This window comes from Nocardia violaceofusca NBRC 14427, assembly GCF_963869435.1.
Taxonomy (GTDB): Bacteria; Actinomycetota; Actinomycetes; order Mycobacteriales; family Mycobacteriaceae; genus Nocardia; species Nocardia aobensis.
In genome coordinates this window covers 1-115,343 of sequence record NZ_CAWMPM010000027.1, presented here as the reverse complement: position 1 = coordinate 115,343, position 115,343 = coordinate 1, and the positions used below count along the sequence as shown (strand labels likewise).

59 protein-coding genes (1 of these 59 running past the window's edge) are annotated in these 115,343 nt (G+C 69.4%); 19 read left to right on the top strand and 40 right to left on the bottom strand.

Annotated elements, in window-relative coordinates; genetic code table 11:
* Together AC5592_RS22755 and cobM are read right to left on the bottom strand one after the other, a co-directional pair.
* Positions 1–6,851: the start of a non-ribosomal peptide synthetase gene (locus AC5592_RS22755; RefSeq protein WP_063065391.1), read on the bottom strand. It extends 37,201 nt beyond the left edge of the window; 6,851 of the gene's 44,052 nt are visible here — the first part of the coding sequence; its start codon is at positions 6,849–6,851; the stop codon falls past the left edge of the window.
* Between the two features lie 393 nt (positions 6,852–7,244).
* Positions 7,245–8,012, bottom strand: coding sequence for a precorrin-4 C(11)-methyltransferase (gene cobM / locus AC5592_RS22750; protein WP_063065383.1), 768 nt, complete (start codon positions 8,010–8,012; stop codon positions 7,245–7,247).
* A gap of 163 nt (positions 8,013–8,175) precedes the next feature.
* On the opposite strand from cobM, the gene AC5592_RS22745 reads away from it, so the two are divergent.
* Positions 8,176–8,850: a cupin domain-containing protein gene (locus AC5592_RS22745; protein ID WP_232329502.1), complete on the top strand. Its 675-nt coding sequence runs from the start codon at positions 8,176–8,178 to the stop codon at positions 8,848–8,850.
* A gap of 30 nt (positions 8,851–8,880) precedes the next feature.
* On the opposite strand, the gene AC5592_RS22740 is transcribed toward AC5592_RS22745, so the two are convergent.
* The 3 genes from AC5592_RS22740 to AC5592_RS22730 all read right to left on the bottom strand — a co-directional run bounded on the left by AC5592_RS22740 (position 8,881) and on the right by AC5592_RS22730 (position 11,218).
* Positions 8,881–9,306, bottom strand: a complete 426-nt coding sequence (locus AC5592_RS22740) for a PPOX class F420-dependent oxidoreductase (protein WP_036505732.1) — start codon at positions 9,304–9,306, stop codon at positions 8,881–8,883.
* A 98-nt stretch (positions 9,307–9,404) separates the two neighbouring features.
* Positions 9,405–10,022 (bottom strand): response regulator, encoded by a 618-nt coding sequence (locus tag AC5592_RS22735; RefSeq protein ID WP_036505716.1) that lies wholly within the window; start codon positions 10,020–10,022, stop codon positions 9,405–9,407.
* Complete coding sequence (locus tag AC5592_RS22730) at positions 10,019–11,218, bottom strand: sensor histidine kinase (protein WP_051025149.1); 1,200 nt, start codon at positions 11,216–11,218, stop codon at positions 10,019–10,021. Before AC5592_RS22730 ends, AC5592_RS22735 begins: the two co-directional genes overlap by 4 nt.
* Before the next feature lie 129 nt (positions 11,219–11,347).
* Here AC5592_RS22730 and AC5592_RS22725 point away from each other — a divergent pair, with 129 nt between their 5' ends.
* Together AC5592_RS22725 and AC5592_RS22720 are read left to right on the top strand one after the other, a co-directional pair.
* Positions 11,348–12,397 (top strand): FtsX-like permease family protein, encoded by a 1,050-nt coding sequence (locus tag AC5592_RS22725; protein ID WP_063065382.1) that lies wholly within the window; start codon positions 11,348–11,350, stop codon positions 12,395–12,397.
* A 25-nt stretch (positions 12,398–12,422) separates the two neighbouring features.
* A complete protein-coding gene (locus tag AC5592_RS22720; RefSeq protein ID WP_036505718.1) occupies positions 12,423–13,151 on the top strand; it encodes an ABC transporter ATP-binding protein in 729 nt (242 codons plus the stop codon).
* A 78-nt stretch (positions 13,152–13,229) separates the two neighbouring features.
* Here AC5592_RS22720 and AC5592_RS22715 read toward each other — a convergent pair whose 3' ends face one another.
* From AC5592_RS22715 to AC5592_RS22690, 6 genes are read right to left on the bottom strand one after another with little or no spacing between them, the layout of a single operon-like run.
* The gene (locus tag AC5592_RS22715) at positions 13,230–15,176 is read right to left on the bottom strand and encodes an acetoacetate--CoA ligase (protein ID WP_063065381.1); all 1,947 of its coding nucleotides are present in this window, start codon (positions 15,174–15,176) and stop codon (positions 13,230–13,232) included.
* Positions 15,177–15,183: 7 nt separating this feature from the next.
* Complete coding sequence (locus tag AC5592_RS22710) at positions 15,184–16,002, bottom strand: HpcH/HpaI aldolase/citrate lyase family protein (protein ID WP_063065380.1); 819 nt, start codon at positions 16,000–16,002, stop codon at positions 15,184–15,186.
* Between the two features lie 8 nt (positions 16,003–16,010).
* Positions 16,011–16,496 (bottom strand): MaoC family dehydratase, encoded by a 486-nt coding sequence (locus AC5592_RS22705; RefSeq protein WP_063065379.1) that lies wholly within the window; start codon positions 16,494–16,496, stop codon positions 16,011–16,013.
* Positions 16,497–16,504: 8 nt separating this feature from the next.
* Positions 16,505–17,665 (bottom strand): acyl-CoA dehydrogenase family protein, encoded by a 1,161-nt coding sequence (locus AC5592_RS22700; RefSeq protein WP_063065378.1) that lies wholly within the window; start codon positions 17,663–17,665, stop codon positions 16,505–16,507.
* A complete protein-coding gene (locus tag AC5592_RS22695) occupies positions 17,662–19,704 on the bottom strand; it encodes an acetyl-CoA carboxylase biotin carboxylase subunit (protein WP_063065390.1) in 2,043 nt (680 codons plus the stop codon). The genes AC5592_RS22700 and AC5592_RS22695 overlap by 4 nt, the downstream gene beginning before the upstream one ends.
* A 5-nt stretch (positions 19,705–19,709) precedes the next feature.
* Positions 19,710–21,287 (bottom strand): carboxyl transferase domain-containing protein, encoded by a 1,578-nt coding sequence (locus AC5592_RS22690; RefSeq protein WP_063065377.1) that lies wholly within the window; start codon positions 21,285–21,287, stop codon positions 19,710–19,712.
* A gap of 127 nt (positions 21,288–21,414) precedes the next feature.
* Between AC5592_RS22690 and AC5592_RS22685 the strand changes: the two genes are divergently transcribed.
* The gene (locus tag AC5592_RS22685) at positions 21,415–22,038 is read left to right on the top strand and encodes an SACE_7040 family transcriptional regulator (protein ID WP_063065376.1); all 624 of its coding nucleotides are present in this window, start codon (positions 21,415–21,417) and stop codon (positions 22,036–22,038) included.
* Here the strand turns inward: AC5592_RS22685 and AC5592_RS22680 are convergent.
* Positions 22,035–22,478 carry an SRPBCC family protein gene (locus AC5592_RS22680; RefSeq protein ID WP_036505736.1) on the bottom strand — a complete coding sequence of 148 codons (444 nt, stop codon included), beginning with the start codon at positions 22,476–22,478 and terminating at the stop codon, positions 22,035–22,037. The genes AC5592_RS22685 and AC5592_RS22680 overlap by 4 nt on opposite strands.
* A gap of 442 nt (positions 22,479–22,920) precedes the next feature.
* Between AC5592_RS22680 and AC5592_RS22675 the strand changes: the two genes are divergently transcribed.
* Positions 22,921–24,174, top strand: coding sequence for a TetR/AcrR family transcriptional regulator (locus AC5592_RS22675; RefSeq protein WP_063065375.1), 1,254 nt, complete (start codon positions 22,921–22,923; stop codon positions 24,172–24,174).
* A 5-nt stretch (positions 24,175–24,179) separates the two neighbouring features.
* Here the strand turns inward: AC5592_RS22675 and AC5592_RS22670 are convergent, their stop codons facing one another.
* The 3 genes from AC5592_RS22670 to AC5592_RS22660 are packed head-to-tail and all read right to left on the bottom strand — an operon-like array spanning position 24,180 to position 26,078.
* Positions 24,180–24,830, bottom strand: coding sequence for a hypothetical protein (locus AC5592_RS22670; RefSeq protein ID WP_036505724.1), 651 nt, complete (start codon positions 24,828–24,830; stop codon positions 24,180–24,182).
* Positions 24,831–24,877: 47 nt separating this feature from the next.
* Positions 24,878–25,588: an NUDIX hydrolase gene (locus AC5592_RS22665; protein WP_036505725.1), complete on the bottom strand. Its 711-nt coding sequence runs from the start codon at positions 25,586–25,588 to the stop codon at positions 24,878–24,880.
* A gap of 52 nt (positions 25,589–25,640) precedes the next feature.
* Positions 25,641–26,078 carry a hypothetical protein gene (locus AC5592_RS22660; RefSeq protein WP_036505726.1) on the bottom strand — a complete coding sequence of 146 codons (438 nt, stop codon included), beginning with the start codon at positions 26,076–26,078 and terminating at the stop codon, positions 25,641–25,643.
* 529 nt (positions 26,079–26,607) lie between these two features.
* Between AC5592_RS22660 and AC5592_RS22655 the strand changes: the two genes are divergently transcribed.
* Entirely contained in the window at positions 26,608–29,946 is a 3,339-nt protein-coding gene (locus tag AC5592_RS22655) for an ATP-binding protein (RefSeq protein ID WP_063065374.1), read from the top strand.
* A gap of 32 nt (positions 29,947–29,978) precedes the next feature.
* Here AC5592_RS22655 and AC5592_RS22650 read toward each other — a convergent pair whose 3' ends face one another.
* From AC5592_RS22650 to mftF, 7 genes are all read right to left on the bottom strand, one after another.
* On the bottom strand, positions 29,979–30,380 hold the full coding sequence (locus tag AC5592_RS22650) for an ArsR/SmtB family transcription factor (RefSeq protein ID WP_036505727.1): 402 nt from the start codon (positions 30,378–30,380) through the stop codon (positions 29,979–29,981).
* Positions 30,377–31,036: an SRPBCC family protein gene (locus tag AC5592_RS22645; RefSeq protein ID WP_063065373.1), complete on the bottom strand. Its 660-nt coding sequence runs from the start codon at positions 31,034–31,036 to the stop codon at positions 30,377–30,379. The genes AC5592_RS22650 and AC5592_RS22645 overlap by 4 nt, the downstream gene beginning before the upstream one ends.
* 125 nt (positions 31,037–31,161) lie before the next feature.
* Positions 31,162–31,380, bottom strand: coding sequence for an MbtH family protein (locus AC5592_RS22640; protein ID WP_030517136.1), 219 nt, complete (start codon positions 31,378–31,380; stop codon positions 31,162–31,164).
* A gap of 422 nt (positions 31,381–31,802) precedes the next feature.
* The gene (locus AC5592_RS22635) at positions 31,803–63,596 is read right to left on the bottom strand and encodes a non-ribosomal peptide synthetase (RefSeq protein WP_063065372.1); all 31,794 of its coding nucleotides are present in this window, start codon (positions 63,594–63,596) and stop codon (positions 31,803–31,805) included.
* On the bottom strand, positions 63,596–81,253 hold the full coding sequence (locus tag AC5592_RS22630) for a non-ribosomal peptide synthetase (RefSeq protein ID WP_063065371.1): 17,658 nt from the start codon (positions 81,251–81,253) through the stop codon (positions 63,596–63,598). The genes AC5592_RS22635 and AC5592_RS22630 overlap by 1 nt, the downstream gene beginning before the upstream one ends.
* Before the next feature lie 448 nt (positions 81,254–81,701).
* Positions 81,702–83,075: a GAF domain-containing protein gene (locus AC5592_RS22625; RefSeq protein WP_036505803.1), complete on the bottom strand. Its 1,374-nt coding sequence runs from the start codon at positions 83,073–83,075 to the stop codon at positions 81,702–81,704.
* Positions 83,076–83,222: 147 nt separating this feature from the next.
* On the bottom strand, positions 83,223–84,620 hold the full coding sequence (gene mftF / locus AC5592_RS22620) for a mycofactocin biosynthesis glycosyltransferase MftF (RefSeq protein ID WP_036505804.1): 1,398 nt from the start codon (positions 84,618–84,620) through the stop codon (positions 83,223–83,225).
* A gap of 373 nt (positions 84,621–84,993) precedes the next feature.
* Between mftF and mftR2 the strand changes: the two genes are divergently transcribed.
* Together mftR2 and AC5592_RS22610 are read left to right on the top strand one after the other, a co-directional pair.
* Positions 84,994–85,617 carry a mycofactocin system transcriptional regulator MftR2 gene (gene mftR2, locus AC5592_RS22615; protein ID WP_051025179.1) on the top strand — a complete coding sequence of 208 codons (624 nt, stop codon included), beginning with the start codon at positions 84,994–84,996 and terminating at the stop codon, positions 85,615–85,617.
* Positions 85,618–85,670: 53 nt separating this feature from the next.
* The gene (locus AC5592_RS22610) at positions 85,671–86,732 is read left to right on the top strand and encodes a ferredoxin--NADP reductase (RefSeq protein ID WP_036505805.1); all 1,062 of its coding nucleotides are present in this window, start codon (positions 85,671–85,673) and stop codon (positions 86,730–86,732) included.
* A 49-nt stretch (positions 86,733–86,781) separates the two neighbouring features.
* On the opposite strand, the gene AC5592_RS22605 is transcribed toward AC5592_RS22610, so the two are convergent.
* From AC5592_RS22605 to AC5592_RS22590, 4 genes are all read right to left on the bottom strand, one after another.
* Entirely contained in the window at positions 86,782–87,531 is a 750-nt protein-coding gene (locus tag AC5592_RS22605; RefSeq protein WP_063065370.1) for a DNA alkylation repair protein, read from the bottom strand.
* A gap of 134 nt (positions 87,532–87,665) precedes the next feature.
* Entirely contained in the window at positions 87,666–88,598 is a 933-nt protein-coding gene (locus tag AC5592_RS22600) for a hypothetical protein (RefSeq protein WP_157122137.1), read from the bottom strand.
* Positions 88,599–89,058: 460 nt separating this feature from the next.
* Positions 89,059–89,838 carry a glutamate racemase gene (locus AC5592_RS22595; RefSeq protein ID WP_036505808.1) on the bottom strand — a complete coding sequence of 260 codons (780 nt, stop codon included), beginning with the start codon at positions 89,836–89,838 and terminating at the stop codon, positions 89,059–89,061.
* A gap of 99 nt (positions 89,839–89,937) precedes the next feature.
* A complete protein-coding gene (locus tag AC5592_RS22590; protein ID WP_036505809.1) occupies positions 89,938–91,125 on the bottom strand; it encodes an NAD(P)/FAD-dependent oxidoreductase in 1,188 nt (395 codons plus the stop codon).
* 200 nt (positions 91,126–91,325) lie between these two features.
* Between AC5592_RS22590 and AC5592_RS22585 the strand changes: the two genes are divergently transcribed.
* Together AC5592_RS22585 and AC5592_RS22580 are read left to right on the top strand one after the other, a co-directional pair.
* The gene (locus tag AC5592_RS22585) at positions 91,326–91,673 is read left to right on the top strand and encodes an SPW repeat protein (RefSeq protein WP_036505810.1); all 348 of its coding nucleotides are present in this window, start codon (positions 91,326–91,328) and stop codon (positions 91,671–91,673) included.
* Entirely contained in the window at positions 91,673–92,302 is a 630-nt protein-coding gene (locus AC5592_RS22580; protein WP_036505811.1) for a TetR/AcrR family transcriptional regulator, read from the top strand. The genes AC5592_RS22585 and AC5592_RS22580 overlap by 1 nt, the downstream gene beginning before the upstream one ends.
* A gap of 15 nt (positions 92,303–92,317) precedes the next feature.
* On the opposite strand, the gene AC5592_RS22575 is transcribed toward AC5592_RS22580, so the two are convergent.
* Positions 92,318–92,962 (bottom strand): TetR/AcrR family transcriptional regulator, encoded by a 645-nt coding sequence (locus tag AC5592_RS22575; RefSeq protein WP_036505812.1) that lies wholly within the window; start codon positions 92,960–92,962, stop codon positions 92,318–92,320.
* A gap of 58 nt (positions 92,963–93,020) precedes the next feature.
* On the opposite strand from AC5592_RS22575, the gene AC5592_RS22570 reads away from it, so the two are divergent.
* The 3 genes from AC5592_RS22570 to AC5592_RS22560 all read left to right on the top strand — a co-directional run bounded on the left by AC5592_RS22570 (position 93,021) and on the right by AC5592_RS22560 (position 97,122).
* Positions 93,021–94,451, top strand: coding sequence for an MFS transporter (locus tag AC5592_RS22570; RefSeq protein WP_063065368.1), 1,431 nt, complete (start codon positions 93,021–93,023; stop codon positions 94,449–94,451).
* Between the two features lie 11 nt (positions 94,452–94,462).
* The gene (locus AC5592_RS22565) at positions 94,463–94,843 is read left to right on the top strand and encodes a cupin domain-containing protein (protein WP_036505830.1); all 381 of its coding nucleotides are present in this window, start codon (positions 94,463–94,465) and stop codon (positions 94,841–94,843) included.
* 80 nt (positions 94,844–94,923) lie between these two features.
* Positions 94,924–97,122 (top strand): hypothetical protein, encoded by a 2,199-nt coding sequence (locus AC5592_RS22560; protein ID WP_036505814.1) that lies wholly within the window; start codon positions 94,924–94,926, stop codon positions 97,120–97,122.
* A 79-nt stretch (positions 97,123–97,201) separates the two neighbouring features.
* Here AC5592_RS22560 and tuf read toward each other — a convergent pair whose 3' ends face one another.
* The 8 genes from tuf to AC5592_RS22520 form a co-directional block, all read right to left on the bottom strand.
* Positions 97,202–98,392 (bottom strand): elongation factor Tu, encoded by a 1,191-nt coding sequence (tuf, locus tag AC5592_RS22555; protein ID WP_036505815.1) that lies wholly within the window; start codon positions 98,390–98,392, stop codon positions 97,202–97,204.
* Positions 98,393–98,507: 115 nt separating this feature from the next.
* On the bottom strand, positions 98,508–100,610 hold the full coding sequence (gene fusA, locus AC5592_RS22550; protein ID WP_036505816.1) for an elongation factor G: 2,103 nt from the start codon (positions 100,608–100,610) through the stop codon (positions 98,508–98,510).
* Positions 100,611–100,817: 207 nt separating this feature from the next.
* Positions 100,818–101,288: a 30S ribosomal protein S7 gene (rpsG, locus tag AC5592_RS22545; protein ID WP_030517120.1), complete on the bottom strand. Its 471-nt coding sequence runs from the start codon at positions 101,286–101,288 to the stop codon at positions 100,818–100,820.
* Between the two features lies 1 nt (position 101,289).
* Positions 101,290–101,664 (bottom strand): 30S ribosomal protein S12, encoded by a 375-nt coding sequence (gene rpsL / locus AC5592_RS22540; RefSeq protein ID WP_014353064.1) that lies wholly within the window; start codon positions 101,662–101,664, stop codon positions 101,290–101,292.
* A gap of 386 nt (positions 101,665–102,050) precedes the next feature.
* Complete coding sequence (locus AC5592_RS22535) at positions 102,051–102,611, bottom strand: DUF3558 domain-containing protein (RefSeq protein WP_063065389.1); 561 nt, start codon at positions 102,609–102,611, stop codon at positions 102,051–102,053.
* 23 nt (positions 102,612–102,634) lie between these two features.
* Complete coding sequence (locus AC5592_RS22530; protein ID WP_036505817.1) at positions 102,635–103,165, bottom strand: DUF3558 domain-containing protein; 531 nt, start codon at positions 103,163–103,165, stop codon at positions 102,635–102,637.
* A gap of 55 nt (positions 103,166–103,220) precedes the next feature.
* Positions 103,221–103,910, bottom strand: coding sequence for a response regulator (locus AC5592_RS22525; RefSeq protein WP_036505818.1), 690 nt, complete (start codon positions 103,908–103,910; stop codon positions 103,221–103,223).
* Positions 103,903–105,063, bottom strand: a complete 1,161-nt coding sequence (locus AC5592_RS22520; protein ID WP_063065367.1) for a sensor histidine kinase — start codon at positions 105,061–105,063, stop codon at positions 103,903–103,905. Before AC5592_RS22520 ends, AC5592_RS22525 begins: the two co-directional genes overlap by 8 nt.
* Before the next feature lie 207 nt (positions 105,064–105,270).
* Between AC5592_RS22520 and AC5592_RS22515 the strand changes: the two genes are divergently transcribed.
* A complete protein-coding gene (locus AC5592_RS22515; RefSeq protein WP_063065366.1) occupies positions 105,271–105,948 on the top strand; it encodes a VC0807 family protein in 678 nt (225 codons plus the stop codon).
* A gap of 10 nt (positions 105,949–105,958) precedes the next feature.
* Here AC5592_RS22515 and hppD read toward each other — a convergent pair whose 3' ends face one another.
* A complete protein-coding gene (hppD, locus tag AC5592_RS22510) occupies positions 105,959–107,152 on the bottom strand; it encodes a 4-hydroxyphenylpyruvate dioxygenase (protein WP_036505820.1) in 1,194 nt (397 codons plus the stop codon).
* A gap of 164 nt (positions 107,153–107,316) precedes the next feature.
* On the opposite strand from hppD, the gene AC5592_RS22505 reads away from it, so the two are divergent.
* Positions 107,317–107,838 (top strand): Lrp/AsnC family transcriptional regulator, encoded by a 522-nt coding sequence (locus AC5592_RS22505; protein ID WP_063065365.1) that lies wholly within the window; start codon positions 107,317–107,319, stop codon positions 107,836–107,838.
* Positions 107,839–107,912: 74 nt separating this feature from the next.
* On the opposite strand, the gene AC5592_RS22500 is transcribed toward AC5592_RS22505, so the two are convergent.
* Positions 107,913–109,031 (bottom strand): winged helix DNA-binding domain-containing protein, encoded by a 1,119-nt coding sequence (locus AC5592_RS22500; protein WP_063065364.1) that lies wholly within the window; start codon positions 109,029–109,031, stop codon positions 107,913–107,915.
* Between the two features lie 57 nt (positions 109,032–109,088).
* The gene (locus tag AC5592_RS22495) at positions 109,089–110,063 is read right to left on the bottom strand and encodes an NADPH:quinone oxidoreductase family protein (RefSeq protein ID WP_036505823.1); all 975 of its coding nucleotides are present in this window, start codon (positions 110,061–110,063) and stop codon (positions 109,089–109,091) included.
* Between the two features lie 123 nt (positions 110,064–110,186).
* On the opposite strand from AC5592_RS22495, the gene AC5592_RS22490 reads away from it, so the two are divergent.
* The 3 genes from AC5592_RS22490 (at position 110,187) to AC5592_RS22480 (ending at position 112,636) form a co-directional block, all read left to right on the top strand.
* Positions 110,187–110,507, top strand: coding sequence for a WXG100 family type VII secretion target (locus AC5592_RS22490; RefSeq protein ID WP_051025181.1), 321 nt, complete (start codon positions 110,187–110,189; stop codon positions 110,505–110,507).
* Positions 110,504–111,703: a lytic transglycosylase domain-containing protein gene (locus AC5592_RS22485; protein WP_063065363.1), complete on the top strand. Its 1,200-nt coding sequence runs from the start codon at positions 110,504–110,506 to the stop codon at positions 111,701–111,703. The genes AC5592_RS22490 and AC5592_RS22485 overlap by 4 nt, the downstream gene beginning before the upstream one ends.
* A gap of 159 nt (positions 111,704–111,862) precedes the next feature.
* The gene (locus AC5592_RS22480) at positions 111,863–112,636 is read left to right on the top strand and encodes an acyl-[acyl-carrier-protein] thioesterase (RefSeq protein WP_036505825.1); all 774 of its coding nucleotides are present in this window, start codon (positions 111,863–111,865) and stop codon (positions 112,634–112,636) included.
* Between the two features lie 80 nt (positions 112,637–112,716).
* On the opposite strand, the gene AC5592_RS22475 is transcribed toward AC5592_RS22480, so the two are convergent.
* Positions 112,717–114,384, bottom strand: a complete 1,668-nt coding sequence (locus AC5592_RS22475) for an FAD-dependent oxidoreductase (protein WP_036505826.1) — start codon at positions 114,382–114,384, stop codon at positions 112,717–112,719.
* A gap of 188 nt (positions 114,385–114,572) precedes the next feature.
* Between AC5592_RS22475 and AC5592_RS22470 the strand changes: the two genes are divergently transcribed.
* Positions 114,573–115,064 (top strand): SixA phosphatase family protein, encoded by a 492-nt coding sequence (locus AC5592_RS22470; RefSeq protein ID WP_036505827.1) that lies wholly within the window; start codon positions 114,573–114,575, stop codon positions 115,062–115,064.
* 23 nt (positions 115,065–115,087) lie between these two features.
* Here AC5592_RS22470 and AC5592_RS22465 read toward each other — a convergent pair.
* A partial coding sequence (locus tag AC5592_RS22465; RefSeq protein WP_371507404.1) for a hypothetical protein occupies positions 115,088–115,343 on the bottom strand: 256 nt, incomplete at its 5' end.

Sequence of the window (115,343 nt, the reverse complement as noted above, 5' to 3'; positions counted from 1 at the left end):
ACCGGCACCGGGGTCAGGTCCGGCACGATCTGCGCGGCGTCGAGCACGACCTGCACCGGCGCACTGCCGGTCTCCGGGAACACCGTGCGCAGCGACTCGTGGCGGTCGATCACGTCGATGACGGCGACCTGCAGGGCGGCCACGTCCAATTCACCCGAGAGCCGCATGGCGACCGGGATGTTGTTGACCGCCGAGGAGGTGTCGTAGCGGTTGAGGAACCACATCCGCTGCTGGGCGAGCGAGAGCGGCACCTGCTCGGGCCGCTCGCGCGCGACCAGGGATTTGCGCGCGCCGTCACCGGCATGCGATTCCACCCGGGCGGCCAGCGCGGTGACGGTACTGGCCTCGAACAGCATGCGCACCGGCACCCGGGTGTCGAGTGCGCTGCCGAGCCGCGAGGCGACCTGGGTGGCGATCAGCGAGTTGCCGCCCAGATCGAAGAAGTCGTCGTCGGCGCCGACGCGCGCCAGACCCAGCACCTCGCCGAAGATCTGGGCGACGATCTCCTCGATCGGCGTTGCGGGCGTACGGAATTCGCGCACCTCGAACACCGGGGCGGGCAGCGCCTTGCGATCCAGCTTCCCGGAGGCGTTGAGCGGGAACTCGTCCAGCACCACGACCGCCGAGGGCACCATGTAGCTCGGCAGGCGCTCGCGCAGTGCGGCCTGGATGTCGGCGGTCTCGACCGACTCGTCGGCGGCCACCACATAGGCGACCAGCTGGTCACCGGTGACGGTGTCGATCACCAGCACGGCGGCCTGGTTCACGTCCGGCAGTTCGGTCAGCGCCGATTCGATCTCACCGAGTTCGATGCGCTGGCCGCGGAATTTGACCTGGAAGTCGGTGCGGCCGATGTATTCGAGTACGCCGGGCTCGCCGCCGGGACGTTCCTTCCAGCGCACCAGGTCACCGGTGCGGTACAGGCGTGCTCCGGGCTCCCCGAACGGATCGGCGACGAACCGCTCCGCGGTCAGATCCGGACGGTGGCGGTAGCCGCGCGCGATCTGCGCGCCACCCAGATACAGCTCACCGGCCACTCCGGCCGGTACCGGCTGCAGCCCCTCGTCCAGCACGTAGGCCCGGGCGTTCCACACCGGGCGGCCGATCGGCACCGCACCACCGTTCACCGCGCCGACCGGCCAGGCCGTGGCGTTGACGGTGAATTCGGTGGGGCCGTACAGGTTGTAGACCGCCGCGCCGCTGAAGCGCCGGAACAGCGCCACCGTGGCCGGCGCCAGCGCCTCACCACCGACGAAAATGGCTCGCAGCGAGGTGCATTCGGATGCGGGCGCGGTGGCCGCGAACACGGCCAGCAGCGACGGCACGAACGAGGTCATGGTGACCTGATGCCGCCAGATGACCTCGGACTGGTACAGCGGATCGCGATGCCCGTCCGGCGCGGCGACGATCACCTTGGCGCCGACGGCCAGCGTCGCGAACAGTTCCCACAGCGAGGCGTCGAAGGTGAACGGCGTCTTGTGCAGCACGACGTCGACGTCGCTGATGCCGCTCTCGCTGATCTTCCAGGAGATCTGGTTGACCATCGCGGCGTGGTCGACCGCCACACCCTTGGGCCGGCCGGTGGAGCCGGAGGTGTACAGCACGTACGCGAGGTTGCCGGGCCGCAGCGCCGCACGACGCTCGGCGGCGGCGACCGGGCCGGCCTCGAAGCCCGCGAGATCGACGGTGTCGATCTCGAGCACCGGGCATTCGGTGGTCGACACCTCGTCGCGGGAGGTGGTCAGCAGCACCACCGGGCGCGAATTGGCGAGGACGTATTCGGTGCGCTCGGCCGGGTGGTCGGGATCGATCGGCACATACCCGCCACCGGCGGCGAGCACGGCGTAGATCGCCACGAACATGTCGATCGAGCGGCGGATGCCGACGGCGACGAGTTCGTCCGGGCCGACGCCGGACTCGATCAGCTTGCGCGCCAAGCGGTTCACCCGCTCGGCGAACTCACCGTAGGTGATCTCCCCGGCCGGTTCGACCGCCCCGATCGAGCGCTCGCCCGGGTCGAACAGCAGCGCGGTCGCGTGCGGCCGGATGCGCACTTGTTCGTAGAACAGATCCAGCACCGTGGCGAGCGCGGGCACCTCGTGGGCGGTGTCGTTCCAATCCACCAGCACGCGGTCGCGCTCGGCCGGATCGAAGACCTCGATATCGCGGACCAGCGTGTCCGGCCGGGCCACCACGGCTTCCAGTACCCGCAGATAGCGCCGATTGAATTCGGCGACGGTCGCGGCGTCGAACAGGTCGGTGGCATACGACAGCGCCGCCGCGATTCCGGCGGGTTCGCCGCGGCCGCCGCGCTGTTCGGTCAGCGTCCACAGCAGATCGAATTTCGCGATGTCGACATCGAGTTCGTCGGCGGTGACCGAGAGCCCGGGCAGTTCCAGGGCGGCGTGCGACATCTCCTGGAACGACAGCATCACCTGGAACAGCGGATGCCGGGCCTGCGAACGGGCCGGGTTCAGCACCTCGACCAGTCGCTCGAACGGCACGTCGGCGTGGGCGAAGGCCGACAGGTCGGATTCCCGCGTGCGGGTGAGGAATTCGCTGAAGCGCTCGGCGCCGTCGACCTCCGACCGCAACACCAGGGTGTTGACGAACATGCCGATCAGATCATCGAGGGCCTGTTCACCGCGGCCGGCGACCGGTGTGCCGATCGCGATGTCCCTGGTACCGGACAGCCGGGCGAGCAATGTCGCCAGGGCGCCGTGCAGCACCATGAACAGCGAAACACCCTGCGCCCGAGCCAGATCCGACAGCCGGGCGTGCAGGTCGGGATCGATGTCGAAGGTGACGCGGCTGCCGTGGAAGCTCTGCAGGGGCGGACGCGGCCGGTCGGCCGGCAACTCGAGCTGATCCGGCAGTCCCGCCAAAGCCTCACGCCAGTAAGCGATTTCGCGAGCGGCGACCGATTCCGGATCGTCCTCGGCGCCGAGCACCTGACGCTGCCACAGCGTGTAGTCGATGTACTGCACCGGCAGCGGCGCCCACTGCGGAGCGTCGCCCTGCGCGCGCGCCAGATAGGCGGCGGCGACATCGCGGGCCAGCGGGCCGAAGGAGAAGCCGTCCGCCGCGATGTGGTGCACCACGAACGCCACCGCGTAGTCGTCGTCCACGCCGTCGCTGTCGGTCACGCGGTAGATGCGCACCCGGATCGGCAGTTCGCGCGAGACGTCGAAACCCGTGGAGGCGAATTCGGCCAGCACGCCGGGCAATTCGCCGCTGGCGATGGGCGCGACCGGAATGACGAAGTCGACCTCGTCGATCGGCACCACCAGCTGGTAGCCGCCGTCACCGGACTCCGGGAACACGGTGTGCAGCGATTCCTGGCGCTGCATCACGTCCAGCAGCGCCTTGCGCAGCGCGTCGATGTCGACGGTGCCGCGCAGCCGCACCACGAACGGCAGGTTGTAGGTGGGCGCGGCGGGGTCGAACTGGTTGATGAACCACATCCGCTGCTGCGCCAGCGACAGCGGCACCCGGTCCGGGCGATGCTGCGCGACCAGCGGCGGGCGCGCCGCGAAGTCGCCGTCGCCGCCGTGTTCGGCGGCGGCGTCGGCCCGGGCCGCGATACCGGCCACGGTGGGCGTCTCGAACAGCGCGCGCACACCCAGCTGCACGCCGAACGCGGCGGAGATGCGCGCGACGACCTGGGTCGCGACCAGCGAGTTACCGCCGAGGTCGAAGAAGTTGTCGTCCACGCCGACCCGGGGCTGGCTCAGCACGTCGGCGAAGACGCCGGCGACGATCTCCTCGGCCTGGGTGCGCGGGGCGCGATATCCGGTCGCGTCGGCGCTGAACACCGGTTCGGGCAGCGCTTTGCGATCCAGCTTGCCGGAGGTGTTGAGCGGGAACGCGTCCAGCACCATGATCGCCGCGGGCACCATGTAGCTGGGCAGCTTCTCGGCCACGAACCGGGTGAGATCCGACCCGTCGATCGAATATCCCGGCGCCGGAACGACATACGCGACCAGCTGCTGACCGGTCGCGGTGTCGACCACCAGCACGACGGCCTGGCTGACCGCCGGATGGGCGAGCAGATCGGTTTCGATCTCGCCGAGCTCGATGCGCTGGCCACGGAACTTGACCTGGAAGTCGGTGCGGCCGATGTACTCCAGGACGCCGGTTCCGTCCGCGACCGCAGCGTCAGGCCCGGAGGCGGCAGCCTGCGTAACCACGGAGGGCCCGCGGAGGTCGCCTTCAACACTGCGGCGGCCCCAGCGCACCAGGTCACCGGTGCGGTACATCCGTTCGCCGGTGGTCCCGAAGGGGTTGGCGACGAACCGGTCCGAGGTCAGATCGGGCCGGCCGCGGTAACCGCGCGCCAGCTGCCGCCCACCCAGATACAGCTCACCCGGGGCGCCGATCGCGGCCGGACGCAACCGCGAGTCCAGCACGTAGACATCGACATTCCACTCCGGAATACCGATCGGAACCGTCGTGGTGTCGGCGGCGGTGGCCTCCCAGTAGGTCACCGAGACCGCGGCCTCGGTGGGGCCGTACAGGTTGTGCAGACCGGCATCCGGGTTGATCGCCCGGAACATCGCGGCGGTCTCCGGCGGCAGCGCCTCACCGATGACGAAAACCGCGCGCAGCGAATCACATTGGCCCGCGGTGGCGTGCGAGGCGAAAACCGTCAGCATCGACGGCACGAAGTCGGTGACGGTCACCGCGTGCCGCTCGATCATCTGCGCGACGTAGACCGGGTCACGATGGCCGTCCGGATCGGCGACCACCAGTTTCGCGCCGACCATCAGCGGCAGGAAGTAGCCCCACAGCGAGACGTCGAAGGTGGTGGCGGTCTTCTGCAGATAGACGTCGGCCTCGGTCAGGCCGTATTCGTGCAGCATCCACAGCTGCTGGTTGACGATCGCGTGATGGGTGACCGCGACGCCCTTGGGCCGTCCGGTCGAACCGGAGGTGTAGATGACGTAAGCGGTGTTGTCCGGGCGCAGCGGGGCGAGCCGGTCGGCATCGGTGATCGGCGCATCGGACACACCTGTGGTGTCGAGCGTGTCGATCTGCGTCTGCCGCACCGAATCCGGCAGGTCGACCTCGTCGGCGGAACTGGTGAGCACACAGACGGGCCCGGCGCTGTCGAGGATGTAGGCGGTGCGTTCGGCCGGGTGATCCGGGTCGATCGGCACATAGGCGCCACCGGCCTTCAGCACGGCGTGCATGCCGACGACCAGATCCAGCGACCGCCGCATCCCCAGTGCCACCAGCGATTCCGGGCCCACACCGTCGGCGATGAGGATCCGCGCCAGGCGGTTGACCCGGGCGCCGAATTCGGCGTAGGTCAGCGTGCTGCCCTGGAAGTCGATCGCGGTCCGGTCGGGCGTGCGCGCGATCGCGGCGTCCAGCAGGGCCGAGAGCGTGGTGGTCGGCACGTCGTGAGCGGAGCGGTTCCAGCCGGTGACGGTGGCGTCCCGCTCGACGGCCGTGGTGATCGGCAGACCCCACAGCCGGTCCTGTTCACCCGCCTGCAGGAACCGGTCGAAGAACTCGAGGAAGCGCGAATGATGGTGGCGTGCTTCGTCTTCGGTGTAGAGATTCGGGTTGGTCTCGAAGTCGATCCGGGACCGCGCACCGCCCTCGGTCTGATAGAAGTTGACGCCGAGATCCTCGATGGAACCGGTGGAGAGCACATGCAAGCGGCCCGGCGTGTTGCCGAGTTTCAGCTCGTCCTGGAACAACATGATGTTGACCCAGGGGCCGAAGAACTCCGTCGTCACCACACCGTCGCCGACGCCCGCTTCGCGGCTCGCGGCGGCCGCGTCGCGGCGGATGTCCTCGTGCCGGTACCGCTGGTGCCGCAGCGCGCCGGAAACCTCCGTCTGCACGGACCTGAGCAGTTCGGCGACCGTGGTGTCGTGGCCGACGTGCAAGCGCAGCGGAACGATATTCGAGGTGGCGCCGCCCGAACGCCGCATCACCGCGGTGGTGCGCGCGGTGACCGGCAGGCTGAGGATCACGTCCTCGGCATCGGTCCACTGCGCCAGGTAGGCGGCGAAACCGGCGATCAGCAGGACGGACGGGGTGGAGTCGTGAGCTCGCACGGCCGCGGCGAGCAGATCGTTGCGCTCGTTCGACAGTGCCGCGCCGACCACGGTGTTCAGCGGTGCGGGCGGGGCATTGCGGCCGGCGAGGCTGGTGCCCTCCTCGAGTCCGGCCACCCGCTGCGCCCAGTGTTCCTTATCGGTCTGAAAGCGGGTGCTGTCGCGGTAGGCCAGCTCGGATTCGACGAGATCGCGCAGGTCGGAGGCCTTGAGCGGCTTCGGTTCGACCCCGTTGCGGTAGGCCGTGTAGCGCTCGGCGATCCGGTTCACCTGGTTCACCGCGCCGAAACCGTCGAGTGCGATGTGGTGGGCGCGGGAGTACCAGAACCAATGGTCGTCGGCGAGCTGCAATGCCACCGAACGCACCAGGCGGTCGGTGACCATATTCAACGGGTGGGCGATGTCGGCGCGCATCCACTCGTGCGCGGCGGCCTCCGGATCCTCGGCGTCACGCAGATCGACGTGGTCGACGCCGTCGCTGTCGGCGAGGGTGTGGTCGACGTACTGCAGTGGCTGACCGTCGCGTTCGACGATGCGCACGAAGCCGGAACCCAGCTCGTGCGAGGCGTCCAGACTCGCGCGCGAGAGCACCTCGACGTCGATGTCGCCGCGCAGGTCGACGTACTGGGCGATGGTGATCGGCACCTGCGGATCCAGGTGCTGGGCGTACCAGATTCCGAGCTGCGCCGGCGACAGCGGGAACAGTTGATCCCCCGATACTGCCGCGGGCGTTACCTCGCCGCCAGCTTCGCCGTTTCCGCCGAAATCCAGCCGGTCCAACCCGTAACCTCGCTTCCGGAACGCCACGCAGCGCTCCCCGATGGCACACCGATGCCGACGCTCACCTCATCCGAGCGTGGCGTCCGGCATTCGGGGCTCACTTCGATTGCAATCAGACAAAAATGTTCATAGGACCTATCCGTCCGTCGGGCCGATCTTGTTACATGGGCCCGACCACACCCACCGGCCACGGATCGGCCTCGTTTCGAGATTCGCTGATGAACACCGAACCAATCTACCGCCAGGTACCGACAATGAGCCAAGAAGGGCGATAGCGCTCCGACATCAGCACTGGACTACGTTGTCCCGGCCACCTCGCGGTTCGGTCCGGCACTGGGAACCCGCTGGGAATCATCGGTTCCGAGTGACGGAAATCGCGGTGCGCGCGGTGGGTCACGCGCCGGGCCCGGACACCGGGTGCCGCTCCCGCCCGGGGTCGTAGAGATGCGACTGCGCACAGTCGAGCGCGGGGGTGAGCGCCCGCCCGACCAGTATCACCGCGGCCTGCCGCAACCCCGCCGCCTCCACCCGGCCGGCGATATCGGCGAGTGTCCCGCGCAGAATTCGCTGCTGGGGCTGGCTGGCCCGGTAGACCACCACGGCCGGACAGTCCGCGCCGTACTCGCCCGCCAGTTCCGCGGCCAGTTCCCGGATCCGCGTGATCGCCAGATGCAGCACCAGACTGGCCCGTGTCCGCGCGAAGTTCCCCAGCGCCTCCGACCCGGGCATCGCGGTCGAGCGTGCCTGCGTCCGCGTCAGCACCACCGACTGCACCACCTCCGGCACCGTCAGCTCACTGCCCAGGACCGCGGCCGCCGCCGCGTACGCCGGCACCCCCGGCGTCACATCCCAGGAGATGCCCAGTGCGTCGAGTCGCCGCGTCTGTTCGGTCAGCGCCGAATAGATCGACGGATCCCCCGAACACAGCCGAGCCACATCCTTGCCCGCGGCATCGGCCCGCGCGCAGTGCGCGACGATCTCGTCCAGGTCCAGTCCCTGGGTATCGATCAGTTCCGCCTCCGGCGCGCAATGCGCCAGCACCTCGGGATCCAGATACGTCCCCGCATACAGGCACACCGGAGATTCCCGCAGCAACGCCACCGCCCGCAGCGTCAGCAGATCGGCCGCCCCCGGCCCCGCTCCGATGAAATGCACGGTCATGCCCGGAGTCTAGGTGCCCGGCCGATCCCGAAAAGTTCAGCCCGGCCGCCCGCGCTCGCTGCCGAGCGGGCAGGGTGGTGATCTCGTTGCAGCGCAGCTTCACCCGGGGCCGCGCGGCGTAAAATCATGCCCGGGGTCATCCACAACTTCGAAGGTGACCACGATGACGAAATTCGTTCAGACCATCGAGTTCAAGACCTCGCAGCTCGACGAGTTCAATCGCACGCTGGATCGGTGGCTGACCGCCACCGAGGGATCGCGTTCGGCGACGCACAGTATGGAAACCAGGGACCGCGACCACCCGGACACCTATCTGCAGATCGTGGAATTTCCCTCCTACGAGCAGGCCATGGCGAATTCCGCGCTGCCCGAGACGACCGGCTTCGCCGAAACCCTCGCCGCCCTGTGCGACGAGCCGGCGGTCTTCCGCAATCTCGACCTGGTGCGTGAGGACGATATGGACGGGGCGGCGGCGACGTCGTTGCTGGTGCGGAATTTCGATGCCGCCGACGAGACGCGGGAATTCGAATCCGGCAGCGGGCGCCTCGAGGTCGTGCAGGCGCCCTCCGGCGCGGTCGGCCGGGCCGTCTTCGAGCCGGGCTGGCGCTGGTCCACCCACGTCAAGCCGATCGCGGGAACCGACAGCTGCCAGGCCGCGCATATCGGCTACTGCGTGTCGGGGCGGCTGCACATCCGGATGGACGACGGCACCGAATGTGAGGTCGGTCCCGGAGATTTCATGCAGTGCCCGCCCGGCCACGACGCCTGGACCGTAGGCGAACAAGCCTGCGTGATGATCGACTGGGCCGCGGCCGGCGAGTACGCCCGGCGCCGCTGAGTTTCCTCCGGCTACCCGGTGTTCTTCCGGCTATCCGGTCATATTCAGCCCACCGAGGATCTTGTCCGGGCGCACCCGCACGACCAGTTCGCCGGGGACGGCGTTGCGGCGGCCGAATTCCTCGGCGCGGTCCGGACCCATGTACCGCGCGGCGATGGCGGTGGCGGTGCGCAGGAGTTCGGCGGGGTCCTCGGAAAGAGTGGCGACGCCTTGCACCTGGAAATAGGCGTACGGCGGTTCGTCGAGGTCCACGCAGAGGGCGACGCGGGGGTCGCGCGCCAGCGCCTTGCCCTTGGCGGTGGTCTTGCCGGTGTTGAAGACCAGGTCGTCACCGTCGAGGATGAACCACACCGGATTGACGATCGGGCGGCCGTCGGAGGCGACCAGAGCCAATTTGCCGGTACGGGTGCCGCCGGCGAGGAATTCCCGCACTTCGGGATCGGTGATGGAAGGCATGAGCACACCCTAGGAAGCGGCGGCCGGTGGGCGGGCCCCGACACGCGCCGACGGCCCCGGCCGCGCTCGGCGTCGGCGCCGGATGCGCCGGCCGCCGTTCAGATGGCCCCGCGCTCGCGCGCCCGCGCCACCGCCGAGGTTCTCGATCTCACGCCCAGCTTCGAATAGATATGCACCAGATGGGATTTCACCGTCGTCTCGCTGAGGAACAGGTGTTTGCCGATATCGCGGTTGGAATGGCCGTCGGCGACCAGGCGCAGCACCTCGATCTCGCGGGCACTCAGGGTGGTGTCCGGTTTGCGGACGCGGGTCATCAGTTTGGAGGCGACCGAGGGCGACAGCACGCTTTCCCCCGCCGCCGCCGCGCGCACGGCGGCGAGGAGTTCCGGTGGCGGCGTGTCCTTGAGGATGTAACCACAGGCACCCGCCTCGATGGCGCCGAGGATATCGGCGTCGGTGTCGTAGTTGGTCACCACCAGGACGTTCGGCGGATCGGGCAGGGCGCGCAGGGCCAGGGTCGCGTCCACGCCGGATTTGCCGGGGCCGAAGCGCAGGTCCATCAGCACCAGATCGAGGTGTGTGGTGGTGCAGAAGGCTACGGCCTCCTCGGCGGTGGCGGCCTCCCCCACCACCGTGATGTCCTCGCCGGAATCCAGCAGGGCCCGTAGCCCGGCGCGGACGATGGCGTGGTCGTCGGCCAGCAGGAGACGTATCACGGCAGGTCCTCCCGCGAGATGAGCTCGGCGCCTGCGGTTTCCGAGTCGTGCAGCGGAAACGAGACGGTGACGGCGGTATGTCCCGGTTCGGATTCGACGTCCATGACACCGCCCTGCTGTTCGACGCGGCTGCGCATGGCGTTGAGGCCGAAGGTGCCGCCCCCGAAGACCGCGGGATCGATACCGACACCGTCGTCGACCACGTCGAGATGGACGGCGTCGTCACCGTAGGTGAGCGTGATCCGCATCCGGGCGGCGCGGGCGTGCCGCACCACGTTCGACACCGCGCCCTGCGCCACCCGCACCAGCGCGGCCTCGACGGGCATCGGCAACCGCATCGGGGTCCCCTCGACCACCGTGCGGGCGCTCAGCCCGGGGCCCTCGGCACGCCGGGCGATCCGTTCGAGCGCATCACTCAGCGATTGCCCCTCGAGCACCGCCGGGGTCAGGTCGCCGATCAACTGCCGGGTCTCTACCAGGTTGTCCGCGGCGGTCTCACGGGCGAGCCGGATCTGTTGCAGCGCGGGATGATCCGGCGCGTCGCGCTCGGCGGCATGCAGCAGCATCTGGATGCTGGACAGTCCCTGGGCGACGGTGTCGTGGATCTCCTGGGCCAGTCGTTCCCGTTCGGCGAGTTTGCCGGCGGTGCGTTCGCGTTCGGCGAGAGTGGCGCGGGTGGAGAGCAATTCGTCGATCAGCTGCTGGCGGTCAGCCGCCTCGCGGAACAGCGCCCGATAACCCAGGCCGATCGCGATGGCGACGATCGCGCCCAGGACCGGCCCGGCGATCCCGGGAACCGTCCACCCCTCGTGTAATCCCCACCCGACCACCGAGACGATCGTGGCGGCGACGACCGCGGCCAGTCCCCACAGTCGCGGCAGCAGATGCAGATAGAGGAAGAACAGTCCGAACACCAGGTAGACGGCCTCCGGAACCAGCACGATCAGCGCCAGCCACAGCACCGTGAGCCCGCCCAGCCACACCCGGGCCGCGACCGGACGCCCGCGCAGCAGCCCGCCCGCGAAGTAGACGACCAGGAACAGCGCCGCGAGCACGATCACCGCGGCGGTGGGCCGGGTGCCGTCGTCACCGGGAACGGCCGCCCGCACCATCACCACGACCACCAGCGCCGTCATCAACACATGCAGTCCTACCTGCAGTGCGGCGAAAACGGGGGTGAGTGGAGAGCGGTGCACGCTGCCAGCTTATGCGCGGTTATCGGGGCGGCATCCATCGAAAGGTGGAATCGGCACCCCACCGTCGGGCGGTCGCGAAGTGTCCGCGAAGGCGATGCCGACCGGCGGATTCACCGCGAGGGTGGAGATATGTTCGTCGCACTGCGAGATCTGCGGGCCGCCCGCGGCCGATTCCTCCTCATCACCCTGGTCGTCACCATGGTGGCCCTGCTGGTGAGCTTTCTGAGTGGACTCACGGCCGGACTCGCCCATCAGAATATTTCCGCCCTCGAGCGGCTGTCCGGCGGCAGCGTCGTCTTCGCCGATACCGGCGCCGACCCGTCGTTCGATTCCTCGGCGTTGACCGGCGAACAGGTGCAGCGCTGGCAGCGAGCCGGGGGAACCGTCGATCCGGTGGGCATCAGCCGTAGCCAGGCCGTCCGGGACGGGTCCGCGCCGACCCAGGTGGCGATATTCGGCGTCGACGGCACGGCGTTCGGCAATGAGGTGGTTACCCGCCCCGGCACCGTTGTGCTGAGTAAAGCCGCCGCCGAGGATCTCTCGGCCACCGCCGGTGAGCGCGTGTCGATCGGCGACCGGACCTTCACGGTCGCGGGGATCGGCGGCGACGACTGGTATGCGCACACCCCGGTGGTCTGGACGACGCTGTCCGACTGGCAGCAACTCGATCCGCGTGGCGGGGCGGCCACGATTCTGGTCGCCTCCGGGGTGACCGATACCGGTGCGGTGAACAACGCCGCGCACACCCGCACGACGAGTGTCGACGGCGCACTGCAGGCGATCGGGTCGTATCGGGCCGAGAACGGTTCGCTCACGCTGATGACCGTGATGCTGTTCGTGATCTCCGCTCTGGTGATCGGTGCGTTCTTCACCGTCTGGACCATCCAGCGCACGCCGGATATCGCGACGCTGAAAGCGCTGGGCGCCACCACGACCGCACTGGTTCGCGACGCACTGGGGCAGGCCCTGATCGTGCTCCTACTCGGTGTCGGCGTCGGGGTCGGAGTGACCGCACTGGCCGGGGCGTCCCTCGGCGGGGCGGTGCCGTTCGTGCTCAGCGCCGCCACGACCGTGGTGCCCGCGCTGGCCCTGATCGGGCTCGGGCTGCTCGGTGCGGTGTTCGCCCTGCGCTTCCTCGTCACCACCGATCCGCTCACCGCGCTCAACAACTCTCGTTGATTCGATTACCGCACAGGAGCTTTCGATGACCACCACCCTGACCGTCTCCGATCTCACCCTCACGTTCCCCGACGGCGCCGGCCGCGTCACCGCCCTCGACCGGGTCGCACTGACCGTGCGCGGCGGCGAGATCGCGGCCATCACCGGCCCCTCGGGGTCGGGCAAATCCAGTCTGCTGGCGACGGTGTCGACGCTCGTGCGCCCGGATTCGGGCCGGATTCTGCTCGACACCGACGACGGCGGTGTCGACCTCGCCCGAGCGTCCCGGCGCGAGGCCGCGACCCTGCGCCGGGAACGCATCGGGATCGTGTTCCAGCAGCCCAATCTCATTCCGGCGCTGACCGCGGTCGAACAACTCGAGGTGATGCGGCATCTGGGCGGCCACACCGTCGTCTCACCGCGCCTGCGACGTCGAACCCGGGACAAGGCCATGGATCTCCTCGATGCCGTCGGGCTGCGCGGTCACGAGAAGAAGCGCCCGGCCCAGCTGTCCGGCGGTCAACGACAGCGCGTCGACATCGCCCGCGCTCTCATGCACGACCCCGCGCTGTTGGTCGTCGACGAGCCGACCAGCGCCCTCGACCAGGAACGCGGGGCCGCCGTCATCGACCTGATCCTCGGGGTCGTGCATACCCACTCCGCCGCCACCCTGCTGGTGACCCACGATCGCACCCACCTGCACCGCATGAACGCGGTCTACCGCATGGTCGACGGCCGGTTGTCGATGGACGAGGCCGGAGAGCTCGCCGCCTGATCACCCGCGGCCCGGATGCGGCGCGCCGCGCGTACTCGGCGGCCACCGAGCGGCAGCGCACCGCTTCCGCGGCTCGGCCTACGTCGCCCGTTTCCGGGCCGGCACCTCGGCGTACCAGGTGAGCAGATCCGCATTGTCGACCGCGCTGCGTTCGACCACGCGATCCGGGTCCGCGCCCTGGAACAGTTTCTTGATCGGCACCTCGAGTTTCTTGCCGGTGCGGGTATGCGGAATGCCCGGGGCGGCGATGATGTCGTCGGGGACGTGACGCGGCGAGACCTCGCTGCGGATCGTCGCGTTGATGCGCTGTTTCAGCTCGTCGGTCAGTTCGGCGCCCGGGGCGAGGGTCACGAACAGCGGCATCCAGTAGCCGCCGTCGGGCTGTTCGGCGCCGATCACCAGGGCCTCGGCGATCTCCGGAAGTTGTTCCACCGCTTGGTAGATATCGGCCGAGCCCATCCGGATGCCGTGCCGGTTCAGCGTCGAATCGGAGCGGCCGTGCACGACGATGCTGCCGTGGTCGGTGACGGTGATCCAGTCGCCGTGCCGCCAGACGCCGGGGAACATCTCGAAATACGCTGCGCGATACCGGCTTCCGTCGGGATCGTTCCAGAACGACACCGGCATGGAGGGCATCGGGGCGGTGATCACCAATTCCCCGACCTCGCCGCGCACCGGCCGGCCCGATTCGTCCCAGGCATCCACCGCGGCGCCCAGGAACGGTACCGACAGCTCGCCCGGCCACACCGGCACCGTGCGCACACCGCCGAGGAAGGCGGACACCACATCGGTGCCACCGCTGATGGAGTTGACCTGCACCCGCTCGCCGACGTTGTCGCGCAACCACAGTGCCGACGACGGCGGCAGCGACGATCCGGTGATACCGACCGTACGCAGCGCCGAGAGATCGTGGTCGCGCCGCGGCACCACACCGGCCTTGATGCAGGCGAGCACATAACCCGGGCTGGTCCCGAGCACGGTGGTGCCGGTACGCGCCGCCAGGTCGAACAGCGAATCGGCGTGCGGGAAGGTGGGACTGCCGTCGTAGCAGACGATCGTCGCGCCCACCAGCAGACCGGCGACCTGGAAGTTCCACATCATCCAGCTGGGGCTGGTGTACCAGAAGAAGACGTCGCCACGTCCGATATCCGACTGCAGCGCAGCGGCTTTCAGATGTTCGAGCAGCACGCCACCGTGTCCGTGCACGATCCCCTTCGGCAGACCGGTGGTTCCGGAGGAGAACAGAACCCAGAGCGGATGCGCGAAACCGACGGGCTCGGTGGACAATTCGGCACCCTCGGGCGCGGCGACCGCATTCCAGTCCAGGGCGTCGGGCACCGCACCGCCCAGACGCGGCACCACGACGGTGGCTCGGACGGTCGGCAGTCCGGCCCGCAGGGCGGCGATATCGTCACGTTTGTCGTGCTGTTTCCCGCCGAAGTGGTAACCGTCGGCGGTGACCAGCACGGCCGGCTCCAACTGCCCCAGCCGGTCGAGCGCCGCCTTGGCCGAATAGTCCTGTCCGCAGGCACTCCACACCGCGCCGATTCCGGCCGTACCGAGGAAGGCGATCACGGCCTCGGGGATGTTGGGCAGGTAACCGACGACCCGATCGCCGGGGCCCACGCCGAGTTCGCGCAGCGTCGCCGCGAAGGAGGCGGCGCGGCCCAGCAGTTCCGCCCAGGAGATCTCGGTCAGGCCGCCCTGTTCGCCGGCGTAGACGATCGCGGGCCGATCGGTGCGGGCATGGCGTGCGATCTGATCGACGTAGTTCAGCAGCTGCCCCGGAAACCATTGCGCCCCCGGCATATCGGAACTCGCCAGCACCGTGTCCGGCGCGTCGGCGAGTTCGAAGTACTCCCACAGCGCTCCCCAGAACCCGGCGAGGTCGGTGATCGACCACTCCCACAGCGAGTGGTAGTCGTCGAATTCTCGTCCGGTGCGGGCCCCGACGAATCGTGCGAAGTCGGTGACCCGCGCCGTTTCCACATCCCCGGCATCGGGTTCCCACTGTGGTTGCGTCATGACTCTCCTAGCTCTGCCGGGTCCCGGCGCGCTGCAGAATGCGCTCGGCGTGCCGGATCACCGGGCCGTCCACCATGCGTCCCTCGAAACTGAACACGCCGCGATTGTCGGGCACCTCCGCCAGCACCCGGCGGGCCCAGTCCACTTCCTCGTCCGCCGGCGCGTAGGCGGCCCGGATCACCGCGAGCTGCTTCGGATGGATGGCGACCTTGACGTCGTAGCCGACCGCGACCGCCTCGTCGGATTCCGCGCGCAGTCCGTCGAGGTCGGCGATATCGAGATACACCGAGTCCAGCGCGATCTTGCCGTACGCCTTCGCCGCCAGCAGGGCGGTCGAGCGCAGCTGCCATGCCACATCGTGATAACCGCCGTCGGCGCGGCGGCTGGAATTGCCACCGAGCCCGGCGACCAGATCCTCCGCCCCGGCCATCGCGGCGATCACATTCGGCGCGGCCATGACCTCTTCGGTGCGCAACGCGCCCAGCGGCGATTCGAACAGCGCGAGCACCTCGTAGTCCGACAGCAGCGAGACCTGTTGCGCCGATTCACATTTCGGCAGCATGACGCGACGGTAGGCGGTCGAGGCCAGCGCGGTCAGGTCGGCGTCGAAATCGTGGGTGCCGGCCGCGTTGACCCGGACCACCGTCCGCTCCGGATCGAGTGGCGTGGCCATCAGCACCTCGCGCGCGGCCTCCTTGTCTCCGGCCGCGACGCCGTCTTCCAGATCGATGATCACGACGTCGGCCGCGGCGGCGGCCTTCTCGTAGCGTTCACCCCGGTCGGCGGGGCAGAACAGCCAGGCCGGACCCGGAATTTCCCAGTTCATCCGCTCTCCTACTCGCCGTTCGGGCGCATCCGCATCAGGGTTTGACGGACCGCGGTGGCCACCACGTCGCCGTGCTGGTTGCGTCCGGTGTGCGCGAAGGTCGCGATCCCCTCACCCGGGCGGCTTCTCGACTCGCGCTTGGCGGTGACCAGGGTTTCGGCGTACAGGGTGTCGCCGTGGAACATCGGCTTCGGGAAGGCGACCTCCGAGAAACCCAGATTGCCCACGATGGTGCCCTGCGTCAGCTGCGCCACCGACAAGCCGACCAGCGTCGACAACGTGAGCATGGAATTGACCAGCCGCTGATTGAACGGCGGCAGACCGTCGGCGAAGGCCGCGTCCAGATGCAGCGCCTGCGTATTCATCGTCTGCGTGGTGAACGCGACGTTGTCCGCTTCGGTGATGGTGCGCCCGGGACGGTGTTCGTACAGCACACCGACTTCCAACTCCTCGAACCACAGTCCGCGCTGCACCACCCGGCGCACCGGCTCCATCGGCTCGCTCACAGTCCCAGCTCCCGTCCGATCAGCATCAACTGCACCTCGGTCGTGCCCTCGCCGATTTCCAGGATCTTGGAATCGCGATAGTGCCGGGCCACAGCATATTCGTTCATGAAGCCGTAGCCGCCGAAAATCTGGGTGGCATCGCGGGCGTTGTCCATCGCGGCCTCGCTGGCGACCAGTTTCGCGATCGCGGCCTGCTTCTTGAACGGTTTGCCCGCCAGCATCAAGGCCGCCGCGTCGTAGTAGGCGGTGCGCGCGGCGTGTGCCCTCGCCTCCATCCGCGCGATCTTGAACGCCACCGCCTGATTGCGGCCGATGGTGCGGCCGAACGCCTCCCGCTCACCGGCGTAGCGCACGCTCTCGTCGACACAGCCCTGCGCCGCGCCGACCGACAGCGCCGCGATCGCGATCCGGCCCTCGTCCAGGATCCGCAGGAAGTTGGCGTAGCCGCGGCCGAGTTCACCGAGCAGATTCGACTGCGGCACCCGCACGTCGGTGAAGCTCAGCGGATGGGTGTCCGAGGCGTGCCAGCCGACCTTGTTGTAGGCCGGTTCGGCGACGAAGCCCGGGGTGTCGGTGGGCACCAGGATGGTGGAGATCTCCTTCTTGCCCTCCGACTCGCCGGTCACCGCGGTCACGGTCACCAGCCGGGTGATATCGGTGCCCGAGTTGGTGATGAACTGCTTGCTGCCGTTGATGATCCAGTCGTCGCCGTCGCGCACGGCGGTGGTGCGGGTGCCGCCGGCATCGCTGCCCGCACCGGGCTCGGTGAGACCGAAACCGGCCAGCGCGCGCCCGGAGGTCAACTGCGGCAACCACTCCTGCTTCTGCGCCTCGTTGCCGAACCGGTAGATCGGCATGGCGCCCAGCGACACCCCGGCCTCGAGCGTGATCGCCACGCTCTGGTCGATCTTGCCGAGTTCCTCGAGCGCCAGGCACAGCGCGAAGTAGTCGCCCCCCATACCGCCGTACTCTTCCGGGAACGGCAGGCCGAACAGGCCCATATCCGCCATGCCGGAGACGACCTCGTACGGGAAGGTATGGGCCGCATCGTGTTTCGCCGCTACCGGCGCGACGACCTGATTCGCGAAATCGCGGACCGTCAGCGCCAGTTCCCGGTACTCCTCCGGCAGGGTGCCGGTGGACAGGAAATCGCTCATGCCTGTGCCTCTTTCTGCTCGGTGTCCGATTTCTCGGGGTCCTCGGCGGGTTCGGCGGCGATCCGCGCCAGGACCTGTTCGACCTGTACCTGGTCGCCCGCGGCGACCAGCAACTCCACCTTTCCGGCGACCGGCGCGGTCAAGGTGTGTTCCATCTTCATCGCCTCCACCACCACGATCGGGGTACCGGCGGCCACCTCGGCGCCCGGCGCCACGTGCACCGCGATCACCGAACCCGGCATGGGGCTGAGGATTTCGGCGTCGGTGAGCTGTTCGTCGCCGCCGCGCAGGCTGGGTTCGGCCACCTCACGCACCGACGCGACACCGTCGGCGCCGGCCACCCAGATCGGGCCGGCCTGTTCGGCGACCCGGTAGCGCAGCCGGATTCCGTCGAGGACGATCGTCAGCACCGCGTCGTCGAGCGCGGCGGTCAGCGAACGCGGCAGGCCGGTGTCCACCGCCACCCACGCGTCGGCGGGTGTGCCCGTAATCGCCACGTGCACAACGCGTTCGCCGCCTTCGAGCCGCAGCACCGTGGGCGCCGCGGTGCCGATGCGCCAGCCGTCCGGGATTTCCCAGGGGCCTCGGGGTGCGGCCGGCCACGCCCGCAGCCAGCGCGCCACCGCCGCCGCGACGAACTGATCGTCGGTGACCGGTGCGGGCCGGAAATCTCCGGCGCGCCGGTCCAGCAGTCCGGTGTCGAGATCACCGCGCAGCACATCGGGATCGGCGAGCAGGAACCGCAGGAAGTCGGTATTGGTCCGCACGCCGAGGACCTGGGTGTCGGCCAGCGCCTGATCCAGCCGGGCGATCGCGGTCGCGCGATCGGGGCCGTGCGCGATCACCTTCGACAGCATCGGGTCGTAGTCGCTGCCGATCACACTGCCGGTGCGCAGCCCCGAATCCACCCGCACGCCGGGCCCCTGCGGTTCGGCCAGCGCCAGCACGGTGCCGCCGGTGGGCAGGAAGTCGCGGCCGGGATCCTCGGCGTAGACGCGGGCCTCGACGGCGTGCCCGGTGAGCTGGATGTCGTCCTGTTCGGCGACGATCTTCTGCCCGGCCGCTACGCGAACCTGGCATTCCACCAGGTCCACCCCGGTCACCAGTTCGGTCACCGGATGTTCGACCTGCAGCCGGGTGTTCATCTCCATGAAGAAGAATTCGTCCGGCCGGTCGGCGGAGACGATGAATTCGACGGTGCCCGCGCCCACATAGTCGACGCTGCGCGCGGTATTGCAGGCGGCGGCGCCGATCCGGGCCCGCGTCTGCGGATCCAGCAGCGGCGAGGGCGCCTCCTCGATGACCTTCTGATGCCGGCGCTGCAGGCTGCACTCCCGCTCACCCAGATGCAGGACGTTGCCGAACCGGTCGGCGAGGATCTGCACCTCGATATGCCGGGGTGTGGCGACGAACCGTTCGAGGAACAGGGTGTCGTCGCCGAACGCCGCGGCGGCCTCCCGGCGCGCGCTCACCAGCGCCGCGGGAAGATCGGCGGGATCCTCGACCCGGCGCATGCCCTTGCCGCCCCCGCCCGCCGACGGCTTGACCAGCACCGGATATCCGATTTCGGTTGCGGCCGTGATCAATTCGTCATCGGTGAGGCCGGGCCGGGCGATACCCGGCACGACCGGCACGCCGAAATCTGCGACCGCGGTCTTGGCCGCGATCTTGTCGCCCATGATCTCGATCGCCCGCACGGGCGGACCGAGGAAGACGATGCCGGCCTTCTCCAGCGCCGCGGCGAAGGCCGAATTCTCCGACAGGAAGCCGTAACCGGGATGCACCGCCTGAGCACCGGACCGCACCGCCGCGTCGACCACCCGATCGATGTCGAGATAGCTCTGCCGTGCCGGCGCCGGGCCCAGCCGCACCGCGACGTCCGCCTCGGCCACGTGCCGGGCGGCGACATCGGCGTCGCTGTAGACCGCCACCGAGCGAATACCCATGGCGCGCAACGTGCGGATCACGCGCACCGCGATCTCGCCGCGGTTGGCGACCAGCACGGTGTCGAAGGGCACCGGGTGAGATTTGTTCAGCATGGTGATCACATCCGGAATACGCCGTAGGAGACAGGTTCGAGGGGCGCCTGCGCGCAGACCGACAGGGCCAGGCCGAGCACGGTTCTGGTGTCGGCGGGATCGATGACCCCGTCGTCCCACAGCCGGGCAGTGGAGTAGTACGGATTGCCCTGGCGCTCGTACTGATCCCGGATCGGCGCCTTGAACTGCTCCTCCTGCTCCGCGGTCCAGGCATCGCCGAGTTGATCGCCGCGCACCGTGGCCAGTACGGAGGCCGCCTGTTCACCGCCCATCACCGAGATGCGGGCGTTCGGCCACATCCACAGGAAGCGCGGCGAATAGGCGCGCCCGCACATCGAATAGTTGCCGGCGCCGTAGGAACCGCCGATCACCACCGTCAGCTTCGGCACGCGCGCGCAGGCGACCGCGGTCACCATCTTCGCGCCGTGTTTGGCGATACCGCTCGCCTCGTAGTCGCGCCCGACCATGAAGCCGGTGATGTTCTGCAGGAACACCAGCGGAATGACCCGCTTGTCGCACAATTCGATGAAATGCGCGCCCTTCTGGGCGGATTCGCCGAACAGCACGCCGTTGTTGGCGACGATGCCGACCGGGTGTCCGTGGATGCGCGCGAAGCCGGTGACCAGGGTGCGGCCGTATTCGGCCTTGAATTCCTGGAATTCACCGCCGTCCACGATGCGCTCGATCACCTCGTGTACGTCATACGGCGTACGCAGGTCCACCGGGACCACGTCGTAGAGCTCCGACTGCGGGGCGATGGCGTCGACCGGGGCCGCGATCTCCCACGGACTCGGCGACTTCGGTGCGAAGGTGCCGACGATGCGGCGCACGATGCGCAGCGCGTCCTCGTCGCTGTCGGCCAGATGGTCGGTGACACCCGATGTGCGCGAGTGCAATTCACCACCGCCGAGTTCCTCCGCCGTGACCACCTCGCCGGTGGCGGCCTTCACCAGCGGCGGCCCGCCGAGGAAGATCGTGCCCTGATTGCGCACGATCACGGCCTCGTCGCTCATCGCGGGAACGTAGGCGCCGCCCGCGGTGCAGGAACCCAGTACCGCCGCGATCTGCGGAATCCCCTTGGCGCTCATGGTCGCCTGGTTGTAGAAGATCCGGCCGAAGTGCTCGCGGTCGGGGAAGACCTCGTCCTGATGCGGCAGATGCGCACCACCGGAGTCCACGAGGTAGATGCACGGCAGATGGTTCTGCAGTGCCACCTCCTGCGCGCGCAGATGCTTCTTGACCGTCATCGGGTAGTAGGTGCCGCCCTTGACCGTCGCATCGTTGGCGACGATCACGCATTCCCGGCCGGACACCCGTCCGATACCGCCGATCACTCCCGCGCCGGGGCAATCGTCGCCGTACATGCCGTCGGCCGCCAGCGGCGAGAGTTCCAGGAACGGGCTGCCGGGGTCCAGCAGCCGGTCCACCCGCTGGCGCGGCAGCAGTTTGCCGCGCGCCAGATGGCGCTCGCGGGCCCGCTCGGGTCCGCCGAGCGCACTCGCCGCCAGTTTCGCGCGCAGCTCGTCGAGCAGCGCCAGATGTGCGGCACGATTGCCGGCCTGCACGTCCTGCGTCAGGGTCATCACGCCATCCTGCCCATTCGGTTAGTGGCCAATAACTGGAAACTAAGATAATCTTCGTTAACTGAAATGTCCAGGCGTGCCGGAACCCGGACCCGCCGAACGCCCCCGGCCTGCGGAGAGGAGCCCGATGAGCAGCAGTGAGGCCATCACCCCCACACGCCGGGAGCAGCTCAAGGCGCAGCGGCGGCGACAATTACTGGAGGCCGGGGCACGACTCATCGCCGACCGCGGCTTCCCCGGGGTACGGCTCGACGACCTCGGGGCGGCGGCCGGTATCAGCGGCCCGGCGGTCTACCGGCACTTCCCCAACAAGGAAGCCCTCCTGGTGGAATTGCTGGTCGGGATCAGCACCCGGCTGTTCGAGGGCGGCCGGGCGGTCGCCGAACAGGCCGAATCACCGCGCTCGGCTCTGTCCGGATTGATCGAGTTCCACCTCGACTTCGCCCTCGGCGAGCCCGAACTCATCCGCATCCAGGACCGGGACCTGGAAAGCTTGCCCGAATCCGCCCGTCGGCAGGTGCGTCGCCTGCAGCGGCAGTACGTGGAGATCTGGGTGGGCGTGCTGCGCGGCCTGCATCCCGAACTGGACGAGACCGCCGCGCGGGTCAAGGCGCACGCCACCTTCGGCCTGATCAACTCCACCCCGCACAGTGCCGCCCCCACCCTGGCCGGGCGGGCTCGGCCCATCCTGCGGGAGATGGCCTGGGCGGCGCTGAGCCGAGCGACCGACCAGAGGGCCGAGCCGGCCTAGTCGCGGCGCAGTTCGGCCTCGGCGGTGGACAGGACCGCGCTCACGCCCAGATAGACGGCGGGGATCAGCGCCAGAGTCCACGCGGCGGCGAAAAGCGGTGTGGCGACTTCGAATTGGGAATGCCAGCGCACCCGGGTGCCCGCCGGATGGTCGTCGAAGGTCACGGTTCCGTCCTGGCGGCGCAGCGGCGGAAGCGATTTCAGTACTCGATAACGGAACAGTCGCGGAGGGTCGTAGTCGACGACCTCCTCGGTCAGCCGCACCAGCGGCGTCACCAGCAGCCGCACCGCCCCGACCCCGTGTTCGGAGACATTGCCCGGACGGACCGGAGTGACCCGCCGGATCGCCGGAACGCGCTGGTAGTTGGTGGCGTCGGTGATCCAGTCGAAGACGTCGGCGCGAGGTGCCCGGATGATCCGTTCCAGGTCCAGCGTGCGCATCGAGAGTCCCTTCGCTACCGCGGTGTCGGATGAGTTCCCGACCGGCGGGAATGCCGGATCGGTGCCGAGTGCCAGCGCAGCGTACGGCGCGGCGGGCACCCGCTGCCAGGGACAAGAGTCGAAACGATGCTATTTCGATACGCGCAAGCGATCTGGTCGTTCGCCCAAGCCTTGCGGCGCCGGCGAAAAGTTGAATCCGGTCGGTATTTCCTTGTGACAGAGAGCCTTTCGTTCGCCCCGGCACACCCCCGTCGCCCGCGAGTCGGCGGCGATAGTCCACAATTGTCCCGATCCGGCCCGGAACCGGCCTTCGCCACCGCACCGATCCCCGGTCGACCTCCCGGAACCGGCGGTAACACCGGGCAGCCGGAAATCACCCGGTGACTACCATGGCATTCATGAGTGCCGAGGAGTGCCGCCGCACCACAGACAGGCCGGAACCGTGAGCGTAGAGCGTGGCACCGCGAGCCCCGCAGAACAGCCGACAACAAAGCCGCAGGAGCGGGTGATTCGCCGACGCCCGAAGAATCGGCGCGCCCAGATCGCCGCGACCTCGGCGGCGGCCTTCGGCTCGCTGGGGTATCACGGGGTCAGCATGGAGGACATCGCCTCCCGTCTCGGCATTTCCTCGGCGGCCCTGTACCGGCACTATCCGAGCAAGTACGCGCTGTTCCGGGAGGAACTGCTGCGCCTCGGCGCGCTGACGGTGGAATCGACCACGGTAGCCCACGAGGCCGCCGAGCTTCCGGCGCAGCAGCGGCTGGCCGGCGTGCTCGACGCCATGATCGCCGCGACCATCGCCAATCGGCCGACCGTGACGCTGGCCCGGTGGGAGGGGCGTTACCTCGACGACACCGATCGCGCCACGCTGGACGAGCAGTTCACCACCTCGATCCGCGCCCTCGCCGGCCTGCTCGGTGAACTGCGCCCGGAGCTGACCCGGCGTGATCGGCTGGTACGGGCGGTGGCCCTGCTCAGCATCGTCAGCAGCATCGGCGACCACCATGCCACCCTTCCCGTGAAATCGCTGACCGCGGTGCTGAATTCGGCCGCGTGGGCGATCATCGGCGCCGAACTTCCGGACGCCGCGCCGTCGGCCGGCACGCCGCGGGCGGCGGAGATCCCGCAGTCGTTCAAACACGAACTGCTGCTGAAGAAGTCGGTGGAGCTGTTTCATCAGCGCGGCTATCCGAATGTGAGCGTGGAGGATATCGCGACGGCCGCGGATCTGTCCGCGGCCTCGGCCGTCTACCGGTATTACCGCAGCAAGAGCGACCTGCTCGCGGCCGCGTTCCGGCGGGCGGCGGATCGGGTGTCGGGCGCGATCGGCCCGGCCACCGCCTCGTCGAAATCTCCCGCCGAGGCACTGTCGAAACTGATCGGCCTGTATGTCACCGGGTCGTTCGAAGAACGCGAATTGACCTTCGTCTATTACGCCGAGTTCAGCCACGTCCCGCCCGAGGAACGCACCGTACTGCGCAATATCCAGCGGCTGATCGTGGCCGAATGGGTGAAATTGCTGGTCGCGGTGCGGCCGGAGCTCTCCGAGGCGCAGGCGCGCATTCTGGTGCAGGCCGGCTTCGGACTCGTGGTCGATCTGGGCCGGGTCTTCGGCGACGACGAAAACCTCTGCCCGCCGGAGCGAGTCATGGCGCTGATGGAGGTTGTGCTGTTCGGGTCGCCGCGCGGCGAGTGATCGCCTCAGCTGTTCATCCGCGGCCACGGATACAGCGCGAGGTGGATGAGCAGGATCGCCAGCAGTCCGAGCAGCAGCGCGGCGACGAATCCCGCGCGATGCTCGAGATAGCCGATGGTGCGAAACAGGGTGGGGAACGGCACTTCCCGCGCGAAGAACATCGACAGCACGCTCGGCACGATCACCCACATCACCGCGATGGTTCCGTACAGCACGTAGGCGCCGGCGAAGGAACCCGGATCGACCGCGCGGGCGCCACCGGCGAAGGCGATCGCCGCGGCCAGCGCCGCGCAGGCCAGCACCAGATAGCCACCCATCCCCTCGGTGCGCACGGCATCCGGGTCGGGCGTGAGCCGGCCGTTGGCCGTGGTCTGCCGGCCCGCGAGCGCGGCCGGGCGCTGCGGCGGTATCGCCAGCTGCGGTAGCGAATAGTAGGCGAGCACGACGATTACGAACACGACCACGAGCCGCACCCACGAATGCGCGTCCTCGAGGTGGCCGATCGTCGCCGAAATCGTCGGCCAGTCCGCCACATCGAAGACCGCGGCCAACTCCGGGACCGCGATGACGATGCCCGCCAGCCCCCACATCAGATATCCCCAGAACTCCGCCGAGCGCCCGGCGACTGTCGGCGCGCCGGTAGTGACCTCCGTCATACTCCCGGTGTACCACCCTGCGGGCACACGGCGGCAACGACGGGGAATCAGCTGGGCCGCAACATCGGTGGGTGCAGCACCTGCGCGGGCCCGGCGCGATAGAGCTTGGCGGGACGACCGCCGTCGCGGGTCGTGGTGGCGCCGGTGGCCAGGACGAAACCCGGTGTGGTGGTGACCTTGCGGTGGAAATTGCGCGGATCGATGTCGGTCCCCCACATGACCTCGTAGACCCGGCGCAATTCGGCCACCGTGAATTCGCGGGCACAGAAGGCGGTGGCCAGCGGTGTGTATTCCAGCTTCGCGCGGGCCCGCTCGACGCCGTCGGTGAGGATACGCCGGTGGTCGAAGGCGATGCGGCCACGCTCGGCGAGCAGTTGCTCCACCGACCAGATGCCGGCCGCGGTGGCTTGCGAACCCGCTTGCGGCGCGGGCAGATTCGGCGCCAGCGCCAGATAGGCGGTACTGATGACCCGGCCGCGCGGATCACGGCCGGGTTCACCGTAGGTCGCCAGTTGCTCCAGATGCATGCGGTCGCCGCGAATGCCGGTTTCCTCGCGCAACTCCCGGACCGCGGCGGCGGAGAGGCTTTCCTCGGGGCGGACGAAACCGCCGGGCAGGGCCCATCGTCCGCGATAGGGGGCGTAGAGCCGCTGGACCAGCAGTGCGCACAGCGTGTCGTTGGCAGTGTGGCGGGCGCCCAGGGTCAGAACCACCAAATCGACCGCGACCGCTGCATTGAGGCGAAAACCACTGCCCATGACGGGCATTGTAATCGTCAGTCTGACGATAAAAACTCCGGCGGTGAATTCCTCAGCTCGCGGCGACGAAAGTGAACGGGCCGAATTCACCGACATGGCCGAGGATCCAGTCCCAATGTGAAACCGGGTCGACCACCACGCCGGCCTGCAACAGTAACCGCCAGCCGAGCTCGTCGTGCTCCCATACGTCACCGTCGGCGTCGACATAGAGACCGCGGGTGACCGGTTCCGGTTCCGTGACGGAATTCTCGCCCGCGTCCCCGAAGGCGCCGAGCGTCCCCTCGTCCGGGCGGTCCGCGTGAATTCCGCCGCCGACCAGGGCACGGTCGGCCAGTTGCGCGACGGCACGGGCCATGGCCACGAATTGACCGGCCGGTACCGCGATCACCTCGTCGGTCCGCATGAACAGTTCTCCCGCCTGATCGTCGTCGTGAAAGAGGGCCACGATGTCCGGCACGGTGGGCCGGGGACGGATCCTGTTCTGACTCATGATTTCTCCTGCCCTGCGCCACCGAATTCCGTTACCGCGTTCTGTGACGTTCGAACCATTCGAAACCTCCCCATCCATCAGGTTTGTGAACGTCAGCCTTGTCCATCCCACTTCTGGTTCACTTCCGGTCGAATCGGGCGAGAAGCAATTGGACCGATATCGAGAGCAATTCCGAAGTTGCGATGAAATATACGAGCCGAGGATGATCATGCGACCGCGAATCCGCAGTTCCGCGAAAAAGTCACAATTGCATTACAGGCCGCTCACCTCGCCACTCAGGATCGAACCACGTGTGTCGCAACCTGGAACAGCCAGAACGTGATGCACAACACACACCGGCCGGTACTACCGCACGGAATGGATATAACGATTTGGCAACCATGAAGCTAACGACAGACAGCGCCCGAAATTTATAGTAGAGATTCTGATTTAAATCAGATGTCCAGCGTTTTGGCCGTCCCGTCGGCGCACGGACGGGGGCGGGCCATGGGGAAGGTGTCCGGGATGTCACGGTGGCAGGGGGCATGGCATGGCTGAACGGCGCATCCATGTCCTCGGGCCGATGCATATCGCACTCGACGGAACTCCGATCCGCCTCGCGGGCCGGCTCACCCGGGCCCTGCTGGCGCGCTTGGTGATCGCGCAGGGCCGGGCGGTGTCCACCGATCGGCTGGTCGACGAGTTGTGGGACGGCGAACCCCCGCCGAAGGCGACTTCGGTGCTGCAGGTGCACGTCCACAACCTGCGGCGAGTGTTCGAACCCGAACGTCCCGCCCGCGCGCCGGCGACGGTGGTGGTGTCGGAGGGCCTCGGTTACGCGCTGCGGTTGCGCGACACCGAAGTCGACGCCTGGCAGTTCGAATCGCTGTTGCACGAATATCTGCAAGTCAGCAGCGGTGCCCATGCCCCCGAGGCGGCCACCCGCACTCGGATGCTGGATACCGCACTGGCCTGTTGGAACGGACGCGCGCTGGAGAGTTTCGCCGATTGTGGCTGGGCGGCGGCCGAGGCGGCGCGGTTGACCGATCTGTATCTGACCGCCGGTGAATTGCGCGCCCAGGCCGCGCTGGAACTCGGCCGCACCACCGAGGTGATCAGCGGCCTGCGGCGCACCGTCGAGGACCGGCCCGACCGCGAGGAGAGCGTGCGACTGCTCGCCCTCGCGCAATATCGGCTGGGGCAGCAGACCGAAGCGCTGGCCACGTTACGGCGCACGGCGGAATTCCTCACCCGGGAAATGGGGCTGGATCCGGGACAACGCATTCAGGAGCTGGAGACCGCCATCCTCAACCAGGCGGTCCCGGTGCTCGACTCCACCGTGCCGACCGCGTCCCTCGCCGTGCGCGCCGACATCGTGCGTGACATCACGCGCTCGTCGGCCGAGCCGGCCGCGACCACGACGGCGCCCGGATATCCGGTGCAGCGCAAGGTCGTGCTGGAAGCCGCCTGCGAGGCCGCCGAACACGGCGCCCGGGTGGTGTGGGTCTGTGGCGGCGCGGGTTTCGGCAAGTCCACTCTCACCGAGACCGTCGCCGCCGAATTGCGCCGCCGCGACTGGGTGGTCGCGACCGGGCGCTGCCCGGAGATCGACGGAGCGCCGCAGGCATGGGTGTGGGCGGAGGTCGCCGCGCGATTCGGCGCCGATCTGACCTCGCGGCCGGTGCTCGGTGGGGCCTTCGAGATCTCGCGGGTGATCGCCGACCGGTGCCGCAAGGCGGTCGCCGACGGTCCGGTCGCGTTGATCCTGGAGGATCTGCACCGGGCCGACGAGGCCACGCTGCAGATCCTGCGCCAAGCCATGGCATGGCTGCACGATCAGCCGCTGCTGGTCATCGCCACTCTGCGCGAGACGGAGGCGCCGCCGCCGGTGCGGGCGGCCGTGGCCGCCCTGGCCGACCCGACCGCCGCGCATATCGAGCTCACCGGCGTCGATCTGGACGGGACCTGCGCCATCGCGCGCGCCGCCGGACTGTCCGGACTCGACACCGATCTGCTGGCGCTGCTGCACGAACGCACCGGTGGAAATCCGCTGTTCCTGCGCGAGCTCACCGCCGCGATGGCGGTGGGCGGCGACGTCCACACGTTGCCGCCGAGCACCCGGGGGGTGATCGAACAACAACTGGCGCGGATGCCGGATCCGGTCCGCGAGGTCCTGGAGTACGCGGCCGTCTGCGGTGAGCGGGTGGAACCGGCGACGCTGGTGGCGTTGACCGGACGCTCCGAGCACGAGATCGTCGACCTCGTCGGCACCGCCGAGGTGGCACGGCTGGTGATCATCGATCCCGCCGGCCGGATCATGTTCGCGCACCCGCTGATTCGTGACACCGTCTACGCGGGGATCGCACAACTGCGGCGGACCCGGATGCATCAGGGTGTGCTGGCACTGCTGGGCGGGTGCCGTCCCGACGACGCCCGGGCCGTGGAGGTGCTGGCCCATCACGCCGTGCGCGCGGCCACGGCGAGTACCGCCGATTCCGCGGTCGACTACATCACGACGGCGGCGCGGCACTGTGTCGAACGCGGGATGCGCGCGGACGCGGCGCCGCTGTGGCGCACGGTGATCGAACTACGGCGCCTGGCCGGGCACGAGGACGACGACGCCCCGGCCGCGGATCGGATCGCCTGTGTGGACGCCTACTGCGAACTGGTCACCGCCTCCGCGTACGCGGGACGGATCGTCGCGGCCCGCGACGCCCGGGAACAGGCGCTGCGGCTGGCCACCGCACTGGGCGACGGGGAGTTGGTGGTGCGCGCGCTGACCAGCTGGCGGGCCCCGGTGGTCTGGGCGATGCGGGACTGGAGATGGACCAATCCGCGGCTGCGGCGCGCACTCGCGGTCGCCTCCGCGCGCGACCAGCCGGTGGCGACGCAGGCACGCCTGCTGATCACGGCGGTCTTCGAAGCCAGCCCCGCCGCGCACCGGCTCGCCCACACCCGCGCCCACGCCGCACTGAAATTGGCGCGCAGCACCGGCAACGCCGAACTGCAGTGCATGGCCTTGAACGCGCTGACCCATCTCGTCTTGGACGGACATTCCGGCGACGGCCTCGGGTACTGGACCGCCGAGCTCGAGCGCATCGCCACCGCAGCCGACCTCCCCCACTATCGTGCCCTCGCACACTATTTGCACTTCCGCACCGCCTGCCGCGACGTCGACCTGATCGAGGCCGGACGGCAGGCCACGCTGGCCCTGGAGTTCGCGGCGACCGCGCAGGTGCGGCCGCTGGCGACGATCTTCGGCTACTTCCGCGCGGCCACCGAGATCCTGCGCGGCGATATCTCCCGCGCCGCGCACTACTTCGACGAAAGCGTATCGGCGGCAAGAGATTCCGGCTTCCCACACGGCGACGAGGCAGCCCTGATCGCGCTGCTTCCGCTCGGCTGGGCGCGCCGCGATCTCTCTCCCGCCGCGGACGCCCTCGCCGATATCGAAGCCGCCCTACCCGGCATGCTCACCCAGATCTACATCGTCGCCCTTCTCGACGCCGGCGCACGCGCCGAGGCCGCCGCCCTGTTCCACCACGGCCCGGAGGTCGACGAGCACTTCTACCCCGTCCTGATGCGAGCCCACCGTGCCCGCGCGGCCATCGCCCTCGGCTCCACCGCCGACTGCGCCGAACTGTACCGCCGGCTCCTCCCCGCCGCCGGCACGGTCGCGGGCCTCGAAACCGGCTTCACCCCACTCGATCCGGTGGACGAGATCCTCGCCGATCTGGCGGCGGCATGCGGAGACGGCGTCACCGCCGCCAAGCACCGCGCCGCCGCCACCCGGCTCCGCGAGCGAATCCGCAAGCAGCTCAGATCAACTCAGCTGACTAACACCGACACCATCGGCCCCGCCGCGAGAGATTTCCCGGCGCCGTTCTGATGCGGCGGCATCGCCGGACAAGCCGAACGCGCTCACCCGGTCGCGCGCTTCTCCTCGCCGCCGGCACCTCGGACCCGAGATTCGGAATCCCGCGTCCGTTTGCCGCGGGCGATTTCGGTGGCGAGGGCGTCGAGAGGGTTCGCCAGGTGGTGCAGGGGGTCGAGCAGGGCGGTGAGCCAGGTTCGGGCGATCTCCACGCCGTCGGGGTCGAGGCGGTAGTACCGGCGGGTGCCTTCGGCGCGGACGGTGACCAAACCGGTGTCGCGCAGGGTCTTCAGGTGTTGCGAGACCGCGGGCTGGGAGATCGGGGTGGCGGCGCGGATCGATTCGACCAGGGCGCCGGCGGAGTGTTCGCCGGCGGCCAGGAGTTCGAGGATGTGACGGCGAACGGGGTCGCCCAGCGCATCGAAGATGCGGGCGGGTGGGGCGGTCATCGAGGTTCCGGAGTGTCCTCTGGTTCGGTGGTGTAGAAGGCGAATGTCTGTTCGGCGGCGGTGCGAGCCGCGGTGGGCTCGTCGCCGTCGGCGATCGCGGCCTCACCCCACGCCGTGGCGGCGGTGCGGATGAATGTACGGCCCTCCGGCGTGGTGTGCAGCGTGAGCGCGACGGTCGGATCGACCGGCTCGCCGCTGTCCAGATGCATCCCCAGGCCGAGGAGGGCGAGGTCCCAGCCGACACCGACCGCACCGGGACCGAATTGCGTCCACATGGCCGGATCGATCGGCGCCTCGTGCTCGAGCTTCAGTTCGGTACCGTCGCCGGCCGGGCCGAGAGTGACCTCCAGCCAGGAGACCTGCGGGCCCATCTCCCAGGTGACGGCGAAGTGTTTCGGCGCGTCACAGCGTTCGACCATGCCGTTGGCGTTGCCCTCGAGCTGGTATCGGCCGCCGACCTCCAGTGAGCCGCTGATCGGCAGGAACCAGCGCGGAATCCGCTCGGGATTGGTCAGCGCGTCCCACAGATCGGCCTGATCGGTGGGGTAGCTGCGGCGGGCGACGGCGATTCGGGTGGTCGCGCCGTCGCGGGAGCCGGTGCGGACCTCGCGGGTGACGAGGCCGGCGAGGGCGGCGGGGTCGGAAAGCAAGGGCATGACATACCTCCTTCTATAAGTTGACACTTATATTAGCAGGCAGCCTTCACCGATGCGAGGAGGACGTGAACGCCGCGGCGTGCCGGGTGCAGGGGGTTCGGAGGGCACGCCGCGGCGCGACGCATTCAGTTGGCTTGCAGACGCATGGCCTCGATCAGCGATTTCGGGCGCATATCGGTCCAGTGCGATTCGACATAGTCGAGGCAGAGCTGACGCAGACAAGGGCCGTGAGCGATCGTCCATCCGCTCGGCACGGCCGCGAACACCGGCCACAACGAGTGCTCGCCTTCATCGTTGGTCAGGACGTAGAACTCGGCGTCGTCATCGTCGAATGGGTTGCTCATTCGAATACCTTTCGTGCGGAACTGTTTCCGGTGCGGCGGTACCGCCACCGCACCGGGGGGTGGTGCGGGCCCGCGATGTTCGAGCCCGCACCGCGATCAAGCGCCCGGTGTCACCGACACCGCCGATCCGGTGGAGAGCAGGTTCGCGAGGGCGGTGAAGATGCTGCCGAGGCCGGAGCTTCCGGTATCCATCAGTCGAAAATCCTTTGCTGGTGCGGGTTTACTTCGGGGTGTAGGCGATGCTGGAACCGGAGCTGAGGAAGCTCAGCACCTGAGTGATGATCGCGGCGTAGTCGACAGTGCCGTCCATACTTTTCTTCCTTCTTCCTTTCACGGTCGCGAACCGCGGTCGCCGGACCGGCGCCCGAGGGCCGCACGGAACCTGATCGGCTCCGGGCTGATGAGGCGACAAGCGATGCGGATCAGTCCGTTTCGCTGTCGTCCGGGTGTTCGCCGACCACCGCGCCGATGCGTCGCAACGATTCCGCGGAAGTCATGCGCCAGTGGGTGGTGGGCAGGTGGTGGCGCCGCACCGTTCCACTGACCGCCGGTATCCACCGTTCGGCGGCCGGCTCGCTCGAGGCGTCGTGGGCGGCGACGAAGTACGTCAGATCACCGCGGTAGATCCGGGGCCGGTAGGAGGCGGCCAGATCGACCGATCCCAGCGCCGCCTCGAGGACGGCGGTGATCCGCTCCCGGCCCAGCGACGCGAACGGTTCGGGCAGCGCGTCCAGGATCGCGGCAGGATCGTCCGGCATGGCGTCGCCGAACTCCTCGAACCGGTCCCCCAGCAGGCCGCCCAGCAGTTCCGCCGTCGCGACCGGCTCGGACTCGTCGGCATCCGGTTCGCCGAACCGGCTGTCCATCACGGCCAGCAGGTCGACCCGCTCACCCTCGTCCTGCAGTTGCACCGCGACGGCATGGGCGAGCACACCGCCGAGCGACCAGCCCAGCAGGTGATAGGGCCCTTCCGGCTGCACCGAGCGGATCGCCTCGACATAACGCCGCGCCCACTGTTCGACGGTGCCGGGCAGGTCCTCTCCGCTCAGCGCGGGCGATTGCAGGCCGTAGAGCGGCCGCTGCACCGAGGCGGCCAAGCCGGCGAACGACCAGGCGACACCACCGACCGGATGCACACAGAACAGCGGCTCGCCGATACCGTTGCGCCGCAACGGAAGCAGCACATCGAAGGCGGCATCGGCATCGATCTCGTCCGCCGCCCGCTCCAGTTCGGCCAGCACTGCCGCGGGCGTCGGCGCGGTGAACAACGTCAGCACCGGCACCTGCCGCCCGAGGGCCGCACTCAGCCGCGCCGCGAGCGTGGTCGCCGAGAGCGACGTGCCGCCGGATTCGAAGAAGTTGTCCTCCAGGCCGATCCGCTCCGCACCCAGCACCTGCGCGAAGGTGGTACAGACCAGTGCCTCGGCCGGGGTCCGCGGAGCGCGAAACTCGCGCACCGCGCGCGGCGGCGCCGGCAGGGCGCGGCGGTCGAGCTTGCCGGACGCGTTCACCGGAAGGTCGTCGAGGACGACCACGGCCGCCGGAACCATATAGCCGGGCAGCCGCCGCGCGAGTTCGGTCCGCAGCCGCTCGGCGTCGACGGGGTGACCGGCCTCGGCGACCACGTAGGCCACCAACTGCTGGTCGGTACCGTCGTCACCGCGCACCAGCGCGACGGCCTGCGCGACCTCGGGCTGCGCGACCAGCGCCGCCTCGATCTCCCCGGGCTCGATGCGCAGCCCGCGCAGCTTCACCTGGAAGTCCGAGCGGCCGCGGTACTCCAGCTCACCGTCGGCGTTCCACACCACCAGATCGCCGGTGCGGTACATGCGTTCCCCGCCCGTGCCCACTGCGCCCATGCCCCCGGACCCGCCCATGAAGGGGTCGGCCACGAACCGGTCCGCGGTCAGATCGGGTCGCGCGAGATAGCCGCGCGCCAGCTGGGTTCCGGCGAGATACAGCTCGCCGGTGACACCCGCGGGCACCGGGCGCAGTCGCGAATCCAGCACGTAGACACGGGTGTTGAAGACCGGCCGGCCGATCGGCACCCCAGCGGTGTCGGCATCGGTGACCTCGTGGTACGTCACGTCCACCGCGGCCTCGGTCGGCCCGTAGAGGTTGTGCAACCGGGCGCCGGTCAGCGTCCGCAACCGCTGCGCCACCGCCGGCGGTAGCGCCTCGCCGGAGGCGAACACGCGCCGCAGCGAGCCACCGGCCCCGGCCGCCGACTCGGCGGCGAACACCGCGAGCATCGACGGTACGAAATGCACGGTGGTGACCGATTCGGCCGCGATCAGGCGGGCCAGGTACGCGGGATCGCGGTGACCCTGCGGTGCGGCCAGCACCAGCCTCGCCCCGATCTGCAACGGCCAGAACAACTCCCACACCGACACGTCGAAGGTGACGGGCGTCTTCTGCAACACCACATCGTCGGTGTCGAGCCGGTATTCCGACTGCATCCACACCAACCGGTTCACGATCGCCCGGTGGCTGACCGCCACACCCTTCGGGCGGCCCGTCGACCCGGAGGTGAAGATCACGTAGGCGATGGTCTCGGGACACAACGGGCGCACCCGGTCCGCATCGGTGACGGCGGCGTCGCCGTATTCGGTGAGGTCCAGCCGATCCATTGCGAGCGCGCCGTCGATCGTCGAATCCGCGAGTGCCAGTGTGCATTCCGGCGCCGCGGTGTCGAGGATGTGCCGAACGCGCTCGTCCGGCTGATCCGGATCGATCGGCACATAGGCGGCGCCGGCCTTGAGTACCGCGTAGACGGCGACCAGCAGTTCGACCGAGCGCGGCAGCGCCACCGCCACCCGCTGCTCCGGGCCGATCCCGCGCCCGATCAGATACCGCGCCAGCCGGTTGCTACGCGCATCGAATTCGGCGTAGGTCAGCACCCGTTGTGCCACAGCACTTCCCGAGCGATCCTCGGCGAGCGCCACCGCCTCCGGATGTGCGGCCACCGCGGACGCGAACCGGGCGGTCAGCGTGTCCGGATGGTCGCTGCCCGAAACCGGCGGCAGCTCCCGCGCGGTGTCGTTGTAGTCGACCAGGATGCGGGTGCGTTCGGCGTCGTCCAGCAGGTCGATATCGCCGATCGTGACCTCCGCGTCGGCGGCGACCCGGTCGATCACCCGCAGGAAGCGCTGCACGAAGTGCTGCACCGTGGCCGCGTCGAACAGGTCGGTGGCGTAGGTGACGGCGGCCGAGATGCCCGCCGGGGCGCCCTGCTCGTCGTAGGTGTCCGTCAGATACCAGTGCAGATCGAATTGCGATGTGCGCGTGTCGATCTCCAGTTCACTGACCGTCACGCCGGGCAGCCGCACCTCGGTCCGATTCAGGTTCTGGAACGACAGACCCACCTGGAACAGCGGATGCCGTGCCGTCGACCGGACCGGATCGAGCAGTTCCACCAGCCGCTCGAACGGCACATCGCTGTTGGCGAAGGCGGCCAGATCCGTCTCGCGCACCTGGTCGAGCAGTTCGGCGAACGATGCCTGCGGCGCGACCCGAGCACGCAGGACCAGGGTGTTGACGAACATGCCGATCAGGTCGTCGAGTTCCGCCTCGCCCCGGCCCGCGATCGGCGCACCGACCGCGACATCCTCGGTGGCGGCGAGCCGGGCCAGCAGGATCGACAGCGCGGCGCGGACCACCATGAACAGGGAGGCGTGCCGGGTCCGTGCCAACCGGTGCAGGGCGGCATGCCGCTCGGCGCCGATCTCGAACGTCAGCGCCCGGCCCCGTAGCGACTGCACCTTCGGGCGCGGCCGGTCCGTGGGCAGTGGCAGCTGTTCGGGCAGATCCGCGAGGGCGGACCGCCAGTGCGCGAGCTGGCCCGCGACCAGCGACCGCGGATCGTCCTCCGCGCCGAGCAGTTCGCGCTGCCACAGTGCGTAATCGGCGTACTGCACCGGCAGCGCGGACCACTGCGGCGCCGCCGCGGCCGTGCGCGCCGCGTAGGCGGTCAGCAGATCCCGGGTCAGCGGCACGGCCGAGGCGCCGTCGGCGCAGATGTGGTGCATCGACAGCACCACGATGTGCTCGGACGTATCCGTGACCCGCAGCAGTGCCGCGCGCACCGGAATGTCACGCGTGACGTCGAAGGGGCACGAAAGTATGTGCGAGACTGCGCTTTCCACCTCGCCGGCGGTCACCGATCCGACCGTGAACCCGGCGTCCGCGTCGGCCAGGATCTGCTGGAACGGTCCGTCGTCGGCCTGCGGGTAGACGGTCCGCAAGACCTCGTGCCGCTCGACCACATCGGCGAAGGCGAGCTCGAGTGCCGCGGCGTCCACCGCACCGGTCAGGCGCACCGCGAACGGTACGTTGTAGGCCGCGGAGGCGGGATCCATGCGGTTGAGCAACCACATCCGCTGCTGGGCCGGCGACAACGGGATCCGGTGCGGCCGGGTCCGGGCGGTGAGCTCGACCCTCGCCGTACCGGCGTGGGCGGCGAGCCGTTCGGCCAGCGCACGCACCGTCGGCGCCTCGAACACCGTGCGGACCGGGATCCGGGTCGCCGACCGGGCGCCCAGGCGCGCGACGACCTGGGTGGCGATGAGCGAGTTGCCGCCGAGTTCGAAGAAGTCGTCGTCGGCGCCGACGCGGGGCACGCCGAGCGCCTCGGCCAGCACCGCGGCGACCAGACGCTGCTGCGGCGTGGCCGGCTCGCGGTACGGCCGTGCCTGGAACTGCGGTTCCGGCAACGCTTTTCGATCCAGTTTGCCCACCGGGGTGAGCGGCACGCGGTCGAGGACGACGACCGCGGCCGGCACCATATGCGACGGCAGACTGCGCGCGGCGTAGGTGGTCAGCTGCTGCGGATCGATCGCACGTCCCGGCACCGCACACACATACGACACCAGCGCGGTGGCACCGGCCGGGGTTTCGCGGCCCAGGGTGACCGCGAAATCGACGTCGTCGTGACCGGTGAGCACCGCGTCGATCTCGCCGAGTTCGATGCGGAAGCCGCGCACCTTGACCTGGAAGTCGGTGCGGCCCAGATATTCCAGCTCCCACTCACCGGTGCCGCCGACGATCCAGCGGACCAGGTCGCCGGTGCGATACATCCGGGTGCCGGGCGCACCCCACGGGCAGGCGACGAAACGGCCGGCGCTCAGCCCTGCCCGGGCGTGGTACCCGCGGGCCAGGGCCTCGCCCACGACGTACAGCTCACCCGCGACACCGGGCGGCACCGGCTGCATGCGCGCGTCGAGCACGAGCGTGGTCGTGCCCGGCACCGGGGTGCCGATGGTGATCGGCACGCCCGCGACCAGAACTGCGTACGCGGAGGAGATGGTGGCCTCGGTCGGGCCGTAGCTGTTGACGAAGCGGCGGCCGGGCTGCCATTTGGCCAGCAGTTCCGGCGTGGTCGCGTCGCCGCCGGCGCCGACGACCTCGAGGTCCGGCAGTCCGGACGGATCCACGGTGGCCAGCATGGCCGGGGTGATCATGGTGTGGGTGACCCGCTCGTCGCGCAGCAGATCCGCGAGTTCCTGTCCGCCCAGCACCGACGGCGGCGCGATGACCAGGGTGGCTCCGCTGCCGAAGGTCAGCAGCCACTCCTCCAGCGACTGATCGAAACTCGGCGAGCAGACGTGCAGGAAGCGGTGCCGCGGTTCCACCCGGCACAGTCGGGTGGCATGGGCGGCCAGATTGGCGACCCGCCGGTGCGTGACCGTCACGCCCTTCGGCAGACCGGTCGAACCCGAGGTGTAGATGGTGTAGGCGGCGTTGTCCGGGCGCAGCGGACGGAGGCGGTCGGCGTCGGTGATGGGATCGGGCGAGCGGCGCGCGCAGGCGGCGGCGGTGGTCTCGTCGTCCAGTGACAACCACGTGGTGGCCGCGGGCAGATCGGCGGCGAATTCCCCTGTGGTGATGCCGATTACGGCGGCGGAGTCGACCACCATGTGCCGCACCCGATCGGGCGGATAGCTCGGATCGACCGGCACGTACGCGCCGCCGGCCTTCGCGACCGCCCAGACCGCGGCGATCATCTCGTAGGAGCGCGGCAGCGCGATCGCCACCGACCGCTCCGGCCCGACCCCCGCGTCGATGAGCACCCGGGCCAGCTGCGAGGACTGCCGGTCCAGCTCCCCGTAGGTCACCGATCGGCCGTCGATGCGCACCGCGACCCGGTCGGCGCCGTGACGCAGGCCGCGCGTGAAGATCTCCGGCAGCAGCCCCTCGGCGAGGACCGGGCCGCCGTCCATCCGGGTGAACTGCTCGTACTCCGCCTCGGACAGCAACGGCAGGCTGCCGACGGTCTGCTCCGGCGCGGCGGCCACGGCCGCGAGCAGTCCGGTGAAGCGCCGGGCGAACGACTCGACCGTGGTGTGGTCGAACAGATCACGCGCGTAGGAGAGGTCGGCGAGCAGACCCTCCCCGGTTTCCTGCACGGTCAGCGACAGATCGAATTGTTCGGCGTCGAAATCGAAATCGACGGCCTCGACCCGCAGACCGGGCAGTGCGACATCGCGCTGCGGCAGGTTCTGGAAGGTCAGCATCACCTGGAACAGCGGATGGCGTGCCGTGGAGCGCTCCGGATTCACCAGCTCCACCAACCGTTCGAACGGCAGATCGGCGTGCCCGAACGCCTGCAGGTCGGTATCGCGTGCGGCGCGGAGCAATTCGGCGAAGCTCACCTCGCCCGGTACCCGGGTGCGCAGCACGAGGGTGTTGACGAACATGCCGACCACATCGTCGAGTTCGGCCTCGCCGCGGCCCGCGATCGGGGTGCCGACGGCGACGTCGTCGGTACCGGCCATCCGTGCCACGAACAGCGCCCACGCGGCGTGCACCACCATGAACAGTGTCGCGTTGTGGGCGCGACCCAGCTCGACCAGATCCGCGCGCAGCTGCCCCGAGAGGGAGAACACCACTCGTCCACCGCGCGCGGACTGCACCGCCGGACGCGGGCGATCGGCGGGCAGATTGACCTCGTCCGGCAGGCCGGCCAGCTGCTCGCGCCAATAGCGGGCCTGCGTCGAGATCAGGCTCCGCGCATCGTCTTCCGAGCCGAGCGCCTGCCGCTGCCAGAGCGCGTAATCCGCATACTGCACCGGCAGCGGGGACCAGTGTGGAGTCTCGCCCGCGCGGCGGGCGGTATAGGCGAGCATCACATCGCGGGTCAGCGGCCGCATGGACCAGCCGTCGGCGGCGATGTGATGCACCACGAACACCAGCACGTGTTCTTCTGCCGAAAGCCGCAGCAGCGCAACGCGAATCGGCACCTCTGCGCTCACGTCGAACCCGGCCGAGGCCAGTTCGGCGATGCACGCCGCGACCTCCTCCGCGCCGACCGGCCGCGGCGTGAGATCCGCGCCCGCCTGCGACGCGGGCAGGATGTGCTGCACGACGCCCTGAGCCGTCTGCGGGTAGACGGTGCGCAACACCTCGTGCCGGCCCAGCACGTCGAGCACCGCCTGTTGCAGTGCGTCGACCCGCAGCTCACCGCGCAGCCGCACGGCGACGGGCACGTTGTAGGCCGCGGATTCGGGTTCGAACTGGTTGAGGAACCACATCCGCTGCTGCGCCAGCGACAGCGGCAGCGCCTCGGGCCGTGGTCCGGCGGTCAGCGCCGTGCGGCCGCCGGAGCCGATGTGGCCGTCCACCCGCACCGCGAGCGCGGCCACCGTCGATGCCTCGAACAGCAGCCGGACCGGAATCCGGGCGTCCAGGGCCGCGCCGAGGCGGGCCGATACCTGGGTGGCCAGCAGCGAATTGCCGCCGAGGGCGAAGAAATCGTCGTCGGCGCCGACTCGAGGCGACCCCAGCACCTCGGCGTAGATGTCGGCGATCGTCTGTTCCACCGGGCCCGCGGGGGCGCGGTAGGCCGTCGCCTCGAAGGCGGGGCGGGGCAGCGCGGCCCGGTCCAGCTTGCCGTTCACGGTGAGCGGCAGCGCATCGAGGACGACGAACGCCTCGGGCACCATGTACGACGGAAGTGTCTGTGCCAGTGCCTTTTTCACGTCGGCGACATCGATATCCCCGGCGGACGGGACGAGGTAGGCGACCAGCCGGTCGGCGGTGCGCGGATCGGAGACCGCCAGCACGGCGACCTGGGCGAGTGCCGGCAGCGCGAGCAGCGCCGCCTCGATTTCCCCGAGTTCGATGCGGAAGCCCCGCACCTTCACCTGGAAATCGGTGCGGCCCCGGTATTCGAGTTCGCCGGCCGCGTTCCACGCCACCACGTCGCCGGTGCGGTACATGCGCGTTCCGGGTTCGAACGGATCGGCCACGAACCGTTCCGCGGTCAGATCTGCGCGGCCGTGATAGCCGCGAGCCAGCTGCGCACCGGCGAGATACAGCTCACCGGGCACGCCCACCGGCACCGGCAGCAGCCGCGAATCCAGCACGTACACCCGGCTGTTGGCCTCCGGACGGCCGATCGGGACCGCCACCGTATCGGTGTCGTCGACCGCGTGGACGGTGATCGAGACCGCGGCCTCGGTCGGGCCGTAGAGGTTGTAGAGCCGGGCGGAACTGTCCCGGCGCACGCGCTGCGCGGTGGTGGCGGGCAGGGCCTCGCCTATGGCGAGCACGCGGCGCAGCGAGGCCGGCAGGCTGCCACCGGAGGCGGTGAGCAGCGCGTCGAGCATCGACGGGACGACATGCAGCGTGGTCACCTGTTCACGCCGCATCAGCTCGTCGAGGTAGGCGGGATCGCGATGGCCGTCCGGTGCGGCGACCACGAGCCGGCCGCCGGAGACGGCGGCGGACCAGAACTCCCAGACCGAGAGGTCGAAGGTGGCGGCGGTCTTCAGCAACACCGCGTCGTCGGCGCGCAGGTCGAATTCCGCTGTCTTCCAACGCAATTGATTGACGATCGCCTCGTGGGAGACGGTGACGCCCTTCGGCCGGCCCGTCGATCCGGAGGTGAAGACGACATAGGCCGGATGCTGCGGCAGCAGCGGAGCACGGCGGTCCCGATCGGTCACCGGCGCGGTGGCCAGATCCGGCACGGCGTCGACGTCCACCACTCGCACCGACTCGTCCCGCAGCGTCGGCGCGATATCCGAGGTGGTCAGCACACACAGCGGTGCGGCGGTCGAGAGGATGTAGCCGACGCGTTCGGCCGGCTGGTCCGGATCGACCGGCACATACGCACCGCCGGCGACGCTGACCGCGTACATGGCGGCGATCAGCTCCCGGGAACGGCGCAGGGCCAGCGCCACGCGCGTCTCCGGTCCGACGCCCAGCGCGATGAGATGCCGGGCGAGCCGATTGACCTGTGCCGACAGCTCGGCATAGGAAACGGGTTCACCGGTGCCGTCGCGATCGATGATCAGCGCCGGTGCCGTACCAGCGGCTGCCACCGTCGCGTTCCACATCTCAGGAAGCGTTGTCGCGCAACCCGGTTCGGCCGTGTCGTTCCAGGTTTGCAGAATCCGCGCGCGTTCCCGCGGTGCGAGCAGATCCACCGAGCCGACGGCCCGGTCCGGATCGGCACACACCGCATCCAGCAGCCGCAGCAGCCGCTCGCCGAAGCCGGCCACGGTGGGGGCGTCGAAGAGCGCGGTGGCGTAGGTGAGGGAGGCGGCCATGCCGAGCGGCGCACCGGACGCGTCGTAGCGGTCGGTAATCACCAGATGCAGGTCGAACTGCGAGACGGCGGTGTCGAAGTCCGCCGCGCTCACCGTCAATCCGTCCAGCGCGAACTCCGCGGCGGCCTGATTGTGGAAGGAGATGCCGACCTGGAACAGCGGATGCCGGGCGGTCGACCGGACCGGGTTCAGCACCTCGACCAACCGCTCGAACGGGATGTCGGCATGGGAGAAGGCGGCCAGATCGCCGTCACGCACACCCGCGAGCAGTGCGGCGAAGCCGGCCCCCGGATCGACCTCGGTGCGCAACACCAGGGTGTTGACGAACATGCCGACCAACTCGTCGAGCGCTCCGTCGCCGCGGCCCGCGATGGGCGTGCCGATCGCGATATCCGTCGAGGCGGCCAGCCGCGCCAGCAAGGTCGCGAAGGCGGCGTGCATCACCATGAACAGCGTCGCGCCGTGGGCGCGGCCGATCTCGATCAGGCGGGTGTGTGCCGCCGCTTCCACGGTGAAGTCCACGGCGGCGCCGGCGGTGGAGACCGTCGCCGGACGCGGCCGATCGGTGGGCAGCGCCAGCTGGTCGGGCAGCCCCGCCAGCGCGCGCGTCCAGTAGCCGATCTGGCGGGCGGCCGGCGAATCCGGATCGTCCTCGGAGCCGAGCACCTCCCGCTGCCAGAGCGCGAAGTCGGCGTACTGGACCGGCAGCGGCGTCCAGCCGGGCGCGGTCCCGGTGCGGCGGGCGGCGTACGCGGTCATCACGTCGCGGGCCAGCGGGACCAGGGAGGAACCGTCGGCGGCGATGTGGTGGACGGCCACGACGAGCACGTACTCGCTGCCCGGTGCGTCGGTGACGGCGAACAGCCGGGCCCGCAGCGGCACCGCGGCCGTCACGTCGAACGGCTCGGTGACGAACTGCGATACCGCGTCGAGCATGTCGGCACCGGGCAGCGGCACCGGCGCCAGCCGCGGCGCCGAGGCGTCGGCGACGGGGAGGATCACCTGCACCGGTCCGGCCTCGGTCTGCGGATACACCGTGCGCAGCACCTCGTGCCGGGCCATCACATCGGCGAACGCGGCGTTCAGCGCGGCCACGTCGAGATCGCCGCTCAGCCGCATGGCCAGCGGGATCGTATACGCGGCGGAGTGTTCGTCCATACGGTTGAGCAGCCACATGCGCTGCTGCGCGAGCGACAGCGGCACCGGCCCGTCGACAGCGCGCGGGGTCAGCGCCACCCGGGCCCGCGCGCCCTCCGGCGCCGCGGCCGCGGACGCCAGCGCGGCCACCGTGGGATGTTCGAAGACGGCGCGCACCGGCACCGCCGTGTCGAACGCCGCGCCGAGCCGCGCGGCCAATCGGGTTGCGGTGAGGGAGTTTCCACCGAGCGCGAAGAAGTCGTCGTCGAGCCCGAGGCGGCGGGATTCGCCGAGGCCGAGCACCCCGGCCACGATCTCGGCGACCGTGGATTCGGCGGCCGTGCGCGGGGCACGGAATTCCGCGACCCGGAAAACCGGCTCCGGCAATGCCTTCCGGTCCAGTTTGCCGGTCGGCGTCAGTGGAATCCGGTCGATGACCATGATCGCGGCCGGAACCATGTACGCGGTGAGGCTGCGGGAGGCATGGGCCACCACGTCGTCCACGTCGACGGTGTGCCCGGGCGCGGGGACCACATAGGCGACCAGCGACGTCTCCCCCGTGGCGTCGAGATGTCCCAGGGTGGCGGCGAATTCGACCGACTCGTGCGCGCCGAGCACCGCGTCGACCTCGCCCAGTTCGATACGCAGACCGCGCACCTTCACCTGGTGATCCGAGCGGCCCACATATTCGACGACGTATTCCTCGCCGCGCGCGACCCAGCGCACCAGATCGCCGGTGCGGTAGAGCCGCTCGCCCGGCGCGCCGTGCGGATCGGGGACGAAACGTTCGGCCGTCAGCGCCGCCCGCGCGTGGTAGCCGCGCGCCAGACCCGGCCCGCGCAGATACAGCTCACCGGTGACGCCGGCCGGTACCGGGCGCAAGCGCCCGTCGAGTACCACCGCCGACATCCCGGCGATCGGAGCACCCATATCCAGCGGGTCACCCGGACGCTTCACCGCGCTCACGGTCGCGAAGACGGTGGTTTCGGTCGGGCCGTAGGTGTTGTGGAATTCGCGGTCCGCGGCCCAGCGGGCCATCAGGTCCGGACCGTAGGCCTCACCACCGACCGTCAGCCGACGCAGCCGCGGCAGCGCGGCGGGGTCGAGGGTCCGCAGTACGGCGGGAGTGATGAAGGCGTGCGACACCCGTTGGGCTGCCAGCAATTCCGTCAATTCGTCGCCACCGTAGACGCCGACCGGCGCGATGACGGCGGTGGCCGAGCCCGCGAAGGCCATCAGCAGTTCCAGCATGGAGGCGTCGAAGCTCGGTGAGGAGGCGTGCAGGACCCGCGCGCCCGAGTCGATCCGATAGTGCCGGCGATGCGCGGCCACGATCGCCCCGATTCCGCCGTGCGTCACCACGACGCCCTTCGGCTTCCCGGTCGTGCCGGAGGTGTAGATCATCCATGCCGGATTCTGCAACCGGACCGGGCGCAGCAGTTCGTGCGCTGCGATCGGCTCGGCGGAGGTAGTGCGCAGGCGCGCGGCGATATCCGGCGCGTCGACGGTGATCGCGCGCACCGTGCCGGGGAGCGCGGCGGCGTCGGCGACGGTCGTGATGCCCAGGGCCGCACCGGAATCGGCGAGCATATGCGCGATCCGCTCGGCCGGATAGTCCGGGTCGACCGGCAGGAAGGCGGCTCCCGCCTTCGCCACCGCCCACCAGGCCACCACCCACCGCACCGAGCGGGTGATCGCGATCGCGACGAAATCCTCGGCGCCGACGCCGGATTCGATCAGGACCCGCGCCAACCGGCTGGACTCGGCATCCAGTTCCGCGTAGCTCACATCCCGGCCGTCGCCGCACAGCGCGGTACCGGTGGGGTTGCGCCGGGCCGCCTCGGCCAGGAACTCCGCCAGGGTGCGGGCGGCGACGAAGGGCGTGGGGCGGGCGTCGAGCAGGGCCGCGTGTTCGGCCGGCGACAGCAGGTCGATATCGCCGACGGCGCGCTGCGGTTCGGCGACGGCCGCACCGATCACCCGGCCCAGCCGCCGCAGCAGGCCCGCCGCGGTGGCCGGGTCGTACAGATCGGTGGCGTAGGTGAGTTCGAGCGGCAGATGCCCGTCGGCGTCGAGTTCGTCCGACACGGTGAACTGCAGGTCGAATTTGGCCACGGGGCGGTCGAATTCGACCGGTTCGAGGATCAGTCCGGGCACGGCATGGGTCTGCGAGCCGAGGTTGAGATAGCTCAGCGACACCGTGAACAGTGGGTTGCGGTCGGCCGTGCGCGTCACGCCCAGGGCGTCGACCACGCGATCGAAAGGCAGTGCCGCATGGGCGAATGCGGCCAGATCGACGGCCCGCGTGTGGTCGAGTACCGCATCGAAGCTGTCGGCGTTCCGGGGCCTCGTCCGCAACGTCAGGGTGTTGACGAACATGCCGACCAGCTCGTCCAGTGCGCTGGCGCCGCGCCCGGCGACGGGGGTGCCGACGGCGACGTCGTCACCGCCGGACAGCCGACCCAGCAGCACCGACAGGGCGGCGTGCCAGACCATGAACGGGGTCGCGCCGTGCGCCTTGGCGAGGCGGTGGACCGCACCGGCGACGGTGCCGTCGATGCGACCGCGCACGACCGCACCACGGCGCGAGGCCACGGGCGGGCGCGGCCGATCGACGGGCAGGGCGAGCTCGTCCGGCAGATCCGCCAGCGTGCGGGTCCAGAAGTCCAGGTGTTCGGCCTCGGCGGCGACCAGCGACTCCTGTTGCCACAGTGCGTAATCCGCATACTGCACGGGCAATTCGGGCCAGTTCGGCGCGGTCCGGGCGCGGCGAGCCAGATAGGCGGCGATCAGATCCCGCAGCAGCGGATTCAGCGAATAGCCGTCGGCGGCGATGTGATGGACGACCACCACGAAGACGTGACTGGTCTCGGATTCCCGGATGAGCAGGGCCCGCACCGGCGGTGCGGCGGTCACGTCGAAACCGCGTCCGGCGAAGTCTGCGATCGGCTGCGCCGCGGCGCCGGCGCGGGTCTCGAATTCGATGGGCGCCTGGCCGGGTGGCAGGACCACCTGGCAGCCCGCGCCCTCGGCGTCGAGCGGATAGTAGGTGCGCAGCGCCTCGTGGCGGGTGACCACATCGGTGAAGGCGGCGTGCATGGTCGCCTCGTCGAGATCGCCGAGGATGCGGACCGCGACCGCGATGTTGTCGGCCGCCGAATCCGGGGCCAGGCGGTTGAGGAACCACATGCCCTGCTGCACCGGCGCCAGCGGAACGACGTCGGGGCGTTCGGCGGCGACCGGGCCGAGCAGATCGGTTGCGGCGCCGTCGGTGTCGGCGATCATGGCGGCGGCCAGACCGGCGACGGTCGGGTGTTCGAACAGCATCCGGACCGGAATGCGGCGGCCGTGACGCTCGCCCAGCCGGGCGAGTACCCGGGTCGCGACGAGCGAATTGCCGCCGAGGGCGAAGAAATCGTCGTCGGCGCCGGCCCGTTCGATGCCGAGTACCTGCGCGAAGGTCTCGGCGACCAGCCGCTCGGCGGGCGTGCTCGGCTCACGGTAATGGTCACCGCCGAAGACCGCCGCGACCCGCGGATCACCGGCATCGGGCAGTGCGCCCCGATCGAGCTTGCCGGAGGCGTTGAGCGGGAACGCGTCCAGGGCGACCACGGCCGAGGGGACCATATATCCGGGCAGTTGAGCGACGGCGGCGGCGCGCGCCCGGTCACCGATGCCGGGGTCGGCGGATCCGCCGACCGGGGTGACGAAACCGATGAGGTGGTCGCCACCCGGAGCCGCCACGATCCGCACGGCCGCCGCGGCGACACCGGGCACCGCCGCGAGCACCGCCTCGATCTCACCGAGTTCGATGCGCTGGCCGCGGAATTTCACCTGGAAGTCGGTGCGGCCGAGGTAGATCAGCTCGGGTGTGTCACCGCTGGCGTCCCAGCGCACCAGATCGCCGGTGCGGTACATGCGGGAACCGGTCTCGGGAGCGCCCCCGGCAGGGCCCTCGGGAGCGCCCCCATCGGACCCAGCGAACGGGTCGGCCACGAATCGGTCGGCGGTGAGGTCGGCGCGGCCGTAGTAGCCGCGCGCCAACTGGGTGCCGGCCAGGTACAACTCGCCCGCGACGCCGGGTGGGGTCGGCTGCAGCCGGGAATCCAGCACGTAGACGCGGCTGTTCCATTCGGGCCGGCCGATCGGCAGGGCCGGGCGGTCGGTCACGCCGGTGACATCGCGGTAGGTGATGGAGACGGCCGCCTCGGTGGGCCCGTACAGGTTGTGCAGCCGCGCCGGGCTGATCGCACCGAACGCCCGCACCGTCTCGGCGGGCAGCGCCTCACCGATGACGAACACCTGCCGCAGCGACCGCACCTGCGCCGGAGCGGCCTGGGCGGCGAAGACGCTGAGCATCGAGGGCACGAAATCGGTGACGGTGACGCCGTATTCGGCGATGGTGTCGGCGAGATAGCCCGGATCGCGGTGGCCGTCCGGGGCTGCGAGCACCAGGGTGGCGCCGATCCGCAACGGCAGGAAGTAGCCCCACAGCGAGACGTCGAAGGTGGTCGCGGTCTTCTGCAGGTACACGTCCGCGGCGGTGAGCCGGTATTCGGCCTGCATCCACGTCATCTGATTGACGATCGCGGCGTGGGTAACGGTGACGCCCTTGGGCTTTCCGGTGGAACCGGAGGTGAAGAGCACGTAGGCCGGATGGTGCGCGTACATCGGGCTGTGGCGTTCGTTCACCGCGATCGGATCGTCGCGGTAGGCGTCGAGCGCGACGGTATCGAGCGCGACGGTCGGGCCCTCGAAGTCCACCTCGGCGCCGGTGGTGGTGAGCAGCACCGTGGGCCGGGCCGTATCCAGGATGTGCGCGATGCGCTGGGCCGGATGGTCGGGATCGATCGGGACGTACGCACCGCCGGCCTTGAGCACGGCGTACATCGCCACCACCAACGCCGGTGAGCGCCGGATCGACAGGGCGACCAGCGATTCCGGGCCGACCCCGGCGGCGATGAGGTGGCGCGCGAGGCGGTTGCTCCGGCTGTCGAGTTCACCGTAGGTGAGGACGGTCGGCGCCGAGCCGTCGTCCGGGACGTAGCGCACGGCGGGCAGCTGCGGCGCGGTCGCGGCCTGCGCTTCGAATTCGTCGAGCAGCAGCTCCGCCCCGAAACCGATATGCGCCGAGTCGTTCCACTCGGTGAGTACGCGCTCGCGCTCACCGGCGGCGAACAGGTCGATATCGCCGACGACGCGTCGCGGATCGGCGACAACCGATTCGATCACCCGCAGGAACCGCGCGGCCAGGCTCTCGACCGTCGCGGCATCGAAGAGTTCTGTCGCATAGGTGAACCCGATCTCGCGTTCTGTGACGGTGACCTGCAGGTCGAACGGATTCACCGCGGTGTCGAGGCGCACCTCACCGACGCTCAGCTCACCCAGCTCGACGGTCACCGGGTTCAGGTTCTGGAAGAACAACGCCACCTGGAACAGCGGATGGTGGGCTTGCGAACGCGGCGGGTCGAGCACCTCGACGAGGCGCTCGAACGGGATGTCGGCGTGGGCGAACGCGGCGAGATCACCCTCGCGCACCTGCCGCAGCACGGCCGAGAACGGCTGGGCCGGCTGGATCTCGGCGCGCAGTACGAGGGTGTTGACGAACATGCCGACCAGATCGTCGAGGACCGCCGCACCGCGCCCGGCGACCGGTGCGCCGATGGCGATATCGCCGGTGCCCGACATCCGGGCGAGCAGTACTGCCAGCGCGGCGTGCACCACCATGAACGGCGTGCTCTCGTAGCGCCCGGCCAGTTCGTCCACGCCGGTTCGCAGTCGCGCGTCGAAGTCGACGGTGACCGTGGCGGCGGTATGACCGGCGACCGCCGGGCGCGGCCGGTCCGTGGGCAGGTCCAGCCGGGCCGGGAGTCCGCGCAACCGATCGCGCCAGAACTGCAGTTGGCGCGCGGCCGAGGACCCCGGATCGGATTCCGCGCCGAGCACCTCGCGCTGCCACAGCGCGTAGTCGGCGTACTGGATCGCCAGCTCGTGCCACTGCGGGGTGGTGCCGGTGCTGCGGGCCGCGTACGCCGTGGCGATATCGCGAGCCAGCGGTCCCATCGAGAAGCCGTCCGCGGCGATGTGGTGGACGACGAGGACCAGAATATGTTCGGGCGCACTGCTTTCCGACCGCACGGGCAGCAGGGCCACGCGCAGCGGAACCTCGGTGGTCACATCGAACGGTTCGGCGATGAATGTGCCGATCGCCGTGGCGATGTCGTCCCCGTGCAGCCGCGACAGCACCGGTACGTGGTCGGCGGGCCGGATCTGCTGATAGCCGATGCCGCCGATGTCCGGATACACCGTGCGCAGCGGTTCGTGCCGCGCGACGATGTCGGCGAGCGCGGATTCCAGGGCCGCCGTATCGAGCGCACCGGTGAGGCGCAGCGCGACGGGGATGTTGTGCACGCTCTGCCCGGGGTCGAACCGGTTGAGGAACCACATGCGCTGCTGCGCGGGCGAGAGCGGCACCAGATCCGGACGCGGGCGCGCGATCAGCGGCACGGCGGCGCCGCGGCCCGCGAATTCCGCGGCGCGGGCGGCCAATTCACCGACGGCCGGAGCGTCGAAGATCAGGCGCACCGGCAGTTCGGCATCGAGTTCGGCGCCCAGCCGGGCGGCGACCCGGGTGGCGGTCAGCGAATTGCCGCCGAGGGCGAAGAAGTCGTCGTCGAGTCCGACGCGGTCCAGCCCGAGCAGTTCCGCGTAGACCGCGGCGACGGCGAGTTCGGCCCGCGTACCGGGAGCGCGGAAGACACGTGCCCGGAAAACGGGTTCCGGCAATGCTTTCCGGTCCAATTTGCCCGACGCGTTGAGTGGCAGCGCGTCCATGACCATGATCACCGCGGGGACCATGTATTCGGGCAGCCGCCGGGCACAGTCGGCACGCAGCCGGTCGGCGTCGAGGTCACGGCCGGATGCGGCGACCACGTAGGCGACGATCCGATCGCCGGTGTCGCGGTCGTCGCGCACCACCGCCACGGCCTGGGCGACGCCCTCGGATTCGCGCAGGGCACTTTCTATTTCGCCGAGTTCGATGCGCAGGCCACGCACCTTCACCTGGAAATCGGCGCGGCCCACGTATTCCAGTTCGCCGGTGGCCTGCCAGCGCGCGATATCGCCGGTGCGATACATGCGTTCGCCGGCGCGGAACGGGTCGGCGACGAAGCGGTCGGCGGTCAGGCCGGACCGGGCGATATACCCCTCGGCCAATTGCGTTCCGGCGAGGTACAACTCACCCGCCACGCCGACGGGTACCGGTCGCAGCGTCGAATCGAGCACGTAGACACGGGTATTGGCCACCGGACGGCCGATCGGCACCGTCACGGTATCGGCTTCGCTCACCTCGTGGAAGGTGACATCCACCGCGGCCTCGGTCGGACCGTACAAGTTGTGCAGCGGCGCACCACCCAACTCGCGCCAGCGCACGGCCGTATCCACCGCCAGCGCCTCACCCGAAGTGAACACGCGGCGCAGGTTCGCGGGAGCCATCGCGGAGGTATCGGCCAGTGCGTCGACGAAAACATCCAGCATCGAGGGCACGAAGTGCGCGGTCGTGATCGTTTCCGCACTCATCAAGTGCGCGAGGTAGGCGGGGTCGCGGTGCCCGTCCGGACGCGCCACCACCAACCGCGCACCCACCTGCAACGGCCAGAAGAACTCCCACACCGACACATCGAACGTCGCCGGAGTCTTCTGCAACACCACATCATCCGAACCCAACCCGTACTCGGACTGCATCCACACCAGACGATTCACGATCGCCCCGTGACTCACCGCCACACCCTTCGGACGACCCGTCGAACCCGACGTGAAAATCACATACGCCACATGCTCCGGCCGCAGCCTGCCCCGCCGATCCACAGTCGTCAGGGGACCGTCGGCATAGCCGGACACGTCCAGCCGATCGAGGTCGAGCACGGGCGGCGCCGACTCCGCCCGCACCGGCACATCGGTGGTGGCGAGCACACAGGCCGGTCGCGCGGTCTCCAGGACGTAGCGGATGCGTTCGGCGGGATGGTCGGGGTCCAGCGGCACGTATCCGGCTCCCGCGGCGACGGTCGCGTACATACCGACCACGAGTTCCAGCGAACGGCGCATATGCAGCGCCACCAGGGATCCGGGGCCCACCCCCTCCGCGATCAGGTGGCGGGCGAGCCGGTTCACGCGAGCGCCGAATTCGGCATAGGTCAGCGTCGTCTCCGCGTAGGTGATCGCGGGGGCCTTCGGCGTGCGCGCGGCCTGGACGTCGAACAGCACGGGAAGTGTTGCGGTGCGGTCGATTTCGACTGTGGTCGCATTCCAGATGTCGAGGACCTGCAACCGTTCGGACAGTTCCAGCAGGTCGATGTCCCGGATGCGGACGTCGGGGTCCGCGGTCACCGCGGTGAGCACGCGCAGCAGCCGGCGCCCGAAGGCGGATACCGTCGACGCGTCGAACAGATCGGTGGCGTATCGCAGCACCGCCTGCAGTTCTCGCCCCTGCGGACCGTCGACCTCGGCCAGCGACAGCGCGAGATCGAATTGCGCCACCGGGTTGGCGAGCGGGTAATCCGTCACCTCCAGCCCGGGCAGCCGCAGGTCGGTGCCGGAGCGCTGCTCGAACGACAGCAACACCTGCACGATCGGCGCATACGCCTGGGAGCGTTCGGGATTCACCTCTTCGACCAGCCGGTCGAACGGCAGGTCGGCGTGCGCGAATGCCCGCACGTCGGCGTCTCGGACCCGGGTGAGCAGCTCGGCGAACCGCTCATGGGCGCCGATCCGGGTGCGCAGCACCAGCGTGTTGACGAACATGCCGACCAGATCGTCGAGTGCCTGCACCGATCGGCCCGCGACCGGGGTGCCGATGGCCAGGTCGTCGGTGCCGGACAGGGTGGCGAGCAGGGTGGCGTAGGCCGCGTGCAGCACCATGAAGGTCGACACGCCCGCGCGGCGGGCCATGGTCTCGACAGCGGCGGTCAGCTCGGCCGGAATGCGGAATTCGATCGCCGCACCCGCGCCCGACGCCACCGCCGGCCGCGGCCGATCGCCGGGCAGGTCGACGACGGCGGGCAGGTCGGCCAGCTCGGTGCGCCAGAAGTCGATCTGGCGGGACAGGCGGGATTCGGGATCGTCGGCGCGCCCCAGCACGGCGTGCTGCCACAGCGCGAAATCGGCGTACTGCACCGGCAGCGGCTGCCAGTCGGGGACCGCCGCGGCACGGCGCGCGGCGTAGGCGGTCACCAGGTCGCGGGCCAGCGGCGCGGTGGAGATGCCGTCGGCCGCGATGTGGTGCACGACCACGAGCAGGATGTGTTCGTCCGGCGCGACCCGGAAAGCGCTGATGCGCAACGGATGTTCGTGCCGCAGGTCGAAGCCGCGCGCCGCCGCCGCGGCGAGTTCGGCGTCCACCTCACCGGTGTTCACGGCGTGCAGTGTGAGCGCGGTCGCGGCGCAGTCCTCGACCGCGCGAATGTGCTGGCGCGGGCCCTCGGCGTCCTCGGGGAAGGTGGTGCGCAGCGATTCGTGCCGCGTCAACACATCGGCGACCGCCTCGGAGAGGGCGAATTCGTCCAGATCACCGCGCAGGCGCAACGCGAACGGGATGTTGTACATCGCCGAATCCGGTTCGATGCGGTTCAACAACCAGATACGAGTTTGCGCCAGCGACAACGGAATTCGATCCGGACGCGGCCCCGCCGTCAGGGCCGGGACGGTCGCGTCGGGTGCGTCCCGGACGAGGCGGGCCAGCAGGGCGGCGGTGGGTGCGCCGAAGATTTCCGCGACGTTGAGATCGCATCCCAGGGCGGCATTGACCCGCGCGACCACACGCATGGCGAGCAGGGAGTTACCGCCGGCGGCGAAGAAGTCGTCGTCGGCGCCGAAGGGTCCGGCACCCGGCGAATCGAGGCCCAGCAATTCGGCCATCACGGCGGCGACCACGGCCTCGGCCCCTTCGGCCGGGGCGCGGTAGCCGGACTTCTCCCCGGGATCGACGGCCGGCAAGGCGGCGCGGTCGAGCTTGCCGGAGGAATTGACCGGCAGGTGCGCCAGCACCGTGACGCCGGCCGGGACCATATATGCGGGCAGGGCGACGCCCGCGGCGGTCAGCACGGCGCCGGAATCGACGGCAGCGCCCGCGGCGGGCACGACATAGGCGTGCAGCCGCGCCCGCTCCCCCGCTCCAGCGACCACCACGGCCGCCTGGGCGATGTCGGCCTGCGCGGTCAGCGCGGCCTCGATCTCACCGAGTTCGATGCGCAGACCGCGCAGCTTCACCTGGAAGTCGTTGCGGCCCAGATATTCCAGTTCACCGGTGCGGTTCCAGCGCACCAGGTCGCCGGTGCGATACATCCGGGCTCCGGCCGGGGCACGACCGGCGGGCCCGGAGGCGGTAGCGGAGCGTGACCCCGCAGGGCCCTCGGGAGTGGCCCCGTCGGATACAGCGAACGGGTCGGCGACGAAGCGGTCGGCGGTCAGTTCGCAGCGGCCGACATAACCGCGCGCGAGCTGATCGCCCGCCAGATAGAGCTCGCCGGTGACGCCGACGGGTACCGGTCGCAGCGTCGAATCGAGCACGTAGACACGGGTATTGGCCACCGGACGGCCGATCGGTACCGTCACGGTATCGGCTTCGCTCACCTCGTGGAAGGTGACATCCACCGCGGCCTCGGTCGGACCGTACAAGTTGTGCAGCGGCGCACCACCCAGCTCGCGCCAGCGCACGGCCGTATCCACCGCCAACGCCTCACCCGAAGTGAACACGCGACGCAACGACGCCGGCGCCGTCGCCACCGAGCCGGCGAAGACGGCCAGCATCGACGGGACGAAATGCGCCGTCGTCACCGCCTCCTCGTCCATCAACCGCGCGAGGTAGGCCGGATCGCGGTGCCCGTCCGGACGCGCCACCACCAACCGCGCACCCACCTGCAACGGCCAGAAGAACTCCCATACCGACACATCGAACGTCGCCGGAGTCTTCTGCAACACCACATCATCCACACCGAGTCCGTACTCGGACTGCATCCACACCAGACGATTCACGATCGCCCCGTGACTCACCGCCACACCCTTCGGACGACCCGTCGAACCCGACGTGAAAATCACATACGCCACATGCTCCGACCGCAGCGGCGACACCCGGTCGGCATCGGTCACCGCGTCGTCGGCACAGCCGGTCAGGTCCAGCCGGTCCAGCCGCACCACGTCCACGCCGGCCGGTAGGACGGAATCGCCGGTCGTGGTCAGCACACAGGCGGGCCGCGCGGTGTCGAGGACGTAGCGCACGCGGTCGACGGGATGGTCGGGATCCAGCGGCACGTAGGCCGCCCCGGCCGCGACGATCGCGTGAATGGCGACGACCAACTCCAGCGATCGCGGAATACGCACGGCCACAGTCGTTTCCGGACCGACGCCGCGGGCGATGAGGTAGCGCGCCAGCCGGTGCACCCGCCGGTCGAATTCCCGATAGGACAGGCTGGTGCCCTCGAAGGTCACCGCCTGCGCTGCCGGGCGCTGCGGCCGGGCGGCGAGAAGTTCGGGCAGGGTGCGCGGTTCGACCGGGTAACCGGTGGCGTTGTGCCCGCCGATCAGCAGGTCGCGTTCGGCCGGCGACATCAGTTCGACGTCGGCGACCCGGGTGGTGCCCTCGGCCGTCATCGCCGCCACGATGCGTTCGAATCCGTCGAGCAGCGCCGCGACGGTCTCCGGGTCGAACAGGTCGGCGGCATAGTGCACGTGCAGATCGATACCCGCGGCCGTACCGTCCGCGGCGTAGGTCTCGTTCGCGGTCCAGTGCTGGTCGACCTGGATGGGCGCCGCCGCCGGCTCGACCGCCGCGATCTCCAGGCCCTCGAGCCGCAGCTGCGCGCGGGTCTGGTTCTGCAGTGTCAACGACACCTGGTACAGCGGCGAATGTGCCCGGGAGCGAGTCGGATTGAGGGTTTCGACGAGCTGTTCGAACGGCACCGTCGCATGGTCGAAGGCGGCGAGGTCGACGGCCCGCACATGGTCCAGATGTTCGACGAGGCTGTCCTCGCCGTGCACCGGGGTGCGCAGTACCAGCGTGTTGACGAACATGCCGACCAGATCGTCGAGCGCCTGATCACCACGGCCGGCGACCGGAGCGCCGATCACGATGTCGTCGCTGCCGCCGAAGCGGGCCAGCAGTACCGACAGGGCGGCGTGCAGCACCATGAACGGTGTCGCCCGGTGTGCCGCCGCCAGGTCGTGGACGCGCTGATGCAGTGCGGCATTCAGCCGTGCGGTGCGGGCGCCGCCGCGCTGGGAGGCGATCGCCGGGCGCGGTCGGTCGGTCGGCAGCGCGGACAGCTCCGGCGCGCCGGACAATTGCGCACGCCAGAATTCCAGCTGCCGAGCGGATTCCGATTCGGGGTCGGTGACCGCACCGAGGGTGCGCTGCTGCCACAGGGCGTAATCGGCGTACTGGATCGGCAGCGGCGACCACTGCGGCGCGGCCCCCGCGGTGCGGGCCTGATAGGCGACGGCGAGGTCCCGGGTCAGCGGGGCGAAGGACCAGCCGTCTGCCGCGATGTGATGGACGACGAACAGCAGGACATGGGTCTGTTCGGCGCGTTCGGCGTCGGGCGCGCGGCGCACCCGCAACAGCCGGATGCGCACGGGAACCTCGTCCGCGACGTCGAAACGACTGTGCGCCAAGCTTTCCGCCATGGCGGCGACCTCGGTGGCATCGACATCGGTGAGCGCGAGATCCGGTACGGCGGCGGGTACGACGCATTGGGTCGCCACTCCGTCCCGCTCGGGGTAGCGGGTACGCAGGGTTTCGTGCCGCTCCACCACATCGGCGATCGCGGCGCGCAACGCGGCGATGTGCAGATTGCCGGTGAGCCGCAGTGCGAACGCGATGTTGTAGCTGCCGCCGCCGGTGTCCAGGCGGTTGAGCATCCACATGCGCTGCTGGGCGATCGACAGCGGGACGATTTCCGGGCGCGGATCGACGGCGATCGGCCCGTCGGCACCGGAACCCTTGTCCGACAGCGTGATCCGGGTGGCCAGCGCCCGCACGGTCGGTGCGTCGAAGACCGCGCGGACCGGCACCGCGTCGGCGGTGGCCTTGTTCAGGCGGGCGGCGAGCTGCGTGGCGATGAGCGAGTTGCCGCCCAGGGCGAAGAAGTCGTCGTCCGCACCCACCTGTTCGACACCGAGCAGGGCGGCGAAGGTGCCGGCGACCAGCACCTCGGCCGCACCGACCGGTGCGCGGTACCGGGTGGGCGCCAACACCGGCGCGGGCAGCGCCTTGCGGTCCAGCTTGCCGACCGGAGTCAGCGGAATCTTGTCGAGGACTACCAGCGCGGCGGGCACCATATGCGAGGGCAACCGGCGGGCCGCGAAATCGGTGAGATCGACGGGATCGACCGCACGTCCCGGCTTCGGCAGGACATAGGACACCAGCATGGTGCCGCGAGTGTCATGGTCGCGTCCCAGGGTGGTCGCGTAGTCGACGTCGGGGTGGGCGCCGAGCACCGCGTCGATCTCGCCGAGTTCGACGCGGAAGCCGCGGATCTTCACCTGGAAATCCGAGCGCCCGACGTACTCCAGTTCCCATTCCGGCTGTGCCTGGCGCACCGTCGGCGCGACGGCCCGCCAGCGCACGACATCGCCGGTGCGATACATCCGGCTGCCCGGCCTACCCCACGGGTTCGGCACGAAGCGTTCGGCGGTCGCTCCCGCTCGGTTGCGGTAGCCCCGGGCCAGGCCACCGCCCGCGAGATACAGCTCACCGGCCACACCGGGCGCCACGGGCCGCAGTCGCCGGTCCAGCACCAGCGCCGACATACCGTGCACCGGAGTGCCGATGGTGACCGGTTGTCCGGCGGTCAGCCGCGCGTACGAGGAGATGATGGTGGTTTCGGTGGGACCGTAGCCGTTGAAATAGCGGCGGCCGGGCTCCCAGGCCGCCAGCAGTTCGTCGGTGGTCACATCGCCGCCGACCGAAAGTACTTGTAGCTGAGGCTGTTCCGCCGCGTCCAGGGTGCCCAGCACGGCGGGGGTGATGATCGCGTGCGTCACGGCTTCCGTGCGCAGCAGCGTGCCCAGTTCGGGGCCGCCGATGATGCGCGCCGGCACGACCACCAGCGTCGCGCCGGTGGCGAAGGCGCAGATCCATTCCAGGACCGACGGGTCGAAGCTCGGCGAGCAGATGTGCAGCATGTGGTGTTCGGGCCGCAACCCGTACCGTTCGATCGCGTACTGGGCCAGCCCGCCCAGGCCCGCGTGCGTCACGGTGACGCCCTTGGGCCTGCCCGTCGAGCCCGATGTGTAGATCACGTACGCCGGATGCGACATCCGCAGCGTGGCGATCCGGTCGGCGTCGCCGATCGGATCGGCGGGCAGGGCGGCGAGTTCGGCCTCGGTCGCGGGCGCGTCGAGGACCAGCCAGCGCACGTCCTCGGGGAGGGCGTCGGCGTAGGCGGCGACCGTGATGCCGACCCGGGCCGCCGAGTCGGTGACCATGTACCGCACCCGTTCCGCGGGATAGGTGGGGTCGACCGGGACGTGGGCGCCGCCGGCCTTGGCCACCGCGACGGCCGCGGCGACCATCTCGAACGACCGCGGAAGTGCCACGGCCACCAGGTGTTCCGGGCCGACGCCGGCCGCGATCAGCCGGCGGGCCAGCCTGGAGGAGTAGTCGTCGAGGTCGCCGTAGGTGATCGACCGTCCCTCGTAGCGCACCGCGATCCGGTCGCGGCCCAGGCTCAGTCCGGCGGTCAGCAGTTCCGGCAGCAGCGCGGTCGCCATCGCCTCGTCGGGGCGCACCCGGGTCAGCCGGACGTATTCGTCGGCGCTGAGCAGCGACATGTCACCGACCGCGGCCTCGGGCTCGGCGACCAGCTGCCGCAGCAGTCCGAGGAAACGGCTCGCGAAACCCTCGATCGTGGCGTGGTCGAAAAGGTCTCGGGCATAAGCGAACTCCGCGGCCATGCCGTCGGGAGTCTCGCGGATGTTCAGGGCCAGATCGAATTTCGCGGTATCGGCGGCCTGCTCGACCGTTCCGGCCCGCAACCCCGGCAGCTCCAGCTCGCCGGTGGGCAGATTCTCGAAGGCCAGCGCCACCTGGAACAGCGGATGCCGCGCGGTCGACCGTTCCGGATCGAGCAGTTCCACCAGACGCTCGAACGGCAGGTCGGCGTGCGCGAAGGCACGCAGGTCGGCGTCGCGGGTGCGATCCAGGAGTTCGGTGAAGCTCGCGCCGCCGGGCACCGCGGTCCGCAACACCACGGTGTTGACGAACATGCCGATCAGATCGTCGAGTTCGCGCTCGCCGCGCCCGGCGATCGGCGAGCCGATCGCCACATCGTCGGTGCCGGCCATGCGGGCCACGAAGATCGCCAGCGCGGTGTGCACGGCCATGAAGGTGGTGGCCTGTCGCCGCTGGGCGAGTTCGCGCAGCGCGTCGCGGATATCGCCGCCGACGGCGAAACGCACCCGGCCCCCGGCGTAGGAGGGGCGCATCGGGCGCGGCCGGTCGGTGGGCAGGTTCAGCTCGTCGGCCAGTCCGGCGAGGGTCGCGCGCCAGTAGGCCGCCTGGGCGCTGAGGACACTGTCCGGATCGGATTCCGAGCCCAGCACCGCGTGCTGCCAGATGCTGAAGTCGGCGTACTGCACGGGCAGCGGCTCCCACTGCGGTGCGGTTCCGGCCGCGCGGTGGGCGTAGGCGGTCATGAGGTCGCGGGTCAGCGGGGCGATCGACCAGCCGTCGGCCGCGATGTGGTGCGCCACGAAGACGAGGATGTGCTCGGGCTCGACGTTTTCGGAGACGGCAGCGCCGCTGTCACCGAAGTCTTTGCGCAGCAATGCGATTCGCAGTGGTGGTGCGGTGGTCACGTCGAAGCCTCGCGCCGTGAGCTCCGCGATCCGGCCCGCGATCTCCGTCGCCGGGACGCCGACCGGCGTCAGGTCCACGCGCACGTCGGCGGCGAACAGCACCTCCTGGGCGGGACCGTCCTCGTATTCGGGATAGCGGGTGCGCAGGGTCTCGTGGCGTTCCACCACATCCGCGACGGCGGCGGCCAGCGCCGCGACGTCCAGTGCCCCGCTCAGCCGCACCGCGACCGGAATGTTGTGAACACCCGAGTCGGGATCGAACCGGTTGAGGAACCACATCCGCTGCTGCGCCGGCGAGAGCGGAATGCGCTGCGGCCGTGCTTGTTTCACCAGTGCCGGCCGCGGGCGCTCGGCCACCTCGCCGCCGGCGGCGGCCGCGAACGCGGCCACGGTCGAGGCCTCGAACAGGGTGCGCACCGGCACCCGGGCATCCACGATCCGGCCGACGCGGGCACTGACCTGGGTGGCGTCGAGCGAGCTGCCGCCGAGGGCGAAGAAGTCGTCGTCGCGGCCGACCCGCTCCAGCCCGAGGACGTCGGCGAACACCTCGGCCACCCGCTCCTCCAGCGGAGTGCGCGGAGCATCGAATTCCGCGGCGGCCAGTACGGGCAGCGGTAAAGCCGCGCGATCCAATTTGCCGCTGCTGTTGAGCGGGAATTCCGCCAGTTCGACGACGGCGGTGGGGATCATGTACGCGGGCAGCACCGCGCCGAGCCCCTCCCGCACGGCCCGCACATCGAGTTCGGCGCCCGGCGTGCGGATCACGTATCCGGCGAGGTAGTCGCCGCTCTCGCCGGTGACCAGGCGCACCGCGGCCTGGCCCACCCCCGGTGCGGCCAGCAGCGCGGTCTCGATCTCCGGCAGTTCGATGCGCTGGCCGCGGAATTTCACCTGGAAGTCGATGCGGCCCAGATAGTCGAGCTCGCCCTCGGGAGTCCAGCGCACCAGATCGCCGGTGCGATACATCCGTTCGCCGCCGAAACCGAAAGGATTGGCGACGAAGCGGTCCGCGGTCAGATCGGCGCGCCCGCAGTAGCCACGGGCGAGCTGAGAACCGGCCAGGTACAGCTCGCCCGGCACGCCGATCGGCACCGGATGCAGCCGGGAGTCCAGCACGAAGACCTGGGAATTCCATTCCGGCTCGCCGATCGGCACACTGCGCACATCGTCGGCGGTGACCTCGTGGCAGGTGATCGACACCGCCGCCTCGGTCGGGCCGTACATATTGTGCAGGGCGCCGCCGCACTTCTCGGCGAACAGCGCCGCGGTTTCCGCGGGCAGCGCCTCACCGACCACGAAGGCCGCGCGCAGGGTGGTGAGTTCGTCCGCCTCGGCGTGGTTGAGGAAGACGGTGAGCATCGAGGGGACGAAGTCGGTCAGCGTCACTCGCTGCGCGGCAATGGTTTCGGCGAGATAGCGGGCGTCGCGGTGACCGTCGGGGGTGGCCACGATCAGGGTGGCGCCCGCGCGCAGCGGAAGGAAATAGCCCCACAGCGAGACGTCGAAGGTGGTCGCGGTCTTCTGCAGGTAGATGTCGGCGGCGCGCACCCCGTACTCGGCATGCATCCATTCGAGCTGATTGGCGATGGCGCGATGGCTGACCGCGACACCCTTGGGCCGCCCGGTCGAGCCGGAGGTGAACAGCACGTAGGCCGGATGGTCCGGATGTAGCGTGCCGTTGCGCTCCCGGTCGCCGATCTTGGCCGCGGAGTAGTGGCTGACGTCCAGCTCGTCGAGGTGGTGCACGGCAACCGTATCGGCGGTCGCCGGCGGTAGTGCGAAGCCGGCGGCCCGCGTGGTCAGCACGGTGTGCGGTCGCGCGGTGGCGATGATGTGGCCGATGCGCTCGGCCGGATGGGACGGGTCGACCGGAACGTAGGCGCCGCCCGCGTACAGCACCGCGTACATGCCGAGCACCAGTTCGATCGATCGCGGCATGGCCAGGACCACCAGCGTCTCCGGACCGACGCCGGATGCGATCAGCTTGCGCGCGAGCCGGCTCACCCGCTCCGACATCTCACCGTAGGTGAGCTCGGTGCCCTCGAACACGAGTGCGCGGTTGTCCGGCGTGCGGCGCGACTGCCGATCGAAACCCTCATGCAGGAAGTGGTCGAACACCTTGTGGCCGCTGGCATTCCAGCTGGAGGTCACATAGTCGAGTTCGCCGGCGTCGAGCAGTTCCAGATCGCCGACCGGCAGCTGCGGGTCGGCGGTGGCGCCGCCGAGCAGGCGCAGGAATTTCGCGGCGAATTCCTCGACCGTGGGCGCGTCGAAAAGGTCGGTGGCGTAGGTGAATTCGGCGCGGTATCCGCCGTCGGCGGCGGGCGGGGTGGAAATGGTGAGCTGGAGGTCGAATTTCGCGAAGCCCGGATCGAAATCCACGAGCTCGCAGTCGAGACCCGGCAGTTCCGGCGCGCCGACTCCGATGTTCTGCATGAACAGGCCGACCTGGAACAGCGGATGCCGTGCCTGCGAACGCGCCGGATTCAGCACCTCCACCAGGCGTTCGAACGGAATCTCGGCATGGGCGAAGGCATCGAGGTCGACCGCGCGGGTGCGGCGGACCAGGTCGGCGAAATCGGCATCGCCGGACACCCGGGTCCGCAGGACCAGGGTGTTGACGAACATGCCGACCAGATCGTCGAGTGCGCGCTCGCCGCGGCCCGCGACGGGCGTGCCGATCGCGATATCGCTCGTCCCGGACAACCGGGCGAGCAGCAGCGACAGCGCCGCGTGCAGCACCATGAACGGCGTGGCCCGCAGCTGCTCGGCCAACTCGTCGATCGCCGCGCGCAGGCCGGCGTCGATGGTGAATTCGACGGTCGCGCCCCGGTACGAGGCCGCGGCGGGGCGCGGCCGATCGGCGGGCAGATCCAATTGCGCCGGGAGCTCGGCCAATTCGCGCTGCCAGAAGCTCAGCTGCCGGGCCGCCTCGGAGTCCGGATCGGTGTCGTCGCCGAGCACTCGCTGCTGCCACAGCGTGTAGTCGGCATAGTGCAGCGGCAGCGGCGTCCAGTTCGGGGCGGTGCCGCGGCTGCGGGCGGTGTAGGCCTGGATCAGGTCGCGCAGCAGCGGTCCCATCGACACCCCGTCGGCGGCGATGTGATGGACCACCAGCACCAGGGTGTGATCGTCGGCGCCGGTACGCAGCAACCGGACCCGTACCGGAATCTCGGCGGCGACGTCGAAACCGGTGGCGGCGACCTCGCGCACCGCGGCGACCAGATCGGCCTCGGCGACCTCGACCGGCGTCAGGTCCGGCTCGGCGACGGGCCGGACGACCTGCACGGCCCCCGCGGCGGTCTGCGGGTACACCGTGCGCAGCACCTCGTGGCGCGCGGTCACGTCGGCGACGGCCGCACGCAATGCCGCCGTGTCCAACCGGCCCCGCAGGCGCAGCGCGACCGGAATGTTGTCCACCGCGGCCGCGGAATTTCCGGTGGCGTCGCTGTTGGCCAAGCGGTTCAGGAACCACATGCGGCGCTGCGCCGCCGACAGCGGGACCGCCTCCGGACGCGGACCGGCGACCAGCGGCGGCCGCACGCGGGTGGTGGTGGCCAGGGCGGCGAGGCCGGCCGGAGTGGGGCGGTCGAAGAAGTCCCGCACGTCGACCGCGATGTCCAGCGCGGCCGAGATACGCGCGATCGCGCGGGTGGCCAGCAGCGAATTGCCGCCGCGGGCGAAGAAGTCGTCGTCGGCGCCCACCGCGTCGATACCGAGCAGGTCGGCGAAGATCTCCGCGACCGCTCGCTCGCCCGGCGTCTCGGGTGCACGGAATTCGCTTGCGGCACTGCCGAATTCAGGCTCGGGCAGCGCCTTGCGGTCCAACTTGCCGTTGGCGTTGACCGGCATGCGGTCCATGCCGACGAGCAGGGTCGGCACCATGTATTCCGGCAGCCGCCGCGCGGCGTCGCCGAGAATCGCGCCGGAATCGAGCTCGCATCCGCCGGCCGTCACGACGTAGCCGATCAGGTGGTCGCCCGTGCTGTGCCGGTACAGCACCACCGCGGCCTGTGCGACCGATTCGTGCGCCAGCAGCGCCGCCTCGACCTCACCCAGTTCGATCCGCAGACCGCGCAGCTTCACCTGGAAGTCGCTGCGGCCCAGATATTCCAGTTCGCGCGGGCCGCCGTCGATCCCGCTGTTCCAGCGCACCAGATCGCCGGTGCGGTACATGCGGTCGCCCGGGGCGCCGTGCGGGCTGGCGACGAACCTCTCGGCGGTCAGGGCCGCGCGGCCGAGGTAGCCGCGGGCCAGCTGCACACCGGACAGATACAGCTCGCCCACCACACCGTCCGGGACGGGTTGCAGGTTGTCGTCCAGGACGTGCAGGTCGGTGTCGTCGGCCGCCGCGCCGATCGGAACCGAGACCGTATCGGCCGCGGTCACCTCGTGCGCGGTCACGTCGACCGCGGCCTCGGTCGGGCCGTACAGATTGTGCAGGCTCGCGCCGCTCACATCGCGGAAGGCGGCGCCGGTCGCGGCGGGTAGCGCCTCACCGGAGGCGAAGACCGCACGCAGGGAGTCGATATCGCTCGTCGCCTGCGCATCCGCGACCGCGGCGGCGAACACCGCCAGCATGGACGGCACGAAATGCGCGATGGTGATGTGCTTGGCTGCGACGGTCCGGATCAGATAGGCCGGATCGCGGTGGCCGTCCGGTGCGGCGAGCACCAGCCGGGCGCCGATCTGCAAGGGCCAGAAGAACTCCCATACCGACACGTCGAAGGTGAACGGCGTCTTCTGCAGCACCACATCCGCGGCGTGCATGCGGTAGCAGCGCTGACGCCAGCGCAGATTCGCCACGATGGCGCGGTGCGAGACCGCGACTCCCTTGGGCCGCCCGGTCGAGCCGGAGGTGAAGATGACGTAGGCGGTGTTGTCCGGGCGCGCCGGCACCACTTCCTCGGACTCCAGCACGGGAGACCGATCGCCCGTCTCCCAATCGAATTCGTCCACCCGCAGCACCGGCACACCGTCGAACGCGGGACTTCCGGCATGGGTGAGTACCACGACGGGCGCGGCGATCTCCAGCACGTACGCGATGCGATCGGCGGGATGCTCCGGGTCGATCGGCACGTAAGCGCCGCCGGCCTTGTGGATCGCGTACATGCCGATCACCAGTTCGAGCGATCGGCGCATCGACAGGCCCACCCGCGCATCCGGGCCCACACCCAGCCGGACGAGCTGCCACGCCAGCGCGTTCGCTCGTGCGTCGAGTTCGGCGTAGGTCAGCGTTCGGCCGTCGAATTCCACCGCGACCAGACCCGGCGTGCGCACCACCTGTTCGGCGAACAGCGTGGCGAGCGTATCGGCGGGAGCCAGGCCGGGTTGGAGCACGTCCGCGGCCGCGGTGAGCGCGTCGTCGAGCAGATCGGAGACGGCGGCGGCGAGCGCGCCGTCCCCCGATTCCAGCAGCGCCGGCAGCCGGCCCGAGACGACCACCTGCACCAGCGCATCGGGGGTCAGCGCGTCACCCATCGCCGCGGCCAGCGTGGTCAGCTCCGCGCCCAGCTCGGCATAGGTGAGCGCGATGTCCTCGTGGCGGACGGCGACGCGCTGCGGTTCCAGGTCGGCGACGACCTCGATCAGATACGGCAGATCCGCGATGCCGTAGGCGCCGCGCAGCGCGGGGTGCTCGGTGGACCGGACGGGTGTAACCGACTCTGCATGCGTCATCAGTGGGTTCCTTCCGTGGTGAGCACGCCCTGTGCGCGCAGATGCAGGGCCTCGAGCATCGTGGTGAGTCCGCCGGCGCCGGCGGCGAGAACGCCGGGCAGCAATCCGGCCAGCGCGACATTGATCAGCGCGTCGGGCGTGGCGCTCGCGCCCATGGCCCGGCCGACGGTGACCACCTTGTGGTGCAGTTCCGCGAATCCGATTCCACGACCGCCGAATTCGACGGCCAGCGAATCGGGTGCGGTTCCGGCGGCGGCGGCGATGAGATCGACCAGATCGCCGGGCAGCCGGGTGGACGCCGCGCGGCCGGTGCGGCGATCGCGTTCCTCGGCGGTGCGAATGTCGATCGCGCGCACGGTGATCGACGGATCCGCCGCCACCGTCCGCACGATCAGCTGTAGTCGTTCGGCGAACAATCGCACCGTGCGCTCGTCGAAGATGTCGGTGGGATAGCAGAATTGCATCCGCAACCGGTGCAGTTCACCGTCCGCGCCGAATTCCTCCAGTGCGGTCAGCTGCAGATCGAATTTCGCCTCCGGCAATGCCGGTTCGAGGGTCTCGACCCGCAGACCGGGCAGCGTGACCGTCGTGGCCGGCAGGTTCTGGAAGGTGAACAGCACCTGGAAGATCGGCGTATACGCGCTGGTACGGGTGCGGCCCAGCGCCTCCACCACCCGTTCGAACGGCACCTCGGTGCGGCCGAGCGCCGCCAGGTCGCCGTCGCGCACATTCCGCAGCAGTTCGCCGAAACTCGTCCGGGCGTCGATCTCGGTGCGCAGCGCCACGGTGTTGACGAACATGCCGACCAGATCGTCGAGTTCGCGGTCCCCGCGCCCGGCCACCGGTGCGCCGACGACGATGTCGGACTGCCCCGACAGCTTCGCCAGCAGCACCGCGAACGCGGCGTGCATCGTGGAGAACAGTGTCGTTCCGTGTGCTCGCGCGACACCGGAAAGCTGCGCGACCAGCGGCTGGTCGAAGGCGAAATCGACCGTCGCGCCGCGCATCTCACGCCGGGCGGGACGCGGGCGGTCGGTGGGCAGCGCCAGCTGCTCGGGGGCGCCGGCCAGCCGGTCGCGCCAGTAACCGAGCTGGTCGGACAGCACGCTGCCCGGGTCGGTGTCGGCGCCGAGCACGGTCCGCATCCATTCGCTGTAGTCCGCGTACTGGACGGGCAGCGGACTCCACTGGGGCGCGGCTCCGGCCAGGCGGCTGGTGTAGGCCGCGATCAGGTCGCGGGTCAGCGGCGCCATCGAGTAGCCGTCGGCACTGATGTGGTGGACCACCACGACCAGGATGTGCTCGTCGTCGGCCACCCGCAGCAGACGCACCCGCACCGGCGGGGCGGCCGTGACGTCGAAGCCGACGGCGACGATCTCGGCGATACGCTCGTCGATCTCGGTGCGCCGCACCGGAATCGCCTCGATCTCGACCGGCGTGGCGGGCAGCACCTCCTGCACCGGTTCCGGTTCGGCGGAGGTGGTGCGGACTTCCGGGTAACGAGTGCGCAGGATGTCGTGGCGGCGCACCAGATCCGCGAGCGCGGCCCGCAGGGCGTCGAGGTCCAGCGCACCGGTGAGGCGCAACGCGACCGGCACGTTATACGCCGCCGAATCCGGGGCGAGCCGGTTCAGCACCCACATCCGCTGCTGGGCGAGCGACAGTGGCACCGCCGCGCCGGCGGTCCGCGGCCGCAGTGGCGGACGGACGTCGCGCTCGGCCGCATCGATCCAGGCGGCCAGTGCCGCGACGGTCGGGGCGGTGAAGACCGCGGCCACCGGCACCCGCACGCCCGAGGCCGCACCCAGCCGCGCGGCCAGGCGGGCGGCCGCAAGCGAGTTGCCGCCGAGTTCGAAGAAGTCGGTGCCGGCGCCGATCGGCGACTCGCCGTCGGCGGGCCGTCCGACGATATCGGCGAATTCCGCTGCCACCAGGCGTTCGGTATCGGTGCCCGGTGCCCGGAATTCGGCCTCGGACAGCACCGGGGCGGGCAGCCGATCGCGGTCGACCTTGCCGTTGGCCGTGAGCGGCAGCGCGTCCAGCACCACCACGGCCGCCGGCACCATGTACTTCGGCAGTTCGCTGCCGAGCGCCTCGCGCAGCGTGTTCGCGTCGACATCCGCGCCGGGTACCGCGGCGTAGGCGATCAGGCGCGGTCCGGCGCTACCGTCCGTGCGGGCCACCGCGACCGCGGCCTCGACGCCGGGCCGGCGCAGCAGAGCGGCCTCCACGTCGCCGAGTTCGATCCGGAAACCGCCGATCTTGACCTGGAAGTCGGCCCGCTCCAGATATTCGAGCAGCCCGTCGGTCCGGCGGCGCACGATATCGCCCGTGCGGTACATGCGGCCACCGTGGAACGGATCGGCGACGAAACGCCCCGCGGTGAGCGCCGGTTGTTCCTGATAGCCGCGGGCCAGCTGGTCACCGGCCAGATACAGCTCGCCGGGCACACCCGACGGAACCGGCCGCAGCCGCCGATCGAGCACATGGGCCCGGCTGTTCCAGACCGGTGCGCCGATCGGCACCACCGGCTCCGGATCGGCGCCGACCCGGTGCGAGGTGATCGACACGGCGGTTTCGGTGGGGCCGTACAGATTGAACAGCGTTGCCTCGCTGCGGCTTGCGAACTGCCGCGCCGTCGACTGCGGCAGCGTCTCACCGATCGCGAGGACGGCCCGCAGCGTCTGCGGCAGGACGGTTTCGTCGGCCAGCAGCATGCCCAGCAGCGAGGGCACGGTGAACAGCACGCTGACCCGGTGCCGCCGCATGAGCTCGCGCAGGTGGTCGGGATCGCGTTCGCTGCCCGGCTCACTGATCACCAGGGCTCCGCCGCTGACCAGCACAGACCAGAACTCCCACACCGAGAGGTCGAACGTCGCGGGCGTCTTGAGCAGCGTGCGATCGGTCCCGTCGATGCCGAATTCGGCTCGCAGCCACAGCAATTGATTGACGATGGCGCCGTGCGAGACCGCCACGCCCTTGGGGCGTCCGGTGGAGCCGGAGGTGAATACGACATACGCGGTGTTCGACGGCCGCAGCGGCGCGACCCGATCGGCAGCGGTGATCGGCGTTCCCGGCTGGTCCGACAGATCCGTGCCGGGATCCACCACCGCGATGCCGTCAGGTATCCCCGCCACCGCATCGCTGCCCAGCACGCACACCGGCCGCGCGGTCTCGACGATATGCGCGATCCGGTCGGCCGGATGGCCGGGATCGATCGGCACATAGGCGCCACCGGCCTTGGCCACCGCGAACATGGCGATCACCAGATCGACCGAACGGCGCAGCGCCAGCACCACATTCGCCTCCGGACGCACACCGAGGCCGATGAGGTGGCGGGCCAGCCGGTTGACCCGGGTGTCGAATTCGCGATAGCTCAGTTCGGCGCCGCTCTCGTCGATCAGCGCCACCGCCGCGGGATCCGCGGCGACCCGCGCGTCGACCAGATCCACCAGCGTCGCCTCGGGAACCTCCCGCGCCGTCCGGTTGCAGTCCTCGATCACGAACCGGTACTGCTGTTCGCCGAGCAGATCCAGATCGCGGATCCGGGTCGCGGGGGCGGCGGCCACCGTGTGCAGGACCCGGCTCACCTGGTCGGCGATCCGCTCGGCGGTCTCGGCGGTGAACAGATCGGTCGCGTAGCCGAGTGCCAGCTCGATACCCGCCGGTGTCCCGGTCTCGGTGTGGTGGTCGACGGCGAACAGATGCAGATCGAATTGCGCGATCGCACTGTCGGATTCGACCTCGGTGACGGTCAGGCCCGGTAGTCGCAGGGTGGCGCGATCGTGGTTCTGGAACGACAGGCCCACCTGCACCAGCGGATGCCGGGCGGTCGAGCGACGCGGATTCAACACCTCGACGAGGCGTTCGAACGGCACGTCGGTATGCGAGAGGGCGGCGATATCGGCTGCCCGTACGGCGTCGAGCAGCGTGTCGAAGGAGGCGTCCACATCGACCGCGGTCCGCAACACCACGGTATTGACGAACATGCCGATGACCTCGTCCAGCGCGGCGTCGTTGCGCCCCGCGACGGGCGTGCCCACCGCGATGTCGCCGGTGTCGCACAGCCGGGCCAGCACCGCCGCGAAGGCCGCGTGCACGACCATGAACACCGTGGCGCCGGCGCCACGGCCCAATCCGGCCAGCCGCCGGTGCAATTCGGCGTCGACGGCGAACGCGACGCGGCGACCGTGCAGGCTCTGGCGGGCCGGGCGGGGCCGGTCGGTCGGCAGATCGAGCTGATCCGGCAGGCCGGCCAATGTTGCACGCCAGAACGCGATCTGCCGGGCGGCCACCGACTCGGCATCGTCCTCGGCGCCCAGCAGGCGCTTCTGCCACAGGGCGTAGTCGGCGTACTGCACCGGCAGCGGCGACCAGCCGGGCCGGTCGGAGCGGGCCCGGGCCTCGTAGGCGCGCATCAGATCGGCGACGAACGGCACGATCGAGGAGCCGTCGGCGCAGATGTGATGCAGCACCGCCGCCAGCACATGTTCGTCCGGGGCGAGTTCGAACATCCGCACCCGCACGGGCACGTCGGCGGTGACGTCGAATCCGGTGCCGAACAGATCCCGGACGCGTTGCGGCAGTGTGTCTTCGGTGACCGGTTCGGCGGTCGCGTCGATCCGGACCCGTTCCGCCGGCAGGATCACCTGGGCCGGTTCGCCGCCGATCTCGGGGTAGACGGTACGCAGCGATTCGTGCCGTGCCACCACATCGCGCAGCGCCGCACCGAGAGCCTGCCGGTCCAGGTCGCCGGACAGGCGCAGTGCCAGCGGAATGTTGTAGGCGGCCGACGTGCGGTCGAAGCGGTTGAGGAACCACATCCGCTGCTGGGCCGGCGAGAGCGGCAGCCGAGCCGGACGCTCACCGGCGACCAACGCGGGCCGGGCGCCGCCGGACAGCGCCGCCACCGCGAGGTCGGCGACCCGCGGATTCTCGAACAGTGTGCGCACCGGGACGCTCACACCGAGCGCCGCGCCGATACGGGCGACGGCCTTGGCCGCCGAGAGCGAGCTGCCGCCGAGAGCGAAGAAGTCGTCGTCGGCACCCACCGCGCGTTCGGTATCGATATCGCCGAGCACCTCGCTGAACACATCCGCCACGATCTGCTCGGCGGCGCTCGTCGGCCGGCGGTAGCCGACCGTCTCGAACACCGGCGCCGGCAAGGCGCGCACATCGAGTTTTCCGTTGACGGTCAACGGAATTCGATCCACCGCGACCACGGCCGCGGGAACCATGTGCTCGGGCAGCCGCTCGGCCACCGTGCGACGCACCGACAGCACGTCGAGGCCGGCACCGACCACATATCCGACGATCCGGGCTTCGGCTCCCTCGTCCGCGCGCACCACGACCGCGGCCTGCGCCACCGAATCCACGGCCAGCAGGGCGGCCTCGATCTCGCCGAGTTCGACCCGGAAGCCGCGCAGGTTCACCTGATGGTCGGCGCGACCCAGATATTCGAGGTCACCGGTCGCGGTCCACCGCGCCAGGTCGCCGGAGCGGTAGGCGAGCGAACCCGCCGTCCCGTAGGGGTCGGCCACGAATCGCCCGGCGGTCAGGCCGGGCCGCCGCAGATATCCGCGGGCGAGCTGTCCGCCGGAGACGTAGATCTCGCCCGGCACGCCCACCGGGACCGGCCGCAGCCGCGAGTCGAGCAGCCGCACGGTCAGGCCCGGCAGGGCGCCACCGATCACGCCGGCCGCGCCGGTGCGCGCGTCGATCGGCCGGAACGACACGTGCACCGTGGTCTCGGTGATGCCGTACATATTGATCAGCCGCGGTGAGTGCGGATACCGCGCCGGCCAGTCCCGCAGCCGCGCCGGCTCCAGCGCTTCGCCGCCGAAGATCACGTAGCGCAGGCGATAGTCGGCCGGAGCTTCGGCCAGATCCGCGCTCATCAGCTGGTAGAACGCCGAGGGCGTCTGGTTGAGGACCGTCACGCCCTCATCGATCAACAGATCCCGGAACTGCTGCGGCGACCGGGAGGTGAAGTAGTCGACGACGACGATCCGGCCGCCGTGCAGCAGCGCACCCCACAGCTCCCACACCGAGAAGTCGAAGGCGTAGGAGTGGAACAGTGTCCACACATCGGAGCGGTCGAAGTGGAATCGCTCGCGGGAATTGTCCAGCAGCCGAATCACATTGGCGTGTGGCACCTGCACGCCCTTGGGACGGCCGGTGGAACCGGAGGTGTAGATGACGTAGGCGGTGTTGTCCGGGCGCAGCGGCGAGCGGCGGTCGGCATCCGTGATCGGCGCGCTGTCCAGTTCCTGCCAGGACACGGTGTCCAGGTCGATCACCGGGCCGTCGAACCAGCGCCGGGCCGCGCCGTCCGCATCGGTGATCGCGCACACCGGCCGGGCGTCGGCGAGGATGTACTCGATCCGGTCGGCGGGGTAATCCGGATCGATCGGCAGATAGCCGGCGCCGGATTCGACGACCGCGAGCAGTGCGACGATCAGATCCGCAGAACGCGGAAGCGCCACGGCCACCAGCGTTTCCGGACCGGCGCCCGCCGCGATCAGGCGCCGCGCGAGGCCGTGGGCCCGGTCCGCGAGTTCGCCGTAGGTGAGGGTGGCGTCGCCGGCACGCACCGCGATCGCCGTTCGGTCGGCGTGCGCGGCCGCCGCGAAACGCGTGGCGATGGTGGTCGTTTCGGCACGGTCGGCGCCGCTCACGGACCATTCGTACAGCGCGCGATGCTGTTCCTCGGCGCTGAGCAACTGGATGTCGCCGACCACGACGGTGTGATCGTGGCTGACCGCGGCCAGTACCTGCTCGAAGCGCCGCGCCAGCTCCGCGATCGTCGCCGCGTCGAAAAGGTCTGTGGCATAGGTTATCTCGACCGACATTCCGCCCGCGCGGCCGTCGTCGTCGATGGCCTCGACCAGCGTGAACTGCAGGTCGAACGCGACCGCCGCCGCGTCGACCGGCTCGGGCGTGACGTGCAGTCCCGGCAGTTCGACCTCGGGCAGGGTGAAGTTCTGGAAGGTCAGCGCCACCTGGAACAGCGGATGGCGGCTCGCGGTGCGGGCCGGCGCCAGCATCTCCACCACCTGCTCGAATGGCACGTCGACCTGTGACAGGGACGAAATATCCTGGGCGCGAACGGTATCGAGCACCGTGTGGAAGTGCTCGCGACTGTCGATCTCGCTGCGCAACACGATGGTGTTGACGAACATGCCGACCATCGGATCCAGCGCGGCCTCGCCACGCCCGGCCACCGGGGTGCCGATCGCGATGTCGGAGGTGCCCGACATCCGCGACAGCAGTACCGCCAGCGCGGCATGCACCGTGCTGAACAGGGTGGTCTCGTGTTTGCGGGCGAGTTCACCCAGTTCGCTGTGCAGATCGGAGTCGATCTGGAAGCGGTGGCTGCCGCCGCGATACGACGGCGTCGCCGGACGCGGACGGTCGGTGGGCAGTTCCAGCTGTTCCGGCAGCCCGGCCAGGCGGGTGCGCCAGAATTCGCGCTGGCGGGACAGTTCGGATTCCGGATCGGCCGGATCGCCGAGGACCTCCGCCTGCCACAGCGTGTAGTCGCGGTAGCGCACCGGCAGGTCCTGCCAGCCGGGTGCGTGCCCGGAGCGGCGCGCGGCGTACGCGGCCGTCACATCCGCGGCCAAGGGGCCCAGGGAAAGGCCGTCCGCACAGATGTGGTGCAGGACCAGCAGCAGTACGTGATGATCGCCGGACAGCGCGAAAAGCTCGGCGCGCAAGCCGGTCTCGGCGGTGAGATCGAAGTCGGTGGCGCAGATCCCGGCGATGCGCTCGGCCAGCGTCTGCTCGCTCACCGCGGCCACGCGCAACGCCGGGATGTGCGCCGCGGCGGGCTCGACGACCTGCACCGGCCCGTCCGCGGTATCGGGGTAGCGAGTGCGCAGCGTCTCGTGCCGCTCGACGACATCGGCCAGGGCCGCGCGCAGGGCGTCGACATCCAGATCTCCGCGCAACCGCAGTGCCAGCGGGATGACGTCGACCGCGGCCGCCGCCCGTTCGTCGGCGCGGTAGCGGTTGAGGAACCAGATCCGCCGCTGCGCCGCCGAGAGCGGCACCTGCTCCGGGAGCGTGCGCGCGGTCAGCGGGGCGCGCGCACCGGTACCGGCCAGCAGCTCGGCGCGCGCCGCCAGCTCGGCCACCGTGGTGGCCTCGAACAGCAGGCGAACCGGCAGCTGGGTGTCCAGCGCGGCGCCGATGCGGGCCAGCACCTGGGTGGCGAGCAGCGAATTGCCGCCGAGGTCGAAGAAGTCGTCGTCGCGGCCCACACGCTCGGCGCCGAGCACCTCCGCGAAGACCTCGGCGACAACGGCTTCGGCCGCCGTCGCCGGTGCGTGGTATTCGCGCGCCTGCCAGACCGGATCGGGCAGGGCGCCGCGGTCCAGCTTGCCGGAGCCGTTGAGCGGGAACGCGTCGAGGACGACGTACGCCGCCGGGAGCATATAGGCCGGTAGTCGCCGCGCCAGTGCGGCCTTCACCGCGTCGACATCGATGCCGGCGCCCTCGGCGGGCAGCAGGTACGCGACCAGCCGGTCGCCGGTCTGCGGGTCGGGGCGGACGACCACCACGGCACGATCGATCTCCGGCACCGCGGTGAGCGCCGCTTCGATCTCACCCAATTCGATGCGCAGGCCACGCACCTTGACCTGAAAGTCGATGCGGCCCAAGTACTCCAGTTCACCGCGAGGATTCCACGCGACCAGGTCGCCGGTGCGGTAGAGCCGCTCCCCGGCGCCGAACGGATCGGCCACGAAACGCTCGGCGGTGATGTCGGGGCGCCCGACGTACCCTTCGGCCAGCTGCGAGCCGGCCAGATACAGCTCACCGGCGACGCCGACCGGCACCGGGCGCAACCGCGCGTCCAGTACGTACAGCCGGGTGTTGAACACCGGGCGGCCGATCGGCACGGCCGTGGTGTCGGTGTCGACGACCTCGTGGTGAGTGACGTCGACCGCGGCCTCGGTCGGCCCGTAGAGGTTGTGCAGTCGCGCGCCGGTCGCCGCCCGCACGCGCTGCGCGACCTCCGCCGGCAGCGCCTCACCGGAGGCGAACACCGTCCGGAGTGAACCCGGCCGCGCGTGCGCGAGGAACACCGCGAGCATCGAGGGCACGAAATGCGCTACCGAAACATGTTCGGCGCGAATCACTTCGGCGAGGTAGGCGGGGTCGCGATGGCCGTCGGGCCGGGCCACCACGAGCCGGGCGCCGACCTGCAACGGCCAGAAGAACTCCCACACCGACACATCGAAGGTCGCCGGAGTCTTCTGCAGTACGACATCGCAGGCGGTCAGTTCGTATTCCGACTGCATCCACACCAGCCGGTTCACGATCGCCCGGTGACTCACCGCCACACCCTTGGGCCGGCCCGTCGACCCGGAGGTGAACAGGACGTAGGCGGGATGGCCGGGCAGCAGCGGTCGCAGGCGGTCGGCGTCGGTGAGCGGCGCCGACGAGTAGTCGCCGGTGTCGAACAGGTCGATGTCCAGGATGGCGCAGTGACTGACCAGACCGCTGGTATCGAGATCGAGTCCGTCGGTGGAGCGGGTCAGGACGCACACCGGTCGCGCGGTGCGCAGGACGTCACCGGTGCGGTGGACCGGGTGGTCGGGGTCGAGCGGTACGTAGGCCGCGCCCGCGGCGACCACCGCGTACATGGCGACCACCAGGTCGTCGCTGCGGCGGATACCCAGTGCCACGGTGCGCCCGGGGCCGACGCCGATCGACACCAGCAGCCGCGCCAATCGATTCACCCGCGCCGCGATCTCGGCGTAGGTCCATTGGGTGCCCTCGAAACGCACGGCGACGGCGTCCGGGCTGCGGCGCGCCCGCTCGGCGAACAGATCGGCCAGCGTGGTCGCCGGCACCTCGTGCGCGGTGTCGTTCCACGTCACCAGGGTCTGTTCGCGTTCGGCTGCCGACATCGGTTCGATATCGCCGACCGGCCGTTCCGGCTGCGCGACCAAGGCTTCGAGTACCAGCCGGAACCGGCGCGCGAATCCCGCGATCGTGGGCTCGTCGAACAGGTCCGTCGCATATTCGAAGACCGCTGCCAGGCTGCCGTCGGCCTGTTCCTCGGCGGTCAGGTGCAGGTCGAATTTGGCTGTGCCGGAATCGAGTTCGAGTGTCCTCGCGCGCAGGCCGGGCAGCCGCGGTGCACCGGCGGCGGCCTGGCGCAGATCCAGCATCACCTGGAACAGCGGATGCCGGGCCGCCGAACGCATCGGGTTCAGCACCTCGACCAGACGCTCGAACGGGACGTCGCGGTGGGCGAAGGCGCGCAGGTCGCCGTCGCGCACCGTGTCGAGCAGTGCGGCGAACGAGGACTCGGGCGCGACGTCGGCGCGCAGCACCAGCGTATTGACGAACATGCCGACCAGATCGTCGAGCGCGGCCTCACCCCGCCCGGCGATCGGCGTACCGATCGCGATATCGCGCTGCCCGGACAGTTTCGCCAGGACCACCGCGAAGGCGGCGTGCAGCGCCATGAAGAAGGTGGCGCCGGTCCGCTCGGCGTGGGTCCGCAGCGCGGAGACGGTCTCGGCGGGCAGCGCGAAGCGGTACCGGGCACCGCGGCCCGTCGCCGTCGCCGGCCGCGGCCGATCGCCCGGCAGGGCCAGCACATCGGGCAGTCCCGCCAGTTCGGCTGCCCAGAACCGGATCTGCTCGGCGATGGGCGAATTCGGATCGTCTTCGGAGCCCAGCACGGCCCGCTGCCAGAGCGCGTAGTCGGCGTACTGCACCGGCAGCGCCGGCCACTGCGGTGCCCGACCCGCCGTACGCGCGGCGTAAGCCTGCATCAGATCCCGCGTCAGCGGCGCGATCGACCAGCCGTCCGCCGCGATGTGGTGAATCGAGACGACGAGTACGTGCACGTCGGCGGCGCAGCGCAGCAGTGCCGTCCGGATCGGCGCCTGATCGCGCACCACGAAGGCGACGGCCGCCTCGGCCCGCAGACGCTGCGCGAATTCGTCCTCGCGCACCGGCTGCGGCGTCAGGTCGATCACCACGTCCGCCGGATCGAGCACGTCCTGGAAGGGCACCCCGTCGACGGCGGGATAGCGGGTCCGCAGGGCCTCGTGCCGTGCCAGCACATCGCGCACCGCCGCGGCGAGTGCGGTGATGTCCAACGTCCCGTGCAGCCGGATGGCGGTGGTCAGATTGTCGACCGCCGATTCGGTGTCGAACTGGTTGCGGAACCACATGCGCTGCTGCGCGTAGGACAGCGGCAGCGATTGCGGCCGCGGCCCGGCGGTCAGCGCGAGGTGGCGGCGCGGGGCCGAATCCCGCAGTCGCCGAGCGAGTTTCGCGACGCCCGGATTCTCGAACAGCAGGCGCACCGGGACCTCGCGGTCCAGCGTCTCGGCCAGCCGTGCCGAAACCTGGGTGGCCACCAGCGAATTGCCGCCGAGGGCGAAGAAGTCGTCGTCGAGTCCGACCTGTTCGGCACCCAGCACACCGGCGAAGACCGCCGCGACCGCCTTTTCCTCGGCGCTCTCCGGCGCCCGGAACCGTTCGGCGGCCAGCACGGGATCGGGCAGGGCCGCGCGATCGAGTTTGCCGGAGGCCGTGAGCGGCATGGCCGCCAGCGCGACGTACACGCTCGGCACCATGTACGAGGGCAACCGATCCCGCAGCCGGCTCTCGGCGAGGGTCTGCGGATCGCCGTCGCACACGACATACGCCACCAGCAGATCACCGGCCCGATGCCGGTACACCCGCACCGCGGCGGCGTCGATACCCGGCGTGGCCAGCAGGGCCGCCTCGATCTCGCCCAATTCGATACGCTGGCCCCGCACCTTCACCTGGAAGTCGCTGCGCCCCAGATATTCCAGTTCCCCGGTGCGCAGACGGCGTACCAGGTCACCGGTGCGGTACATGCGTGCGCCGGCGGGTCCGAACGGATCGGCCACGAATCGCTGGGCGGTCGCGCCGGTCCGCCCCTGGTAACCGCGGGCGACCTGCGCACCGGACAGATACAGCTCGCCGATCACCAGATCGGGGACCGGCCGCAATTGCCTGTCGAGCACCAGAATACGACTGTCGCGCACCGGTTTACCGATCGGCGCCGGGCCGGTGTGGCCGGGTGTGATCGGGGCGTGGGTGGCGTGCACGGTGAATTCCGTAGGCCCGTACAGATTGTGTACCGCGGCATCGCTCACCGCGGCGAACGCGCGCACCGCCGCACCGTTGAGCGCCTCCCCGGCGACGAGAACACAACGCAGCGTGCGAATATCGGCCGGCGCCACGGTGGTCGCGAAGGTCGCCAGCATCGACGGTACGAACGAGGTCATGGTCACGGCGTGCCGGGCGATCGTCGCCGCCAGATAGGCGGTGTCGCGGTGCCCGTCCGGGGTGGCCACCACGAGCCGCGCTCCGCTGCTCAGCGGCGCGAACAGCTCCCACACCGAGACGTCGAAGGTGGCCGGGGTCTTGAACAGCACCACGTCCCGCTCGCCGATTCCGTACTCGGCGGTGATCCATGCGATCTGGTTGTCGAGCGAATCACGCTGGACGGCAACACCTTTCGGTGTCCCGGTGGACCCGGAGGTGAAGATGACGTACGCGGTGGCGGCCGAGCGCACCGGGGCGAGCCGGTCGGCGTCGGTGAGCGGGCGATCGGACAGGCCGTCCAATTCGAGCGCATCGATCGCGATCTGCCGGACGTCGAGATCGGGCGAGTCACCTGCGGTCAGCATGCACACCGGCGCGGCGGTCTCGGCCATCTGCCGCAATCGGGCGGTCGGCTGATCCGGGTCGACCGGCACGTACGCACCGCCGGCGGCCAGTACGGCGTAGGCGCCGATCACCAGCTCGGCGGACCGGCGCATACCCAGGACGACCAGCGATTCCGGGCCGACGCCCGCGCCGACGAGATGCCGCGCCAGGCGGTTGATCCGGGCCGACAGCTCGGCATAGGTGTAGTGCCGCTCGCCGTCGACCACTGCGACCGCGTCGGGTCGCAGGAGCACCTGCCGCTCGAATGCGGTGAGCACGCCGGGGGCGGATTCCTCGGCGCCGCGACGGCCGGATTCGATCGCGCGCCGCAGCTCGGCCGCATCGAGCAGCGGCAGCTGCCCCACCGCGCGGGTGGGCTCGGCGACCGCATGGGCGAGCAGTTGCCGCCACCATCGCGCATAGCCCGCGATGGTGTCCGGCTCGAAAAGATCTGTGGCGTAGGTGAACTCCGCCGTGATCCCCGCCGGTGCCGGACCTTCCCCGGGACCGGCACCGGCGAAGCTTTCGGTGACCGTCAGTTGAAGGTCGAACTTGGTCACCGCCGTGTCCAGGGTACTCGTCCGCACGGACAATCCGGGTAACTCGACGGCGATGTCCTGAGTGTCGGCCACACCCAGCATCACCTGGAACAACGGATGCCGGGCCTGCGATCGGACCGGATTGAGCGCCTCCACCAACTGTTCGAAGGGCAGATCGGCGTGGGCGAAGGCACCCAGGTCCACGGCCCGGACCCGTTGCAGCAGAGCGGTGAACGGTTCGTCGGCCGCCACTCGGGTGCGCAGCACCAGCGTGTTGACGAACATGCCGATCAGATCGTCGAGTTCGCGGTGACCGCGACCGGCGACCGGGGTTCCGATCACGATGTCCTCACCACCCGAGACGCGTGCGAGCAGCGCGGCCAGCGCGCCGTGCAGCACCATGAAGGTCGAAACGCCCTGGGCGCGGGCGAGTTCGGCGATCGCCGCGTGCAGGTGCGCGGGCAGGTCGAAGCGGTAGGTGGCACCCCGGCCGCCGGCCACCGCGGGCCGCGGCCGATCGGCGGGCAGGTCCAGCTGGTCGGGAATTCCCGCCAGCGTGTGCGACCAGTAGCCGAGCTGCTGGGCGGCCAGGGAATCGGGATCTTCGGAATCACCCAGCCGATCCCGTTGCCACAGTGCGTAATCGGCGTACTGCACCGCCGGCGGCGTCTCGACGGCGTCGACTCCCGACCGGCGCAGGGTGTAGGCCGCGGCCACATCCCGCGCCAGCACCGGCAGCGACAGTCCGTCCGCGGCGATGTGGTGCAGCACGATCGCCAACGCGACATCGTCGGCGGACAGCTCGAAAATCACCGCACGCAACGGGATTTCGGCGGCCAGATCGAAGCCGCGCGCGGCCAGCCGGGCCAGCTCGGCGTCGAGCCCCTCCGCGGCAACGGTTTCCACCGCGAAGGTTTCCGGGCCCACGTGCTCGGCGGGAAGAATATGCTGCCGCGCCACGAGGTCGTCGTCCGCGGGAAAGACCGTGCGCAGCACCTCGTGCCGGGCCACCACATCGGCGAGGGCCGAGCGCAGGGCATCGGCATCGACCGCACCGGTCATCCGGACCACGAACGGCATGTTGTAGCCGGCGCTGTCCTGCTCGAACCGGTTGAGGAACCAGATGCGCTGCTGTGCGGGCGAGAGCGGCAGCACCCGCGGACGCGGCCCCGCGACCGGACCCGCGCTCTCGCGCATATCCTCGGTTTCGAAGGCGCGGTCGATCAGCTCGGCGAGCGCCTCGACCGTGGTGGCCTCGAACAGTTCCCGCACACCGAGGGCGCAGCCGAGATCGGCGTTCAGTCGCGCCGCCACCTGCGTCGCGACCAGCGAATTGCCACCCAGGGCGAAGAAATCGTCGTCGAGTCCGATGCGCTCACGGCCGAGCACCTCACCGAACACCTCGGCGACGGCCCGTTCCGAGACCGACTGCGGCCGGCGGTACCGTCCGGCGGTCCGCTCGGGCGCGGGCAGCGCGGCCCGATCGAGTTTGCCGGAGGCGTTGACCGGCAGCGATGCGAGGATCACGTAGGCCGCCGGCGCCATATAACCGGGCAACTCCCGCGTGGCCGCGCTGCGCACCCGCGCCACGTCGACCGCGCCGGCGGTGGTTTCGACCAGATAGGCGACCAGTTGCGCACCGGTCCCGGCATCGTCGCGCACCATGACCACCGCGCGCGCGACCCCGGGCACCGCGCCGAGCACCGCTTCGATCTCGCCGAGTTCGATCCGCAGTCCGCGCAGCTTGACCTGGAAATCGGTGCGGCCGAGATAGTCGAGTTCGCCGTCGGCGGTCCAGCGGACCAGGTCCCCGGTGCGATACATCCGTGCCCCGGGGCCGGCCGCCGATTCACTGTCCGCGAACGGATCGGCGACGAACCGTTCGGCGGTCAGCTCCGGCCTCCCGACGTAGCCCCGGGCGAGCTGAACCCCCGACAGATACAGCTCACCCGGAACGCCGACGGGCACCGGCCGTAACCGTGCGTCGAGCACGTACAGCCGGGTGTTGAAGACCGGTGCGCCGATCGGCACACCGGTGGTATCGAGCGGGCCCACCTGATGCGCGGTGACATCGACCGCCGCCTCGGTGGGACCGTACAGATTGTGCAGCCGCGCGCGCGGCGCGACGGCGAGCAGCCGCTGCGCCAGCGGCCCGGGCAACGCCTCACCCGATGCGAACACCGCCCGCAGCGAGCCCAACGCGGAGCCGTCGACCACGCCGCCGAGGAACGCGGCGAGCATCGAGGGCACGAAATGCGCGATGGTGACGCCGAATTCGGCGATCGCCGCACGCAGATAGGCCGGATCGCGATGCCCGTCGGGCGAGGCCAGCACCAGGCTCGCCCCGGCCTGCAACGGCCAGAAGAACTCCCACACCGACACGTCGAAGGTGGCCGGGGTCTTCTGCAATACGACGTCGGCGGCGGTGAGCCGGTAGGCGCTCTGCATCCAGACCAGCCGGTTGACGATCGCGGCGTGGGGGACCGCGACACCCTTCGGCCGTCCGGTGGAGCCCGAGGTGAAGATGACGTACGCGGGATGCTGCGGCCGCAGCGGCGAGACGCGCTCGGCGTCGGTGACCGGCCGATCGGACAGCGCCGACAGGTCCAGTGCGTCGATGTCGATCCATCGGGTGTCGCCGTCACCGTGATCGGCGACGGTGGTCAGCACGCAGACCGGCTTCGCGGTCTCGAGCACGTACCCGATGCGTTCGGCGGGATGATCGGGGTCCAGCGGCACATACGCCGCACCGGCCGCCAGCACCGCGTACATCGCGACGACGAGCTCCGGTGAACGCCGAATATGCAGTGCCACCGTGGTTTCCGGCCCGGCGCCGCGCGCGATCAGGTGGCGCGCGAGCCGGTTGACCTCGGCCGCGAATCCGGCGTAGCCGAGGGTCCGCGTGCCGCGCAGTGCGACGGCCTCCGGCGTCCGCGCGACCTGACGCTCGAACATCGACACCAGGGTCGCGTCCGCCCCCGCCGACTCGGTGATGTCCACCTCGGTGGCATTCCAGATCCGGAGGCTGACCTCGCGCTCCAGATCGGTGGTGACCGCCACCGACGACAGCGGCCGCTCGGGATCGAGGTCGACCAGCCGCTCGAGGAACCGGACGAAGCGCGCGTGATGGCGGGCGATGTCGTCGGCGCCGTACAGATTCGGGTTGGCCTCGAAGTCCACGTGCACGCGGTCGCTGTCGCCGTAGTAGACGTTGAGGCTCATATCCTCGACCGGCCCGGTCGAGAGCACGTGATAGCGGCCGGCGGTATCGCCCAGGGTCAGATCGCTGCGGAACAGCATGATGTTGGCCAGCGGCCCGAACAGCGCGCGCCGGGTGGCCAGGCCTTCCATTCCGGCGTCGCGGCGGATGTCCTCGTGCCGGTAGCGCTGATGCCGCAGGGCCCCGGCGACCTCGACCCGGGTCTGCTGCAGCAGCTGCGCCCAGGTGGCGTCGCCGACCTGCAGCCGCAGCGGGACGATATTGGAGAGCATGCCGGCCGAACGCCGCATCACCGCGGTCGTGCGGGCGGTGACCGGCAGGCTCAGCACCGCCTCGTCGCGTCCGGTCAGCCGGGCCAGATAAGCCGCGAAGGCCGCGAGCAATACCACCGCCGCGCTCGAATCATGCGCTGTCGCAAGGTCGTTCATCCGGGTGACGACCTTGTCCGGCAGGCGGCGGCCGTGCACCAGATTCCCGGCCGCACGGGGTGCGGTGCGGCCGTTGAGGGTGGTCGCGCCGTCCAGATCGCGGACCCGCTCACCCCAGTACTGCCGGTCCGAGCCGAATCGGGTGCTGTCGCGGTAGCCGTATTCGCCCTCCACCAGCGATTCGAGGCTGCCCGCCTTGGCCGGCTCGGGTTCGACGCCGCGCAGTTCGGCGGTGTAGCGCTCGGCGACGCGCATGGTGTTGGTCAGGGCGCCGAATCCGTCGAGAACGATGTGGTGGGCGCGCAGATACCAGAACCATCGCCGTTCGCCGACCCGGAGCACGGCCCCCGCGAACAGCCGGTCCGTCAGCAGATCCACCGGTCGCGTGTAGTCCGCGCGCATCCAGTCGTGGGCGGCGGCGACCGGATCGGGAGTATCGCGCAGATCGACCGGCACGATGTCGACGGGAAGCCGCGGGTCCACGCACTGATACGGCTCGCCGTCGGTTTCGCCGAGCCGCACCACCGTGGACCCGAACTCCCGTGCCGCGTCGACCGAGACCTTTTGCAGGACTTCGACATCGAGGTCGCCGTGCACGTCGACGTACTGGGCGATATTGATCGGAGTTCCCGGGTCGAGCAGCTGGGCGTACCAGACTCCGAGCTGCGCCGGTGTCAACGGGAACGGCGACGGATCCGACGTGGTCTCGGCACCGTGACTTTCCCCCGGACCGAATCCGCTCAACTCCGAACCCTGCACCAGAGCCTCCTCGATTGACGAAATACCCAGCGACCGAACGCTTTTCGTGCAGCACGAAATAAGCCCCGGGCCTCGCGTGACGACGCGGACCCTGGCTTTGCCACGGTTGGTTCGGCGAATACACCTCACGCGATCGCGAAGGTGTGAAAGAGCGAAATGGTTTGTGTCTCAGTAATTTCGGTGAACCGGTGCGGTCACCAACTCATCCTCGAACTCGACTTCCTCCAACATCGCGGCCCCGAGCTCCCGCGGCCTCATCTCCTGCATCGGCCGGTGGCGGCTTACGCCACCGATGCAGCGAACACTAGGCCGAAGACTAATAAAAAGGAACGAGATCCTTCAAAAAAACTCGGACTAGCGTCCAATTCGGTCGATATCCGGGCAGAGATGTGCCCGAAACCACACTGTGACCTGTTTGTGTGAGTCAGGACACTTTCAGACGCGGAGCCTACGAGCCGAAACGTTGCATCTGCGTTGCATCGGCGCCCATCCGCCGGTCGAGCACCCGAATTTTGGCCTCGATCTGGGCATACAGAGCAGAATCGCGATCCGCGGTGGCTCGATACGCCACCCACGCGGCGGCATCGTCACGGCCCTCGGCGCCCGAGGTCCACCGGCTCAGCACCGCAGCGTCACCGGAACGTAACACCGCGGTCCGCAGCCGCACCCGCAATTCATCGCGGATGTCTATAACTCCGGGAGCGGTCGAACGGGGCAGCACCGGTCCGGTGTAATGGCGGACCGCACTGTGCACATCCCCCGAATCCAGCGCCGCGCGCAGCGCCTCCACATCCGTGGACACCGGCACCCGCAACCGATACGGGCGCGAACCGAAGACGTCCGGGCCGACCACCGAGCGCAGCCGCGACATGGCGGCCCGGATGGTGGCGTTGTCGAGGTCGGTGTCGTCGAGCAGCAGTGCCAGATGATCGGCGGACAGACCTTCGGCATGTTCGGCCAACAACAGCAGGATCTCGGCATGCCGCTGCGACAACGCGATACGCTCGCCGTCGACCGACAGCTGCGGCTGGCCCAGACCCAGCACCTCCAGCGCCAGCCGGCCGGCGGTCCGCTGCGACGACGAATGATCCACGGGCGCACGACGATCCGCGCCGCGCTGTTCGGTGCGCACGGCCGCGAGCACCAGATCCATCTCCGCCGCGGTCGCGGCGGCCTTCACCAATGCCAGTATCTCCGGGCGGGCGACGCGCACGCCGCCGGCGATCATCAGCACGCCGACCAACCGGCCGTCCGGATCGTGCACGGGCGCGGCCGCTCCCGTGAGCTGATGCATCCGGTGCAGGAAATGTTCCGGGCCGTGGATCCAGGTGGCGCGGCCGGTACGAACCACCAGTCCGACCGCATTCGTACCGATGCGGCGTTCGGACAGATCGTCGCCCTCGCGCAGGCCGACCTCGGCGGCGGCCTCGACCCGGTCGGGATTGCCGTGCACCGAGAGCACCCGGCCGAACTGGTCGGCGACAACCACGATCAGCCCGATACCGGTGGCGTCCTGCAGCAGCAACTTGTCGACCAGTGGCATCACCGTGGCAATCGGATGGTTGTCGCGGTAGCGCTGCAGATCGGCGCCGCGCAGACCGCGGCCGTCGAGTACGTCCATGGGATCGACCCCGCCGCGCACACTGCGCAGCCAGGACTCCAGAACCAGCGGACGCAGCAATCCGGGCAGCTGATTGAGCTGATCACCCCCGACACTGAGGTAACCGTGGGCCTGAGCGGCATAGGCTTCCAGCGCACCGAGCTGTGTCCCGGGTTCGACCCTGCCCTCGGGACGGTTATCGCCTGTGAGATTGCTGACCATTTGCCTTTCTTTCCCGTCCCACACTGTACCGGCGGGTCAGGAAGGGCATGGGCGAAGCATACGGTTTGTCCGACAGGTCACACCGGCGCCGGATCGCCACGAAATGTGAGGTAGACGGCATATCAGGGCCACATGTGACCCCGGCCATCAATGCCGCGGAACGGCCGGGCGCAGCGCGGCCACATTGCGCGCACGCAGCGCGCCCGACCAGAGGCCGGTTCCGTAGGCGAGGTCGTCGAGCCGCTTGCACATCAGATATCGCACCGGATCCAGGCCGCCGGCATCGCGATGGGTGAACCAGTCGGCCAGTCCGTCGGCGAGCGCCAGCGCCACCGCGAGCCGGCGGATACGCCGGGAGGCGATCATCGCCAGCACCGTCACCGGCCAGTAGTGCCGGCACAGGGCCGAGACGATCCGCCATACCCCGGCGGAGAAACCGCGGGCCAGATGGATGGCCGCCACCCGCGTCGGATTGTCGAGTTCCGCGAATACCCGCCGCAGCCGGATCAGCGCGGCGAGCAGCGTGGCGAGCCCGCCCAGGATTCCGGCACGCGACGCGGTGGCCAGCAGCGCGGTCGCGGCGATGGTCCAGAACGGCACGGACAGCGGAGCGACCATCCCGGCGTGGCGGCGGGCCAGCGGCGCCGCACTCGCGCCGTGAGAGACCTTGCGGCAGAACCACTTACCGAACGAGGCCGGTTGATCGCAGGCGACGTGCGCGGCCGGCTCGTACCGCAGCCGCCAGCCGGCGCGCTCGAGCCGCCAGCACAGATCGACATCGGCGGCCGAGCGCATCTGCTCGTCGAATCCCCCTTCGGCCAGCAGTGCGTGGCGCCGCACCAGCAGTGCCGCGCCCGGCGCGTACGACACCGAGCCACGCGAGCTGACCGCGGTTTCCCGGCGGCCGAAATCCAGGGACGACCGCGCGCTCTCGTAGCGGCCGAGCACACTGGCATCCGGCTCGCGCGCCACGATGCGCGGAGCGACCAGGGCGACCTCGGGATCGCTGAAATGTCCGAGCATCACCTCCAGCCAACCCGCGCGCGGGACTACGTCGGAATCCAGGAATGCGACGAATTCCGTTGTCGCCGCCCGCAGTCCGGCATTGCGCGCGGCGACCACGCCCTGTCGCGAATCGTGGCGCAGCACGGTGACGCGGCAACGTCCCCCGGTGCGCGGAATGCGGACGGGCCGGTCGGAACCGTCGTCCACGACCACCACACTGTGCCCGCGCAGGGTCGACAGCAGCCGCTGCAGCCCGGCGGCGTCGTTGCAATGCGGCACCACGACCGTGACCTCTTCGGGCGAGGGCAGCAGGCGCGGACGCGGGTTGGCCACCCCGGAGTCGAGCAGCCGTCTGGCAACCACCGCGGACTGGGGATCCGTCACTTCGAGATACCCGTCACCGATCAGGGCGGCCGCTTCCGGAGCAAGTTTCAGCAACCTCGTCGGCGAGCCGCCGACCAAGAGCCGTCCACCGGAATAGGTGCGCACCCGAGGATCGATTCGCACCCCGAACCCGTCGGGCAGTCGATCATGGCGCATTCCAAGAATGCTATGCGCTAACCGCCCGCCGGGCATCCCGTGTCGAAAAAAACGGATCGAATTCGATACGAAACCGGCGGCAACGCACCGGCTCCGGCGTTGCGCGGGTGTCAATGACCATCGACGCTATCTAGCTATCTCACGGCAACATTCACTTCATGATCAACGAGATCCCGCGCGGGACGCGGTAGTTCATCTCCGGCTACTACCGCGTGACGTGCGGCGTCGCAGTGTGCGCCGATCTCCTCCACGTACCGGGCCGCCACCACGAACGCGCACTCTAGACTGCGGAAGGCAAGCACGTTGAACAGCAGATGACGGGTGGCCGTCGGGCGGGCTGCGCAGGTCTAGAGGTGGCATGGGAGTCGGACGGATGCAGACGAGCGGGGGCGGCAACACACTCTCGGAAGCCGAGATAGTCGAGGCCGCATTGCGTGTGGTGCGCGCCGACGGCGTGGAGAAGCTGTCGATGCGCCGGCTCTCCCGCGAACTCGGCGTTTCGCCGATGGCGCCCTACTACTACGTCGCCGACAAGCGCGAATTGCTGGATCTGGTGGCCAGCGCGGCCCTCACCGGAGTGCGGACTCCACCGCCGGAATTCGGCACCTGGCAGCAGCGCCTGCGCGAACTCATCGATCAGATCGACGAGAAGCTGCGCAAACACCCTGGCCTGGGTGATGTGCTGATCGAACAGACGCTGGGCAAACAGCTCGATCTGATCGCCGCTGTGATGGAAATCCTGTCCGATGCGGGGTTCGAGGATCGCAATGTGCTCGCCGCCTATGCCACCATTCACACGTATCTGTTCGGCCGCGCCCGGGTCAATCCGCGGGACCGATCCGCGCTGCACGACATGCCGCTTCCCGAAGCCGTCGAGCGGGCCGTCAAGCACATGGGCGACCTGCGCGGAAAATACTCCTACGACTTCGGCATGGATGTGCTGATCGCGGGGCTCGAGGCCCAGCTTGTCCGGCAGCGGGACGGCCACGTATCATAAATTAGAACACGTTCTAGTTTGCCCGCTCCAGCGCCCGGCCCCGAGAGGACACCATGACCACCGCCGATCCCGTCGTACCGCACAGCTCACGTTCGGCCGTGCTGCGGGTCGCCGCTGTCGTCAACGAGACGGCCGACGCCTGTTCGCTGGTCTTCGACGTGCCCGAAGATCTGCGCGAGCGCTTCGCCTATCAGCCCGGCCAGTTCCTGACGCTGCGGATCCCGAGCGAGCGCACAGGTTCGGTCGCGCGCTGCTATTCGCTGGCCAGCTCGCCGCACACCGATGTGCGGCCGAAGGTCACCGTGAAGCGCACGATCGACGGATACGCGTCGAACTGGGTGTGCGACAACGTCAAAGCCGGTGACGAGATCGAGGTGCTGCCGCCCTCCGGCGTCTTCACACCGAAGGATCTGGACGAGGATCTGCTGCTGTTCGCGGCCGGCAGCGGTGTCACCCCGGTGATGTCGATCCTGAAGTCGGCTCTGGCCCGCGGCAACGGCCGGATCGTGCTGGTCTACGCCAACCGCGATCCGGAATCGGTCATCTTCGCCGACGAACTGCGCGAACTCACCGACAAGAATCCGCAGCGGCTCGTGGTGGTGCACTGGCTGGAGACGCTGCAGGGTCTGCCCACCGCCGACGGACTGGCCGCGCTGTGCACCCCGTACACCGGTTTCCGCGCCTTCATGTGCGGGCCGAAGGCGTTCATGGACCGGGTGCACGACGCACTGGCCCAGCTGGAGGTGCCGCGCAACCGCACCCACGCCGAGGTCTTCAATTCGCTGTCCGGCGATCCGTTCGCCGCCGGCGCCCCGGTCGAGGTCAGCGAGGAGGACGCCGCCGACGCGGCCACCGTGGAGGTCGAACTCGACGGCGAAACCCATTCCATGCAGTGGCCGCGCCGCCAGACCCTGGTCGACATCATGCTCGCCAAGGGTCTGGACGTGCCGTACTCCTGCCAGGAGGGCGAATGCGGCTCCTGCGCCTGCACGGTGCTGGAAGGCAAAGTGGAGATGGACAATTCGGAGATTCTCGATCCGGAGGACATCGAAGCCGGATACATCCTCGGCTGCCAGGCGCATCCGGTCACCGATCATCTGAAGATCCAGTTCTGAGAACCGTCGCCGCCGTGGCCGGCCTGCGGACCGGGCACGGCGGGCGGACCTACGGCGACCGCCGTCGCGCCCGATAGGCCGCGCGCGCCTCGGCTTCCAGATGTTCGGTGGCGTAACTCAGCGCCGTGCGGCCCATATCGTGGGCACGTCGATCCAGGAAATCGGTGAGCAGCGCGCGGTCCACCCGTTTGCCGACTTCCCGCAGCATCCAGCCCACCGCCTTCTGAATCAGGTCGCGCCGATCGTCGAGCAGCCGTTCACACAGGGCGAAGGTGGTCGAGGCGTCGCCGGCCTTGATGAACGCGAAGGTCGTCAGCAGCGCGACCCGGCGTTCCCACAGCGAATCCGACTGGGCCAATTCGTCGAGCAGATCCCGCGGCCGTCCCAGTAACCACGGGCCCAGGATGTTCTCGGCCGATACGTCGACCAGATCCCAATTGTTCACGCGCCCGCCCCGCACCGCCGCCAGATACATGTCGACGATTTCCTGTTGTGCGGCACCGTCGTACGTGCGCGGTTTCCCCGCCTTCGCCATCGCGTTGTTCGCGATCACCAGCGCCGCGAGCCGATGCTCGTGCACCGGACTCCGCAAAAGTTCGGCTATCTCCGAAATCGGCAGGGCGGAAAATGCTTTCGCGACCTTGCGGGTCTGCGGCACGGGGACTCCGATGAAGACGTCGCCCTCGCCGTAGTCCCCGGGCCCGGTTTTGAAGAACCGCCGCAACTCGACGGCGCGCTCGGGATCACCCAATTCGTCCACGGCACGCGCGACATCGGCGGCGGTCGGCGCGGAGGTCATGCCCGAACTCCGCCGAAACGGCCGGGCGCCGCGAGCTGCTCATCGGGAAAACGCGCAACGGTCATGTACGGCAGTATCACTCACCGCGCACCCTTTTCCCGATGACAACGCGTCCGGCCGGCACGCGCCCGGCATCACTTGGCGAAGGTGCGCTCCGCCCGTGCCGGTGCGTGTGCGGACACCGCCCCCGCGGGGATGACGATGCGCCAGCTCGGTTGTTTGCGCACCGGGAACGGCGGGAGTTCGGCGGCGCTCGGTGCGGGCTCGTGCCGCTCGGCGGTGATGTCCCCGAATTCGACGACGGGCGCCGGTGGTGCCGCCGCTTCGTTCGGCGCCGCGTGGGCAGCACTCGGCGCGAGTTGCCCTGCGGTCGGTGCCAGATGAGATGCGGCCGGTGCCAGGTCAGGTGCCGTCGGCTTGAGTTGCGGTGCTGCCGGTATCGGGTGGGGCGCAACGGGTGCCGCAGGCGGTGTGTACGTCCGTTGCCGGGTCCGTGCGGTCGGCGCCGAGAAGTGTGCGGCTTCGACGAGCGTGGTCATCGGCCGGGCGACGGTGCGGGCAACCGGGGTTTCGCGCAGATGGTTGGTCAGCAGGCATGCCGCCGCGCCGAATGCGGTGATCCCGGCGAGCATCGCGGCGATGTCGAGGTGGGCGCCCGCCAGCTGGTGCGCGGCGTGGGCACCACCGAAGAGACCGCGGAGGATGCCGGAGAAACTGCTGTCGTCCGCGACCGCCGCCCGCAGCTCGGATTCCTTGTTGTCGAGATACAGCACGTCCGCGAGAACGAACAGCGCCACGCCGCTCCCCGCGACCGCGGCGGCGGTGGAGAAGATCGCGGCGCGGGTCCGCAGATATGCCGCCGCGGCGAAGATCGTGGCGAGGATAGCGACACAGGTCAGCACCGCCCAGGTGCCGCTGATATCGGTGTTGTGCGGACCCACGCCTCCCCAGTCCTGCTGGGATTCGGTGCCGGCCAGCCGGCCGAAGGCATCCGACCGGATCGCGCCACCCGGCCCGGACGCAGACAACCAGGGCTGGAACAACAGAACGAGAGTCGTGGCACTCAACCCGGCACCGCACAGGTATCCCCACACCGGACGGCGATCACTCGGCGGCGTCGGTAGTGGGCGGTATGACGATTCGGTGTCGCCGGTTCCGGGATGAACATCGCTCCAAGGCGTTCGGGTAGCCATAACTCCGGGTCTGTCTGTTACCGATGCGCCGGCGTCGTGGCGGCCGGCCCGGTAGGGGGTGGGTACGGAAATGCGTCGACGACCGCGCTGTACGTCTGCGAGAACGACGGTAGAACCGCGCCCGGTCGCGGACCACCAGACCTCCCACGAGTGGCTGGGGCGCAGGTCACAGCCCCGCCTCCGATGCTGCGCCACAGCAGCGCGGAGCGGTCGAAAGAACATGTCCCGGAACAGGATTCGTTCAGCGCCACCGGCTTCGGCACGGCGCGGCCGACGGGAGACACGGGCGCAACCGTGACCGGTTCAACACGGTCCGCCCGGTGCCCTCGCGAGACTAGACCGTGGGGCAGGCGCTATCGACCGCCCCGAGCACGCGGCCCGATTCGAAGGCCGCCGCACTCGCGGGCAGTGCACCGGCGCGGCCGCTGTTGTAGACGGTCACCGTGCCGGTCCCGGCCGTCGGCCGGCCCAGCGCGTCGATGCGCCGAAGTGTTTGGCCCGCAACGGCTTCCGCGCTGTCGAACAGCCGGACGCCGGGGGGCAGTGCGGCCACGATGGAATCGAGGACCAGGGGGTAGTGGGTGCAGCCCAGTACGACCGCCTCGGTGCCGGCGGGAGTCTGCTCGGCGGCGCGGGCGATGGCGTGTTCGACGGCCGGGAGATCCCCGCGGTCGATGGCGTCCGCGAGGCCGTGGCACGCCACACCCGTCACATCGGCCTCACCGCCGAAGCGGGCGATGAGATCGGCCTGATAGCGGCTCGCGGTGGTGGCCGCGGTCGCCCACACGGCGACCGACGCGCAGGCCGCGGCGGCGGGTTTGATCGCTGGGACGGTGCCGATCACCGGCACCTGGGGCCCGACCTCGGCCCGCACCTGCTCGAGTGCGGTGACGCTGGCGGTATTGCACGGCAGCACAATGGCCTCCGCGCCGAGCCGCAACGAGCGGCGGGCCGCATCCAGCACCCGATCGATCACCCACTGCTCGGGTTTCGGACCCCACGGCGCACCATCTGGATCCAGTTGCAGCAGCAGATCGAGGTCGGGACGCAACTTGCGCAGCCACGCCCCGGTCGGCAGCAACCCCAGTCCCGAATCGATGAGCGCAACGATCACGCAGCCACTGTATTAGCGTCGCCACGAACCCTTGCGCCCGACCGGGGTATCGGCCGAGTGGTGTTCCCGCGCCCTTCGGTCCGCCCCGGGCGTACGCGTTCAGCTCAGGGGTGCTGCGGACCGGGCGTTGGCGGCGAGTTCGGCGCGCATCTTCATGACCTGCGCGGTGCGTCCGCCACCGACCACAGCGGTCAGGACCCCGCCGTCGAAGTAGTGCGCCAGGAATTTGCGGCCGTCGTCTTCGATCACCCGGATCTCGTCGGCGCCCGCGGGAGTGCCGAGCACCTGGATCTTCAGGTCGTACTGATCACTCCACACGTACGGCACTCGGGCGGCCGCGGGCACGTCACCGCCGAGCAGGGCGGTCGTCAGGAGTCTGGCCTGTTCACCGGCGTTGGTCCAGTGCTCCACACGCTTGTGCCGGCCGTTGTCGTGGCGCCATGCCGCGACATCGCCGACCGCCCACACACCCTCGACCGAGGTGCGCCCCACCTCGTCGGCGAGGACACCCCCACCGGCCTGCGGCTCCGCCAGCGGGATGCCGGATCCGGCCAGCCACTCCGTGATCGGCGCGGAGCCGACACCGATGACGACCAGATCGGCGGCGACCGTACTGCCGTCGGCGAGCGTGGCCCCGGTAACCGCGCCGTCTTCGACCTGCAGTGAGCTCAGTCCGACACCGCAGCGCAGGTCCACGCCCTCGTCGCGGTGCATCCGACCCACCAGGCGCCCGACCGTCTCCCCCAGGGCGGCGGCCAGCGGAGTGGGCTGCGGTTCCACCAGCACGACGTCGACGCCGCGGGAACGGAAGCTCGCCGCCAGCTCGCAGCCGATGAAGCCCGCACCGACCACCAGCGCCCGCCGCGCGGTGGCCAGATTGTCGCGCAGTGCCGCCGCATCCTCGTGCCGGCGCAGGACGTGGACACCCGAGGCCTCGGGCAGACCCGGAATTCGCTTGGGACGCAGACCTGTTGCGATGATCAGCTGTCCGTACTCGAGCACGGAACCGTCGTCGAAGGTCACGGTGCGCGCCGCGGTGTCGACTCCGGTCGCGGCCAGTCCGAGTCGCAGCTCGATGTTCTTCTCGGCGAAGAATTCGGCCGGGCGCAGCGTCGTATCCTCGGTCTCGCCGCGCACGAACTGCTTGGACAGCGGCGGCCGATCGTAGGGCAGGCGCTGCTCGTCACCGACGAGGATCAGTCCGCCCTCGTATCCGGCGCGACGCAATTCCTCCGCGGTGCGCAGGCCCGCCAGACCTGCGCCGACGATCACGATCGGTGCTGTCATCGCTGCGCTCCCGGCTCGATTCCCACTGCTGGCACGTATTGCTGCACCAATCCACCATAAACTAGAACACGTTCTAGACTGTCGTGACGGGCGCCATATCCGACGCGAGTGTAGGAATTTTCCGGGCAGAGTATTGATCGGGCGGTCAATCAGAGTTATACCGAGATCAGAACACAATTCCGCCCCTGAGGAGGCCCCCAATGCTCACCGAAAACCGCACCCTGAGTTTCGTGGCCGTGGCACTGGGCGTCTACACCGCCCTGTCCCCCATCTGGACCGACCACAGCAACCGCGCCATGTGGACCCTGATCGTGCTCGGCGTACTGATCGCCCTGACCGGCCTGCTCCAGTTCACTCGCCCGGGAATCGCCACCACCGATTACGCCATGGGCCTGTTCGGTGTCCTGCTGTTCATTTCCCCGTGGGTGATGAACTACAGCTCCTTCAGCGCGGCGGCGTGGACGGCGTGGATCGTGGGCGTACTGACCGTCGTGGTGGCCCTCGCCGCCCTTCCGCAGGTCTCGGCGCGGATGCATACTGCTCACTGATGCAGAGGCCCACACCCCATCGAGCGGGGCGTCGCCGCAGCCGGAAAGTCGACGGCGACGCCCGTGCTCTGATTCTGGATGCCGCCGAAAGCCTGTTCGCGGCACACGGATTCGACGCGACCGCGACGGCTGCCATAGCCGCCGCGGCCGGCGTTCCGAAGGGGCTGGTCTTCTACTACTTCCCCACCAAGGACTCGATCCTCTCGGCGCTGATGGCCGAGCGGGTTCCCGCCCATCCGATCGACGACATCGCCACGGTGGTCAGCCCCGGCGATCCGGCGACCAGCCTGGTGAACCTCGACGCGGCGCTGAATCTGCGCGACCACCACTCCTCGGTACTGCGCGTGATCATGTGGCGCGAGGCCGATACGCATCCGGATGTGCGAAAACAGGTGCGCCGCATGCGCGATCAACTCCTCGACGTCACCGCCCGGGTACTGCAGGCGAGCGCACCCGGCCAGGTCCAGCCCGGAACTCTGCGCGCCTGCGCGGCCGCATGGGTGTCGGCCATGCTCACCATCGCGAGCACCGACCGGTTGCACGCACTCGACGGATTGACACTCGCCGGCGCCGAGGAGATCACGAACCTCTCCCGGGTCGTCGCGGCCGGTATGAGCAGCCTGGGCTGAGTCGGCGTCACCCGTTCAGCGATCCGGCAGCAGGCCGTCGACCAGCGCGCGCAGACCCTGTTCGTAGGTATCCGCCGCGGTGAGCGCGCTCCACCGGTCGGCCACGGCCGCCAAGCGCGGAAGCTCCTCGGCATCGATATCGGCGAAGACGCGCTCCCGGAACACGGGCCGATCGTCGCCGCGACGCCGGCGAGCCGCGGCGCGGATCAGAATTTCTCCGGCCGTGTAGTACCAGACGCTCCGGTAGGCGTGCACCGCCCGATCGGCATCCAGCCCGGCGTCCATCGCCGCGTCCAGAATCGCCTCGGGATACCAGAGCGCGGCCGGTGAGAGCAGGTCGTCGGCGGTCAGCACCTCGGTGATCCACGGAACCGGGGCCAGGACGTCGTGCATCGCGCGGGCCGCGACGATCAGGCGTTCCCGCGGGTCCTGCGGCAATTGCGGGCGCACCGCACCCGTGGCCACCTCATCGAGCAGGAGCAGCAGCAGCGCGTCCTTGTCCGGTACGTGGTGATAGAGCGCCATCGGCGTCGCGCCGAGTTCGGCGGCCAGGCGCCGCATGGTCAGCGCCTGCACGCCGTGGGTCTCGATCAGCTCGCGCGCGGCGGCCACGATCTGCGCGCGCGACAGCCGCGGCGGACGTCCGGTTCGGGTGCTCACCCGGCCATCTTGACACGAGGTCTCGACAACGAGCAGTGCGGTCGGTTACTTTTTATACATGTATAGAAAGTATTCGCCGGGGTTCGCTCTGGCGGCGATCACGATGGCGCAGTTGATGATTGCGCTGGATATGGCAGTGGTGAACGTGGCGCTGCCCGCCGTTCGCCGGGAGCTGGGGTTCGCACCGATCAATCTGTCGTGGGTGGTGCACGTCTACGCCCTGACCTTCGGCGGATTCCTCCTGCTGGGCGGGCGGGCCGGCGACCTGTTCGGCCGTCGGCGGCTGTTCGCGCTCGGGCTGTGCGGATTCGCCCTCGCCTCGCTGGCCGGTGGGCTGGCCCAGCAGCCGTGGCAATTGATCGCCGCGCGCGCTGTGCAGGGCGTGGCGGCCGCGGCCGTCGCACCGGCGACCCTCGCGATGCTGACCGTCCTGTTCCCGCACGGCCCAGCGCGGGTGCGCGCCTTCGGACTGTGGAGTGCGGCGAACGGCGCCGGTGGCGCGCTGGGCGTATTGCTGGGCGGCATCCTCACCGAATACGCCGGATGGCGGTGGGTGATGCTCGTCAATCTGCCGATCGCCGCGATCGTGCTGGGACTCGGCCTCTTCGGCATCCCGGCCGACCGCCGCGACGGGATGCGCCCACCGCTCGACATCGCCGGGGCGCTCACCGCGACCGGCGGCGCCGGATTGCTCGTTCTCGCCGTTGTCCGTACCGATCGCTACGGGTGGTTCTCGCCCGCGACCGTGGCGACGGTCGTGGCCGCACTGGTACTCCTGGCGGCCTTCGTATGGTTCGAACGGCGGGCCTCGGTGCCGCTGATACGGCTGTCGCTGCTGCGCAACCGGTGGGTCGCCGCGGCGGATCTGTTCATCGCTCTGGCCGCGGCGGGACAGTTTTCTGCCTTCTACTTCGTCTCGCTCTATATGCAGCAGTCGCTCGGAATGTCCGCGGCGGCAACGGGTCTGGCCTTCGTTCCGTTCTCCGCCGGGGTCGTCGCCGGGACCGTGGTCGCGACTCGGCTCGGCCACCGGCGTGCGCCGCGCACCCTGCTGATCTCCGGATCGCTGCTCGCCGCCGCGGGCCTCGGATGGTTCGCCCTGCTGGACGCCGGTGGCGACTTCGCCACCGCGGTACTGGGCCCCTCGCTCGTCACCAGTATCGGCTTCGGCCTGTGCCTGGCGCCGCTCGCGGCCGCGGCGACCACCGGCGTCGCCCCCGCGGAGGCCGGCATGGCATCCGGGCTGATGAACAGTGCCCGCCAGATCGGCGGCGCGATCGGATTGGCCGCCCTGGCCTCGGTCGCCGCCCAGCGCACCGGATCGGCGCAGACGCCCCAGGCCGTCACCGCGGGATATGCGACCGGGCTGGCGATCGGCGCGGTCCTGCTCCTCGCGGCCGGGGTCGTCGCTGCGGTGGTCATGCCGCGGACCACCGGCCGATCCACCTCCACACCCCTGCCCGCCCCGGCTCCGGTCGTGGCCGAATGAAAGGAAACACCATGTCACTCGCACCTGTCGACCTGTTCGCACGCGGGATCCGAATGCTGCCCGACGGCCGGGTTTTCGATGAACAACGCCGCATGTCCGGAGAGGTGGAGGGATGGACCCTGGCGGCCTTCCGGGTGGCCACCGACGCCGACGTCCACGGTGATCACTGGGAAATGCATCCGAGCGGAGAGGAACTGGTGGCGGTGCTCTCGGGCGGGATACAGATATATCTGCGCGAGAGCGGCGACCCGGCGGCATCGGTATCCCTGCGCGCCGGACAGGCGTTCATCGTGCCGCGCGGACGCTGGCATCGAATCGAAGTGGACGAGCCGAGCGAATTGATGTCGCTCACCCTGCGCCGCGGCACCGAACTCGAGAAACGGACGGATTGAGCTGCGGCGCAACGGTGGCGGGACCCGTCGCACACCCCGCGAACTCGCACCCGGAAAGGCGAGCGATAAGAATGGGGTGTATGACGGATCCAGCCAATGCCCGTTTCGGAGAACCCCATACCGCACGAGAGGGGCACCGACTGACCCGCTCCGAGGAGGAGCCGGGTCAGCAGGCGGGCAGCAGCGGACCCGCGCACGGCGGCGCCGAGAAGTTCGGACTGCGCTGGGACAGTGCCGAATTCGGTGAGTCCGGAAAGGGCGAGAGCGTTTTCGGGTCGCCACCGGGCGCCTCGCCGACCGATGTTCCGTCCTATTCACCCGACTACCTCAGCGGCAGCGCGGTTCCGGCGCCTCCTGCCGCACCGCCGCTGCCGGTCCGCGACACGTCGGCCCGCACCGCTATCCCGCCGCTGCCCACCCGAGAACCCGCGCAGCGCAGCATGTTCGCCTCGCCGTTCGATGCGGACTACGAGCGGGGCGCGGGGCAGCCGCAGGGCGATCCCACCTCGGCCGGCGACGAATCCGCTCCCACCTCCAGTTTCGCGGTGAGCGCAGCGGAGATGCCTCCCGTGGATCCGAGATCGGGGGTCCTGGGATCGTCCGCGGCTCCCGGCGAGATCGACACGCCGGAAAAGGCAAGCTGGGCAGACCAACTCGACGCCGGATCACAGGATCCGGAGGACACGGTCCGCCGCATCGCGGAGAGCCTGGGCATCGACCCCGGGCGCCAGAGTCGTTCCCGTAGCGCCGAGAACCAGCCCGCCGAGGCGTCTCCCGCCGAGGCGACTCCTGCCGAGCCGCCGGAGCCGCGTCGGGCCGATTCGGCCGAATCGGATGCCTCGTCCACCGCATCCGTCCCGGCTCCGCCGAAACTGCCGACGCGGCTCCCCACCCCTGCCCACGGCATCGCCCGGACCGAAGCGGCCGATGCCGCAACGGAATCTGCCGCCGCACCGGCGAGCGCAGATGCCCGCCCGGAAGCCACCCGCCGCCCCATCCCCCGGGCCGCCCGGCGGGCACGCGACAACGAGCCCGCCGCCGGTACCGCCGCCTCCCGGCTGTCCGGTGAGATCACCGCGACCACGGCAGCCGAACCCGCGGGCGAGGGCCAGCACGGCACCACGCGCCCCGCGAGCACGGAGTTGCCGGCCACCACAGTCGCGCCGGCCGACGAAGCTGAGCCCCGCCGCACGACGGCGAGCGACGACGAATCGGCGACCGCACGCGCGACATCACCCAGCGGCGAGGCCGCCCCCGCGCCGGCCGCGACGACATCGCCGGCCGGACAACCGGGCGACGACGCCCGTCGGCCCACGACCGCTACGGAATCGCCGACCGACGGCGACCACACCACACACAGCACGCGCGCCGCATCGGTCGCCGACAGCGCGCGAATCGCCGCCGAACACCCTGTCGCCGAGGCGGTTCCGACGACGGACGCCACCACCGAGGAGGACGAGAAGTCGCGCCCCGCGGCTCGGCTTCCGCATCGGCATTCGAACGAGCAGCCCCGATCCGACCACGCCGAAACAACCGGCCCGGCCCATTCCGGCCCGGCAGACGGTACGGACCGAGCCGACTCCGCAGACCCGCAGTCCTGGCAGAACACCGACACGCTGCCGGCGATTCGCAGCCGCGCGGAGAGCGCCGACGCCACCGCGCGCCCGTTCCCCACCCGCAACGGGGCGACGGTGGGACTGCGCTCCGCCCCGAGCACCCTCCTCGAACCGTCCGATACCGACATCCTCCGACGACGCGCAGCGGAAGCCCCTGCGGCGGAATTCGTTCCGACCAGCCGGCACCGGTCGCCCGCGGAGGGAACCAGAGCCGACGACCACCCGGCGACCGAGATGGCGGAAGAGGTTGCCACATCGCATGATTCGGCAATCGACGCCGTTCACGCGGAACCGGCAGCGGGTACCGGCGGCCGCCGAAATCGCCGCGCCACCAGCGATCACCACTCCGGCGACACCCCGACCGACATCGCGTCCCGCACCGGCGTGCCCCCGACCTCCCGGCGCGCGGCCCGCCGCCGAGCCGAAACCACCGGCGAACCCCCGGCCATCGACGTCGGCCTGGTGATGCAGCTACTGCTGGCCAGCCACACCCTGGAGAATGTGGCCCGCAACGCCGAAGCCGGCGACGTCGACCTCAACGGACTCATCACCGCCGCCCACCGAACCCGCACCGCCGCAGTCGAACTCGTCACCACCTGGTTCGGCGGCGCCGACCAGATGCGCGAATTCGCCGAAGCCCTCCTGGCCGCCACCGAGAACTGAGAACGCGAAAAGGGCCGCTCCCCAAGGGGAACGGCCCTTTTCATGCTGTCACGTGTCGTGACGGCGTTGTCTCACAGGGTCACTTGATGACCTTGGTGACGCGGCCGGCGCCGACGGTGCGGCCACCCTCGCGGATCGCGAAGCGCAGGCCCTCTTCCATGGCGACCGGCTGGATCAGCTTGACGCTCATCTCGGTGTTGTCGCCCGGCATGACCATCTCGGTGCCCTCGGGGAGGGTCACGACGCCGGTCACGTCGGTGGTGCGGAAGTAGAACTGCGGGCGGTAGTTGTTGAAGAACGGGGTGTGACGGCCACCCTCGTCCTTCGACAGGATGTACGCCTGGCCCTCGAACTCGGTGTGCGGGGTGGTGGTGCCCGGCTTGACGACGACCTGACCACGCTCGACGTCGTCACGCTTCAGACCACGAACCAGCAGACCGACGTTGTCGCCGGCCTGGCCCTGGTCCAGCAGCTTGCGGAACATCTCGATGCCGGTGATGGTGGTCTTCTGGGTCTTCTCGCGGATACCCACGATCTCGACCTCTTCGTTGACGTTGATCACGCCACGCTCGACACGACCGGTGACCACGGTGCCACGACCGGTGATGGTGAAAACATCCTCGATCGGCATCAGGAACGGCTTGTCGGTCTCACGAACCGGGTCCGGGATGGACTCGTCGACAGCGTTCATCAGCTCGACGACCGACTCGACCCACTTCTCGTCACCCTCGAGGGCCTTCAGGCCGGAGACGCGGACGACGGGGGCGTCCTCGTCGAACTCCTGGGCGGCCAGCAGCTCGCGGACCTCCATCTCGACGAGCTCGAGGATTTCCTCGTCGTCGACCATGTCCGACTTGTTCAGCGCGACCAGGATGTAGGGCACGCCGACCTGACGGGCGAGCAGCACGTGCTCACGAGTCTGCGGCATCGGGCCGTCGGTGGCGGCGACCACGAGGATCGCGCCGTCCATCTGGGCCGCACCGGTGATCATGTTCTTGATGTAGTCGGCGTGGCCGGGGGCGTCGACGTGCGCGTAGTGACGCTTCTCGGTCTGGTACTCGACGTGGGAGATGTTGATCGTGATACCACGAGCCTTCTCCTCCGGAGCCTTGTCGATCTGGTCGAACGCAAAGCTCTGGTTCAGGTCCGGGTACTTGTCAGCCAGCACCTTGGTGATCGCCGCGGTCAGCGTGGTCTTGCCGTGGTCGACGTGACCGATGGTGCCGATGTTGACGTGGGGCTTCGTCCGCTCGAACTTCGCCTTCGCCACTGTTGTCCTCCTGGACTAGTTAGTGCGTGCTTTTGTGCAGCAGTGCGGTTTGTACTTACAGGGGGTCGTGCGCGACCGAACGGGGCGGATTCTCGCAAATCCGCCCCGACTGCGATTACTCGCCGGTCGCCTTGGCGATGATCTCCTTCGCCACGTTGGCCGGAACCTCCGCGTACGAATCGAACACCATGGAGTAGTTCGCCCGGCCCTGGGTCTTCGACCGCAGGTCACCGATGTAACCGAACATCTCCGAGAGCGGAACCAGCGCCTTGACGACACGGGCACCACTGCGTTCCTCCATGGCCTGGATCTGGCCACGGCGGGAGTTCAGGTCGCCGATCACATCGCCCATGTAGTCCTCGGGCGTGATGACCTCGACAGCCATGAGCGGCTCGAGGATCACCGGACCGGCCTTACGGGCCGCTTCCTTCAGCGCCATCGAACCCGCGATCTTGAACGCCATTTCCGAGGAGTCGACCTCGTGGTAGGCGCCGTCGAGCAGGGTGGCCTTCAGGTTGACCAGCGGGTAACCGGCGAGGACACCGTACTGCATGGAGTCCTGGATGCCGGCGTCCACCGACGGGATGTACTCGCGCGGAACGCGACCACCGGTGACCTTGTTCTCGAACTCGTAGGTCGCGCCGTCCTCGCCGGTGAAGGGCTCCAGGCCGATGATGACGCGGGCGAACTGACCCGAACCACCGGTCTGCTTCTTGTGCGTGTACTCGAGCTTCTCGACCGGCTTGGTGATCGTCTCGCGGTACGCGACCTGCGGCTTACCGACGTTCGCCTCGACCTTGAACTCGCGCTTCATCCGGTCGACGAGGATGTCGAGGTGCAACTCGCCCATACCGCCGATGACGGTCTGGCCGGTTTCGGCATCCAGCTTGACGGAGAAGGTCGGGTCCTCTTCGGCCAGCTTCTGGATCGCGGTGCCCAGCTTCTCCTGGTCGGACTTGGTCTTGGGCTCGATCGAGACCTCGATGACCGGATCCGGGAAGGTCATGGACTCCAGCACGATCTGGTTCTGCGGATCGCACAGGGTGTCACCGGTGGTGGTGTCCTTCAGGCCGATGACCGCGTAGATGTGGCCGGCCGACGCCGAGGGAACCGGGTTCTCCTTGTTGGAGTGCATCTGGAACAGCTTGCCCAGACGCTCCTTCTTGCTCTTGGTCGAGTTGATGACCTGAGCGCCGGAGTCGACCTTGCCCGAATACACGCGGACGTAGGTCAGCTTGCCGAAGAACGGGTGCACGGCGATCTTGAACGCCAGCGCGGCGAAGGGCTCGTCGGCACTCGGCTTACGAGTGATGACCTCGTCTTCCTTGCCGGGGACGTGGCCTTCCACGTTCTCGACGTCCAGCGGCGAGGGCAGGTAGTCCACGACGGCGTCGAGCATGGGCTGCACGCCCTTGTTCTTGAACGCCGAACCACACAGCACCGGGTACAGCTCCGAGGCGACGGTCAGCTTCCGGATGGCGCCCTTGATCTCGTCGATCGAGAGCTCCTCGCCACCGAAGAACTTCTCCAGCAGCGCCTCGTCCGACTCGGCGACGGTCTCGAGCAGCTCCTGGCGGTACTGCTCGGCCTTCTCCTTGAGATCGGCCGGGATTTCCTGGACCTCGTACTTCTCACCGAGCTTCGTCTCGCCGGTCCACACCTTGGCGTTCATCTCGACCAGGTCGACGATGCCCTCGAAGGTGTCCTCCGCGCCGATCGGCAGCTGGATGACCAGCGGCTTCGCACCGAGACGGTCCTTGATGGTCTGCACGGTGAAGTAGAAGTCGGCGCCCAGCTTGTCCATCTTGTTGACGAAGCAGATGCGCGGCACGTCGTACTTGTCGGCCTGACGCCAGACCTGCTCGGACTGCGGCTCGACGCCCTCTTTACCGTCGAACACCGCGACGGCGCCGTCGAGCACGCGCAGCGAACGCTCCACCTCGACGGTGAAGTCGACGTGGCCGGGGGTGTCGATGATGTTGATCTGGTTCTGGTTCCAGAAACACGTCACCGCCGCCGAGGTGATGGTGATGCCGCGTTCCTGCTCCTGCTCCATCCAGTCGGTGGTCGACGCACCGTCGTGGGTCTCACCGATCTTGTAGTTCACACCGGTGTAGAACAGGATTCGTTCGGTCGTGGTCGTCTTGCCGGCATCGATGTGCGCCATGATGCCGATGTTGCGGACCTTGTTGAGGTCGGTGAGCACGTCCTGTGCCACGGAAATCTTCCCCGCTCTGCTCTGTTAGCGATCAGCTAGTCGGTATTTTCGGGAACGGCCCGGGCGGTTCCGCCGCGATGCGGGCCCCTGGCCTTCACTATGTCAACGTCGGGTGCGGCTGATAAGTGCCCTGCTGAGAGCACGTGCCGCACCCGACTGTGACTCGCCTCCCGGCGCCGTTCCTTCACCGGCGGACCGGGTGACCAATCACCAGCGGTAGTGCGCGAACGCCCGGTTGGACTCGGCCATCTTGTGGGTGTCCTCGCGACGCTTCACCGAAGCGCCCAGACCGTTGCTCGCATCCAGCAGCTCGTTGGCCAGACGCTCGATCATGGTCTTCTCACGACGCGCGCGCGAGTAGTTGACCAGCCAGCGCAGCGCCAGGGTGTTGGCGCGACCCGGACGAACCTCGACCGGGACCTGGTAGGTGGCGCCACCGACACGACGCGGCTTCACCTCGAGGGCGGGCTTGACGTTGTCGAGCGCACGCTTGAGGGTCACGACCGGATCGGTGCCGGTCTTCTCGCGCGCCTGCTCGAGGGCACCGTAGACGATGCGCTCGGCGGTCGACTTCTTGCCGTCCAGCAGGATCTTGTTGACCAGCTGAGTGACCAGCGGCGATCCGTAGACCGGATCGTTGATCAGCGGACGCTTGGGTGCGGGGCCCTTGCGTGGCATATCAGCTCTTCTCCTTCTTGGCGCCGTAGCGGCTGCGGGCCTGCTTGCGGTTCTTCACACCCTGGGTGTCGAGCGAGCCGCGGATGATCTTGTAGCGCACACCGGGGAGGTCCTTCACACGACCACCGCGAACGAGCACCATCGAGTGCTCCTGCAGGTTGTGACCCTCGCCCGGGATGTAAGCCGTGACCTCGACCGCGCTGGTCAGGCGAACACGCGCGACCTTACGCAGCGCGGAGTTCGGCTTCTTCGGGGTCGTGGTGTACACGCGGGTGCACACGCCACGACGCTGCGGGCTCCCCTTCAGGGCCGCAGTCTTGGTCTTGGCGACCTTGTCGCGACGACCCTTGCGGACCAGCTGGTTGATGGTTGGCATATACCGGCTTTCCTTATTCAGTAACCAGGTGTCTGGAACTCTTCGATGTCTGTTTGTCGGCGGCGCTCCCCGATTCCCCGGAGTTCACGCCGCGGTCATAGAGCTGTCACCACTTGCCCGGATCGCGTTCGCACGCGTCCCGAGGTCGGGCGTGTCGCGCGCAGTACATGCCTACTTTTCCGGGCACGCTGAAACGGTCGGCCGCTCTCGCTGGCTTACGTTCTACGCACAAACTTGCCCGCACGCTTCCGGGCACAGCGATCCACGATACCCGTCGGCGCGGCGGGGGGCAAAAGTGGGGTCCGCATGCCCGGGCCCACCACCGACTATGCGATTTCACTATCTCTCGAGGTCCACCGATCGGCGCATCCGGGGCAGGGCTCGCCTCAGCGCGCCAGATTCAGCGTCAACTCGGCCAGCTTCTTCGCCCCGGCACACGGATCCGGATGGCCACCCGGCCGGTAGTTCACCCACCAGCCGATGATCCCGGTGTCCGCGGCCGGCGCCATCACGCCGCACGAATCCGGATCGCCCGGCCGCTGCACCTGCAGCGAGCGCCGGCCCTGCACGTTCACATCGGTGGTGATGTAGCCGAGCCGGTCGTTGTTGGCCTTCTCGTTCGGCAGCGAACCCATCTCGTACCAGTTCAGCGTGGCCATCCCGTCGCCGCCGGGCGTACCCGACAGATCCCACATGCACACCGCGCCGTTGAACGAACCCTGTGCGTCCTGGGCACCGGTCGCCTTGGCGATGTCGTCCTGCTTGACGACCTCGCATTCGCGCAGCAACTTGTCGAAGTTCATGTTGACCCCGCCGCCGCTACCCGCCGGCAACGCGGTCCCGGAGACCGTGCGGCCGCAGCCGCCGACCGCCACCCCGACCGTGAGCGCGAGGACCGCGATCCCGCCCGCCCGCACACCGCGCCGGACGCGGCCCCCATCACGCATGCCGTTGCTCATATCAGCCGCCCTCACTTCAGACGCTGCACGGTCAGTTCGGCCAGTTTGCGGTTCTTGTCGCACGGCGTCGCCGACACCTGCCCGAACGCGCCGGCCGAGGTCGACCATTCGAAGAAGTCGTCGCCGAGCTGCACGGCGAAATCACAGATGGTGCCGTCCTGGCTCGCGTCCTGGAAACCCTGATGACCGCCGACCTCGATCGACTCCGGATTGCGGCCCTGCGCGGTGACCCACGCCTTCTCCCGCCCGATCGGGCTGCCCCGATACGACGCGAACGTCACACTCGGACCGCCGATTCCGCCCGCCTGCCAATTGCAGCCGACCGAGTTCTTGAACACCTGCGAGATCTGACCGAGCCCACCCAGATTCCGGACCTCGTCATCGGTGACATGCCCGCACTCCCCCGCGAACGGACCCAGCGCCGCCACCTTCGCGGGCGGGCGGACCGACGGAGAGTCGCTGCCCGAATCATCCCCCGACCCGCAACCCGCCAGCAGCGCCGCGAGAGCCGTCCCGGTGACAATCGCCGCCGTCAATCGCATGATGGGCACTCTATGTTATCGGCGGCGCAGGTGCTCCTCCGCTGCGCCGACCCGGCTACTCGGCGGTCGGGTCGGCCAGGCCGTGGCGGTAACCGTAGCGGACCGCGTCGGCGCGGTTGCGGGCGCCGATCTTGGCGAAGGCGTTGTTGATGTGGGTCTTCACCGTCGCCGGCGAGACGAACAGGTGGGCGGCTATCTCGGCGTTGCTCAGTCCGCGCGTGATCAGCGCGACAACCTCCGCCTCGCGAGCGGTGAGGCCGTCGGGATTCGGCGTAGCGGGGGCGGACACCGCCTCGGATCGGGGAGCTTCACCGATCAGCGCGTCCACCAGCCGCCGGGACACCGTGGCGTCGAAGGTGGACTGCCCGGCCGCCGCGGCGCGCAGGGCGGCGACGATCTCCTCCCGGCCGGCGTCCTTGGTGAGGTAGCCGCGCGCACCCGCTCGCAACGCGCTCACGATCGAGGCGTCGTCGGCGTAGGTGGTCAGCACCAGCACCGCGGTCCCGGGATGGCCGGCCGCGATCCGGCGGGTCGCCTCGACACCGTCCAGGACGGGCATCCGCAGATCCATGAGCACCACGTCCGGATCGGTCTCCGCCACCGCCCGCAGTGCCTGTTCCCCGTCCCCCGCGGCGCCGACCACGCTCACCTCGTCGACCAGTCCCAGCAGTGCGACCAGACCCTCACGCATCACCTGCTGGTCGTCGACCACCAGCACCCGCAGCGGCTCCCGGCGCTCACTCAATCGGAACCTCCGCCGTCACAACCCATTCGCCGTCGGCCACACCGGACGACAGTGCGCCCCCGGCCAATGCGATCCGCTCACGCATTCCGGTCAGACCGTACCCGCCGGGCAGCGGATCGCGAGTCTGCTTTTCCGCGACCGCGTTTCGCACCGACAGTCGCACCTCGCCGGCCGTGAAGACGAGCGCGACGTGCACCGGCCGCCCCGGTGCGTGCTTGGCGGCATTCGTCAGCGCCTCGCGCAGTGTGCGCACCAGCGAGACCGCGGCACCCGAATCCACCGGCCGGGCGGGACCGTCACAGCGCAACTCCACCGTCATCCGATGATCGCGGCGATAGCTCTCGACCAGTTCACGCACGGCATCGGGCAGCGGTGGCACGTCGCCGCGCAGCGCGGCCACCGCACCGCGCGCCTCGATCACCCCGTCGCGGGCGAGCCGGTGCGAGCGCCGCACATGCGCCAATGCGCCCGGTATATCGCCTCTTTCGTCGAGCAGCAGTTCCGCGACCTCCAACTGCATACTCAGCGCACCGAGCGAATGCGCCAGGACGTCGTGCAGCTCCCGCGCGATCCGGGCGCGTTCGTCCAGCGCCGCCGCCCGGGCGTGTTCGTCCTGCGCGCGACGGGTCTGCTCGAGCAGCAGTCGGGTCTGGCGGACGCGCAGTCGGTGCAGGCGCCGATACAACCCGAGCAGCAACAGAATGACGAGCACGCCGACATAGGTGAGCGTATCGCCGATGTCCTTGCCGGCCAGCGCGCAACCGGCGATCAGGACCGCGACCTCGGCCGCGAACCCCAGCAGGATCACTCGGGTGCCGGACCGGAACTGCTGGGCGAGCACGCTGGCCGCCGCGCACAGCATGATGAACGCGGAGATGTCGGGGGCCGGTCCGACGACCGCCGCGCTCAGCAACGCGCACCAGGTCAACGCCAAAGTGGCCGCCCGCGGATACCGGGATTCGACCACGGCGAACACGAGCCACCCGGCATAGGCGGCCACCAGCACCGCCCACAGCCACGCCGGCAGCGGATCGCGGTGGTCGAACAGCAGATTGGCGGCCAGCAACGTCGCGCCGATGACACGCATCAGCGGGCTGGCGTCGGGATCGTTGCCGATCAGCCGTCGCCCGAACTCCCGCAACCCCTCTCGCATGACCCTCCTGACGACATTCCGCGTCGGTACCACGACGGTAGGCGCGGCGGGATCGTCGCCGGAAGGTCCGCCGGGCCGAGATGCCGCCGCGGTCGCTCCACCCGCGGGTGGAGATCTCACGATCCATCTCCCGGCCGAGGCGCGCGCAGGTCCGAAATCCCTAGCGTGGCAACGACATAACGTCCAGTACTCGCAGGGGAGATACCGATGCCCGACACCGCCACACGCACTCTCGACAGCTCCGGTAGCCGACTACGCCGGGCGCGGCGGGTGCTGGCACTCGCAGCCGATATCGGGCTGTCGCCCGCGACCTACTATCTGCTGATCGCGGCCGGGTGCACCAGCTATCGCGCGCTGGTGTGTTCGACGGTCGTCGCGGGCATTTGGGCGCTCGGCATCGCCGCGGCGCGCCGCAAGGCCGACGGCGTCGCCGTATTCGTCTTCCTGCTCAACGCGCTGGGTCTGGTACTGGCCGTACTGGGCGGCGACGAGCGAATGATGCTGGCGAAGGATCCGATCACCTCGGCGGTGATCAGCGTGCTGCTGGCGGGCAGTTGCCTGCTGGGCCGGCCGGCGATGTTCGCGGTCTCGCGGCGCATGCACGCACTCGGACCGGATTCCGCGGCACGCTGGGAAACGTTGTGGTACAACGACTCCGACGTCCGTCACACGTTCACGACCGCCACGGTGGTGTGGAGCGCCGGACTCGCGGCCGACGCGGTGGTACGGCTCCTGCTGATCTACTCCCTGCCGGTATCGGCGTCCGTCGCGCTGATGAACCCGGTGCAATGGGCGATCATCGCCGCGCTGGGGTTCTACACGGTGCGGTCGCGGCGGCGCCTCGACGTCAAGGCGCGGCTGCGCGCCCTGCCCGACGCCGAGTGAGGGCGGCCGGTCACAGATTCCCGCGCGCGTGCTGTTCCCGCTCGATCGCCTGGAAGAGGGCCCGGAAATTCCCCTTTCCGAAGCCCAGTGAGCCGTGCCGCTCGATCAATTCGAAGAATACGGTCGGGCGGTCGGTGAGGGGTTTGCAGAAGATCTGCAGCAGATAGCCGTCCTCGTCGCGGTCGACGAGAATGCCGCGCGACTGCAGGTGCCGCACCGGCACCCGGACGTGGCCGATGCGGGCGCGCAGTTCGGGATCCTCGTAATAGGCGTCCGGGGTGTCGAGGAATTCGATGCCTTCGCGGCGCAGGGCGTCGACCGTGCTCAGGATGTCGCCGGTGGCCAGGGCGATGTGCTGCACGCCGGGGCCGCCGTAGAACTCCAGATATTCGTCGATCTGTGAGCGTTTACGCCCGGCCGCCGGTTCGTTCAACGGGAATTTCACGCGATGGTTGCCGTTGGCCACGACCTTGCTCATCAGGGCCGAATATTCGGTCGCGATATCGTCGCCGACGAATTCCGCCATATCGGTGAAGCCCATGACGCGGCGATAGAACTCCACCCACTCGTCCATCCGCCCGAGCTCCACATTGCCCACGACATGGTCCACGGCCTGGAACAGCCGATGCGGCACCCGCGGCTGATAACCCGACCGGCGTGCGATATATCCGGGCAGATACGGACCGTGATAGCGCGACCGGTCGACGAGGGTGTGGCGGGTTTCGCCGTAGGTGGCCAGGGCAGCCGTGCGGACCGTGCCGAATTCGTCCGACGCGTCGTGCGGCTCGGCCAGGATCCGCGCGCCGTGGCGCCGGGCGTGGGCGATGCAGCGGTCCACATCGGGCACCTCGAGCGCGATGTCGACGATGCCGTCGCCGTGCCGGTCGTGGTGGGCGACCAGCGGACTGGCCGGATCCACCGCCCCGCACACCACGAATCGCGCACTGCCGCTGCGCAATACGTAGGACTTGTGGTCACGATTGCCGGTCTCCGGTCCGGAATAGGCCTCCAGCGCCATTCCGAAGGCCTGCAGATAGTGCGTGAACTGGGTCGCGTTGCCGACCACCCACACCAGCGCGTCCCACCCGAGGACGGGGAAGGGATCGGCACCGGGATCGTGGTCGACCAGGCCGACCAGCCGGCGCAGCTCCGCATCGCCCGGCACCGCGGGCCGGGTGGTGCGGGAGAGGTCCTCGATTGTCATGCCTCCAGATAATCTCCGCGCCGAGGTTCTGGGCAATATCGAGGATTTCGAGTAGACACCCTGGCTCAATTGGTCACCACAGGCCGCCGAGTGCTGGACAATTTGAATAGCTGCGCGCCCACGTCGCGGGTGGCGCGGCGCCGGGCCGAATACAGGAGACGACGATGACGCGCACCCACGCCAAACTGGACGAACTGGATCTGGCGATCCTCACCGCCATGCACGAGTACCAGAAGGCGGGCGTCCTCGAGCTGTCGCGACGCACCCGGGTGGCTCGGGCGACCGTACAGTCGCGCATCGCGCGCATGGAGGAGGCCGGGGTCATCGCCTCCTACGATCCGCGGGTCGACGTCACCGCCGCCGGATTCGACGTGCAGGCCTTCGTGAGCCTGGAGATCGCCCAGGGCGCGCTGGACGCGGTGACCACCGATCTGGAGGCCATCCCCGGCGTGCTCGAGGCCTATGCGACCACCGGTTCCAGCGATGTCCTGTGCCGCATCGGCGCCGATTCGCATGCGGGCCTGCAGGCGGTGCTGCTGAGTATCGACCGCAGCGCCGCGGTGGTGCGGTCGCACAGTGTGATCGTGCTGTCCACGGTGGTCGCCCAGCGCACACTGCCGCTGCTGCGCACGCTCACCCCGGCGGGGACGAGTAAGGCTCCGGCATACCGGAATTCGACGCCCTGAGCGCGCCCCGGCGCGGGGGTTCTGCCGCGATGTGGGGCGGCCCGTCCGCTCGTGGCCGCGGCAAGCACCCGATGCTATGCCCGGGTTTTGAGATTCGCTCCGGGCGCGAGGATTTCGACGTCGGGCGGCAAGTTCGGTTCCAGGAAATCCAGCAGGTCGCGTGCTTCCGCTTCGACCTCGGCCGCTTCCCGCGCCGACCACTCCCGGCTCGGGGCGATGCGCAACCGCGCCGCCGACTTCTCGACGAAGATCTTGTAGATGCCGGCCAGAAACCCGTCGATGAGCACCGGACACACCTGCGCGGCCATATGGTGCAGGGGCAGCGGGGCGTTCCCGGGAATGATCCGGCTGCGATCCCGATGCGACAGCAGGACGTTGTCGTACCAGCCCAGCAGCCGGACAGGTACGGGCAGATCGGGATCGGCGAGTTCGGCGTCGGCGGCGTCGTAGAGGACGCGGCCGCGCTCGTCGGTGTAGGTGCGCACGCGGTCGCCCAGCCCGTCCAGAATTTCCTTGATACCGAGCAGTCGCGACCAGGTCTGCACATCCATCGTGGTCGCGGGGCCGAAGGCGCGCAGATAGCGAACGACCAACTCCTGCACCGGATATGCCTCGTCGAGGGGCGCGTCCAGCCAGGGTTCGATGCGCGACCACACCGGACGGCTGTTGTTCCGCCACAAGCCGCGCGGCGGGGTCTGCAACACCGGAAGCTGATAGAGCCAGGTCTGCGTCACGGCAGTGGGCTCGCGGTCGGGATATTCCTCGACGGCGCGGGCGCGCAGCTCTGCCGACGACATCGGCTGCGCCCCCAGCACCTTCTCACCCCGGGCGCGTACCTCCTCGGGATCGAGCCCGACCATCGCGCCGTAGAAGAAGCCCTTGCGGAACGGGATCTTCTCCAGTTCCGGCTGGATATGCGGCGCGATGCGCAGCGCATCCGCCGCCGTCACCAGGTGAATAGTGGCGCGCATCAACGTGATTCGCACCAGCGAGCGATTCTCGAGTCCGGCCGAGACCGCCGCCGGGTCGAAATCGCTGATCCGGCTCCACAATCCGACGTACGGCGGCGTCACGTCCTGGGCCTGCAGCCCGACCAGATGTTCACACAGCTGCGGGACCGGCACCGACGACCGGCGCAGCAGGTGCTGCCGGGCCAGCAGGGTGCGATTCAGAATCCGATCGGACAGTTTCATGATGCGCTCACCCTACGGCCCGGCACCGACATCGAACGCCTGCCGGACGAGAGCCGCTCAGCGCACGGTGACGACGACTTTGCCCTTCGCCGAACGGTTGTCGAGCGCGGCGACGGCGGCCGCGGTCTCCGTCAGCGGGTACAGCACGGGCTGCGGCGCCGCGATCTTGCCCGATTCCAGCAGCGGCGCGACCTCGTCCCACTGCTCCTGCAGATAGCCCGGATGGGTCATCACCCATTCTCCCCAGGCCGCGCCGATCACCTCGACGTTCTTGAGCAGCAAGCGATTCACCTTCACGGTGGGGATTTCACCCGCGGTGAAGCCGACCACGAGCAACCGCCCGGCCGGCGCCAGCGAGCGAATGCTGTCGGTGAACCGGTCGCCGCCGACCGGATCGAGCACTATATCGACGCCCCGCCCGTCGGTCAGTTCCTTCACCGCGGCCAGCCAGCCGTCGGTGAGTACCACATCGGAGGCGCCGTTGGCCCGCGCGACCTCGGCCTTCTCCTCGGTACTCACCACGGCGATCACCCGGCCCGCGCCCAGCGCCTTCGCCATGCGCAGGGTGGAGGTGCCGATGCCGCCGGCGGCGCCGTGCACGAGCACGGTCTCCCCCTCGGCCAACCGGCCCCGGTTGCGCAGGCAGAAGTGCACGGTCAGATCGTTGAACAGAATTCCCGCACCCGCTTCGAGGGAAATGTTGTCCGGCAGCCGGAACACCATCTCCTTGGCGGTGACCGCGGTTTCGGCGACGGCATTGCCCAGCATGGTCAGCGCCACCACCCGATCACCCGCCCGGACCCGCGCATCCTCGGGCGCCGAGCGCACGACCCCGGCCACCTCGCCACCGACCACGAACGGCAGTTCGGGTTTCATCTGATAGAGCCCCCGGGTCATCAGCACATCCGGAAACGCCACCCCCGCGGCATGGACGTCGATCACCACTCCACCGGGGAATTCCGCCGGTTCGGGGATGTCCACGACCTCGATGGATTCGGGCCCCTCGAGCTTGCTCACCTGGGCTGCGCGCATGAAACGACCTCTCTGTCCGCGGCTGCTTTCCCACAAGTTAACCGGTCTTCGCACACCCCTGTCCACAGGTCCCCGATTTGCTACGCTTGGGCCCGCTGAACTGAGCGAAGAGGGGGATTTCTCATGGCCGGTCCCAACGATCCACCCGCGAACGCGATGAAGATCGATCCCGCGGCCCTGCAAAGTTTCGCGAAAACCCTGCGCGACGAGTCCGACGCCATCGGCAAACTCGACTCCGGGCTGGCCGGCGCCGCCGGGGCGCTTCCGGGCACCGGCTGGGACGCGGCCTGCAACGGCGCCAAGGATTCGGTCGAGAACGCGTTGAAGCGAATCGGTTCGCGCGTAACGCATATCGCCGACACCGTCGAACAGGCCGGCAAGGTCATCATCGATACCGACCAGCAGTTGCGCGACGATCTGAACAAGATCGGTATCCGCGCATGAGCGGCGCGGCATTGACCATCCCCGACGTCGAGAAATGGGACCCGGACAAGCTGGGCACCGCCGCGACCGCCGTCGGCAAACTCTCCGGGGACCTCGACCAGGCCGTCGTCGCCGCCGTGAACAGCACGCAGAAACTCGGTCAGGACCAGAAATGGGGCGGCGGTGCCGCGCAGGCCGCCGACGGCCGGATGCAGGTGGAGAAAAGCCGGGCTTCGACAGTGAGCCAGGCGGTTCTGGGATTGCAGACGGCACTGAACCAACAGGTCGAGAATCTGAAGAACGCCAAGCTCGCGGTGCTGCAGATGCGCGATCAGGCGACCTTCGTACCCGCCCCCAGCGTGATGCCGGCGTTCGAAGTGAATCCCGACGGCACGGTGAATCCGCAGCAGCGGCTCGACTGGCTCGACCAGCACCGCGACAAGCTCAACGACATCGAGTACACGGCGAAGACCACCGAGATCAAGACGGATGCCGCCGCGCACGAGTGGGCGATCGTCAACGCCCTGAAAAACGCGCAGACGGTCGCGGATTCGGCGATCACGGCCCTCAACGGCGCCAAGGCCCCGGTCGATGCCGCGTTCGCCGGACTCGGCGACCCGGTCACCGGCGCCGGCGCCGCACCTCCGGCGCCACCCGCTCCCACCGTCCCCGCCGCGGCGGCGCCACCCGCCGCCCCGACCGCCACACCGGTCGCGAGCCATTCGGGCATCCCGGCGTCCTCCAGCCTGATGGGCAACTCCCATCACGGCGGCGGCACCAGTTCCTACAGCGGCGGCAGCTACGGCGGCGGCAGCTCCAACGGCCCCACCAGCGGCCCGCCGCCCACGGCCCATCCGTCCGGTGATGTGCAGCAGTGGATCGCCCAGGCCAAACAGGTCCTGATCGAGATGGGCTATCCCCCGGAATCGATCGACGAGAACGCCATCGCGCTCATCATCGAGCACGAATCCGGCGGCGATCCGAACGCGATCAACAACTGGGACAGCAACGCGGCGGCCGGCCATCCGTCGAAGGGTCTGATGCAGTGCATCGACAGCACCTTCAACGCCCATGCGGCCCCGGGCCACACCGACATCTGGAACCCGGTCGACAACATCGTGGCCGCCACGCGCTACTCGATCGACCGCTACGGTTCGCTCGACAATGTGCCGGGCGTTTCCGCGGTCTCCGGTGGTGGCGGCTACGTCGGCTACTGATCGGCGGCCGCGAACACCCCACGCCGCGACACAACTGGACATTTGCTACGTGTGAGTAGAGCCATCTCGGCGTAACAGTGTGACCTGCGCCCCGTAAAGTCATGTCACAAGAAGCACCGCATGAAGTACGCGGCACACCGTGCAGCGCGAGGAGCACCAGTGTCACTCGATCAGCCACTCGCCCCGCTTCCCCAGGAGGGCATGGGCTTCGCCTCGGCGTGGCCCATCCGGGCTGGCGATGTAGATCCCTACAGCCGGCTGCGGCTCGACGCCGTGGCTCGATATTTGCAAGACATCGCGTGGGAAGAGTTGCACACCACGTTCTTCCACCGCACGGACCCGGCGTGGATCGTGCGCCGCACCGTGATCGACGTGGTGCGTCCGATCGTCTGGCCGGACCGGGTGCAGTTGCGGCGCTGGTGTTCGGCGATGTCGACCCGGTGGACGAATATGCGGGTGCGGATCACCAGCGACAGCGGCGGCCTGATCGAGACCGAAGGCTTCTGGATCAATATCAACGAGTCGACGAATATGCCGACCCGGATCAGCGACCAGGGATTGGCACATCTGGCCCGCACCACCGACGAACATCGGCTGCGCTGGCGGCCGTGGCTGACCGATGCGGTGCCGCCGGAATCGGACACCGATCTGACGTTCCCGGTGCGCGCGACCGATATCGACCAGTTCAACCACGTCAACAACGCCATGTACTGGCAGGCGGTGGAACACTTCCTGGTGGACTATCCGAAGTTGGTGGCCGGGCCGCATCGCGCGGTGATCGAATATGTCGCGCCGGTGCTGGCCCGCCAGCACATCAGCGTGCGCAGCCGCTACGAGCCCGGCGACCGCAACGGCCAGCCGGTGCTACGGCTGTGGTTCATGGTCGGCGGCACCATCACCACCACCGTGCGGATCGGCGCGCTACCGACCTGAGCGCGGATAGCGGAGAGTTCGCGAACGACCCCCGCCGACTTCCGGACCCTCATACGGGGAGGGTCCGGAAGAGCCGGCGTTCAGCCGCGTGCGGCTTTGAGCAGATCCTCGATGGTGGTGAATTTGACGCGCGGGCGTCCGCCGGACTTGCCGGCGTTCTTCTCGGCGGCGTCGATGGCCTTCCAGCCGTCGCGGCCGACGGCGTCGGGCTGGCGCTGGGCGAGCAGGGCCTCGAGCGCGGCCCGATCTCCTTGCGGGGCAGCCAGTTTGCCGGAGGTGAAGTCCTCGAGCAGCTGTTCCACGGTTTCGGTGGCATCGACGCGGTTGGAACCGATCACGCCACGCGGACCACGCTTGATCCAGCCCGACACATAGACGCCGGTGACGTGCGCGCCGTCGGCGACCACGCGGCCGTGCTCGTTGGGCACGATCCCGGCGCGCTCGTCGAACGGCAGATCCGCGATGGGAACACCGCGATAGCCGATGGACCGCAACACCATCGACGCCGGCAGCGTCTCGCGGCGATCCGAGGCCCGCGCAACCACGCGCCCGTCCTCGGAAACCAGTTCGTTGTGCACGAACTCGAGCTCCTCGACATGACCGTCGCCGCGGATCTCGGTCGGTGAGGCCAGGTAGCGGAACACGATGCGCTTGTTGTCCGGATTGGGGGCCTTGGCCGCGTATTCCTGGGCCAGTTCGTACTTCAGCCGCAGCGAAGGCTCGATATCCGGGTCATCCAGCAGCGCCTGGCTCGCCGGATCCAGCTCCAGCTCGGCCGGGTCGATGATCACATCGACGCCCTTCAGATGCCCCAACGCCAAAAATTCCGCCGACGTGTAGGCCGCCTGCAGCGGTCCACGCCGGCCGAGCACCACGACCTCACGAACATTGCTGTCGCGCAGCGCGTCCAGGGCGTGGTCGGCGATATCGGTCTTGGCCAGCTCATCCGGCGGCAGCGTCAGCACGCGCGCGACGTCGAGGGCGACGTTGCCGTTACCCACGATCACCACCCGCTCACCGGACAGGTCGAAACCGCGCTCGGCGTAGTCGGGGTGGCCGTTGTACCAGGCCACGAACTCGGTCGCCGAGTGGCTGCCGGGCAGATCCTCACCCGGCACGTCCAGGCGGCGGTCGGCCGAGGCGCCCACGGCGTAGATCACCGCATGGTGATGAGCCTGCAGCTCCTCGTGCGAAATATGTTTACCCACCTCGACATTCAGGCGGTACTGCAGAGTGTCACGACGGAACGCGCTCTCGAACATGGCAGACACCGACTTGGTGCCCGGATGATCCGGGGCCACCCCGGCGCGCACCAGACCCCACGGGGTGGGCAGCCGGTCGAACATCTCCACCTCGACATCGGCCCGGCGAAGCAACTCGTCGGCGGCGTAGCAGGCCGCGGGCCCGGCGCCGACGATCGCCACCCGCAGCGTGCCCAGCTCCTTCGGCGGGCGTGCCGGAGTCACCAGCGGGTCGAAATTCGACTCCAGCGGATGCCGCTGGAAGTAGGCGGCGTTGATATCGCGGAAACGAGCCAGCGACGCCGTCAGATCGTCCTCGGAGAAGATGGCCTCCACCGGGCAGGCATCCACACACGCACCACAGTCGATACAGGTGTCGGGGTCGATGTACAGCTGCTCGGTCGTCGCGAACTCGGGTTGCTCCGGAGTGGGACGAATGCAATCGACCGGGCACTCGGGAACGCAGCTGGCGTCGTTGCAACAACGCTGCGTGATCACGTAGGCCATATCTCGCAGATCCTCGAAACATCATGGGACGTCCCCACCCGGGTTTGGACAGGGCGTGCATCGCACCGGTTGCCGGTCGGCCCCCGCTGTGACACTACCTTCAGTGTGCCTCGAGAGTGAGTTACATCTCTCATCAGGTAGCGATTTAGATAACACCGTTTACTTTCTACGGCGCTACGGTATTGCTCATGGCGCGGACGCTGATCCTGATGCGACACGGTAAATCCGCATATCCGCCGGGTGTCGACGACCACGACCGGCCGCTGGCGCCACGGGGGCGGCGCGAGGCGGCGCTGGCCGGAACCTGGCTGCGCGAGACCCAGCCGGCGATCGACGCGGTGTCCTGTTCGGACGCGGTCCGGACCCGCGAAACGCTGGCCGCGACCGGCGTCGACGCGCCGGTCGTCTACGAGCATTCGATCTACGAGGCCACGCCGCACACCCTGATCGAATTGATCCAGCTGACCGACGACGACGTGCAGACGCTGCTGCTGATCGGCCACTCGCCGGGGATGCCGTGGACGGCGTGGGAGCTGGCGGCCAATCGCGCGTCGCTGCCGGCCGAAGAGCTCAGCCGCAAATTCCCGACCTCCGCACTGGCGGTGCTGGAATTCGACCGGCCGTGGTCGCGCGCGGACCCCGGCACCGGTGAATTGGTCCGGTTCCACGTGCCGCGCTGACGCGCTGTTCGAGAAAAGGCTTGTCAGCGTAGGAATTTGCCGCGCACGACGACGACCGCGCCGAGCAGCACGAGCACCAGCAACGCGACGAACCAGTTCGTCAGCGCCCAGACGACGCCCAGGACGACGATCACCGGGACCGCCGCGACGAGAGCGATGAACGGGCTTTCCTTGACCGTCTCCAGCGCCGACCGCGCCCGGACCCGATCGATTTCCTTGGCCATGTACTCAGGGTAGGTGGTCGGCGCGAGATGCGCCCGAATTGTCCGGCAACCCAGC

What these genes read in the sequence shown, in the direction of transcription:
- AC5592_RS22570 (WP_063065368.1), top strand. Translation starts at nt 93,021, where the DNA reads ATGTATAGAAAGTATTCGCCGGGGTTCGCTCTGGCGGCGATCACGATG.
- AC5592_RS22700 (WP_063065378.1), bottom strand. Translation starts at nt 17,665, where the DNA reads ATGAGCGATTTCCTGTCCACCGGCACCCTGCCGGAGGAGTACCGGGAA.
- AC5592_RS22585 (WP_036505810.1), top strand. Translation starts at nt 91,326, where the DNA reads ATGCTCACCGAAAACCGCACCCTGAGTTTCGTGGCCGTGGCACTGGGC.
- AC5592_RS22470 (WP_036505827.1), top strand. Translation starts at nt 114,573, where the DNA reads ATGGCGCGGACGCTGATCCTGATGCGACACGGTAAATCCGCATATCCG.
- AC5592_RS22705 (WP_063065379.1), bottom strand. Translation starts at nt 16,496, where the DNA reads ATGGAGCCGGTGCGCCGGGTGGTGCAGCGCGGACTGTGGTTCGAGGAG.
- hppD (WP_036505820.1), bottom strand. Translation starts at nt 107,152, where the DNA reads ATGACAATCGAGGACCTCTCCCGCACCACCCGGCCCGCGGTGCCGGGC.
- AC5592_RS22520 (WP_063065367.1), bottom strand. Translation starts at nt 105,063, where the DNA reads ATGCGAGAGGGGTTGCGGGAGTTCGGGCGACGGCTGATCGGCAACGAT.
- mftR2 (WP_051025179.1), top strand. Translation starts at nt 84,994, where the DNA reads ATGCAGACGAGCGGGGGCGGCAACACACTCTCGGAAGCCGAGATAGTC.
- AC5592_RS22650 (WP_036505727.1), bottom strand. Translation starts at nt 30,380, where the DNA reads ATGACCGCCCCACCCGCCCGCATCTTCGATGCGCTGGGCGACCCCGTT.
- AC5592_RS22645 (WP_063065373.1), bottom strand. Translation starts at nt 31,036, where the DNA reads ATGCCCTTGCTTTCCGACCCCGCCGCCCTCGCCGGCCTCGTCACCCGC.
- AC5592_RS22625 (WP_036505803.1), bottom strand. Translation starts at nt 83,075, where the DNA reads ATGGTCAGCAATCTCACAGGCGATAACCGTCCCGAGGGCAGGGTCGAA.
- AC5592_RS22560 (WP_036505814.1), top strand. Translation starts at nt 94,924, where the DNA reads ATGACGGATCCAGCCAATGCCCGTTTCGGAGAACCCCATACCGCACGA.
- mftF (WP_036505804.1), bottom strand. Translation starts at nt 84,620, where the DNA reads ATGCGCCATGATCGACTGCCCGACGGGTTCGGGGTGCGAATCGATCCT.
- AC5592_RS22670 (WP_036505724.1), bottom strand. Translation starts at nt 24,830, where the DNA reads ATGACGGAGGTCACTACCGGCGCGCCGACAGTCGCCGGGCGCTCGGCG.
- AC5592_RS22725 (WP_063065382.1), top strand. Translation starts at nt 11,348, where the DNA reads ATGTTCGTCGCACTGCGAGATCTGCGGGCCGCCCGCGGCCGATTCCTC.
- AC5592_RS22655 (WP_063065374.1), top strand. Translation starts at nt 26,608, where the DNA reads ATGGCTGAACGGCGCATCCATGTCCTCGGGCCGATGCATATCGCACTC.
- AC5592_RS22475 (WP_036505826.1), bottom strand. Translation starts at nt 114,384, where the DNA reads ATGGCCTACGTGATCACGCAGCGTTGTTGCAACGACGCCAGCTGCGTT.
- AC5592_RS22695 (WP_063065390.1), bottom strand. Translation starts at nt 19,704, where the DNA reads ATGCTGAACAAATCTCACCCGGTGCCCTTCGACACCGTGCTGGTCGCC.
- AC5592_RS22500 (WP_063065364.1), bottom strand. Translation starts at nt 109,031, where the DNA reads ATGAAACTGTCCGATCGGATTCTGAATCGCACCCTGCTGGCCCGGCAG.
- AC5592_RS22530 (WP_036505817.1), bottom strand. Translation starts at nt 103,165, where the DNA reads ATGCGATTGACGGCGGCGATTGTCACCGGGACGGCTCTCGCGGCGCTG.
- AC5592_RS22685 (WP_063065376.1), top strand. Translation starts at nt 21,415, where the DNA reads ATGAGCAGCAGTGAGGCCATCACCCCCACACGCCGGGAGCAGCTCAAG.
- AC5592_RS22515 (WP_063065366.1), top strand. Translation starts at nt 105,271, where the DNA reads ATGCCCGACACCGCCACACGCACTCTCGACAGCTCCGGTAGCCGACTA.
- cobM (WP_063065383.1), bottom strand. Translation starts at nt 8,012, where the DNA reads ATGACCGTGCATTTCATCGGAGCGGGGCCGGGGGCGGCCGATCTGCTG.
- AC5592_RS22590 (WP_036505809.1), bottom strand. Translation starts at nt 91,125, where the DNA reads ATGACAGCACCGATCGTGATCGTCGGCGCAGGTCTGGCGGGCCTGCGC.
- AC5592_RS22635 (WP_063065372.1), bottom strand. Translation starts at nt 63,596, where the DNA reads ATGACGCATGCAGAGTCGGTTACACCCGTCCGGTCCACCGAGCACCCC.
- AC5592_RS22715 (WP_063065381.1), bottom strand. Translation starts at nt 15,176, where the DNA reads ATGACGCAACCACAGTGGGAACCCGATGCCGGGGATGTGGAAACGGCG.
- AC5592_RS22660 (WP_036505726.1), bottom strand. Translation starts at nt 26,078, where the DNA reads ATGAGTCAGAACAGGATCCGTCCCCGGCCCACCGTGCCGGACATCGTG.
- AC5592_RS22535 (WP_063065389.1), bottom strand. Translation starts at nt 102,611, where the DNA reads ATGCGTGATGGGGGCCGCGTCCGGCGCGGTGTGCGGGCGGGCGGGATC.
- AC5592_RS22610 (WP_036505805.1), top strand. Translation starts at nt 85,671, where the DNA reads ATGACCACCGCCGATCCCGTCGTACCGCACAGCTCACGTTCGGCCGTG.
- AC5592_RS22690 (WP_063065377.1), bottom strand. Translation starts at nt 21,287, where the DNA reads ATGACCCTGACGCAGGACGTGCAGGCCGGCAATCGTGCCGCACATCTG.
- AC5592_RS22720 (WP_036505718.1), top strand. Translation starts at nt 12,423, where the DNA reads ATGACCACCACCCTGACCGTCTCCGATCTCACCCTCACGTTCCCCGAC.
- rpsG (WP_030517120.1), bottom strand. Translation starts at nt 101,288, where the DNA reads ATGCCACGCAAGGGCCCCGCACCCAAGCGTCCGCTGATCAACGATCCG.
- AC5592_RS22485 (WP_063065363.1), top strand. Translation starts at nt 110,504, where the DNA reads ATGAGCGGCGCGGCATTGACCATCCCCGACGTCGAGAAATGGGACCCG.
- AC5592_RS22745 (WP_232329502.1), top strand. Translation starts at nt 8,176, where the DNA reads ATGACGAAATTCGTTCAGACCATCGAGTTCAAGACCTCGCAGCTCGAC.
- AC5592_RS22710 (WP_063065380.1), bottom strand. Translation starts at nt 16,002, where the DNA reads ATGAACTGGGAAATTCCGGGTCCGGCCTGGCTGTTCTGCCCCGCCGAC.
- AC5592_RS22665 (WP_036505725.1), bottom strand. Translation starts at nt 25,588, where the DNA reads ATGGGCAGTGGTTTTCGCCTCAATGCAGCGGTCGCGGTCGATTTGGTG.
- rpsL (WP_014353064.1), bottom strand. Translation starts at nt 101,664, where the DNA reads ATGCCAACCATCAACCAGCTGGTCCGCAAGGGTCGTCGCGACAAGGTC.
- AC5592_RS22605 (WP_063065370.1), bottom strand. Translation starts at nt 87,531, where the DNA reads ATGACCTCCGCGCCGACCGCCGCCGATGTCGCGCGTGCCGTGGACGAA.
- AC5592_RS22680 (WP_036505736.1), bottom strand. Translation starts at nt 22,478, where the DNA reads ATGCGCACGCTGGACCTGGAACGGATCATCCGGGCACCTCGCGCCGAC.
- AC5592_RS22740 (WP_036505732.1), bottom strand. Translation starts at nt 9,306, where the DNA reads ATGCCTTCCATCACCGATCCCGAAGTGCGGGAATTCCTCGCCGGCGGC.
- AC5592_RS22495 (WP_036505823.1), bottom strand. Translation starts at nt 110,063, where the DNA reads ATGCGCGCAGCCCAGGTGAGCAAGCTCGAGGGGCCCGAATCCATCGAG.
- AC5592_RS22580 (WP_036505811.1), top strand. Translation starts at nt 91,673, where the DNA reads ATGCAGAGGCCCACACCCCATCGAGCGGGGCGTCGCCGCAGCCGGAAA.
- AC5592_RS22490 (WP_051025181.1), top strand. Translation starts at nt 110,187, where the DNA reads ATGGCCGGTCCCAACGATCCACCCGCGAACGCGATGAAGATCGATCCC.
- AC5592_RS22565 (WP_036505830.1), top strand. Translation starts at nt 94,463, where the DNA reads ATGTCACTCGCACCTGTCGACCTGTTCGCACGCGGGATCCGAATGCTG.
- AC5592_RS22505 (WP_063065365.1), top strand. Translation starts at nt 107,317, where the DNA reads ATGACGCGCACCCACGCCAAACTGGACGAACTGGATCTGGCGATCCTC.
- AC5592_RS22640 (WP_030517136.1), bottom strand. Translation starts at nt 31,380, where the DNA reads ATGAGCAACCCATTCGACGATGACGACGCCGAGTTCTACGTCCTGACC.